Below are 112974 nucleotides of genomic sequence, written 5' to 3'. Positions count from 1 at the left end.
GTCTGGATCGCACGGGGATCAGTGAGCAGCTGGTGGCCAATGGCTCCAACTGGGAGGTCTTTTATCAACTGATTACCTCTCAGGTTGCCATCACCCATGCCATCGTTGGTGTGCTGATGCCACTCTTTATGTGCGCCATGCTGACGCGCTTTTTTGGCAAAAACCAATCCTGGACTGAAGGCTTGGCGATAGCGCCCTTTGCGATTTTTGCGGGTCTGGCTTTTGTGCTGCCCTATGCGGCCGCTGGTGTCTTCCTTGGCCCAGAATTTCCCTCGATGATTGGTGCGTTAGTCGGCTTGGCAATTGTTGTGCCTGCGGCCAAAGCTGGTTTCTTACTGCCTAAGAAGCAGTGGGACTTTGCTGATCCGAAAGACTGGCCTGCTGAGTGGATGGGCAAGATTGAAATTAAACTCGATAGCCTGGCAGGCAAAGCACCGATGCAAGGCTGGCTGGCATGGCTGCCCTACCTGCTGTTGGCAGCCTTACTGGTTATCTCGCGTATGGTGCCTGAAGTCAAAGCCTTCTTTACCAGCTTCTTGAGCTTTGGCTGGAGCAATATTCTGGGTGAGGCCGGTGTCTCCGGCAGTATTCAGCCCTTGTATCTGCCAGGCGGCATTATGGTGATGGTGGTGGCGCTGACCTTCTTCCTGCACCGGATGCAGTTCCAGCAATTGAAGAGTGCGCTCAGCGAGTCTTCAAAAACGCTGCTGGGGGCCGGCTTTGTGTTGATTTTTACCATTCCGATGGTGCGCATCCTGATTAACTCAGGTGTGAATGCGGCGGATCTGCCCTCGATGCCGATTGCGATGGCGCAGCTGGTTGCTGACAGTGTAGGCGGTGTGTATCCCTTCTTTGCACCGATAGTTGGTGGCTTGGGGGCCTTTATAGCTGGCTCGAACACTGTGTCTAACCTGATGCTGGCGCAGTTCCAATTCAGTGTTGGTGAGCTGCTGGGCGTGTCCAGCGCACTGTTGGTGGCGATGCAGGCGGTGGGTGCAGCGGCAGGCAATATGATCGCGATACATAACGTGGTTGCGGCTTCTGCTACTGTGGGCCTGTTAGGCCGTGAAGGCAAAACCCTGCGTATGACCATTATCCCCACGCTCTACTATCTGGCTTTTGCCGGCATACTGGCGATGCTCGCCGTGTATGGTTTGGGTGTGACCGATGGTTTGATGTAGGGCGAGATGTTCTTTTTGACTTGGATAGCTTTCTTGCTTGGATAGCTTTCTTGATTTGATTACAAGGTAATGGCCATGTCTTCTGCTTACTCCGAACTCTATTCCACTCTGGCGGCTTTTGTGCCAGAAGAGCGGCTGATCCGAGATGAACTGCGTCGTCTTGCCTATGGCACCGATGCGAGTTTTTATCGCCTGATTCCTGAGCTGGTGGTGCGGGTGGAGAGTGAGCAGGAGGTGCAGCAGCTTTTGGCGGCCTGTGCTGAGCGAGGCTTGCCGATCACCTTTCGCGCGGCGGGGACGTCGCTCTCAGGGCAGGCGGTGACCGATTCAGTGCTGATGCAGCTGGGCAATGGCTGGAAAGGGCATCAGCTGCTGGATCAGGGTCAGGCGATCCGTCTTCAACCTGGCGTGATTGGTGCGCAGGCCAACCGCTACCTTGCCAGTTTAGGCCGTAAGATCGGGCCTGATCCGGCCTCGATCAATGCCTGCATGATTGGCGGGATCGCGGCGAACAATGCTTCGGGGATGTGCTGTGGTACCGCGCAGAACTCCTATCACACCCTGAAGGATCTGCGTGTGATTCTGGCCGATGGCACGCTGGTGGATACGGCGGATGCGGATTCCGTGGCGGCGTTTCGTAAGAGTCATGCCGCCTTGTTGCAGGGATTGGCTGATCTGGCCAGTCAGGTGCGCGCCAATACCGCCTTGGCGGAAAAAATTCGCCACAAGTATCGTTTGAAAAACACCACTGGCTATAGCCTGAATGCGCTAGTGGATTTCACTGATCCATTAGAGATCTTCAAGCATCTGATGATTGGCTCAGAAGGTACGCTGGGCTTTATGGCCGAAATCACCTACCACACGGTGGTGGACTATCCACATAAGGCTGCGGCCTTGATCTACTTTGCCGATATGAAGGCCGCTTGTCAGGCGACCACCTTGATGAAGCCCACGCCTGTGTCAGCGGTGGAGTTATTGGATCGCGCCGCCTTGCGTGCGGTACAGGGCATGCCGGGGATGCCAGAAGATTTGCAGTCTTTGCCTGATCAAGCTGCTGCCTTGTTGGTGGATGTGCGTGGGCAGAACCCAGCCCATCTTACCGAGCAGATTGCCGCTGTTAGTGCTGCGCTGGAATCGATGGCAACCTTGCAGCCGGTCCATTTCACCCGTGATCTGGCGACTTACGAACTCTATTGGAAAATCCGCAAGGGCACCTTCCCAGCGGTTGGCGCGGAGAGGGTGATCGGCACCACGGTGATTATCGAGGATGTCGCTTTTCCACTGGAGCGCCTTGCTGAAGGTGTTCAAGAGTTGCAGGCACTGTTTCACAAGTATCGCTACCATGAGGCCATCCTCTTTGGTCATGCGCTGGAAGGCAACTTGCATTTTGTTTTTACTCAGGGCTTTGATGATCCAGCCGAAGTGCAGCGCTATGAAGCCTTGATGGATGAGGTCGCTCAGCTGGTGGCGGTCAAGTATGGCGGCTCATTAAAAGCCGAACATGGAACAGGGCGGAATATGGCGCCTTATGTGGAGCTAGAATGGGGCAGTGAAGCCTATGCCGTGATGAAGGCCATCAAGCGTCTCTTTGATCCGCAGAATCTGCTCAACCCTGAGGTGATTTTATCGGATGATCCGCAGATTCATCTGCGCGATTTAAAACCCCTGCCAGAAGCCGATCCCTTGGTGGATAAGTGCATTGAATGTGGTTTTTGTGAAGCGGTCTGCCCCTCGCGCCGTCTGACCTTAACGCCACGTCAGCGGATCGTCATCTGGCGCGAATTGCAGCGGCGGCGTCAGGCTGGAGAAGATCCCGCGGCCATCGCTGAGTTGGAAGCCGCCTATCAGTATCAAGGACTCGATACCTGCGCTGCCGATGGGCTCTGCTCCACTCAGTGTCCGGTCAGCATCAATACCGGAGATCTGGTGCGTGGGATTCGGGCGCAACAACACCAAGCACAAGCTTCACAAGCCAATTGGATCGCCGAGCATTTTGCTGGGGTGACGCGCTTGGCCCGCACTGGCCTGAAAGCCGCGCAGCTGGGGCGGCGCTTAATCGGCGATGCAGGTATGGATACCAGTTTGAAGCTGCTGCGCAAGGTGGGCGTTGAGGCGGTCGGGCATTGGCGACCCAGTTTGCCTTTGGCTGCGCAGCCGCTGGATCAGTTACAGCCAGCGACACCTGCGCCCACTGATCCTGACGCACCGGCGGTGGTCTACTGGCCATCTTGCGCCAGTCGCGTGCTGGGCTCAGATCGTGAGGCCAGCGATGGGCGTAATCTCAGTGAGGTGACGATCAATCTGCTGCATAAGGCGGGTTATCGAGTGATCCTGCCCCAAGGCATCAATGGGCTGTGCTGCGGGATGCCGTTTCAATCCAAGGGCTTGTTTGCGCAAGCGGATCAAAAGCAGGTCGAGCTGTTAGCGGCGCTCAATCAGGCCTCAGAACAGGGGCGCTGGCCGGTGATTACCGATACCAGCCCTTGTAACCTGCGTGTGAATGAACAGGGGCTCACCTCGCTACGCTTAATGGAAGCCAGTGATTTTGTGGCGCAGGAAGTCTTGTCGCGGCTGCAGATCACGCCGAAAAAAGAAAAAGTCGCTCTGCATGTGACCTGCTCGACCACGCGTCAGGGCAAGGCGCAGCAGCTGGTTGATTTAGCGCGGGCTTGTGCGACCGAGGTGGTCTTGCCTGAGTCGGTGACCTGTTGTGGTTTTGCCGGAGATCGAGGCTTTCAACGCCCAGAGTTAAATGCTTCATCCTTGCAGGATCTGGCAGAGGAAGTGGCCGGCTGCAGTGAGGGTTACTCGAATAGCCGCACTTGTGAGATCGGTTTGACTGAGCATGCAGGCATTCGTTATCAGTCGATTCTGTATTTAGTGGATGCGGTCAGTCAGAGACCGACCGCCTGATCGGGCGGTGGGCTGATCCAGCAATCAGTGAGTGTGCTACTGGTGAGTGTGGATCTTGCCGTCTTGCAGGAAGAAGCTCACCTTATCCAGTTCCTTGCGCACTTCATAGCTCTTACCGGCAATAGTGACAAAGGTGCCTGGATAGGCGCGTCGGTTGACCTCGACCTTGGCAGCATAAAAGCGTCGTAGCTGCTCTTCTGTCTGCATTAATTGCTGGTTGAGCTCTTTATAGCGCGCTTGGAGGCTCTCTTTGGCGCGCAACAGCTGATCCTTCATTTTGATCACCTGCTCGCGTCCCTGTTGCTTGGTTTTGCGTGCCAGTTCAACCAGCTTGTACTTTTGTTCATCCAGCTGATGCAGCTGCGCCAGCAACTGGGTGTATTCTTCCTGCAATTCCTGACACTGCCCCACTTCGAGCCGCGTTTCGCTATAGGCGACGGCCCCTGTGGTGTTGACCTTGATCAGATCCACGGCTTTGACCTGCCCGCCCACAATTTGCCCCTTGCCTTGTACTTCAACAAAGGTGCCAGCCGTCAGCGACGAGTGCATCACCTGGTTGCTGATGATGATCTCGTGCCCAGCCTCAAGCAGTGCTTCATGGGCAAAACGAGCTTTAATGCTGCAGCCTGCTTTCAGTGCGGCCTTTTCTGTCAGATACACGGCATCTTTATGGCCGATCGCGCCGCCTAAAACCTCAATATGGCCATCGGTTTTGATAAAAGCCGCATCCACCACGCCCCCGATTTTGATGTCTCCAGTCGCGATGACCTGCATCCCGTCGCGCACATCACCCTTGATCTCGACACTGCCGCGAAAACGGATATGGCCGGTGCTCAGATCCACCTGATTCAGCTTGAGTAGCTGTTCAACCTGTGCGCCCTTGTCATAGATCACCGGCAAGCCAGAGACAGCAGCGACCAGCAGATTCTCATCTTCTGGGTCGGGTCGGACACTGGCATCCTTGATCCTGAGCTGAATATCCTTGCCATCCTTGCCGCGTAATACCTTGCCAGTCACTGTCCAACCATCCTTGCCTTTTTCAGGTGGATGGCGGCGCATCATCGGAGTGCCTTCTTCAATATAAGGAAAGTCACCCAGTTCAAGAAAATCGACCCGGTCATAATCATCCAGCTGAGGACGACGATCGGAGGCATCATGGACGAGCGGCTCTAAAAAGCCATCCTGTCCGTTGACAGAGGTTTCGCCAAAGGCAATCACCGTGCAATAGACATCTTGCGTATTGCGCAATTTTTCTGCCAGCGCCGGATCGGTCAGCTGCGTCAGCGCATCTTCGAGCAGACCACGAGTGACCTTGTTTTTGCGCAGCAGGATATCGATCTGCTCACGGTCAATCGGTTTGCCCATCCCCTGTGCGCCATGCAGCACCATGCCAGCAACAAGGCGATTCGGACTTAAAAAGATATCGACGCGTGCATCCACCGGCAGGCTGAGGCAGATGTCCTTAGGCACCTTGCGTCGGATGGCATCCAGCAGTGTGGCCAGTGCGGCTGGTACCAGCGGAAAATCCTGTTCATTAAAGCCAGAGCGGGCAAAAACCTGCATAAACTGCTGTTTTGTCAGCTCGCGTGTGGCCTCAGTGGGATTAAAGTCGGCCCAGAGCTCGTTGGATTCTGGGTCTATACGAAAGACAATACCGAGCTGATTCGCCGCAGGGAGCTGGCCTGACTCCTCGATCGGTTGGGTCGGTGAAGCTTGGTCTTTCATATCCGTCTTCCTTTATGTTGTGCTCTACAGGATAATGCTTCTTAATCACAGAGGTGAAAACACTAAACCATGGCTCAGATCATAGCTCACTCCAGCCTCAGGGTGTACGCTTTTCGCTGAGTTCATCAGCCACATTTAACCAAGGAGAAAGGAATGAGCGCAAGACTCAGTATCGCCCTCATTGGCGCCGGTAGAACAGGTACGCCGCTACTGAAAGATTTGATGCAATATGATTATATTCAGGTGCTTGGCGTGGCGGATATTGATTCCGAATCACCGGGGATGCGCCTCGCGCGTGATCAGGGGGTGGCCTGCTTTACTGAGCCGATGGAGCTGGTCAAGGCGGTGGGTGAAGTGGATATTCTGGTCGAAGTTTCTGGCGATCCAGAGCTGAAAGCCAAGATCAAAACCCACTATGAGCAAACGGCGAATCGCAAGACTTTGATCATGCACGATTTGATCGCACGTTTGATTATCAGCCTGTGTGACCGTAGCCCCACACTGGTGCCTTCCTTCCATCCTGAAGATCAAGGGATAGGTTGATGCCAATGCCGCACCAGCTGAACTCAGATGGTGCGGACTTCTTTAAGGCGCTGATTCAGCGCTGTCTTCCAGACTGGTGAGCCAGCTGTCTAGCCACTCACTGAGCGTGATTTCGGGCAGACGGACAAGTGGATCTATCTGCCAGTTGGGTGCGGATACACGGCTGGATGCAGGACCGATCACCAAACTCTGTGTCGCCTCACTCTGCTGCTGATCAGCCGTCGCAACAGGCAAGCCCAGCATCGAGGCGAAAGGCATCCAGCGTGCATCCTCGACGATCAGCCAGTGTCGATCCTGTGCCAGAAGTTGCGTATCGATGGCGAGAAGGGTGGCATGAACCTGCTGCAGTAATGCCTGTCGATTGCGTTCAATCTGTTGTGCTTCAGCTGGCCAGAGACGTGGTAAATCTCGTGCGCCTAGGTTGATCATCAGGAGCAGATTGTTTAAATCTAGCCAGAAAAAGCTCGAATCGGACTGCCCTGTCTCGGTTTGTACTATCCGTGCGCCCTGTGGTGCAATTTCCTGCGCGAGATCGATGGGAATCAGGCGCACTGAGCGTTGGCGTAGTGCGGGGTAGGCCGCCAGATCTGGCCAGACAGATTCATAGGTGAGTAGTGCCTCTGCACTTGGCCACTGTTGCGGATCGGCACGATTGAGCCAGGCCGGAAGGCGATTGAGTGGCAGGCGCGAGGGTGGTAGATAGACTGAGCGCAAGCTGGTTTCATCCACCAGTGCTTGTGCGATCATCTGCGCAACGGGTGTCATGGTGACGATCGCCACGCGCTGATCCTTGGCTTGTAGTGTGCCGCAAAGGCAGAGGAGTAGCAGAAAAAGAGTAGGGCGTAGCATCAGGTATAACCTCTCCAGCGACGATAGATCAGGGCAAAGAAAAACAAAATAGAGGCAATCAGCACGATGGCCGCGCCAGAAGGAATAGGGAGCGCGCCTGCCATTGGAAGTAGTATGCCGAGAAAGCAACTGAGCGTTGAGAAAAGCACGGAGAAGCCAAAGAATTCGCGCCCGTTGCGACTGATTAAGCGTGCTGTTGTGGCAGGAATCAGCAGCAGTGCACCAACAAGAATGGCACCGACTATTTTGACCGAGGCAACCGTGACCAATGCAATGATCAGCACAAAGGCATAATCATAGACACTGACTTTCCAGCCGCGAATGTGAGCCAAGTCTGGAGACAGGCTGGCTAACAAGGCACGATTACCTCCCAAGAAAAGTAGTATCAAGCAGGCACCGCTAATGATCGCCATGATGAGCAGATCAAAATCTCTGACGGTCAGAATTGAGCCAAAGAGGACATTCTCCAGAATATGCACATTGACCCGCTGAGCGACATATAAAAGCAGGGCCGCACCTAAAGCGATAGCAAAGGAAAGAAAGACCCCCACCAGAGCATCATAAGGTATCTGAGTCCGACTTTTGATCCAATGCAGCAGCAGGGCAAAGAGCAGGCAGAAGGTGAACAGTGTCGCAAAGGGTTGTGTTGCCGGTTCACCCAGTAAAATGCCCAGCGCTACTCCGGTGAGGGCACCGTGCCCCACTGCCTCTGAAAAAAAAGCGAGACGTTTAACGATCACCAGCGGGCCAAGCGCCCCCAGAAGTGGGCCAATCATGCAGGCTGCAACGAGTGCATTGATTAAAAAGCCATATTGGAAAATATCGGGAAGGTAGCCTGCTTGCTCTAAAGCAAAAATACTGTGGCGTAAAGCTTCCATTAGTGTCCCTCTTTACAGCTGGAGGGAGCCTTGATTAATTTCAGCCCGCGATCGATCAGCCATATTGTATCGGCCTCCTGCTCGACCCAAGCCGTATCATGATGAATGACCAGGAGGGTGGCACCTTGAGCACGCAGGGCTCTGAGGCGATGGGTGATCCTTTGTTGAGCCGGTTCATCCAAGCCGGTCATCGGCTCGTCCAGGCACCAGAATGCGCTGTTTCTTTCCAAGGCCTGTGCAAACAGCAGTCGTTGCCGCTCACCGCCTGACAGCTGCCCAAGACGGAGGTGTCTTTTTTCTTCTAGCCCGACTTCGGCCAGCAGTTCCACCAAGCGTTGCTGATGCTTCTTGTGACGACCGAGAAAAAAAGGGCGGCGGCTGATCAGGCTGAGTAGCCATTCTTCCACAGTAATGGGTAAGGCGGCTTCAAAAACAGTCTGCTGAGGCACATAAGCCACGTGACCTGCCTGTTGTGGCCAGTGGCGTTGAATGCGGCCTCGGTGGGGTACCAGCCCAAGCATCGCCTTCATTAATGAGGATTTACCCGCGCCATTGCCGCCGGTGATCGCATGGAGTTGCCCAGCGCTGAAAACGCCACTCATAGGTGGAAAAATACAGACGCCATTTAAGGTTAAGCTGGCTTGTTCAAGGTGAATAGTGGGTCCCATTAGCGTGCTTCCGCAGCATAGGTCAGCGCTTGTACCAGCGTTTCTAGATTGTGGCGCATTTCGCGCTCAACCAGATCTGCGCTATAAGCACCGTGTGTCATATGAGAAAAGTGATAGATCCGAATACCTGTGGCTTGCTCTATGACATCAACATAGCGATGGTCTAAATCCAGCTCGGTAAACAGCACTTGGATCTGTGCTTGTTGGATTCTGCGTATGGTGTCTTGCAGCTGCGTTGCGCTAGGCTCAACACCGTGGGCAGGTTCGATGACGGTATCGATTCCGATACCAAATTCTTGCAGCAGGTAGCCATAGGCATTGTGTGTACTGGCAATCCGAACCTGAGTTAAATCGAGTGCCATGATCTGAGTGCGATAGTGATTTTTTATTTGGCGCAGATGGCGTGCATACCGGAGCGCATTCTGTTGGAATGCAGCCGCATGGGCGGGGTCGAGGCGTCCGAGTTCTGCGGCAATGGTGTAAATTTGGCGTATAGCCGCATCAATGGCAACAAAGGTGTGTGGATTGACACTCATATTGCCTTGCCCGTAACGCAGCAGTGGCACATCGCGGTTAGCATGGATGACGGTGAGGCGAGGGAGATCCAGGTGTTCGAGGGCATGCAAGGCAAATTCATCATGTCCTATGCCGTTGACGACCAGCGCATCGAGCTGTGTGAGGCGTCTGAGATCGGCGGGCTGTAGCTCATAGTTGTGTGGATTAAACCCTGATTCGATCAAGGGAAGCACTTGGCCATGCTCACCTAGAACCTGGCTGACATAGCTGTAGTAGGGGTGCAAGGTAATGCCGACAGTGAGGTTTTGCGCCCAAAGATGCGTCGTACTGGATAGGATCCAGATCAAAAATCCAAGACGTAATGTCGATTTATTCATGATGACCAACTTGTTGCCAAAGTGGAGAAGCCGGTGGGCAGTGAGTCAGAGAAGAGACAGGGTGTTCGGTCTGGTAAAGTGCTAAATCAGCCGCCTCAAGGTAGAGCAGCATGGAAGGGCTTCCTTGTCGATTCAGCAGCAGGCAGTTCTCGCTGATCTCCATCCAGAAGCTTGTCCCTGTTGGATCTTGAGGCAGCAGGTCGGCGGCGAGCAGCGTGCTGGCATCCAGCGTATGATGCTGCCCTTGTTGCATGCCATAGATAAATCGAATTTCATCAAGGGCAATGCTGAGCTCCATCATCAGCTGACGGTCGAGCGGAGTGTGGCCCATCAGATGTGGGGTCGGCGCTGCACTGGGTACGTGACGCCATCCAACGCCCAAGGCTCCAGCAGTCAGCAAAAGCAGCACTAAAAACAGCACCCAGACATTTTCCTGCCGCCCATCCTTGGGTGGCACGAGTTCAATCTGAGCTTGGGAGACTTCTGGTGTTGTTGACATCACTCTAACTCAGCGGAATCAAATTCAGCTGGATCTTCATGACCAGCATCAAACTGAATATAAAAATCACCTTCTTGCCAGGCAAAGTGCGCGGTTGAGCTACCATCAGCGATTGCACGCGCAATCACTTGATCTTCATAGGTATACATGACGACTTCACTGCCTAGTGCAAAGGTGCCATCGCTGAAGCCGATGCGACAGCTGATGGCAGTCTGATTTTTTTGGCAATCCATCACTGGGTAGTGCGCCTGAGCCAGCATGGGCCAGCTCAGGCATCCAGCGATGATATAGGCGAGGTATTTCATCATTCTGGTCGCTCGTTTATGGAAGAACTTCAAGGGAGACGAGGTAATTCACTGCGACGCTATCTGCCAGCGGGCTTTCAATCGCCATGTTGAGATGCACTGAAAGCAGGTGTGGACCTGTTTGCTGGGGTGTAAAACTCAGCACGCCATCTTCATCACCTGTGATATCGATTTGTCGGCGTGAATCTCGCCAGGCTGTACCATGAGGAACCAGTTCAGCGCGTAAGCCTGTTGCAGGCTGGCCATCAAAAGTGAAGCGAAAACGGGCTTCTTCGCCTTGCACAACATCACTGGGGTGGGTGAGCGCATGTAGCTCAAAACCTTCTCCGGTTGTTTCTAGCACACCCGTGGTGGGCGCACCTTGGGTAATAAAGAAAGCGGCAATATTTTGTACCGCGACCGTGGTGACTTCACGCGCACCTTCGGGGAGCTGAACTTCCAGTTTATTGCCAAAGGCCCGTCGTGCTGTATTACGCTCTCCGATGACATAGCGTGTCATATAGCGTGGCTGGCCGCGCAGTTCGACTTTATGGGTGCCAGCCTGATCAATCAGCAGATCAAAGACTGTGCGGCGTTGCCCCTTATAGTAAGGCCCTAGGCGTTGACGATCGCCATTCGGACGATACACGCTGACCTGATCCACCCCGATAGGCTTATCAAAACTAAACACACCATGGGAGGCGGTTGCATCTACAGTGATCCAAAAGGGGTCTTCAGTGGAAAGGTGAAACTCACTAGGGTGCATCCAGATAGGGTGAGCAAAAGCCGAACCACTGAGTAGCGTGAGGCCAGTGATCAGGCCGGTCAACCAGGAAGTGTGTCGCATATGATGACTCCTTGAGTTTTGTGTCAGTGACACGGATATTTTTTGGAAGTGAAACGTGTGTGACTTCTGTGCTCCGATAGCCCAGTGCCCTCATAGCCCAGAGCTGCGCTGAATCAGAGCCGGGGCGCTCCAGCAGATGGATTAGCGCAAGACGCGAATCACCATACTGCCCAGTTCTTCTGCTGCTGCTGTTGTCAAGGTGGCAGGCCGACCTAGCTCGATATCTTGACGCACCAGACTGCGGCTACCATGTTCTCTGGCGGCCTCGATATACAGGGTGTAGTGCCCATTCGGAACGGGTTGGCCTTGCTGATCTGTGCCATCCCAGAGAACACGATGCAGTCCAGCACGACGGGTTGCGCCTGTAATGGCTTCTAACTCTCCTTGATCATGCCGCCCTGCCTTGCGCCACCAGCGTCGCATATCCTTGAGCCAGTCGGCCTCTTTGCGCCAGACGCTCACAGTCCGCACCAGATCGCCCTGTTGATCTTCCACCCAGACAGCAACATAGGGCCGATACACCATCGCGCCGCTGAATGCGGGTAAATTGACTTCAATATCCACAGCATCTGCCCAGCTGACGCTGCTGAATAGAAGGCTGCTGAGCAGCAGGAATCGCCAGTTAAAACGCATACATATCACTCCTCGTTGTGGCACTAGGCGCAAGGCCTGTCAGACCAGAAACCAGACATAAAGACCGACCATCACCAGTGTGCCCAGACCACTGAGTACTAGGCTGGGACGTCGTCTTTTGGGGTTGAATAAAATGAGCCACAGGCCTGTCAGGGTAAACAGCAGCATCACGAGCGCAGACAGATCAATGAACCAGCTCCAGAGCTGACCACTGTTCCGTCCCATATGGAGATCATTGAGGACAGCCCACCAGCCAAGGCGATGGTGTTCATACCAGATCTGCGCTTCTTCTAAATCGACTTCGACCAGGGTATAGCCGCCGGGCCTTTTGATATCCAGGCTCAGTAGCGGCTCATCGGCGGGCCAGTCCACGCTGACTTCGCCATCAGGTAGTCCTTCTTGCTGTCTGAGCCAGCGCCAGAGATCAGCACTGAGCCTTGTTTTATCCGCCTGCAGGGTCAGCTGGTTGTGCCAGATTTCAGGCAAAGGGAGCTCCATTTCCTGAGGTGGCGCTGGCTGGGGCAGCCAGTGGCGATTGTTAAGCGTGATCCCGGTGATCGTAAAAAACAGCAGAATAAAGAGCATCAGCATGGAGCTGTAGGTGTGGAGCGGGCGAACCCAGCGCTGACTTTTAGAAAGATTAAGACGTGCCACTTGCTATCCTGAAAATGAATCAGTAAATAAAATGCTTCTAGTTATCATTAATTTTTAAGATAAAAATGTAACCAAAGTATCTCCATTTTGTAGACTGATGGTGCAATGTTGATCGCCTCCCACTCGGTGGTGGTACGCAGCGCTCGATCGATCTGATCATGCAAAGAAAAAGCGGGGCCTGATGCATCAGCCCCGCCAGAGGTCATGGCTTAGAAACTCAGATTCACACCTATCCAGAAGTTACGACGAGAGTCCTTGTTGTTGTAATCATCGCGATAGCTTGGGGTGTAGGTGCCATCACCATTGTCGGTGAATTGGGTCTGATAGCTGGTGAAGTCACGATCAAACAGGTTATTGACGCGACCATGCAAGGTGATGTTGTCGGCCAGCTGATAAGTGGCACCCAGATGAAACACTTCATAGTCCTTGAAGTAGATCGCCTGATCTCTTTCTGTATCCCAGCCGCGATAGCGTTTTGAGCGGGACTCTAAAGAGAGATTCAGGTTCAATCGGTCACTGGCTTGCCATTCCAGGCTTGCATTAGCCATATGGCGTGCTGTGTTGTTCAGAGGGCGGCCAGCCTGATTCCCTGTTTTTTGCTCTGAATCTGTATAGGTGTAGTTGGCTCTTAGGCTGAGGTCATAAGGAAGGCGCAGACGTCCTGCCACTTCGACACCTTCAAGGTCGACGCGGTCAATATTGTGACTCTGGCTGAAGCTTGGATAGAGGTCGGCCCAGCCGGTACCGACATCAGCACAACGCTGCCCCGCTGCGGCAATTTCGCAGGGAGGAATCGCATCGCCACCTCCAGAAATCTTGTCCTCAAAGTCAGTTTGGAAGAAGGTGATATTAAAGCTATGCCCCTGGAAGGAGTCATAGTAGAGCGCGATTTCGCGGTTCACACTGGTCTCAGGCTGCAGCTCGGGGTTGCCTGCCCAAGGCCCCGTGCCTTGTCCTCCAAAGCCACGAATGCCAGGAAAAAGATCTGTGGTTTTTGGGGTTTTGTAGCCTGTGCTGATCCCACCTTTGACTGTCCACTCATCGGACAGGCTGTAAACGGCATACAGACGTGGACTGGTTTGACCACCGAATACATCATGATGGTCATAGCGTAATCCACCTGTGAGTGACAGGCTGTCGGTAATGAACCAGCTGTTTTCTGCAAAGATCGACCAGTGATGATGCTCTTGTACCTCACCCGCTTGGTAGTTGCCGCCATACATGCCAAAGACGCCATCTTCTAGCTCGCCTCGCGTGATTTGCCCGCCAACAATCAGCTGGTGATTGGCAATCTGGCTGGTGAGCATGGCATCCAGTCGATACTCTCGACTTTCCATCTTACGGTCTGGACGAGGTAAAAAGGTATCCTCGGCAAGCGCTTTGCGTTCATCTTCACTGAGGCCGGCATAAGCGCCGGTGCCGTCGTACATCTCTTGTAATTGATTGCGTTCATCAATGGTGAACGGCAGAGTACGGCCGTGATTGTGGGTGGAAATATGGGAGAAGGAGACTTGGCTATCTGCCCAGCCCCAGTTGCCATCATGCGCGATGCCCCATTGATCGCGTGTAAAACGCTGATCATCGTTATAGCCTACACGCGGTGCGACTCGTCCATTTTGCCCATTGATTCTTCTGGCGGTCCAAATGGATTCAAAGCTATCGAGGGTGCCCACCTGACTGCTGGCATTGTCATAGCTTTGTTCAGAAGTGTCGTAATCTAAGGTGATACGCTGGCGCTCATCGGGGGTCCAGTAGAGAGAGAAACCACCCGCTAAATTGGTGTTGGCCACGGTACGGCCGCCACTACCAAAGCCAAGGTTGCGTTGATGTTCAGTGCCCGCTGGATCAGTGACAGGACTGTAGTTGGGGTTGGAGGCGAGGCGATCATACAAACTGCCGCGCAGTGCCATGCTCAGTGTGCCAGGGAGCAGTGGGCCAGCGAGATAGAAATCTGTGGTGATATTGTCACCATAGTCACGATCGGTTTGATAGGTGCGCCCAAAAGAAATGGAGCCATTCCAGTTTTCTATATCACGTCGTGTGATGATGTTGATCACCCCACCCATAGCATCCGCCCCATAGAGGGTGGCTGCTGGCCCTCGGATGACCTCGATTCGTTCAATCGCATCTAAAGGGGGGATATGATTAAACTGGTTGCCACCAAAGTCATTTGGATAGATATCGCCGTGGTTATTTTGCCGACGACCATTGATCAGAATTAAGGTGTAATCACCGCCCATGCCACGAATCGAGATACTGCCCTGGCCTGTTTTATCGCGCGTTTCGCCAACATCAACACCCTCCAGATCACGCACGGCATCAAGCAAGGTCATATAAGGACGCCGCTCTAACTCTTCACGCGTGATCACCGAGATACTGGCGGGTGCTGCCGTGATTTTTTGCTCAAAACCAGAGGCGGTGACGACAAGAGTATCAACGCGCTGTGAGGGTTCATTGGCTAAGCTGGGTAGGCTGTAGCCTAGGCCAAGAGTGATGAGCGCAAGGCTTAAAGGACGCAGAACAGAAGGAAAGCGTGCAGCATGAGGCATAACAAACTCCAGTCAGTTTTATCTGTGTTATGGCTGGCTGGCTTTTTTTCCTACAAGAGGGAACTTTTCTGGCTGGCTGACCTACAAAAAATGAATGCTATCACTTCTCATTAAGCTTTGCATCTAAAATGATCGATCTGAAAGTGGCTCAGTAGCGCGATAGACGAGGGTGTCATTCGGGCGTGTCGTTTTGCTGCTTGATTCCACCCCCCAGTGCTTTATAGAGTTGAACACGGGCATTGAGTTGCGCTTGCTGCAGCTGCAGTTGCTGCTCGCGGGTGCGTGCCAGTTGGCTCTGCGCTTCGAGTCGCTGACTGAGGCTGGCACTGCCCAGTCGATGGCGCTGGGCCGTTTGGGCAAAGATGGCTTCTTGTGCGGCCAGTAAAGCCAGCTGCTGCTCAGCCAGTTGCTGCTGCACCTGCACCTGTTCTAGTGCATTATCCACTTCCATCAGGGCGTTGAGTAGGTTGGCACGATAGGTTTCCACCAAAATCTGGCGTTGTACATCACTGAGTGCAATCTGGCGTTGGCGTGCACCGCGATCAAAGAGCGTTTGTGCCAGTGTGCTGGTGAGGTTCAGGCTGCGTATCGGATCATGCAAAAACAGGGTTTCGCTGGCGAGCAGTGCTGAAGCCTGAAGGTTCACGCTTGGAAAGAGTGCCGCTCTGGCTTGAACGACATTGGCCTCTGCATGGCGCAATTGAGCTTCAGCGCGTGCCAGATCAGGACGTTGTGTGAGCAGGGCTGTCGGCCAGCTTGGATCGGGAAGAGGCAGGGCGAGATCAAACAGGTCAGCTTGAGGCGGTTGCCAACCCTGATAAGACTGGCCCAGCAGGAGCGCCAAAGCACGGCGTGTTTGTTGGCTTTGTTGCTGGATCTGGGTGAGCTGGTTTTGCTGTTGCAGGCGGCTGGCACGTTGGCTGGCGAGTTCGGCCTCGGTGGCGACCCCTAAGCGTTGGCGTGCGCTGATCAGTTGCTCCTGCTGGGTAAGGCGTGCGAGCTGGTCTTGTGCCTCTGCCTGCTGGGCTTGGAGTGTTAACCATTGAAACCAGGTTTCAGCCACGCGGCTGGTCAGGCTGAGCTGTGCGGCTTGCAGATCATAGCGCGAGGCATCGAGCTGGGCTTCTCCTGCTGCCTGCTGAGCCGCTACCCGCCCCCAGAGATCGACTTCATAGCTGATATTGAGTCGCAGCTGGCTGCTTTCTTGATGCTGCAGGCCAGAGGTTGCCGAGCTGGTACCGCCTTGGGCTTCAGCTCCTGCGCTGAGCGTGACTGGGAGACGATCAGCCTGCACGCCTTGCAGTTGGATTTCTGCGCGAGCCAGATTCAACCAGGCGCTGCTCAGGTCTGGGTTATGGGCCAAGGCCTGCTGCATCATCTGATTGAGCGCATCAGAGCCAAAGCTACGCCACCAGTCACTGAGTGCTGGTGTGGTGGGTTCGCTGAGCGGGGTTTCCCACTGCTCAAGATCGACGGTTGGGCGATCAATTTGGCTGTGTTGTGCGCAGCCAGTGAGCCAGCTGATGGTGATCAGCAGCCACCAAGACCAGGCCATGCGGCGTTGCTTGAAGACAACACCAAAAGCAGAGAGAGAACAACGCATCAGGAGGCTCCTTATTCTGTTGCCAGAGCCCGAACGGGATCCAGATGGGCGGCTTTGCGTGCAGGCAGATAACCAAAAATCAGTCCAGTCGCAAAGGCGCAACCAAAGGCCAGCATCACGGGTGGGGTTGAAAAATAAACGGGGGTGCCCAAGTAGCCAACGAGCCAAGCGGTTCCTAAGCCGCAAGCGACACCGATTAAACCACCCAGGGCAGAGATGGCCAGGGCTTCGATTAAAAACTGCTGCAAGATATGCTTGGCGCGCGCGCCTGTCGCTAGGCGGATCCCGATTTCACGCGTGCGTTCGGTGACGGAAACCAGCATGATGTTCATCACCCCTACACCGCCGACCAGCAAGGAGATGGCAGCCACTGAGCCAAGCAGCAGCGTAAAGGTATTTTGGGTTTCAGTGACGCTATCAATCAACGAGGCCATATTGCGGATTTGAAAATCCTCAACACCATGGCGTGCCAGCAGCAGTTCGAAAATAGCCTGATGGACCTGCTCGATCTGTTCGATATCCGCGACCGCCACGGTGACATTGCGCAGATGCCGCTGACCAAACAGCCGCACACTGCCGGTGCTAAAAGGCACAAAAATCACATCATCCTGATCCTGCCCCATCGGTGAAGCGCCACGCGGTGACATCACGCCGATCACCTGCAACAGGGTGCCATCAAGCAGCAGATATTCGCCTAGGGGTGAGCGATCAGCAAACAGCGTTTCGGCCACCGTCTGACCCAGTACGGCCACGGTAGCCAGCTGGGCTTCATCCTCCTGTGAAAAAAAGGTGCCTTGTGCAACAGGCCATTGGCGCGCCAGCGGAAAGGCGGCGGAGGTGGCGTTGACTTCACTGGTGTGATCCTGATTGCCATAGCGGAGCGTCATGCTGCGGCTGAGTTCAGGAATGGCGGCGATCAAATGGGGAATCTGGGCGTTGATGGCTTCCACATCCTCAGGGACTAAGGTGGCGGGCCAGCGCCCGCGTTGATTGGGAGCGCCGGGTCGAATCAGCAGTAGATTACTCCCCATCGCACTAATGCGATCCACCACTTCATAGCGTGCGCCATCGCCGATCGCCAGCATAGCGATGACCGACGCGACACCGATCACGATCCCCAATAGGGTGAGCAGCGTACGAAACAGATGGCGGTGTAAGGCAGTCAGCGCGGCCTTGAAGGCTTCCCAGAGATCTAGCCAAGGCTGAGCTGGACGGGGAGGCTGAGCGGCTAGCGGTATATTAGCAGCCTTCTTCTGCGTTGTTGAGCGCTGGGGCGAGCCTGTTGCTTGATCGCGGATCAGCAGGCCATCACGCATTTCGATGATGCGATCTGCATGCGCGGCAATTTGAGGATCATGGGTGATCAGCAGAATGGTGTGGCCTTGGGCAGAGAGATCTTGCAGGAGTTGCAGGACTTCGCGGCCACTTTGGCTATCGAGTGCCCCTGTTGGCTCATCGGCCAGAATAACCTGGCCGCCATTCATCAGTGCGCGTGCAATCGAAACGCGTTGTTGCTGACCGCCTGAAAGCTGGTTAGGGCGATGATCGGCACGATCGGCGAGGCCCAGCTGGGTTAACAGGGCCAAGGCTCGAGCATGGCGCTCCTGGGGTCGGAGTCCAGCATAGATGGCGGGGAGTTCAACATTGTTGACGGCGGGTGTGCCGGGGAGCAGATGATAGCTTTGGAAAATAAAGCCAAAGGCTTCACGGCGCAGGGCGGCACGCGCATCAGCATCCAGTTGTGAGGTGGCTTGACCGCGAAACCAGTATTCGCCCTCGGTTGGCCGATCGAGACAGCCGAGCAGGTTCATCAGGGTCGATTTACCTGAACCTGAGCTGCCAATCAGCGCCACAAATTCACCCGCCTGAATGGTCAGATCGATCCCCTTAAGAACTTGCAAGGTGTGCTCACCATTTTGAAAAGAACGGGTGATGCCTTGCAGGTGGATCAGGGCTGGAGAGGGCGAACTCATCGGGGGAAGCCTCCACTGCGTGCTGGTCCAGAGGCGGTGCGCGTAGCGCTATTGGCGGTGCGCAGCAGAACACGCTCACCTTCTTCAAGTCCTGAAAGCACCTCGGCCTGAATACGGTTGTTGACACCGATGGTGACGGCGCGGGTGGTGCGTTGTCCGTCTGCCAGTAGCACTTCCACCTGATACCGACCTCGGCCAAGCCGCTCCAAGGCTGCACTGGGCAGCAGCAGGCTGTTTTCTGTCTGGGCCACGATGAAAAAAACCTGCGCAGTCATTCTAGGGAGCAGCTGTTGGCGGCGGTTATCAACATCAAAGGGTGCATTGTAAAGCACCACGTTATTCTCGATCAGTGGCGTGGGTTCAATACGCAACAACTCGCCTTGCCAGCGCTGATTGGGATTGCCCAACGTGGTGAAGTAGGCGGCCATGCCGGGTGTCAGGCGGCTGATATCGGCCTCGGAAACGCGTGTTTCAACACGCATGCGGCTGAGATCAGCCAGTTGCAAAATCACGGGAGCTTGTTGATTGGCGTTCAGCGTCTGGCCCTGACGCGCGCTGATCGACACGACGGTGCCGCTGATGGGTGCCAGAATACGCGCATATTCTAGATTGGCCTCGTCTGCTGCCAGTGAGGATTGATTCTGCTCGATCTGCGCCTGAAGTTGCTCAACCTGAGCTTGAGCAGAAACCCATTGGGCTTCGGCCTGCTGGAGGGCTTCTTCAGTAATCGCATGTTCAGCAAACAGCGCCTGCTGGCGCTGCCACTGGTATTCAGCAAGCTGGCGTTGTGCTTGGCGATCTCTCAGTTGGGCCGCTTGGGCACGCAACTGGGCGCGGCTGGCGGCAACATTGGCTTCTTGGACGCGGGCATCGATGGTGGCAAGGAGCTGCCCCGCTTCGACCTGATCGCCGACTTCAACATGCAACTGGATCAGCTGCCCAGAAATTTGCGCACCAACATCCACATAGTTGACTGGGGCCAGGGTGCCCGTGGCAGTGACCAGCTCTTGCAGTGCGCCGCGCTCGACCAGCGCAGTGGGTGGCAGGCTGGTGGGTGCATTCTTGTGCTGGTTGAGTTGCCAGCCAGCATAGCCCAGCGCCAGTAAGAGCGGGAGTCCCCACCAGAAGGCGGGACGTGGCAACCAGGAGAAGAGTTTTGGGATGGACATATCCGCCAGTTCCTTGAAGTCAATTGCTGTTGATCTCAGCCGTGATGGCTATTCAAACAGAAAATTGTCTTCAAAGTATCTCTTTCCCGTCGCAGCCTCAGCGGGCTGGCGTTGGATGCGGACGTTTTTGGCGAGCCAGGCTCCGCTCACAAAAGAGCGGAGCGCTGATGGCTAGTCGCTGCCGAGGCGGGTTTCCAGATCACTTAAAGTCATCATCAGCCCTTGATAGCCCCCAGTTGCAACATACCAAGTGGGGGCATCCAGATAAAAGACCTGACCCTGCTGCCAAGCTTGGGTGGCCTGCACGCCTGCATGGGCGCTCAGGGTGGCTTCGGCCTGAGGCTCACCACCTGTTGCACCATTACGGTCGAGAATCAGCAGCCAGTCAGGCTGAGCTTCAAGCGTTGTCGCTAAACGCAGGGCTTGGGCTTCTTGCAGTGCAATCGCCTCAGGTGTTCCGGCTTCGGGGCGATTCGCTGGTGGCGTGATGCCCAGCGGCGCGACAGTCGAGCTGAGTCCAAGCGCCTCATTGAGCATGCCGTAACGATCACCTGGTGCATGAGGCAGGATATGGCCATTCACGGTAAACAGCAGGGTAGCGGATTGATAAGCCTGGCTCTGTTGCTGGACGCGTTGTAATTGCTGTTCTAAATCCCGAGCCAGTTGCGCCGCTTCAGTCTGACGATCAAAAAGCTGTCCAAGCTGTTCGATCTGCCCAAGCACACCCTCGATAAAGGCATCTGGTGCAATCGACATATCGAGCGTGGTGGCCAGTTGGCTCAGTGCTTCCTGATGGCCAGCTGAGCGACGGCCGAGCAGGATCAGATCAGGTGCGCAGGCTTCAAGTGCTTCCATATTGGGCTCAAAGAGGGTGCCCACTTGCGTCATCTGTTCGAGATCAATCTGCTCTGCCAGATAGGCTGGCATGGCACCAGGGGCGATACATGCGACTTCAACATTTAAAGCCAGCAGCGTATCCAGTACGCCTTGGTCAAAAACGGCGACCTTGGGTGCGGGTGGGCTACTTGGTGGGCTGGCTTGTTGTTCTTCTGTTTGGCAGGCACTGAGCAGGAGTGCGCCAAGTGCAAGCGCTAGGGGTGTCCGTAAAGCAGTGGAAAGCATGGTTTCACCTGTTTTGAATTAAAAAGAGAATGATTGTAATTGATATTCCTAGAAATGGGCAGTCAGGCCAACCTGTAGCCGACGTCCATCCAGTACGACTTCGTAATCGCTATCGGTGACTTCCTTATCAGCCAGGTTATAGAGGCCGGATTGCACGCTGACTTGATCCGTGAGCTGGTAGTTCAGGCCAAGATCAACAAAGCCATAGCCAGGTGTGCCATCAATCATGCCGAAACGCCCCAAATAGTCGGAGGTGCTGCTGCGGTAGCTGCCTTGGAGCCAGAGGTTGAAGCGATCACTGGTTTGCCAGTCCACCAGCGCATTGAGCATATGCTCAGGCTGCTTGTTGAGTGGCTCCCCACGGAATTCACCAGAGCGCTGCTCGGTCTCGGTCCAGGTGTAGTTGGCACTGAGGTGCAGGCTGTCCGTGAACTGATAATCGACGGTCAGCTCAATCCCTTGCATCTGTGCTTCACCCACATTGACGCTGCGTTGGAGGAACCAATAGGTGTTGCCGCCAAATTCGCAGGCATAGTTGGCAGTATCATTGTTATTTGCCGCGTCGGGGCTGCTGCAGAAACGATCACTGATGATCTTGTCATCAAACTGGGTATGAAAAGCCATCAGACTGAAATTGAGCCCCAGGCTCGGATCATGATAGATCACCCCAGCCTCATAGTTGATGCTGGTTTCAGGATCGAGGTTTGGATTACCCAGCATCAGTGCACGCGGTAAGGGGCGACCATCCGCTGTGGTGTTAGGCGAGCCACCGCCTCCCGTGCGTCCACCAAAGCCCTCTGTCGCTTGGGTCAGGCTGGGTTGGCGGTAGCCGGTGGAAACGCCCCCTTTTAACGTCCAGCTGGGGTGGAGGCGATAAACGCTGTAGAGGCGCGGGGAGAGGTGGCCGCCAAAAAATTCATCATCGTTATAGCGCAGGCCAGTGGTCAAAGACAGATCGTCGGTGATCGCCCATTCGGCTTCGGCAAAAATAGCGGCCAGCCAGCGATCAGCACTGTGTACCCCGCCTTCAATACCGGCGTTATAAAGGACGTTTTGCCCGTTGGTGAAATCTTCTTCTTTATACTGCGCACCAAAAGTCAGCGTATGCGCACCCCAGAAGTAGGTGCCCTGCGTATTGGCAATCCGAGTGGTTTCTTCCATGCTCTGTTCCTGAACCCGTTCCGCCACATCCTGCTGTAGATAAGAGCTCAGCAGCAGGTTGCCATAGCGACCATCATGCGTCAGCGTCCAGGTCTGGCGGTCAAAGCGGCCGGTGGAGGTTGCTGCGCTGGTGCTGCGTCCTTCGGTATGTGTTGATTCCTGGGTGGCATAGCGATAACCCAGCGCGATACGATCCTGCTGGCTGGGTGTCAGTGCCAGTTCAAAGCCGCCATTTTTGCGTCGGGCTTGGGGTTGGCTGGCATCAGATTTAAAAGAGCCGCTGGTTTGAAAATCGCTTTCATCGATGCCGGTGTAAGCCCCGTTAAGCTGCAATTGCAGTAGGTTGGGCACTAGCGCACCTGACAGATAAAACTCGGTATGCGAGGCATCATTGCTGACATCATTCAGCGAGAGGGTGTATTCAGTGCGCAGCGTGCCTTGCCAATCGGCTTGGTCACGACGGGTGATGATGTTGATGACCCCACCCATCGCATCAGAGCCATAGAGCGAAGACATCGGGCCGCGAATCACCTCGATCCGATCGATCATGGCCAGAGGCGGTAGCGCCAGAGACTGCTTGCCGCCATCGGTGCCATTGGTGTTGGTTTGGCGTCCAGCGCTGATCGGCCGACCATCGACCAGCACCAGCGTATAGCTGCTGGCCATGCCTCGCAGGCTGATATCTTGATTATTACCACCGCCAGTAATGAACACGCCTGGAATATGGCGCACGGCATCAATGACATTGATATAAGAACGTCTTTCAAGCTCCTCGCGGGTGATGACGGAGATACTGGCTGGGGCATCGGTCACATTTTGTTCAAACCCCGCTGCAGTGACGACCAAGGTTTGAATAGCGGTGGATTCAGCGGGGGTGTTTTCCGTGCTGGTGGCTTGAGCAAGGCCATAGGGAAGGCTGCCCAATAACAAGAGTCCAATCGCAGCGCTCAGGGGTTTAACAGAAAAAGAAGTCATGATGATTCCTAGTAGGGTGTCTGCAATAAAATATCGGTAAAAAACAATCAAAATGATAATGAATATCATCTTGTGTCATAATGGCGTCATTCAAGGCCATTGCCTAGCTCAAAAGATGGAATGCCTTGTTGCGAATGTGGAACAGAAGCACTCTGTGTGAGCGAGTGCTTATTGGGGGACTGCTGAATGAAGAGGTGGGGTAAATGCAAGATCTTGCCGCGTGTCGTGCTTTCGATGCGCTGTGTCGTCACCATAGTTTAACGGCCGCAGCGCTGGCGCTGGGTCAGCCTAAATCCACCTTGAGCCGACGCTTGAGTCAGCTTGAAGAAGAGCTGGGTCAGGCGTTAGTGATTCGTGAAGGGCAGCGCTTGCAGCTGACCGAAGCCGGCCGTGTTTTTGCGCTCTATTGTCGCCAGCTCATCGAACTGGCTGAGCAGAGTGTCGAAGCCTTGCAAGAGTTGCAGGAGGAGATGAGTGGTCATCTCTTACTGGGGATGCACTCCAGTTTGCTGCGTGGTTGGATGACTCAGGTGATGGATGAATTTATCTCAGCCTATCCGCTCATGCGCCTAGAGGTGCGCACCCACTTGCAGCCCAATGCAGCCGAAGAGATTGACCTCTGGTTATGGCTGGGTCGTGTGGATCTGCCTGGCTATCGGCGCGAGCTGCTCGGTCGCTGGCCACTCGGGCTCTATGCTGGGCCGGGTTATTTGGCGCAACGGGGACAGCCTGAGCAGCCGCGTGATCTGCTGCAACATGCCTGGGTTGATCTGCTGGGCTATGCCGAAGAAGGTTTGCTGCTTGAGCATCCAAGTGAGGGCCAGTTCAAGCTGGCACCGATTGATAGCCGTTGGCGTACCGATGCTTATCTGCTGCAGATTGATGCGCTGATGCAGGAGCGCGGCATAGGTTTGCTGCCGATTTGGCAGGCGCAGCGCTTTTTATGTGCGCATCCGCAGGCGCTGATACGCTGTCTACCAGACTGGTCTGCTCAGGCTGTCGAGCTAAATTGCTATTACCCCAAGGGGCGGCCGACCCGCAAGCTGAAGTCTTTTCTCAAGGTGTTGCGTGCCAGTGATTTTCCCTGGCAGGAGCCAATGAACCCCGCTTAATCCGTTGTTCCATTTTTGCAACAACTTGTTTTGTGTTTCGGCTCTTGATCCTGATGATCAGAATGTTAATCTATCGCGCTTATCAATGTTATTGAGATTCATTCTTTTTTTGTGCACTGCGAATCTACTCAATTGAGAAGCTTGTCATCTAGCGCGCTGTTGCCTAGAAGGCTGTTATCGAGGTGACTGATGTCTGTTTCCCGCCTGACCTTGCATGTGGTTGAACGTATCCAGCTTTCTTCGGCGCTCCTGCGTTTAGTGTTGAAAGGGGATTTGGCTGATTATCCAGAGCCGCAGGCCGGTGCCCCACTGAAAATCTGGGTGCCCACGCCAGAGGGTGAAGTCGCACGCACCTACACCGTCCGTGAATTTGATCGCGCTGCGCAGCGTATGACGATCGATTTTGTATTGCACGATCAGCCTGGCCCTGCTTGTGACTGGGCGCGTCAAGCTGGACTCGGTGCCACCCTGATGATCAGTGGTCCCAAGGCCCCGCGTGCCTGGCCTGACAAGATCAGCCACTATTGTTTTGCCGGTGATCTGAGTGCTCTGCCCGCGATAGCGGCCCAAGTGGAGCAGCTGGATCCCCAAGCAGAAGGCTGGGTGGCGCTACAGATTCACGATTTGGAAGAGCGGGTTTATTTTACCCATCCGGCTGGCGTTCAGGTGCAGTGGCTCTTACCCGATGGTCAGCCGCAGCAGCTTCAGCGTTGGGTCCAGCGTCTTGATCTTAAGCCAGATACCCTGCTGTGGGTTGCTGCAGAGCATGATGAAGTAGTGGGGCTGCGTGATTGGGCGCGTCAAGATCTTGGCTGGCCCCGTAGCCATGTGCATGCGGTGCCTTACTGGCGTCGTGATGTAGATGAAGAGATTTATCACGATCAGCGGCATCAAGTGATGGCGGATGATGAGTAAGCCCAGTTTTTTCTGGGCACTAGGAAACCCCTGATTAACTACTGCGCTTGGTGATGCTGCGTTGAAATTGGTCTCAAAATGCTCATTGACTCCGTGTCAACTCCGCTTTTTCGATCAATTTTGCCTTACCTGACCTGCGCTCATGACGTTAAGCAGAGGCTCCCTAGGTTGATGATTGAATCCAAAGAGGCGAATGAAAAAATGCGTATTCACAAAATTCTGGTTCCATGGCTCGCATTGCTGCTGGGCTGGAGTCAGCTGGCATCGGCTGCGCCGGTGGTGATTGAACATCAGCAAGGCCAACTGCGTTTGGATGCCGTCCCCACCCGGGTGGTGACCTTTGATCTGGCCGCGCTGGATATCCTTGACCAGTTAGGTGTAGAAGTCATTGGTCTACCCAAAGACTTTATTCCTGAGCCGCTGGCGCACTATCGTGGCGATCAGTATGCCCATGTTGGTTCCTTATTTGAGCCAGATTTTGAGGCCATTGCTGCACTGCGCCCCGATCTGATCATCATCAGTGGTCGTGCAGCGCCAGCTTATCGTCAGTTAAGCCGCTTGGCACCGACCATCGATCTGACTCAGGATCTCAATCATTTTATGCGTGATATGCGTGCTCATACACGTACCCTCGCGCGAATTTTTGATCGTGAAGAAGCCGCAGAAGCCTACTTGGCTGAGTTGGATGCGAATCTGGCCGCCACACGGGCTTTAGGTGAAGAAGCCGGCAGTGCGCTGGTGATTCTGACCAGCGGTGGACGGGTTTCTGCCTATGGTACTGGCTCTCGCACTGGCTGGATTTATGATGAACTCGGTTTGCGTCCTGCTGCTGGCCATTTAAAGCAAGGCACGCATGGTGATCCGGTTTCGTTTGAATTTATTGTGCAAACTGATCCAGATTACCTCTTTGTACTAGATCGAGATACGGCAATTCAATCTGGTCAAGGCTCAGCCAGAGCACTGCTGGATAATGACCTGATTCGCCAGACACGCGCTTGGCGTGAGGATCGGGTGATCTACCTCAACCCAGTTGACTGGTACATTCTGGTCTATGGCCTGCAAGCGACGCCGCGTATGATCGAGGAAGTGCGTCAGGGGCTCACCCGCTAAGCTATGAGCCGATCTGCCTTCTTTCTTTTACTGGGCTGCTTGGGTTTATTGCTGCTCGCTCTATTCAGCCTGTTTGTTGGGGTCATGGATTTATCCTGGCGTCAGGATGCGCAGCAGGCTTGGCATCTGCTTTTTACCAGTCGCTTACCGCGTACTCTCGCGGTGATGCTGACGGGAATGTCCTTGGCGATTGCCGGTATGGTGATGCAGTTGCTGGCGCGCAACCGTTTTGTGGAGCCCTCCACGACGGGCACGCTGGAATCCGCCTTACTGGGTTTGCTGGTGGTGGCTTTGCTGGCCCCTGAAATGGGCATGATGGCGCGGATGTTGGTGGCCACCGGCTTTGCACTGGTCGGTAGCCTGATTTTTATGCTGCTGTTGCGCCAGTTACCCCTGCGCTCGGTGGTGATGGTGCCACTGGTGGGGATCATGTTCTCCAGTGTGGTGGCGGCCATCACGACCTTTCTTGCCTATCGCTTTAATCTTCTGCAATCCTTGGCCAACTGGTCGAATGGTGATTTCTCTGCCGTGCTGCGTGGGCGCTATGAGCTGCTCTGGCTCACACTGGTGTGCAGTGTGGTGATCTATCTCTATGCAGATCGCTTTACGCTTGCGGGGATGGGTAAGAGTTTTACCGTCAGCTTGGGGATGAATTATCAGGCCGTTTTATTCTTAGGCTTGTTTCTTGTCTCGATGATTGCTGCGCTGACTGTGACGACTGCAGGGATGATTCCGTTTTTGGGGCTGGTGGTGCCGAATGTGGTCAGCCTGTTGATGGGGGATCATCTTCGTCAAAGCCTGCCGTGGGTTGCGCTCACTGGTGCGGCTTTTATGTTGGCTTGTGATCTGCTGAGTCGGTTGCTGCGCTACCCCTATGAAGTGCCGGTGGGAACAGTGGTCGGCGTGATCGGTAGCCTGTTCTTTATCTATCTGCTGCTGAAGAAAACGAGGCCCAGCCATGCTTAAGCGTCTCACGCCCGGCTGGCGGTTGGCTCTGGTTGGCGGGCTGGTGCTGCTGGCGGCCATCTTTTTTATGACCGTCAATATGCGCGCTGGCTGGGCCTTCACCCTGCCTTTTCGTGGTGAGAAACTCTGGGGTCTGCTGCTGGTCGCCTACTGCATCGCGGTGTCGACGGTTGTTTTTCAAACCATGACACAAAACCGCATCCTCAGCCCTGGGATTATGGGCTTTGATTTCCTCTATCTGCTACTGCAATCCCTCTTGCTCTTCTTTTTTGGTCTGCACTTTTTTACTCAGCTCAATGCCGAGATCAAATGGCTAGGGGATGTGTTGGTGATGACCGGCGCTATGTGCGCGCTCTTTTATTGGCTGTTTGTGCGTCAGCGTCGCCACTTGCATGTGCTGGTCTTGGTCGGGATTATTCTTGGCACTCTGTTTCGTAGTCTGAATGCGTTGATTGCACGCATGATGGACCCAGTGGAATACGATATTTTGCAGGATGTGATGTTTGCCAGCTTTAATCAGATCGAGACCAGCCTACTTGGTGTGGCAAGCCTGCTGGCACTTTTGGTCAGTCTTATCGGTTGGCGCTGGATACGTGATCTAGATGTGCTGGCACTGGGTCAGGAGCAGGCGGTGAATCTTGGCTTGTCACCCAGGCGCTTGATGCTGGGCTTTTTGATCGGTATCGCGGTTCTGGTTTCGATTTCGACGGCACTGGTCGGCCCAGTGACCTTTTTTGGTCTTCTGGTGGCCAATTTGGCTTATCAGCTGGCTGGCACCCATCGGCATATCTATGTATTGCCCATGGCGGTTGCCTTGGCGGCGCTGGTGCTGATTGGGGGGCAGGCGATCCTTGAACATGGGCTGCGTTTTGCGACCGGACTCAGCGTGATTATTGAGTTTGTCGGCGGCCTTTTCTTCTTATTCTTGATCCTTAGACAGGGGCGCAAATGATCCAAGTACAAGGTGTCAGTCAAGCCTATGACCAGATCAAGGTGGTTGATGGCGTGGATTTTACATTACCTGATCAAGGTATGACCGCCATCATTGGTCCGAATGGGGCGGGTAAATCGACTTTATTGAGCATGATGAGTCGTTTGCAGCGTCCACAGGCTGGGCAGATCCTGATCGATCAACTGGATGTGCATCAAACGCCATCTCGTCAGCTGGCCAAGATTCTGGCGATTCTCAAGCAGGAAAATCATCTGGCGACGCGCTTGACCGTTGAGGATCTGGTGAGCTTTGGGCGCTACCCTTATAGCCGTGGCCGCTTAACGCCAGAAGACAAGCAGAAGGTCGAGGAGGCACTGGGTTTTTTGGCACTGACGGATCTGCGCTATCGCTATCTGGATGAGCTTTCCGGCGGGCAGCGGCAGCGGGCGTATATTGCGATGGTCTTATGTCAGGATACACGCTATATCCTGCTCGATGAGCCGTTGAACAATCTAGATATGCACCATGCGGTGAGTATGATGCAGCTGTTGCGTCGTGCGGCCGATCAGATGCATAAGCAGGTCATCTTGGTGCTGCATGATATTAATTTTGCCGCTGCCTATGCGGATTGGATTCTAGCGATGAAGGATGGTCAGCTGCGTTATCAAGGCCCACCACAAGAGGTGATTTCAGCCGAGATCATGCGTGATCTTTATCAGCTAGAGATGGAAATTCAGCTGGTGAAGGGGCGGCCAGTCGCGCACTACTACCGCTAGTTTGCTGGCTGATCCTATCAACACTGCCCAAAAAAAGGCCTCCTAGTGGAGGCCTTGATGTTGCTGTGCTTTTACGCTGTTACTAGCGGCGTCTTTGCTTACGCTGCGTCCGTGCTTCTTTGGTCATCTTGAGCTGGCGCGCCTTGGCCTGTTCGCGCCCTGTTTTTTCCTTGGGTGCGTAGGGGTTATCGCCGCTTTTAAATTCAAAGCGCAGCGGCGTGCCGGTGACTTTCAAGATTTTACGGAAGCTGTTCATCAGATAGCGTTTATAGCTTTCTGGCAGCGCTTGTGTTTGATTACCATGCACCACAATAATCGGTGGGTTCATCCCCCCTTGGTGGGCATAGCGCAGCTTGATGCGTCGGCCATTGATCATGGGTGGCTGGTGCTCTGCGACCACATCCTGCAACAGGGTGGTCAAGCGGTTGGTTGACCAGTGGCTATAGGAAGAGCGATAGGCCTTTTCAACAGAGCGGAATAACTCACCGACGCCTGTTCCATGCAGCGCAGAGATATAATGCGTCGCTGCATAATCGATAAAGCCAAGGCGATCATTGACATCTTCTTTGATGCTATGGCGCACTTCCTGATCAAGGTGATCCCATTTGTTGACGGCCAGAACGACCGCGCGGCCAGATTCCAGCACAAAGTTCAGCAGATGCAAGTCTTGTTCGACCAGCCCCGTCCGCGCATCAATCACCATAATGGCCACATGGCACTCTTTGATTGCTTGCAGGGTTTTGACAATCGAGAACTTCTCGGCGGTTTCGGTCACATTCTTGCGACGGCGAATCCCTGCTGTATCGACCAGCATAAAGGGCTTGCCATTGCGCTCAAAAGGAATGCTGATGGCATCGCGTGTGGTGCCTGGCTGGTCATAAACGATGACCCGCTCTTCACCTAGAATGCGATTGACTAGGGTTGATTTACCGACATTGGGGCGACCAATCACGCCAATTTTAATCTGGCGATCTAGCTGCTTTTCGGATTGGGTTTCAAGCTGCTCATCCTGCGCTAGGATCTGTTCTTCGGTCAGTGGTCCCTGCTCGATCGGCTCTTCTTCAAGCGCGGCTTCTTCTGGCTCGCCGCACAAGTCAGTGAGCAGACGCGTGATCATGCTGGTGACGCCACGGTTATGCGCTGCAGCAATCATCCAAGGTTCTTGAGCAAAACCGAGTGCGTAGAACTCGGCGCTAAAGCTCAGTGCATCGAGGCCATCGGTTTTATTCACCACCAGCTGCGCGGGCTTGTTATTGACACGCAGATACTGGGCGATCATTTCATCCGCTGCCGTTAGGCCAGCACGTGCATCAACAATAAAGAGAACCAGATCGGCTTCATCAATCGCGCGCAGAGACTGGCGCGCCATTTCGGCATCGATTCCTTCCTCATCGCCGCTGATTCCGCCAGTATCGATGACGATATAAGGAAAACCACCGACCTTGCCTTCGCCATACTGACGATCCCGTGTGAGGCCGGGAAAATCAGCAACCAGCGCATCACGGGTGCGCGTCAGGCGATTGAAAAGCGTGGATTTGCCGACATTAGGACGGCCAACTAGGGCAATGACAGGAATCATATTAGTCTTTCTTTAACCTAAACAGCCCAAGACGGCCGCGATGAGAGTGAACCAGCAGATAATCTTGATCGATCCGCGGCGTGCTTTGAATGCCGTCTAAGTCAAAAGACTGGCGTCCAATAATCCGTCCGCTTGCCGCATCAATCAGGTGAATAAAACCCTGATAGTCAGCGACCACCAGAGTGGAGCCCAGAGCGACTGGCGCTGTGAGCTGACGTCCAAAGAGGTCTTCTTGCATCCAGAGCGTCCGACCTGTCGCCAGATCCAATGCATAGACGCGGCTGGCTTCATCGACAACAATCAGCTGGCGATCAATCCGCAGTGGTGCATGGTAGCTGGAAAGATCACGGCTCCAGCGTGGTCGGCCGGTAAAGGCATCGAGCGCTTGGGTTTGACCTTGGAAACTGGTGACATACAAAACGTTTTGATGCAGCACGGGTGTGCCATCAAGATCGACAAGGCGTTCGATATCCGTGCGACCTTGAGGCTGAGCAACCTGAGCTTCCCAGCGTAGTTGACCAGTGCGCCGATCCAGAGAAACCAGCTTGCCATTGGCGAGGCCCACATAAACTTGTATCGGCGTGATCAGCGGTGAAGCTGAGCCGCGCAGTGTTAAGCTGGGCATCAGGCTGTCATAGGTCCAGAGAGCACGGCCTGTTTCAGCATGAAAGGCACTGACGCGGCCATCACCGCTCAGCACAGCTAAAAGATCTCCCTGTACAGCAACAGGGCTCAGCGCTTCGCTGGGTAGACGAACCTGCCACAGGTGAGCGCCAGTCTGCGGATCGAGTGCGAACAGATCGGCATTTTGTGTGGTGATGTAAAGACGGCCTTCGGCGAGCACCGGTGAGGCACTGGCTCCTGAGGGCAGTTCATAGGACCAGAGTAAACGGCGGCGTTCACGATCAAAGGTCTGCACCCAGCCTTGGGCATCGACACTGATCAGCAGTTCATCTTGCAGAATCGGTGTCAGGCGGTAGCCGCGCCAACCTTCTCCGGCACCTGAGTGGTCACGCCAGACGCGCTCTAACTGCGCACTGCGTTCAAATTCAGGCAGCGGAGCGGGAGGGTATTGTGGCTCCGGCAAACCAGAACAGCCAGCGAGGAGGCTGGCTGAAAGAAAAAGTCCGGCACAGGCTTTTTGAAAACGGCTCGCCATTAGGCCTCACCTTGATGCGCCAAACTATCCAGTTTGATCTCAACCAGCGGTGCCGATTCACCAATCATCTGACTGGCTTCCAGTGCGCGCTCATAGGCTTCGCGTGCGGCAAAGGTATCTCCCTTGGCCATCAGCAAATCACCACGCAAAGATTGAAATTCAGTGGTGAAGCCAGCGCTGTCCTGCACATCGAGAATCGCCAAGGCTTCATCCAGTTGTTCTTGTGAATGCAGAATACGCGCCAGACGCAAGCGAGCGACCAGCTCAATGGCCTCAATGCGCGTTGCACTGAGTGCAGCTTGCAGATGGCTTTCGGCTTCTTCTAATGCATCACGCTCGACAGCAAGGCGTGCAGCAAATAAGCGAGCATAATCAGCATACACGCTGCTGGCGTATTCTTGGGTGAGGCGATCGATCAGCGCTTGGGCTTGTTGATCACGGCTCTCACCGACACCCTGAGCAACCACTTGGGTCAGCTCGATATAAAGATCAGAGGCCGAAACTGCCTGACTGATCTGGTGATGTTCCCAGCCCTTCCAGCCGCCAACACCCGCAACGGCAATCACCACGCCAGCGACGAGCGGTTTGCCGTTTTTACTCCACCATTCTTTCAGGGTATTGAGCTGTTCATCATCGCTATGCATAAAGGTCTATCCTGGTCAGTAATCTAAAGAAAAAATGTCAGTCCAGCCGCACCAATTGGAAACAAATGGTGGCTATCTTAACTGAGCCCCAGTGCTTTGCAAATGGCGCGCTAAAAATTGACCGAGATCGCCGAGGGCGCAGGTGTGTTGCTCCTGGCCATCACGTAGTGGTTTAACGGTCACACTGCCTTGTTCTATTTCATCTTCTCCGAGCAGCAAGGCGAAGGTGGCCCCTGAGCGATCGGCACGCTTCATTTGTTGCTTGAAGCTGCCACCGCCACAATGCGTGAGTAGGCGCAGTTGCGGCAGTTCGCTGCGCAAACGCTCTGCTAGAAGCAGTGCCTGGGCTTCAGCTGCCTCACCCAAGGCTGTCAGGTAGACATCCACCCGTTGTTCAAGGGCGGCCGGGAAGAGCTCTAGGGTTTCGAGTAGTAAAACGAGGCGCTCAATGCCCATAGCAAAGCCAACGGCGGGTGTCGCCTTACCGCCGAGCTGCTCCACCAGACCGTCATAGCGCCCACCGGCACAGACAGTACCCTGGGCACCCAGCGCGGTGGTGGTCCATTCAAAAACGGTTTTGCTGTAGTAGTCTAGGCCGCGTACCAGCCTGGGATTGAGGCGATAAGCTACGCCTGCGGCATCCAGTTTGCGGCAGAGCTGTTCAAAGTGTGTCCGGCTTGCGGCATCAAGATAGTCATCAAAGGCAGGGGCGTCTTCGAGCAGTGCTTGAGTGCTGGCGACCTTGGAATCCAGAATGCGCAGTGGATTGCTGCTCAGACGGCGCTGGCTATCTTCATCTAAAGCGTCAAAATGGCCTTGAAGATAAGTGGTCAGCGCGGCTTTATATGCGGCACGGGCTTCAGCACTGCCTAAGGTGTTGAGCTCTAGGGTGAGATGCTCAAGTAGACCCAGCTCTTGCCAGAGGCGAGCAGTGATCAGCAGCAGCTCAGCATCAATATCAGGGCCATTTAAGCCAAAGGTTTCGACGCCAATTTGGTGGAATTGACGATAACGCCCTTTTTGTGGGCGCTCGTGGCGAAACATGGGACCGTGATACCAGAGGCGTTGTTGTTGATTAAAAAGCAGCCCATGTTCTTCTGCCGCGCGCACGCAACCGGCGGTTCCTTCAGGGCGCAGGGTCAGGCTATCACCATTGCGATCTTCAAAGGTGTACATTTCTTTTTCGACGATATCCGTCACTTCGCCAATCGAGCGCTTGAACAGGGCCGTCGATTCGACGATTGGCATACGGATTTCCTGATAGCCATAGCGGGCCAACAGACGGGCTACTGTGTGTTCTAAATACTGCCAGCGGTGAGATTGGCTGGGCAGCAGATCGTTCATACCGCGTATCGCTTGAATCTTTTTGGCCACGTTCTGGATTATCCTTTAGCTAAAATCTGTTCTTCGAGTGCTTGCTTGGCCGCTGCTTTTTCACGGATCAGCGCTTCAAGCTGATCCACCAGCTGGGCTGAATTGACCTTGCTGGCAGGCTTGCCATCGATATAAATCAAATGCTGAGGGCTGCCGCCAGTGAGGCCAAGATCGGCTTCTCTGGCCTCTCCTGGGCCGTTCACGATGCAGCCAATCACCGCCACATCCATCGGTGTCAGCAGGTCTTCGACGCGGCTTTCCAGCTCATTGAGCGTGGCCACCACATCAAAGTTCTGTCGTGAACAGCTGGGGCAGGCAATAAAATTAACGCCCTTGTTGCGTAATTTGAGGCTTTTGAGCAGATCAAAGCCCACCTTGACCTCTTCGACTGGGTCTGCGGCAAGCGAAACGCGTAGTGTATCACCGATTCCATCCATCAGCAGCAAACCCAAGCCGACAGCGGATTTGACTGTGCCGGCTCGCAGGCCGCCAGCTTCGGTAATGCCTAAATGCAGAGGTTGCTCTATCTGCTGGGCCAGCTGGCGATAGGCTGCCACGGCCATAAAGACATCTGAGGCCTTCACGCTGACTTTAAATTCCTGAAAGTCTAGGCGATCCAGATGATCAACGTGGCGCAGGGCTGATTCGACTAAGGCTGCCGGTGTTGGCTCGCCATATTTTTTTTGCAGGTCTTTTTCTAAAGAGCCAGCATTGACGCCAATGCGGATTGAAATGCCCTTATCGCGTGCGGCGGCGACGACTTCACGCACACGATCCTCGCGGCCAATATTGCCGGGGTTGATGCGCAGGCAATCGACGCCGAGTTCTGCGACGCGCAACGCAATTTTATAATCAAAATGAATATCGGCCACTAAGGGCGTCTGGATTTGTTTGCGGATCTCGCCAAAGGCGGTTGCGGCTTCCATGCTAGGGACGGAGACACGAACAATGTCTACGCCGGCTTCTTCCATGCGCCGAATTTGTGCCACTGTGGCTGCGACATCGCAGGTCTCGGTATTGGTCATGCTTTGAACGCTGATGGGGGCATCACCGCCCACAAGGACGGAACCCACGCGAATCTGACGAGAGCGGCGGCGTTGAATCGGAGAAGGCTGGTGCATGGTGATCTGAGCTCTTGGCAAAAATGCATCAAACAAGGAAAAAGAGATTATTGAATACTGAGTGAGGTATAGCCATTGGCACGGATACGCTGGTTGAAGTCAACGGCTTGGCCTAGGTAGTGAATCTGGGCCACGCGGCCATTGCCGAACACCACCTGAAAGGGTGGTGTGCCTTCAACCAGAAGCTGCTCATCAGCACGCATTAAGCCTGAACGCAGCAAACGCTGGTTGGCATCGCGGATTTCAGTCCAGCACTCATCAGTAAAGCTGAGCGCCAAGCGATTGGGTTGATTTTGCGTCACGCTGACTGGGTCAAAAGATGACGTCGATCTATCCGAAGCCCCAGCAGCGGCTGGCTCTTCCTCAGCAGGGGAGAGGCTGGCTGGCTGCGGCGCTTCTACCGATGCAGCTGTGGTCTCTCTCTCTTCTGCGGCGGCCTGTGGTTCCTGTGGCTCAGCCTCAGGCTCAGCAGGTTCGGTTTCAGGTTGGCTCGTTGGCAGCAGTATCTGAGGTCCTTGCTGTGTATCAACACGGACCTCCTCATTAACGAGTGGCAGTAGGGCATCATCAGAGCGACTTTGCCACCAGAGGGTGACCAAAAGAATCAAGCCCAGAATGACCAAAAGAGAAAACAGCTTAAACAGAAAGCTGCCTGATTTTTTGCCGGGCTTGATGCTTTGAACTGGCGAGAAGCTATCTGGTTGGTTGAGGTCAGGCGAGTGTTTTTGGAAGGCTTCCAGTAGAGACTGTGCATCGAGATCGACTAGGTTGGCATAGGTGCGCAGATAACCACGAATGAAGGTTGTATTCGGGAGGAGCTGATATTCGCCTTCTTCTAAAGCCGGCACATAGGTCGGTAAAAAATTGAGTTTTTGGGCGACTTCCTTTTGTGACCAGCCTTTAGCTTCTCTGGCTTTTTTCAGCAGCGCACCAGGTGTTGGGCCAAGATCAGGCTGCTCTGTCACCTGTTGCTCTTCTTGTGTCTTAGTCATTCAAAATCCTCTTTGCGCTGGGTAGTTTAATCCCGATCCTCGGCAGCTAGACGGAGTTGTTGCCAAAGTCGCTGTTCTTCTCGTTGATCCCCTGTGTATTGTGCCAGGGTGATACCAAGCCTGATCACTTGTGGATCAAGGTTTGGGTCTTCTTGTAAGCTGCGCCACTGTGCTTGGGCTGCCGAATAGGCCTCAGCCTCCATCAGCAGTTCAAAAAGACGAATTCTGGTTGCGCGTCGGCCTGGATTGAGGCGTAGTGCGCGCTCAAAGTCATGGCGGGCTTGACTCTTGTTATCCATTTCAAGGGCTAAAAAGCCTAGATTTTCAAAGACCAGCCAGCGCTGTTCATAGAGTAGATCCTGGCTGGCAAGTTCCAACTGAATGCGCGCTTCATCATAACGGCTTTGTGCAAATAAAAAAGCAGCATAATTGTTTCTGGCGGCTGTCATTTGTGGATCATGGCGTAAGGCTTGGCGAAAATGGGATTCAGCCGCCTGATCTTCGCCCTGAGCTTGCAGTGTCAAAGCCATGCCATGATGGGCTTCAGCAAAGTGAGGTCTGACTTGCAAGGCGCGATTGAATTCGCGCAGGGCACGTTGATAGTCCCCTTCGCTGAACAGGCCAAAACCCAGATTGGTATAAGCTTGGGCCTGGCGCTGAGGATCGACTTCCTCCCAAGCCGGACGACCAGCGCAGGCACTCAGCAGTACCAGCAGAAGGCCAAGACAGAGAAAGCGCGGAATCATCCCTTGATGCTGCTGCATAGCCATAAACCTGTTCAGTGTGACCCCTTGCCTTGGGTCTGTATTGAGTCTGTATCTCTTGATGTAGCGGCCTTTCTAGAGCCGAGAGCTGGCTAGATCAAGAGACATTTTGGCGCTGTTGAGCTTGATAGCGTGCGCTGCGCTGGGTTTTATCCTGCACCCTGCCGACCAACTGACCACAGGCTGCATCTATATCATCGCCACGCGTGCTACGGATTGGCGCTGAGTAGCCGGCTTCATGTAACCAGTTCTGAAAGCGCATGATCTGGTTGCGCGATGGGCGCTGGTAATCCGATCCCGGAAAGGGATTGAAGGGGATGAGGTTAATTTTACAGGGTAAATTTTGCAAGAGGGCGGCCAGCTGCTGGGCATCCTGCTGCTGATCATTCACACCGGCAATCAGCGTGTATTCGATGGTGACTTCACGCGAATCGCCGCATTTGCTGAGATAGCGTTGACAGGCGGCGAGCAGCTCATCAATGGGATATTTTTTATTGATCGGCACCAGTTGTTGACGCAAGTCATCCCGTGCGGCATGGAGAGAGATGGCCAAGGAGACATCAATATCCTCGCCCAGTTGATCGAGCTGAGGTACGAGTCCAGAAGTCGAGAGCGTCACGCGCCGTTTGGACAGGCCATAGCCATTGTCATCCAGCATAATGCGCATGGCGCTCAACACGGGCTGGTAGTTGAGTAGAGGCTCGCCCATCCCCATCATCACCACGTTGGTGACAGGGCGTTTACTGGAATCCTTACGCGGCCCAAACGAGCGCTGGGCGACCCAGACCTGCCCGATGATTTCAGCCGGAGTCAGATTGCGCTGGAAGCCTTGTTTGCCCGTGGAGCAAAAGGAGCAATCCAAAGAACAGCCCACTTGTGAAGACACGCACAGGGTGCGTCGATTCTCACCAGCGGGAATCAAGACGGTCTCGATGTGGCTGCCTGCACTGACCTCAAGGACCCATTTGCGTGTGCCATCGCTGGAAATATCTTCCAACACCACCTTGGGTGGACGAATTTCTGCGCTTTCTTCGAGCTTGCTGCGCAACTTCTTGCTCAGATCGGTCATTTCTTCAAAGCTGGCCGCACAACGGTGATGCATCCACTTCATCACCTGCGCAGCACGAAACTTCTTCTCGCCGAGTTGGTTGACAAAGAAATCTTCGAGCTGAGCGAGCGTCATTCCCAGCAGATTGATGCGCTCTTCAGAGTGAGCGGAACTGGCGATCAGCGATGAGGTGGCAGACATGGCAGAGACCTAAATAGTGAGAAAGAACAAGGTTAACAAGGGTCGCGAGGTGAAAAAATTGCAGGAGTCTAAGGGTTGCAAAGAACGGCTGAGAAGAGTGTTGATGCAGGCTATGCCAGTCAAGCAGCGTCTCCTTCACGATCAAAATCGGTGAGTCGTGGTTGATCCCGCACTAAAAACAAAGGCAGGGAGTCCCTGCCTTGGTACTGCTTCAGGCCACTGAGGCGATCCTGAAGCAGAGCGTCACACTTAGCTGCGTGCGCAGACTTCTTCAGCAGCGAAGAAGTAAGCGACTTCACGCTCAGCAGAAGCGGCTGAATCGGAACCGTGTACAGCATTGGCATCGATAGATTCAGCAAAGTCAGCACGAATGGTGCCTGGCGCCGCTTCTTTAGGGTTGGTGGCACCCATCAGTTCGCGGTTTTGCACAATGGCGTTCTCGCCTTCTAAAACTTGAACCACGACAGGGCCAGAGGTCATGAAATCGACCAGATCCTTAAAGAAAGGACGCTCTTTGTGCTCAGCATAGAAGCCTTCTGCTTGCTCGCGGCTCAGTTGCTGCATTTTGGCAGCGACAACGCGCAGACCTGCTTTTTCAAAGCGTGCGATGATTTCACCAATCACGTTTTTAGCAACGGCATCTGGCTTGATGATCGAAAGAGTACGTTCTACGGCCATATTCAAACTCCACATTGATTCAGGAAGGAAGGGACAAAAGAGGGCTGTTGACAAACAAGCTTCAACTTTCGGCGCAGATTATACGCTGAAGCTTTCTCCACAACCACATTCGTCTTTCACCTTCGGATTTTTAAAGCGGAAAAAGGAGTTCACGCCTTCCTGAACATAATCGACCTCCGTCCCTTCGATGTAAGGGTAGCTTTCAGGGTCAACAAGGACAGTGACACCATGCTGCTCAAAAATCAGGTCTTCCTCTGCTTGGGTGTCTGCAAAATCGAGCACATAAGAAAAGCCAGAACAGCCGCTGGGTTTGATTTTGATGCGTAACCCGATCGCTTGCTCGCGATCTTTCAGGCAGCGCTGGATGTGTTGGGCCGCAGCTAAAGAAACAGAAATGCTCATCGGGTTCACCTTTTGTTGATACCTATCAGGATGAGAGGGCAGGCAGCCTGCGCGGGTTCCGCATCCATCGACTGCTGCTCGTATCTCGTTTATGCGTCTCAGTTTTTATCTCAGGCTGCTCAAGGCTTTTTGCACCTGCTGCCCAGCTTGCTGTGCTTGCTCAAGGGTGAGGTAGCGCCCAAAACTAAAGCGGATTGAACTGAGGGCCAAGGCACGCGGTACGCCCAATCGCGCCAAAACATAAGAGGGATCGATACTGGCTGAATTGCAGGCCGAGCCGGTTGAGACGGCCAGATCAGGCAGGGCCAGCATCAGTGTTTCTGCCTCGATGCCTGGAAAGCCAAGATTAACGATGCCTGGCCATCCTTGTTCTAAATCTGAGTGCGCCTGGTAGCCTTGAGGGTCTAGCTCGGCGAGAAACGCCTGGCGACAAGCCTGCACATGAGCGCGATCTGCCTGCATCTGCTCTTGTGCTTGGCGTGCGGCGACACCCAAACCAACCAGTTGGTGGGTAGCGAGGGTGCCAGAGCGCATGCCGCGCTCATGGCCGCCACCGTGGATGATCGCCTCAAGATGGACAGGAGGATCGCGGCGCACATAGAGCGCGCCGATGCCTTTGGGGCCGTAAAACTTGTGTGCGCTGATCGAAAGCAGATCCACGCCGAGGCGCTGCACATCGATCTCTAGCTTGCCGACTGCCTGGGCGGCATCGATATGCCACAGCGCAGGATGATCGCGCAACAGCAGGGCATAGTCTTCAATCGGATTGATGCTCCCCAGCTCGTTGTTGATCAGCATCAGCGACACCAGCAGCGTCTCGTCGGTCAGCGCCGCGGCAAGCTGCTCAGCGCTAATGATGCCTTGCGCGTTCGGTTGTAAATAGGTGATGCGATAGCCCTGCTTCTCAAGCCAAGCGCAGGTATCCAGAACTGCCTTATGTTCGATGCTGGAAGTAATGATATGGCGGCCGCGCTCTGGATTCGCCCGCGCAGCACCGATTAAGGCCAGATTGTTGGCCTCCGTTGCCCCCGAAGTCCAGACGATTTCGCGCAAATCAGCACCGATCAGGCGAGCCAGCTGCTGGCGTGCCTGCTCAACGGCCTGTTCTGCCATCCAGCCAGCCATATGAGAGCGAGAGGCAGGATTGGCAAAGCAGCCGTCCAAGGTGAGGTAACGCGCCATTTCCTGCGCGACTTCAGGAGAGGCAGGTGTGGTCGCTGCGTAATCAAGATAAATCAGTGGATTCATAGGCCTGCTCAGCAAAAATCAACAAGAAAAAACGCCAGTTTAAATCATCGAGAGGGCAATTTTATCTTTTTTAGGCTGGGCCGCAGCTTCGGGTGAATCGATTTTCAGCTTGAGCTTTTTGCGTAGCTCTTCTTCTTGAGAAACCAGTTGAGCCAGATTGATGCCACTTAAAAACTGGTGGATTTGATCTGAAAGCTGGCACCAGAGGTGGTGCGTCAGGCACTGATGCCCTTGCTGACAATCACCCTTGCCACGGCAGCGGGTGGCATCCACCGATTCATTGACAGCATCAATCACCTGCGCAACAAAAATATCTTCGCAAGGACGTGCCAGCTGATAGCCACCGCCTGGGCCGCGAACGCTGGTGACTAAAGCGTTGCGTCTCAGGCGTGCAAAAAGCTGCTCCAGATAAGAAAGAGAGATTTCTTGACGGCTTGAAATATCGGCTAAGGAAACAGGGCCTGAGCGTGCATTTAAAGCCAAATCGAGCATGGCGGTGACCGCATAGCGACCTTTGGTAGTTAAACGCATAAAGCACTTCCCTTGATCAAGTATAGACCGAGGTATTATGCAAAGACCCTGTAATTTAGTCAAGTAATGACGTATTCAGTTACCTTCCTGGCTACGCAGGTAATCCTCGTAACTGCCGCTGAAGTCCACAATGCCGGTAGGCGTCAGCTCAATGATACGGGTGGCCAGGGTGGAAACAAACTCACGGTCATGGCTGACAAACAGCAGAGTACCGGCATAGTTTTCCAGCGCCAGGTTTAATGACTCGATGGATTCCATATCCAAGTGGTTGGTGGGTTCATCCATCACCAGAATATTCGGGCGTTGCAGCATCAGTTTGCCGAACAGCATTCGTCCCTGCTCACCACCGGAGATCACCTTGACCGACTTGTCGATGTCTTTCTGGGAAAACAGCAGCCGCCCCAGCGTGCCACGAATCACCTGCTCGTCGTCTTTTTCCTGCCCCCAGTAGGCCATCCAGTCATACAGGGTTTTGTTCTGCTCAAACTCATGGGCATGATCCTGAGCGTAATAACCGATATTGGCATTTTCTGACCACTTCACCTTGCCGCTGCTGGGTTCCAGATCACCCACCAGGCATTTCAGCAGCGTGGATTTACCAATGCCGTTCGGGCCGATGATGGCGATGCGCTCACCCACATTGACTTGCAGGTTAAAACCACGAAACAGCTCTTCATCAAAGGATTGAGACAAGCCTTCCACTTCCAGCGCGGTACGGTGGAGTTTCTTTTCTTGCTCAAAACGAATGAACGGGCTCTGGCGGCTGGAGGGCTTGATCTCGGCCAGCTGAATCTTGTCGATCTGCTTGGCGCGCGAGGTCGCCTGTTTGGATTTGGAGGCATTGGCCGAGAAGCGGCTAACAAAGGCCTTTAGATCGGCAATCTGGGCTTTTTTCTTGGCGTTATCGGCCTGCATCTGTTCACGCGCTTGGGTGGAGGCGGTCATGTATTCATCATAGTTGCCGTGATACAGGCGCAGCTCACCATAATCCAGATCAGCCATATGGGTGCAAACACTGTTCAGAAAGTGGCGGTCGTGCGAAATGATCACCATGGTGCTGTTGCGCTGATTCAGTACACCTTCAAGCCAGCGGATGGTGTTGATGTCCAAGTTGTTGGTTGGCTCGTCCAGCAACAGAATTTCTGGATCAGAAAACAGCGCCTGAGCCAGCAGTACGCGCAGTTTAAAACCCGGAGCAATTTCACTCATCGGGCCATAATGCTGCTCCACCGGAATACCCACACCAATCAAGAGTTCACCGGCGCGGGATTCAGCGGTATAACCATCCAGCTCGGCAAATTCACCTTCCAGCTCACCGGCACGAATGCCGTCTTCTTCGCTCATTTCTGCTTTGGCGTAAATCGCATCCCGCTCGGCCTTGATCGTCCAGAGTTCTTCGTGACCCATGATCACCGTGTCGATGACGCTGAACTGCTCGTAAGCAAACTGATCCTGGCGCAGCTTACCCAGGCGCTCGTTCGGTTCTTTGGAGACGTTACCGGCCGAGGGTTCTAGATCACCGCCGAGGATTTTCATAAAGGTGGATTTGCCAGAGCCATTGGCTCCGATCAAGCCGTAGCGGTTGCCGTTACCGAATTTAACAGAGACGTTTTCAAACAGTGGCTTGGCGCCAAACTGCATGGTGATATTGGCCGTGGTCAGCAAGGGAATGTACTCGATTAGATGAAGAGAAAAATAAGAGGGGGAAACAGGCGGCGCATTATGCCACAGCGCTGCCTGTTACCAAAATGAAGCGCTTAGGATGAGGGATCTGTCGATTTTTTTGACCTTTTGAGGCCGATTTCTTCTAGGCTGCGTGCGCACAGATCATCCGCAAAGTCTTCATCGCGCAGCTCGGGAAGATCTTCTTCACGAAAGTTGTGATCTAAGCGGTGCAGTGCATGACACATCTGCTGCATACGCTCATCCACGGCATGCATATGATCCAGCAGACCGCGGATGGATTTAGCAACCGGATCTGGCATCTCGGCGCTCATGCCATAGGCATCAAAACCAAAGCGCTTTTCGGCGGCTGCGCGTTTGAGGGGGTCAATTTCTTGCTGTAAGGGGGCGTCTTCCTGTCGCAGGATGATGCGCCCGGGAATGCCGACGACGGTCGCGCCGGCAGGGACCGCCTTGGTGACGACCGCATTCGAGCCGATCTTGGCGCCTGCGCCCACGATAAAGGGGCCGAGGATTTTCGCGCCGGCACCCACGATCACACCGTTTTCCAGTGTTGGATGGCGCTTGCCCTTGTTCCAGCTGGTGCCTCCGAGCGTGACACCGTGGTAGAGGGTCACATCATCACCTATTTCAGCTGTTTCGCCGATCACCACGCCCATGCCATGATCAATAAAAAAACGCCGCCCAATGCGCGCGCCGGGATGGATTTCGATGCCGGTGAGCCAGCGTGCCCAGGTGGAAAGCCAGCGGGCGAGCCATTTGAGCCCCAGCTTCCAGAGCCAGTGATTGCAGCGATGCATTAATAGGGCGTGTAGACCCGGATAGCTGGTGAGCACTTCAAACCAGTTGCGGGCGGCGGGATCACGTTGAAAGACGCTGTGAATATCTTCTCGTATTTGTTTCAACATCAGGGCTTCTCGGTGCGGCTGTGGGCCGCTTTCTGGGTGAGGCTTAAAATGCCACGGAGCATATTGATTTCATGCGTATCAGGTCGGGCGCGCAGATACAGGCGGCGCAGACGACTCATCAGTTGACGCGGATGATTGGGGTCGTGGAAGTCAATATCAATCAGCGTGGTCTCTAAATGAGTAAAAAATCTTTCCAGATCCTCTCCGCTGGCAAAGGGCGCATCCCATTCAGTGCCAAAGGCAGGCGCTTCTGCTGGCTCGGGTGTGGCCGCTTGCTGCGCCAAGGCGGCCTGTCGCAGTTCATAGCTCAGTACCTGAACGGCTGCGGCCAGATTGAGTGAGCTAAAGTCTGGGTTGCAGGGAATATGCACATGCAGATGGCAAAGATGCAGCTCTTCGTTGCTCAGTCCTCGGTCTTCACGTCCAAAGACCAGCCCGAGTTTGTGCTCAGGTTGTTGTAGCTCTTGGGCTGCTTGGGCTGCCAAGCCTCGTGGGTCGATCAGCGGCCAGGGAATATGGCGGGATCGGGCGCTGGTACCGGCGATCAGTGTGCAGTCGCTGATGGCTTCTTCGAGGGTGGGGTAGATGGTGATCTGATCAAGCAAATCCGTGGCCCCTGAACTACGAAAGGTGGCCTCAGGGTGAGGAAACTGGGCGCGCGGCGCGACGAGACACAGCTCACTTAATCCCATATTTTTCATGGCGCGTGCTGCACCGCCGATATTGCCTGGATGCGAAGTGCCAACCAGAATGATTTTGATGGAGTTCAGCATGTGTTTGAGTCTCTGTTTTTTTGGTGTGCCTTGATCAACATCTATACAGGTCGCAGAAGCTTAAATAGAGGCGGCCCGAGTGTGTGGGGCGATCCGTGACTCGCTGGGCGCTGGGCCTGAATTGGATGTCTTGCTGAACCCACAGCCCAGGTGTTGATCAAGAAGCGCCTTGGCGTTGATGAAATTGTGGCTTGTTATTGCGTGAAAACCCATTATCATACTCCTCCTTTTCGTTCCTTAACAATCACGGCTGGTTATCTCTATGCATCCCACTCTCCAATTGGCGCTGCGTGCGCTGCGCAGTGTCAGCGAACACTATACTTATGTTTCTGAGCGTCTGGATATTGCACGTACAGATCAGGCTGTTCCTGAACTGCTTGAAACCTGTGGTCGCCGTGTTGAGCAGGCCATTGAGCGGCAGTTAGTGCGTGCTCACCCTGATGCTTCTTTCCGTGGTCGCTTTGCTCAGCTGCAAGGGAGTGGTGAAATGCGTTGGTCAGTGGATTCACTGACTGGCTATGACAACCTCAAGCGGGGTTATCCAGCCTTTGCGTTAACCCTTTCTATTTATATTCGTGATCGTTTAGAGCACGTCTTGTTGTTTAATCCAGCCACCAGCCAAGAGTTTCTCGCCAGCCGTGGCCGTGGTGCCACCTTAAATGGACGACGGATTCGAGTCCTTGCTGGTTGGAAGCCTGAGCAGGCTGCCTTGGCTTATCCCCTGCCTGAGCCTCGCTTACGTCAACAGTTGCTGCCTGTTTATGCTCAGCTTTTGCCTCTGTTGGGAGTAGAAACACTGCTGACCAGTGGTTGTGCGGCGCTGGATATCTGTGCGGTCGCTGCCGGTCAACTTGATGCGGCGATTTTGATGGGTGTCGATGAGAAGGAATTGGCACCGGCCTTGTTGATTTTGAAAGAAGCGGGCGGTCTGGCTGGTGACCTGAGTGGTGCGCCCAGTCTGACCAGTGAAGGGCGTTTACTGGTGGCCAATCCCAAAGCCTTCCGTCAGCTGGTTGGTCAACTGAAGCCGCATTTGTGATAGCGCCTTGTCATCGTCCTTTTTAATAGCTCCTTTTAAGAGCGCTGTGATCGGCTATTTTGAAGGATCAAGCAGCGTGGAGTCTCTGCTGGACTCTGTGATGATTCCAGGCCCTTAACCCTTGAGGTTAGGGGCTTTTTTTGTGCCTGTGTGTTGATGAAGTCGTTCCCATAATATGATGCCGCTGTCGATCAAAGATGGATTACAGATGCGTCTAGTTTTTATTTACAATCCAATATCTGTCTGATAATGTCTCTCATTCATTTATAGATGGGCAGTCGGGAACCTCTGCTCGCTCACGTTGTATTGCAAATTTGGATGGAGAGACATATGCGCACGAAACTCTTTGCCCCACTCGCCTTGGCTGGCGCTTTATTGGCCGCGCCCTTGGTGCAGGCCGCCAGTCTGACCCTCTATTCTGGCCGTGGTGAATCCCTCGTTCAGCCAATCATTGATCGCTTTCAGCAAGAAACCGGTATTGAAGTCAATGTACGCTACGGTGGCACAGCGCAGCTGGCTGTTTTGCTGCAAGAAGAAGGCCGTCGTACGCCTGCTGATGTTTACTGGGGTCAGGATGCAGGCGCAATGGGTGCGGTGAGCCGTGCGAACCTGCTTGCCCAGCTGCCAGCCAATATTTATGAAGATCTGCCCGGTATTTACAAGAGTGTCACGGGTAACTGGGTTGCCACCAGTGGTCGTGCACGTGTTTTTGCCTATTCAACAACACGCACAACCGCCGCTGATCATCCACAAAGCATCTTTGATCTGACGGATGAGCGCTTCCGTGGTCGCGTGGGCTGGGCACCAGGTAATGGTTCTTTCCAATCTTTTGTCACTGCAATGCGCGTTGTGCACGGTGAAGACCGCACTCTGGAGTGGTTGCAAGCCATGCGTGACAATGGCACCAAGGTCTTCCGCAATAACACGGTTCAGCTGCCAGCGATTGCCGATGGCGAAATCGACTATGCTCTGGTCAATAACTACTACCTGCCCCGCATTACAGCCAATGATGCCAACTTCCCCGTTAATCAGGGCTTCTTTGCTGAAGGGGATATCGGTAACCTGATGAACGTGGCTGGTGTTGCCGTTACACGTCATGGTCGTAACCAGGAACAAGCTCAGCAGTTTGTCCGTTTCCTGATTAGCCAAGAAGCGCAGGAATACTTTGCTACAGAAGGGAATGAATTCCCAGTGATTCAAGGCGTGACACAGAATCCACTGGCCATCTCTTATGATCGTGCACTGCAGGTGAGCCCTGATATTGATCTTGACCAACTTGATGATTTAGAAGGTACTCTTGCCCTGCTGCGTCGTGCAGGTTTAATCTGAGGTTAAGTTATGTTCCCCCCCTCCTTGGTGCTATGCCAACGAGGCCTGATGTTTGCTTTGATGTGTTTTCTGGCCAGCAGTGCGCTGGCCAGTTCATCAACCCAAGTGCGCGATCTAGAAACCAGCGCACAACAGCAGGCCATTCAGATTCAACAGCAGCTAGAACAACTGGATACGCAAAGACGACAGGATTTTGAAGCCTGGCGGCAAGCGCGGCGTCAGCTGCTGCTCCTCGAAGCGCATAATGAACGTCAGGCTGCTTGGAATGCGCGCCTGGCCGAAGAAGTGCAAAGTCTGCAAGAACAGCTTGATGGCCTTGATGCCACTCGCGAAGAACTTGAGCCTTTGATGCTGGCGATGCTGGAGCGTTTAGAAGGTTTTATTCGTCATGATCTGCCTTTCCAGCGTGAGGCGCGTCTTCATCGTGTGCGTGAGATACGTGCTTTGATGCAGCGTGTTGATGTCAGTCATGCTGAGAAGCTGCGCCATCTTCTGACCAGCTATCGTCAAGAAGTCGAACAAGGTCGCCTGCTGGCGGTCAGTCGTGAATTTATTCGTCCTGATGCCACCACTGAAGAGCGCGTCACCCTGTTGCGCGTGGGGCGTATCGGGCTGTATTACTTGAGCGAAGATCAACAAAGAGCCGGTGTGTGGTCTGCGACCAGCCAGTCTTGGCTAGCGCTCAATGCGGCACAGCGTGCTCAGGTTCAGGCTGGTTTAGCGATGGCAGAAGAGCGAGGTTTGCCGCAGTTTGTTGATCTGCCCTTATCTGTACCCTTGCGCGAAGCCACTGGACAAGGAGCGACAGAATGAAAAAACAGCCTTGGTTTTCTTCTCTGGGACTCTTGTTGTGCCTGCTTGCAAGCGCTGCACTCCAGTCGGCTGCGGCCAGTCAGCATGTCACCCCAGAAGACTATTGGCGCGGCTTGCTCGAACAAACACGTTCAGCGAGTGTCGAGCGGCGTTTAACCGAAGAAGCCTATCTTCAGTTAGCGCAGCAGGATACCCAAGCGCAGGCTCAAGCTTTGGCTGAAGTCCAGCGCGCCTTGGCTGCTGCTGAGCAGCGTCAGGCTGATTTAGAACAAGCGCAACTGACACTCGAAGCCGAGTTGCAGGAAACGCAAGAAAGATTGCAACGCCGCTCTGCGTCTTTGGGAGAGGTGTTTGCCATCTATCGTGAAGAAAAATCCAACCTCTTTGGTTTGGTTTCAGATGCCTTCTATCGCCACCAGTACCCTGAGTTGATGGCCTTTTTGCAACCTTCATCAACCAGCGAGCGGCTGCCCAGCGTGCAGGATTTTGAAACCCTGTGGCAGAGCTTGCAGCAGGCTTGGATTGCGACAGGTCAGGTTGCGGCCTATCAAGGACAGTGGATCGATCAGCAAGGTCAGCAGCAAACAGACCGTCTGATTCGTCTCGGTGATCTGCAACTGATGCAGGCGGCAGGTATGCTGCGCTTGCGTGATCAGCAGCCGCCAGCCTTGTGGCCACGCCAATCCAATGCCCTACGCCAGAGCGCAGCCAATTTTGGCGCGGGTCAAACGGCCAGTGTTCTGCTTGATCCAGCTCGAGGGATGACCTTGCAACTGCTGAGCCGCCAGCCCACGTTGATTGAGCGAGTGCATCAGGGCGGTGTGGTCGGTTATCTGATTTTGCTGCTTGGTGTGCTGGGCTTGCTGGTGGCGGCTGTGCAGTCAGTGCGTTTGCTGGCGGAATATCGCCGAGTGAAAACGCAGTTAGGACAGCTGGATCAACCTCAAACCAATAACGCCCTGGGGCGTGTGATGGCGGCGCTCCAGTCAAGTTATCAACAAGCGCAGCAACAGCCGCCAGAGGCACTGGAAGCGCGTCTTGATGAAATGCTGGTGCGTGAGTCAGCGGCCTTAGAGCGCGGTTTGGCACTGGTCAAGCTTTTAGCGGCCATGGCCCCGTTGCTGGGTCTTTTGGGGACGGTGACTGGGATGATTGCCACCTTCCAGGCCATTACCTTGTTTGGTACCGGTGATCCGGCGATGATGGCGGCGGGTATTTCGCAAGCGCTGGTGACGACGGTACTTGGCCTGCTGACGGCTGTGCCGCTACTGCTTGCACATCTGTTGCTACAAGGTCGTTCACGTTTAGTTGCACGCCTGTTAGAGGCTGAGAGCTCGGCTTGGCTGGCTGCCACCTTGGCGACACGTTCGACCTGTCCACGGAGTGCGGTCTGATGCAAGAGTGGATCGCCGCCCTTGGTTGGGTTGAGATCAAACCCCTTGAGCAGCTGTTGGCTCAGGGGGGCTTTATTATGCAAGGGCTCTTGCTGGTGGCGGTATTGCAAGCTTGGTTGATTATCCATCGCTGGATGACCTGGCCTCGTCTGACGCGCCATACCGCCCAGGGAGCGCATCAAGCCATCTTGCAGCGTCACGCCGATCACCTTCGGGCCTTGATCGAGCTTGAGCGGGGTCTGCCCTTGTTGAAGGGCCTGCTCATGGTGACACCCTTGCTGGGATTAACGGGGAGCGTGACTGGCATGATGCTGGTGTTTGATGGTTTGAGTCTTGGGGCGGCTTCTGATCCGCGTTTGCTGGCCTCAGGTATTGCACGCGCCATTCTGCCCACCTTCGCCAGTATGGCGGTGATGTTGGTGGGGATGTTTTTTCTGAGCTTCTGGCAAAGGCGAGTCAAGCGTCAGCTGCAAGCCTTATAGCAGACACCAGGATCAGCGGCATGATGCTTGTGAGCAGGCTGATTGCACGCTGTCTTCTTTTCAGTGCCTGTGACTGGCCCAGTGAAATCGGGTGAGTGGAACAGGGCTGGTTCAGTTGGATATTGATAGGGGCAGACCATGCGCCGTAGTCGTCTTCTTTCTCAAGAGCAGGATGATACAGAAGTCAATTTGACGCCCATGCTGGACGTCGTTTTTATTTTGCTGATCTTTTTTATCGTCACCACCAGTTTTGTGCGTGAAAGTGGGATCGAAGTGGATCCACCCCAGGCTTCCACTGCGGAAGTCCAGGCTCAGGCCAGTATTTTGATTGCCATCTCGCCTGAGGGTGAGATCTGGCTGGATCGCGAGCCAGTGACGCTGGCCGCGCTCGGGCCTCGAGTTGTGCGTTTACAGGCTGAGAGTCCTCAGTCCAGCGTTGTGATTCAAGCTGATCGTGCCTCGCGTTCAGGTCGACTGGTCGAAGTGATGGACCGCCTGCGCCAAGCGGGTGTGGATCGTATCGCCTTGGCTGCACAACAACCTGATCGTTAAGGAGGGAGAGCATGGCTTGGTCACGTTGGTCAGGACTTGTGAGTTGGCCGTTGGCGGTCGTGGCGAGCCTGACCTTTTTTGTTGGGTTAGGGACTCTGGTTCACTATGCGGATACCAGTCGACCAGAAGCCTCCGAACGTTTTTCGATGCGCTGGGTGCAGGTTGAGCCTCAGCCAGAGGTCGAGCGCTTAACGCCGCCACCGCCGCCGCCTCCCCCACCGCCGCCTGAGATGCAAATGCAATCGCCGTCTTCGGCTGCCCAGTCACAGGTGAATGCGGCCTCTCCAGTCACTTCGGCACTGGATGCCAGCTTACCGGCGATCGATGCCCAGTTTGATGGTCCTGCTTTTCCCAGCTTGGCGGGGCGGTTAAATTCAGGCCCAGCCGTTGAGACCCCAGTGTATCGTGAGCCACCGCGTTATCCGCGTCAGGCTTTGGCCCGTCGTCTTGAAGGGTGGGTGGATCTCAGTTTTCAGGTGAATGCACAGGGACAGGTATTGCCCGAGACCATTGAGGTGCTTGCCGCTGAACCTGAGGGTGTCTTTGAGCGTTCAGCACGGATGGCCATTGCACGCTGGCGTTTTGCCGCCTACGAAACAGGTGGGCAGCGCCAATTACGCCAGAGATTAGAGTTTCGTATGGAGTCACCATGAGTCGGCTACACAAAAGAACCCCGCTTGCCCTGGCGTTGACGGGCTGGCTGGCTCTCTCGCTTTCCAGTCCAGTCGTTGCTGCTGAGCCTGTTTCCTTGACTCCGCGTCAATATGAGCAGCTCAATCGTTTGACGCAAGCGCTGCAAGAAGAGCAAGGCGAAACCCTGGTCCAGCTGGGCACTCGCCTTCTTGAGCAGCCCTCTGGTCAAGAGGCTCAACAGGCTTTTTTGCGTGCCTATGCGGCGCGTATCCTGGCGCAGTGGTATCAGCAGCAGGGCGAGACAGCTCTGGGACTGAGTGCATTAGAACAAGCTTTAAGTCATGCCTCGTTGCTGGATGCAGAAACACGCCAAGCCACGCGCTGGTTTGCCCTACAGCTCCATCTGGAGCTGGGTCAGTATGCTCAGGCTCTCGGCCATCTTGAAGACTGGTGGCAGGAAGAAGAGCAGCCATCAGCCGAGGCCTATTATCTACGCGCCGCGTTATTGGCTCAGGTTGAGCGTTGGGTTGAGGCCCAGCCAGATATAGTGCATGCCTTGGGTGTACAAGAGCGCCCAAGTTGGCTGACGCTGGCGGTGGTGATTTTTCAACGCACTGAAGACTGGGCCGCAGCAGCCTACTGGCAGCAGAAGCGCGTTGAACTCAGTCCAGAGCAGTCGGAGCTTTGGCTCCAGCTCGTGCAGCTACAAAGGCTTGCCGGAGCCGAGCGTCAGGCGCTGGTCACGCTAGAATTAGCCCAGCGCCAAGGGCATCTCAGTGCGGCACAGCAAGAAGAGTTGGCACGGCGTTTACTGGTTGATCAGCAAGCCTTGCGTGCGGCGCAGGTTTTAGAGCGCATGTTAGAGCAGACTGGCAGTTTAGAGGTGGATGTATTGCGTCTGACTGCGCAGGCCTGGATGCAAACTCGCGCCCATGAGCCCACCGCCATCGCCTTGCAGCGTTTAGCCGCCCACTCCTCTGCACGGCGAGATCAGCAGCTGGCGGGTGATTGGATGTTTCGTCAAGGCCGCTGGCAGGAGGCCATCGCCCTATGGCAGCCGCTGGTTGATCAACTTGAACCGCGTGCGGCCGCACGTTTGCAGCTTTTGATCGCACATGCACTTGTGGAGCAAGAAGACTATGCTGCGGCCCGTCGTCTGTTGCAGGAGCTGATGGCCACATCAGAAGAAGAGCAGGCCCGCCAGTGGCTCAACTACCTTAATGCGCTGGATGCTTGATATCGAGCGCTCAGTGCAGCTGGCAAGCAGAGGCTAGCACAAGGATTGGATGCCAACAAAAAACCGGTCACTGCATGCAGTGGCCGGTTTTTTTTAGCTAGGGTGAAAGCCTTCTTAGCAGAATCAGGGACGGCCTTCTTCTTCCACCTCGCCTTCTTTAATCGGCAGCGCCAGATCTTCACGTGAGATCTTTAAGGTCAACAGCAGTGAGCCGGCGATGTAGATCGAGGAGAAGGTGCCGACCACAACGCCAACAATCAATGCCTGGGCAAAGTGATGGATCATATCGCCCCCTAAAAACAGCAGTGCAAAGAGCACCAGCAGCGTTGTGAAGGAGGTAATGGTGGTCCGCATCAGTGTCTGATTGATCGAGAGATTAATCAGTTCTTGTGGCGTGCCACTGCGCGACATACGAAAGTTCTCACGAATCCGGTCGTACACCACGATGGTATCGTTCAGCGAATAACCGATGACCGCTAACAAGGCCGCCAGCACCGTCAGATCAAAGTCAATTTGAAAGACAGAGAAGAAGCCCAGCAGCAGGATGACGTCATGCGCCAGGGCCAGCACTGAACCGACTGCAAATTTAAACTGAAAGCGAAAGCCGATGTAAATCATCACCCCAATCAGCGCCATCAGCATACCCAGGCCACCCTGATCGCGCAGTTCTTCACCGACCTGCGCACCAACAAACTCAGCACGGCGCAGCTCAACGCCAGCATCTCCAGCGGCCAGCAGGCTGCGCACCTGCTCACCTACTTCGGGCGAGAAGCCTTGATTGAGGCGAATCAGTACATCGGTGGCCGCGCCATAGTTCTGCACAATAAACTGCTCATAGCCAGCTTGTGTGAGCTGCGAGCGCACGCCATCTAGATCCACAGCTTGCGGGTAGCTCAGCTCCACCAGAGTGCCGCCAGTGAAGTCCAGACCAAAACGCAAGCCTTGCGTGGCCAGAGACACCAGAGAAATCACGATCAGCGCTGCTGAAAGAAGGAGCGCCCAGTTTTTAAAGCGCATGAAATCGACATCGATATTCAGCAGCTTTTGTTTCAGCATATGAGGCATCCAAGGCTCCTATTAGATAGATAAACGCTCAACACGACGCTGGCCGTAAACCCAGTTGACCTGCAAGCGTGTGACCATAATGGCGGTAAACATCGAAGTCAGTAAGCCTAACGAGAGCGTCACGGCAAAGCCCTTCACTGGGCCGGTGCCAACCGAGAACAGAATAATCGCGACGAGGAAGGTGGTGATATTGGCATCCAGAATCGTCGAGAAGGCCTTTTCGTAACCTGCATGGATCGCGTTTTGGGGCGAAAGACCACGGTGATACATCTCTTCTTTGATCCGCGCATTAATCAGCACGTTGGCATCCACCGCCATCCCCAGTGTCAGCACGATCCCTGCGATACCGGGCAGTGTCAGGGTGGCGCCCAGTACAGAGAGGAGTGCGACCAGCAGCACCAGGTTTGCGGTGAGTGCGACGCAGGCAAAAACACCAAAGAGGCGGTACCAGATCAGCATAAAGAGCACCACCAGCGCGAGACCAATCTGGATTGACAGCACGCCCTGCTCAATATTGGTTTGTCCAAGGCTGGGACCAATGGTGCGTTCTTCAACAAAATACATCGGGGCAGCCAAGGCACCTGCGCGCAGCAGCATGGCCAGCTCATTGGCTTCTTGAACGCTAAAATTGCCAGTGATGCGGAAGCTGCTACCAAGCTCGCTTTGAATATTGGCTAAGGAGATGATGCCTTGTTCAACAAAATTCTCACGCTGTTCAACCAGCTCGCCATCCTGCTCAACAAACTGGCTGCGTGTTTTGTGCTCGATAAAAATCACCGCCATCGCGCGTCCGACATTCGGGCGTGTGGCTTGGCTCATTAAACGGCCGCCCTGAGAATTTAGGCGGACATTGACCTGTGCGCGGTTGTTCTCATCAAAGCCGATACTGGCGTTGGTGACATGGTTGCCGGTGGTGATGATGTCGCGCTCTAACAAAGCGCTGCGGCCATGTTCATCACGGAAGTTAAAGCGCTCGACATTGATGGGATCTTCGTTTTGACGCGCTTCAAGGCGGAATTGCAGGTTGGCCGTAGCACCGAGTACGCGCTTGGCGGCAGCGGTGTCTTGAATGCCAGGGAGCTCAACAACAATACGATTACGCCCTGAGCGCTGAACTAACGGCTCAGCGACCCCGAGTTCATTGACCCGATTACGCAGCGTGATCAAGTTCTGTTCAATGGCATAGTCTTCGATATCACGCACCATCTGCTCTTTGAGCGTTAAATGGAGGCGCAGTGTGGTCGGGTTGGCTTCAAAATCAAAATCACGTAGCTCGCGCTGGAGAAGTCTTTGTGCTTGTACCAGATCCTCTTCGGAGGCCATCTGAACACGCAAACCTTGGTCGCTGAGCGTGACTTGGCGGAATCTGAGTCTTTCGCTACGCAGTAAACGGCGCACTTCACCCGCTTCGGCTTCGAGTTGCTGGGCAACAGCGGCTTCCATATCGACTTCCATCTGGAAGTGCACGCCTCCGCGTAAATCCAAGCCAAGATTAATACGCTTGGCACCGAGGGAGGAGAGCCAGTCTGGTGTGGTGGGCGCTTGATTGAGCGCCACCACCAGATTATCCCCTGCTGCTTGCTGAATGACGGACTGAGCCGCCGTTTGTGCCTGATTATCTGCAAAACGAATCAGTAATGATTGGTTTTCCAGTTGAGAGCCGAAAAAAGCAATGCCGGCTTGATTCAGGGCTTGCTCAATACGGGCTTGATCCCGATTCGTCACTTCTATCGAAGCGCGTGATCCTGAGACCTGGATCGCTGGATCTTCAGGATAAAGATTAGGCAGGGCATAGACCACGCCCAGGCCGATCACAAAAAGGATCAGCACAACTTTCCACAGAGGGTAACGGTTCAGCATAACAGCCTTTAATTGATCAGCAGTGAATCATTTGTGTTGGTGAACTCAGTGGCTCCTGCGCAGAGCCACTGGCTTTTATTCCGCGTCAACCGCTTTTAAAGTGCCTTTAGGCAGAACGGCAGTCACCGCTGCTTTTTGGACTTTGATCGAGACATCTTTAGAAATTTCGAGCACTAAAAACTCGTCGGTGACCTTGCTGATACGACCCAGCATGCCGCCTGCCAGTGTCACTTCATCACCCATGCTCAGCTCAGCCAGCAGATTTTTGTGCTCTTTTGCACGCTTTTGCTGAGGGCGAATCAGCAGAAAGTAAAAAATGGCGACAAAACCCACCAGCATGATAATGCTTGAAATCGGGCTAGCGGCACCCGCATCCGCATGGGCAGCAGAAATGAAAAACTCCATAGGTTGCTCCTTATAAGCAGTCGTTGAAAAGGGGTTAAAAAGTGCACTTAGGCTTCGGGTAACTCTGGTGTTTCACGCCCGAGAGCAGCATAGAAGTCATCCACGAAGCCCGACAATTTACCTGCTTCTATAGCCTGACGCAAACCAGCCATCAGCCTTTGGTAGTGGCGCAGGTTATGAATAGTGCCCAGCATGGAACCCAGCATCTCGCCACTGCGATCCAAGTGGTGAAGATAACTGCGTGAAAAATTCTGGCAGGTATAGCAATCACAGCCGGGCTCAATGGGGCCAGTATCCATTTTATGCTTGGCATTGCGGATTTTAACCACGCCCTCAGCGGTAAAATAATGGCCATTGCGCGCATTGCGGGTTGGCATTACGCAATCAAACATATCGACGCCACGGCGCACACCTTCCACCAGGTCTTCTGGCTTGCCCACGCCCATCAGGTAGCGGGGTTTGTCCTCAGGCATCCACTGGGGCAGATAGTTCAGTGTCTTGAGCATCTCTTCTTTAGGCTCGCCCACCGAGAGGCCGCCAATCGCCATGCCATCAAAATCGATCTCAAGCAGGCCCTCTAGCGAGCGCTTGCGCAACTCAGGATACATGCCGCCTTGAATAATCCCGAACAGCGCAGAGGGACTGCTGCCATGCGCTACTTTAGAACGCTTGGCCCAGCGCAGCGACAGCTCCATCGATTTTTCGGCTTCGGCAAAGGTGGCTGGGTAGGGGGTGCATTCATCAAAGATCATCACGATATCCGAGCCCAGCTTGCGCTGCACAGCCATCGACTCTTCTGGTCCCATAAAGACCTTGGCACCATCGTGGGGTGAACGAAAATGGACGCCTTCTTCGGTAATCTTGCGCAGCTGCCCCAAAGAGAAGACCTGAAAGCCGCCAGAGTCAGTCAGAATCGGCCGCTCCCACTGCATAAAATCATGCAGATCACCGTGGGCTTCAATAATGTCTGTGCCTGGCTTGAGCATCAGGTGGAAGGTGTTGCCGAGCACGATTTCAGCGCCTATCGCCTCAACGTCCTTAGGCAGCATGCCCTTAACTGTGCCGTAGGTGCCGACTGGCATAAAAGCGGGTGTTTCTATCGTTCCGCGTGGAAAAGTGAGGCGGCCACGGCGTGCACGGCCATCGGTGTTGAGCAGATCAAACTGCATAAAGCATTCGGAGCGCATTCTTGTACCTTGTCGAATCAAAGAATCGAATTAAATAAAAAAGAGACCTAAGCCGAAGCGCGTGTCAGCAGCATCGCATCGCCATAGCTATAGAAGCGGTAACCCTCATCTATGGCTTCTTGATAGGCCTGCATAATGGGCTGGTGGCCGGCAAAACTGGCCACCAGCATCAGCAGCGTGGATTCAGGCAGGTGGAAGTTAGTGATCAATTGATCCACGCAACGCCACTGATAGCCTGGATAGATGAAAATATCGGTTTCACCGCGATAGGCCTGGATCTGGCCGCTGTGGCTCGCCGTTTCTAAGCAGCGCACGCTGGTGGTGCCGACAGCAATAATGCGTCCACCTGCTGCTTGGGTTTGACGCACCTGCTCGGCGACTTCTTCAGTGACTTCAAGCCATTCTTGATGCATCACATGTTCTTCTAGCTTATCGACCTTCACTGGCTGAAAGGTGCCTGCACCCACATGCAGAGTGACAAAGGCCGTTTGTACGCCTTTTTGTGCGAGCTGGGCTAAAAGTTGCTGATCAAAATGCAGGCCCGCTGTGGGGGCGGCGACAGCACCGGGTTTTTGTGCATAGACGGTTTGATAGCGCTCTTGGTCTTCAGGCTGGTCAGCCCGATCCATATAGGGGGGTAGGGGCATATGGCCATAGCGCTCGAGCAAGCTCAGCAAAGGCTCGGCATGATGGAAGGTCAGACAAAAAAGTGCGCCTTCACGGCCAGTGCACTCGACATCCAGCTCTCCTTCAAGCCTGAGCCGACTGCCTGCCTTGGGCGATTTGCTGGCCCGCACATGGGCGAGTGCGCGTTGATCATCCAATACTCGCTCAATCAAGACTTCGACCTGTCCGCCGGTGGATTTCTGGCCAAGCAGGCGTGCAGGAATCACTCGTGTGTTATTGAATACCATCAGGTCGCCAGCCTGAACCTGATCAAGCAGGTCCGGAAACTGTGCATGAGTGATACTGGCATCTGGATGCAGAATCAATAAGCGTGAATCGCGCCTTTGCGCAGGCGGGAAGCGAGCAATCAAATGATCAGGAAGGGTGAAGGAGAAGTCACTGCGCTGCATAAAGGTTGGCATCCATCACGATAAAAAAAGAAGCCTCATTCTAACCGAAAACCCAGCTTGAGAATAATCTTCAGCTTTTGATGATCAGATCATCCACTGAGCGATCAAGGGCGGGTGCAATCGGGAGTTGACTCTTGTTAATAAGTGGCTATAATGCGCGCATCCTACCAGAGCAGCTTGCCTGCTTGCCCAAATTATGCCGGAGTGGCGGAATTGGTAGACGCAGCGGATTCAAAATCCGCCGCCCTTGCGGGTGTGCCGGTTCGAGTCCGGCCTTCGGTACCATATAAATCAAAGACTGACATCAAGTCTTTGTGAGTTTTACCTCAATCCCCTAGTGAGACTCATCAGTAAATATCCACGCTATTGGATCGACCCAGTGTGCGTTAGATCATTAACTCTTCTGCGTGATGCCACCAGTTTGCTTCATTGAATGCCAATAATGCTTGCCGCGCTGAATCTCATAAAGCACCCCTGCATACTCAAATATGACAGATTGGGCGCCGATGACAGGTTGTGGCATGCCATCAATAGGTGATACCGGAATCAAATCTGCCACAGGGGCAGCGCCATAAATGCCACACCATGCACTCTCTTGGTTGTAACCAAACCAGCAAGGGGTTTGACAATGTGGGCAGCGATAATAATTCCATTGCCAAAAATCCACTTGGCTGAGGTGAGATGCCCACTCTGCTTTGCTGAGTAATAGTGCAATGCCTATTTTTTGTTGGCAGCAGGGAGCGGATAATGATTTCGTCATTGACGTGCACTTTAAGTTTATTGATTAATGATAGCCAATCCATCGAATACCTATTGTATAGAATAATAGCAAGGCGGCTAGTCAGGTTTGAGCAGGGATGAAGTTGCGCCTTGGGTCTCTTATATAGCGGTTTCATCCCTTCAAATAAAGTCTATCGCTTTTAACGTCGATTGATTTTTAATCGACTTGAATGCGGGTGATGCGATCTCCGGTATCGAATGTCAGAGTCATGGTCCGCTGCTCGCGTTCTCCGATCAGACTCTGCTCACCACGTGAGACAGTAAAACCTTGTGAGGTGAGAAAAGCTTCACTCATGGCTGTGTGATCTACATCGAACTCGCTGACGACTTCGGTGATGACGGTCGCGGCTCGCGTGATTCCTACAGGTTCAGCGACCTGCGCCGGCGGATTTTGGATTAAAAAGAATAGCGCACCTCCTGGATAGGGGGCTCTGTAGTAGCAGCAGTTAAACAAGCCGGAAGCGATCATCGCTAGAGTGTGCCCATTCGCCTGCTCTAGAGGAAAGCTACGCTCGCTCAGTTCAGGAATGGAGCCTTGTTCTCCAGTCGTTTTGAGCAGTGTACATAGCTCCAGAAGTTCAGCAGGTAGGTTGCTTGCTTCATTAGCCCAGGCCCATAGCCAAGTGGCATTCCCTTCGGATTCAGTGCCAAGCAGTTGAATGCGAAAAGAAAGATCGTCGCCGAAAAAGACTTTGCCTTCTGTTAAGTCGATTCTCCAAGAGCGATCACCCAGTAGGTCGCCAAAGGCGAGCTGCTTGGCAAAGCCATGGCCGACAGATTGGTTCAAAAGATTCTGAAATAAAGGGCTCACTCAGTATAACTCCTTGGTTAGGTTATGAGATCAAGGGTATTGATCATCAAACGTTAGTTTGAATTTAAAAATCTTGGTTGCTCAATTTTTCGAGCAAGGCTTGTGGCCTTGAGTTCGAGTGGTTTTTTCTTTGTTTATGTTTTTTTATGCTGACTGCATATTCTTGTTATATGTGTTTTTTTATTTCATTGCTTGCAAGAGTCTTGATAAATATGCAAGATTATCCGCTGTTCCAGATTGATTTGGAACTATACAGGAAAATTTTTAAGTGGATCTTGAGGATGTTCAATATGAAAAAGTTAATCGCTGCAAGTGCACTGGCTGTTGCTCTTCCCTTCGCGGCTTCTGCTCACGCTGTTTCTGATGCTGGTTGTGGTTTAGGTAGCGTATTGCTGGAAGGTCAAGATGGTTTGGTCATGAATGTTCTGGCCGCAACGCTGAACGGAACTTCAGGCAACCAAACTTTTGGTATGACGACAGGGACATTGAACTGCAGCCAAGAGAACTCCTTGTTCGCTCTGGAAAGCTATATCAATGATAACTTGGATACCCTGGCGGTGGATGCGGCTCGCGGTGAAGGCGAGACGCTGACTACTTTGGCGACCCTTTGGGGTGTCGATGCTGCGGATCAGTCTGCGTTCACAGCTGCACTGCAGAGCCAGTATGGTGAGATTTTCACTTCTGAAAATGTGACCTCTGCTGATATTCTGAGCAACATGAACAGCGTTGTTGCTAGCGATGCAGCCCTAGCGGGTTACACGCTGAGCTAAGTTTTTCAGGCTGATTCTTTAGAATCAGCTGATGAATGACACTATGCCGCTTTCTGGTTCAGGAAGTGGCATTTTTTTTGAGGCGAATCTGTGTCTTGTTTTTCTTTTTTCTCCCAACTTTTTTTCTCTCTTGTCTGGCGTGTTGCCTGTAGCTTAGCCCTGATGTTGGCTCTTTTGGCGCCCAGTTGGGCGGATGAGCTGGATCTTGAGGCCCGTCTTGCCGCGGTGACCAATGAGCAGCTCGTGACGCTGAGTCGTACCAATGCCTGGACCCAGCTTGGGCACTACCATGATCGTTTTTTAGGGCAAAGAAAAAGCCAAGTGCAGGATCCGCGCTTTTTTCTTGCGCTCCAAGGTCAAACCCAGCCTCAGGCCGAGTTAGAAGCCACCTGGCAGGCTTTACAAGCTTCTTTAACCTCGGCGCTAGATGAAGAAGCCGATCTGCGTTGCCGCTTTCCGGCGCGAGCCCATTGGTTGGCCACGGCATTAGACATACCACTGCCAGCGCGCCCTTGTTCGGCTTTTGATGCTTGGTATGAAGAAATCGATCCTGGCCGGCTCACTCTGGTGTTCCCTTCGGCCTATTTAAACAATGCTGCCTCAATGTTTGGGCATACACTCTTGCGGATAGATGCGGCCAATACTCAGCAGCGCCCAGACTTGGTAGCTTTTGCTGTTAACTACGCTGCTCAAGTGGATAGTCAAGATGGAGGCATGGCCTATGCCATTAAAGGCATGTTGGGGCGCTATCCAGGTTATTTTAGCCTTATGCCTTATTATGAAAAGGTGAATGAATACAACCAACTAGAAAGCCGAGATATGTGGGAGCTGCCGCTGGATATCAGCGCGGCCGGTGTCGAGCAGGTGATGCGCCATCTTTGGGAGCTGAACGAGATGCGCTTTACCTATTGGTTTTTTGATCAGAACTGCTCTTATCAACTCTTGGCCGTTTTATCCGTAGCCCAAGAAAATCTGGATTTAACGCGGGGCTTTCAAATCAAAGCGCTGCCAGTAGACACCTTGCGGGCTTTAGATCAGGCTGGACTCCTGATCGAGGAGGCTGGTTTTCGGCCTTCCTTTGCCACGCGTTTGCACAATATGGCGCAACAGATGACGGCGGATGAAGTGGAGCTAGCGCGTGTGCTGGCCTTTGATCAGCCCCATCCGCGTGATTTTCTATTGCCAGAAGGCGTGAATCAGGCGGCGATTTATGAGCTGGCGGCAGAGTGGATTAGTTTTCGTTTTCAGCACCAAGGGCTCGCGCGTGAGCAGGCAGCACCTCAAATGCATCGTCTCTTGGTGGCGCGTGCGCAGGTGAGAGGCCGCTCCGGCTTAACGACACCAGCGACGCCAGAGATCGCGCCTCACCAAGGGCATGGTACGGCGCGTTGGGGGGTGGGCTTAGGTTGGCAGGCCGATCAAGCCTACCTGAGCCTTGTCGCCCGTCCGGCTTATCATACCCGCTATGATGCTGTTGAAGGTTATCTGGCCAACGCGGAAATTAACCTCTTCGAGCTTGAACTGCGTTTTTTTGAAGATGAGCAGCGTTTAGAGCCGTGGCGGCTGAACTTGGTTGAAGTAGGAAACTATCTGCCTAGTTCACCGATTTTCTCGATGGCTGCCTGGCGGGTACAAACAGGTTTGGAGCGGACGGACCCAGAAGCCAGAACGCAGGACTCTTGGCGAGGTTTTGCCATAGGTGGTTATGGCCGAGCTTGGGGAGAGGGGCAGGATTGGATGACCTATGGTTTTGTGACTGGGCGAACAGAAATTGGACCTCAGGCTGGGCATGCACCAGAGGGAGAGGACTGGGCGCTTGGGGCGGGCATCAATCTTGGCTTTGTTTGGGCCCCTGTGCGTCCAGTGCGCTTAGGTTTGGATGCACATTGGCAGCAGTTTGTGGCTGGTCACACGGGAGCCTTTTGGTCAACAGAAGCAACAGTGCAGTGGAACTTTGCCCAGCAGCAGGCGCTGAGATTGCAAGGCGAATGGGATGAACGCGAAGAATCGAGATGGCAGGTGGGTCTAACATGGCTGCACTATTTTTAAAGTCTTTTCTTGTTGTGAGCCGCCTTCTTGTCAGGCGTATTCGTTGGGTGTTGTTGATCGGCTTTACGCTGTTGCTTGCTGGTTGTGGGCATCTTTTTTACTGGCCTGAGCCAGGTTTGCGCGGTACACCAGACCAACTTGATTTGCCTTATCGAGATGTCTTTATCGTGAATCATCAGCAGCAGCGCTTACATGGCTGGTGGCTGGAAGCACGTCTTGAAGAAGGGCAGGCTGAGCGCGGGGTGATCTATTTTTTGCATGGCAACGCGGAAAATATCAGCACTCATTTCGCCGCTTTGAACTGGATCACGCGTCATGGTTGGTCGGTTTTTATTCTGGATTATCGTGGGTTTGGGCTTTCTGAAGGCCAGCCAGGGATTGCTGGTGTGCATCATGATGCCTATGTTGGTTTGCTCTGGGTGTTGGAGGAGGCTCAGAGCCAGCAGCTGCCGGTGGTGCTTTTTGGACAGAGCCTGGGTGCCGCAACCAGTGCCACCCTATTGGGCTTGGCTCCTGAGGCTGATCAACTGGCCGCTGTGGTACTGGATAGCCCCTTTTCAGGTTATCGTCGTATTGCGCGAGAAAAAATGAGCGAGAGCTGGCTCTTATGGGCAGGACAATACCCCTTATCTTGGTTGATTCGTGATGACTATTCCCCTGAGCGCTGGATCGCACAGCGTCCACAGCACTTGCCCTTGTTGATCCTGCATAGTTGTGCGGATGCCGTCGTGCCTTGCTCGCATGGTCAGCGCCTCTTTGATCTCGCCGCAGAGCCAAAAACCTATTGGCAGGATGAACACGCACCGCATACCGGGATGTTGAATCAGTTGTATTGGCGGCGGCAATTGCTGAGTTGGTTGGATGATCTTCCGTTGCCTGAGTTTCAGGAGTAGGTGCTTTAGGAGTAGGTGCTTTAGGAGTAGGCGCTTCAATTCAGAAGCGCCATGACAACAGAAACAGGGCGCTCAACCATGTTTCATCATGAGTGTGATATCACAGCTGCTTACAAAATACCTTTGAATTTCGTTGCCAGTTGTAGAGCGCCCGTCGGCTGGTCGGCAAGTCTTCGACTGCGGCAGGCTCAAAGCCACGTTCAATAAACCAGTGGGCGGTGTGAGTGGTCAGCACAAAGAGCTGCATGATGCCTTGCTGCTTGGCTGTTTTCTCGATTTTCGCCAACAGGCGGTCACCTCGCTGTCCTTGGCGATATTCTGGGTCCACGACAACACAAGCCAGCTCAGCCTGCTGTTCATCTGGATAGGGATAGAGAGCGGCGCAGGCGATAATGCTGCCATCCAGATCAATCACTGTAAAACGATCAATTTCGGCTTCGAGCAGCTCACGCGAGCGACGAACCAGCACGCCTTTTTCTTCTAAGGGGCGCAGTAAGGCGAGCAGGCCGCCCACATCCTCAATTTTGGCTTGGCGCAGGGTTTCATAGCTGTATTGGGTAATCAGCGTGCCCGCCCCTTCACGGGTGAAGAGTTCTTCAAGCAGGCTGCCTGAATGTTGATAGCTCAACAGATGCGCACGTTTGACACCACGACGACAGGCCGTGCAGGCCGCCTGTAAATGACGAGCCAGGCAACCATATTCAGGCACATGCGGCCAGTGCTCGGCTTCAAGTGGTGTGATGTCACGAATCAACTGCCCCTGTGCATCATGTAAGCCTTCCGCCCGACCAAGCAACAGCAGCTTATCAGCCTTGAGCTCGATCGCCGCTGCGGTGGCGACTTCTTCGGCATCAAGATCAAAGGCTTCCCCTGTTGCGGAATAACCTAGCGGTGGCAAGAGCACGATATTGCCCTGATCCAGCAGGCGCTTTAAGGGCTCAACCTGAATCCGGCGCACTTCGCCCGAAAAATGAAAGTCCACGCCTTCACGCACACCCAAGGGACGCGCCATCACCAGATTGCCGCTCACCACCTGAACGCCTTGGTGCTGTAAAGAGGCTTGGCTGAGGCTCATGCTGAGACGACGCTCCAGCTCCACACGCAGCGTGCCCAGCGTCTGGATCAGTGAAGGCAGGCGTGGTGGATCAATCAGCAAGCGGCCTTGATGTTCAAGCCAGGGCAGATCCTGCGCTTCAAGGGCCTGTGCCAGCTGGGGGCGTGCTCCAAAGGTGATGACCAGCTTGATGCCGAGCGAGTAGAGCAGCGCCAGATCAGTCATCAGTTCACGCTGAAAAGGCTGGATCAGGGCATCGCCCTCAAGATGAACAACAAACACGCGACCGCGATGGGCATGGATATAGGGTGCAGCCTGGCGGAACCAGTTAATTTCGGGAGTAACCTGAGACATAAGCCGTATCTTGGTGGAAATAAAAAAACCAAGACCAGAGCTTAACGCAAGGTCTTGGTTAATCCTAGTCGTACTGTGGCTGTTCGTCTAAGAAGGGTTGACCGGGGTGAAATGGCTCCCGACCAAGCGCTTACTTTTTAAACGATGTCCGCATGCTGATTCATTAACATTAATAACATGGTCGCCAATGCGCTCCATGCGATTGAGCAGATCAATGAACACCACCCCAGCGCGTGGCGAGTAGTTCCCATTCTCAAGGCGTGTATAGTGGTTTTTGCGGAACTGGTTACGCAGCTTGTTGACGGCTTTCTCCAGTGCAATGGCTTCTTCGAGCTTCACCTGACTGGGGTCTTTGGCGATATTCTGCTCCATATTGGCCACGGCTTTTTCCAACGCCTCCATCATCACCTTGATTTCTTGGCTCGCATCTTCCGGCCAGTCTGCTTGGGACTCATGCAGGCGCTCAGTGAGCTTGGCAATTTGATGGTAGATATCGCCGATACGCTCAAGATCATTGATCATGCTTTGCATATTGCGGATGCGCTCGGTGAGGTTGCGCTCGAGATGGCTGCGCTCTGAGATGCGCACCAGATAATCCGAAATTTCTATTTCGAGCTGATCAGTGGCTTTTTCCAGCTTGCGCACTTTTTTACGCAGCTTTTCGACATCGACATTTGAATCAAACAGCAGCTGTCGCACCTGCTCATGCATCTGCACGATAATCTGAGCGAACTGCTGGATTTCCTTTTGCGCCTGTTCAACAGAGAGCAGCGGTGATGTCATGACACCGGTGCTGATATGGCGCAGGTGAAACTCATCATCTTCACCACCGCGATCAGGCTGGATATATTCAACAAACTTCACAATGTAAGGAACAAGTGCAAATAAGAACACCACGTTCAGTACGTTAAAGCTGGTGTGAAAGAGTGAGAGCGCCAAGGTGGCATTAGAACGGGCTTCTGGATCACCGCTGAGCACTGAGACGCTGCTTTCTGTCACAGACATCACCACCCAGTCGATTAAATGCAAGGCAGGATAGATCAGCGCGAGCATCCAGATCACACCGAGCATATTAAAGAAAAAGTGAAAACGTGCCGAGCGTTTGGCATGCACATTCCCCACCAAGGCCGCAATATTCGCGGTGACTGTGGTGCCGATGTTTTCGCCCAGAATCATTGCAGCAGCAATCGGGAAGGACACCCAGCCTTCAAAGAGCATCACCAGCGTAATGGCGGTGGCGGCAGAAGAAGATTGAGTCAGCAGCGTCAAAATAGTGCCGACCAGCACAAACAGTAACAGAGAAAGGAAGCCGTAATCAGTAAAAGCATCTAAAAAGGCAAACATTTCTGGATTGTTGTTGATATCTGGTACGGCACCTTTGATAAACTCCAGTCCGATAAACAGAATCCCGAATCCGACCATGGCTTCGGCGATATTGCGCCAGCGGGGATTTTTGGAGAATAAGAAAGCAAAGAAAATCCCGATGACAGCCAAGGCGATAGGGGTGATCTGAAACTTAAAGCCAAAGAGCGCAACCAGCCAAGCCGTGAGGGTGGTGCCGATATTGGCGCCCATGATCACGCCGGTGGATTGCACAAAGCTCATCAAGCCCGCATTGACAAAGCTAACCGCCATGACCGTGGTGGTGGTGGAAGATTGGGTGATGGCCGTGGTAGCAAAACCGGTGATCACGCCGGTCAGGCGATTACGCGTCATCCCGCTGAGGATGCCTTTGAGACGGTTTCCAGCAATCTTCTGTAGGCCTTCACTGAAGATTTTCATCCCGAAAATGAAAATGCCGAGCGAGCCGATCAGCTGGAGAAAGTCGAATAGCGAGTAGGACATAAGTCACCTTGGCGCGTGCTGTGTGAGACATAAAGTGAGGAAGCGGCTTGTCTTGATGACAAAAGCATGAATTTTTTCTGGCGCGATTATAACGAAATTCTGACAAAAAAAAGCAAAAGTGTGCTGTATCGCTGGCACACTGCCAATGAAGTGCAACCCCGATTGTCCCGTGTTAACACCCTCAAGGAGCACGCAGTGGGCCAAGAAATAGAACTCAAATGTCGCTTTCAGGCGGAAGATCTCCCACGTCTGATGGCGCTGCTCGCTGAGCGTGGCGAAGAGCCACCCAGTGTGCGCTTAATGGAAAACATTTATTTTGATACGCCCCAGCGTGATTTACATCGCCAGCGTATGGCGTTGCGCCTGCGTCGCGTTGGTGATCGCTGGCTGCAAACCCTGAAAACCGCAGGGCAGACTGAGGGCGCGTTGACGCAGCGCGGTGAATGGGAGGTGCCCGTGGCTCAGGCACAGCTGGAGCTAAGTGCCTTGCCCGAACTGCCGTTGACTGGCGCGTGGCAGACGCAGCTTCAACCTGTTTTTCATACCGACTTTACTCGCCATGCCTGGCAGCTCAGCTGGCCTCTGGCTGATGGCAGTAAGACGCAGCTGGAATTAGCCGCTGATATCGGCGAAGTGCGCTTGCCGCCTGGCCAGGTGATGCGTCAGCAAGGGATTGCCGAACTGGAGTTGGAGTGGATCAGTGGCCCACAAGAGGGGCTTTTTGCCTGTGCGGATTTTCTGGCGCAGCATCTGGCCCTGCATCCTGCTGTGGCGAGCAAGGCACTGCGCGGTTGGTGGCTAGCAGATGCCTATGTTGCGGACGTGCCTCGTCCAACGGTTTTGCTGGATGTGGCGGCTGTCTTACAACCACGGCAGCTGCTGCATTGGGCGGGCCAGTATGCTCAGGCCTGGATGCTGGGCCGTGAGCTGGCGCAAGTCAGTGCCGATGAAGAAGCGGGTCTTGTGGCGTATCAACAGCTGCTGGGCGTACAGGCCTTGCTGGCTTTGAGTCAGTGGTTGGCTCCAGGAAGCGCACCCTATGCGGTACGACAGGCAGTGCATCAGCTGGTGCAGGCCTTTCAGCCTTGGGTCATGAGCTGCTGGCGAGATCAAGCCTTGCATCGCTTGCCATTAGAAGGTCGCGATGCAGACTGGCGACAGCAGCAGCTGGGGTATCGTCAGCGCCGTGCTGTGCAGCGTGAATTAGAGGCAAGCTTACCACTGGGGCAGTCGAGTCTGCGCTTGGTGGCCTTTTTGAGTCAGACTGTGGATGGGGGATCTGATGCGGCTGTTCAGCGCCCCTTGGCGGCAGCGGCCTTATTGAATGCGGCACGAGCGCACCTGCGCTTGCCCCGTCAGCCTATGCATGCAGCGGGCTGGATCGCCCGTTATCCAGCGCTGGTGCGCCTGGGTTTACTATTGCAGCACCTCTGCCTGAGTGCTGAGCCGGATCGTCAGGGTGTACAGAAGATGCTTGAAGATATAGGTGAGTTGGCCGGCTTGGAGCAGCTGTCGGCAGAAACCTTTGCGACCGCCTTGGGAGAGCAGGTTCGGCAACGACGTCGTCAGGAATTATTACTGCGTCTTGGGCGCCAAGCGCAAGCACTCGGTAGGGTGGTCGGAAGAGAGAAGGTGGTTAGACCTTAGTCGAATCAAGGGGCGCAGTGATATTGACAGCCTTGAGTGGGCGTGCGAGTCTGCGCCAAGCGGCAGCTGCACTCAAGGCCAAGACTTTAGAGTTGAGGTTGAAAGCTGAGTTCCGCCGCGAACAATAAAAATGAGTCTTGGCTCAATCCGAATAAAAAAACAAAAGGTACATTCTTATGAAATTGCGTCACAAGCTCGCAGGTACTGTTGCTCTTCCTCTCGCTCTGGCTGTAGCAGCTTCTACGGCAACCGCCGCCACTATTTTTGAAAATGACCAACACCGAGTGAATTTTGGTGGTTTTGTTGCCGCACAAGCCAACTGGACGATTTTTGATGATGCAGTGGGTCAAGACAGCGATATTGATTATGGTATGAGCCTAGGGACATCACGGATGAACCTGTCTTATACGCGCCAAACAGACGCTGGCCCGATTACTATTTTGTTTGAAAATGATTTTAATGGCCCAAGTGGTAGCAACTACCGTCTGCGTCATGCGGCGATTATGTGGGATGGTTGGGTCGCTGGTTTTAGCTGGTCGGGTGCAGCTAACCTGACGGGTCTGGGCGAAACAATAGATGCTGGCGGCACAGCCAATACCTCGGCTATGGCACAGCGTACAATGGTTTTAGGTCGCAATATTCCTGTCGCTGAAGGTATGACTGTGGGTGTGTTCTTGGAGGATCGCACCAATAGCTTCTCAACAGGCGTTGGTCAAACGGATCGTGATGCTAACACAGCTCTTCCTGATGCCGTCGTGAATTTCCGTGCTAATTTGGGCGCTACACAGCTATTTGGTGCGGCGACCCTGCTGCAATTTGATGATGCTGAAGCCACAGGTGATGCAAAAACAGAAAGCCAGGTTGAGCTGACCTTTGGTGCGCGCAGCCAGATTACTGATGAACTGCGTGTGCATTTAGCGCTGACTAACACCAACGATAATGATGACACCTATGTTTCTGTTGGTGCGCAATATCGTATCAATCAGCAGCTGCGTACCAACCTGCTGGTTGAGCAAGCGCTGCGTGATGCGGATGATTCAGACTACACCGCTCTCTGGGCGAATGCCTTCTACACTATGCCTTCCGGTTGGGAATGGGGCGGTGAGCTGCGTTATATGACAGCTGATGATAATGCGGGCAAGTTAAACGGTTTAGGTGATAGCGATATGCGTATCAGCCTGCAGGCAAAATACGCTTTCTAAGCCAAGCCTGAACTCTTCTTTCGCATTGAGTGAAGTGAATCAACCCCCAGCAGTGATGCTGGGGGTTTTTTATTGGGTGGCCTGAGTGGAAAATGGTAAACTGGCTCTTTTGATTTTCACTTAAAAGCGCAAGGCTCCCACCGATGAAAGACTTGATCATAGCTCAGCTCCAGCAGCTGGTTGAAGCCCTCCAAGCTGAAGGCGTCTTCCCTGCTGATTTTTCTCCCTCTCTCCAGCTGGATAACACCAAGGATAAAGCCCACGGTGATCTGGCCACCAATCTGGCCTTGGCCGGTGCAAAAGCAGCGGGTCGAAAGCCACGAGATTTGGCCGTGTTGCTGGTTGAGCGCTTGCAAGCCCAGCCTGCGCTTGGCAAGGCTGTGGCGAAAATGGAGATCGCTGGCCCAGGTTTTATCAACTTCTTTTTAGCTCAAGATGCCCTCAGTGCCATCGTGCCGCGCATTTTGAACGAGGGTGCTCAGTTTGGCTTGGGCCAACAGGGGCAAGGACAAAAGGTGCAGGTTGAGTTTGTTTCCGCCAACCCAACTGGTCCCTTGCATATTGGCCACGGCCGAGGTGCCGCGATCGGCGATTGCCTCTGTCGATTGCTGGAAGCCACTGGCTGGGAAGTGACGCGCGAATTCTATTACAACGATGCCGGAGCGCAAATCAACAATCTGGCGCTGTCTGTTCAGGCGCGGGTGAAGGGCTTGGGTCCAGAAGATTCCAGCTGGCCTGCTGATGGGTATCGTGGCGCTTATATTCAGGATGTGGCGCAAGCCTATCTGGCCAAAGAAACCATCACGGCAGATGATCAGCAGGTCACTGGTGCGGCTGATCCTGAGGATCTTGACGCCATTCGTCGCTTTGCAGTGGCCTTTTTGCGTCGTGAGCAGGATTTGGATCTACAAGCCTTTGGTGTCAAATTTGATCGTTACTTCCTCGAGTCTTCTCTTTACGCCGAGGGTCGGGTAGAAGAAACGGTGCAGCGTTTGATTCAGCAGGGCTACACCTACGAAGAAGGTGGCGCACTCTGGTTACGCACCACGGATTTTGGCGATGACAAAGACCGTGTGATGCGTAAAACCGATGGCGGCTACACTTATTTCGTTCCTGATGTCGCCTACCACTTGAATAAATGGCAGCGTGGCTTCACTAAAGTGATTAACGAGCAAGGTGCAGATCACCACTCCACGATTACGCGTGTGCGGGCAGGCTTGCAGGCTTTGGGTGAAAACATCCCCCAAGGCTGGCCGGATTATGTGCTGCATCAGATGGTCACGGTGATGCGCTCTGGTGAAGAAGTCAAAATCTCCAAGCGGGCTGGCAGCTATGTGACGCTGCGGGATCTGATTGACGAAGTGGGCTGTGATGCCACACGTTATTTCTTGGCCGCACGTGCCCCTAGCTCTCAGCTCACTTTTGATATCGATCTGGCGCGCTCTCAATCAAATGAGAACCCGGTCTACTACATCCAGTATGCGCATGCGCGCTTATGCAGTGTCGCCCGTCAGGCTGAAGACAAGGGCTATCGCTGGTCTCTGGCGCAAGCCGAACCTGTGCTAGATCGTTTGGCCAGCGAGCAAGAACAGCAGTTATTGAAGTGGCTGGCTCGCTTCCCGGAAATACTGGCGCGCGCAGCTGAGGAACTTGAGCCGCATCAAATGGCCCAATACCTGCGTGATTTAGCGGCCGCGACCCACTCTTGGTACAATGCGCAGCAGTTTTTGGTTGAAGATGCGGCTGTGCGGACAGCCCGTTTGGCCTTGGCTGCAGCCACGCGTCAGGTCTTGGCACAGGGTCTAGGTTTATTAGGTGTGAGCGCCCCTGAGCAGATGTAAGAGGTCCTGACGCTTGGATCAACAGGATGAGGTGGATCTCACAACGGATGTTTTTGGAGAGGAAAAATGGCACAAGATTTTGCGAGTCGGCAAAGAAAACGTCCTGCTGAATCCGTGCGCAGCGCGACACCCACAGCGCCCCCCGTTGCGGCTGTCGCCCCAGCGCCGTCAGATTTTTGGAGCCTGCTTCCTGGCTGGGGGTGGTTGATCGGTGGTGGACTCCTAGGTTTGCTGATCGGTGTGCTGATTGCCAGCCCAGAATCGACCTCGCCGCCACCCACTGTGACTGAGCGTCAGGAAGCTGTTTTTGACACTGAGGGCGTCACCCGAGTGCGTGATGCGCAGCCTGAACCTGAGGCCGCCACCACCGAGCCACCGGCAAGGCAAACGGCTCGGTTTGATTTTTATACGCTCTTGCCCGAGGTCGAGGTGATCGCGCCGACAGTGGAGGCTTATCAATCCACGCCCCGTGATGCAAGCAGCGCCCCACGTTTTATGTTGCAGGTGGGCTCGTTTCGTCAGCTGCAGGATGCCCAGCGCTTAGAAGCGCGTTTGGTCGCACTGGGTTTTGAGCAGATCCAGATTCAGGCCGTAGAAACGGCGACAGGTGGCGTTTGGCATCGTGTCCAAATCGGCCCTTGGCAAGACCGCCGCCTTATGGCACGGGCGCAGGATCAATTGGCGCGTGCTGGTATCGAATTCATGTTGCTGCGCTTGCGTGATGAGCCAACAGAGGCCGCACCCAGCGCAGTTAACTCGACTCAGTAGTAACGGAGAAAAAAATGACCACGATCGTCTGTGTGAGACGGGATAATCAAGTTGTTCTCGGGGGAGATGGTCAGGTCTCTCTGGGTAACACGGTGATGAAGGGGAACGCACGTAAAGTCCGTCGTCTTTATCACGATAAAATTCTCGCCGGTTTTGCTGGAGGCACAGCCGATGCCTTCACCCTCTTTGAGCGCTTTGAAGCCCAGCTTGAAAAGCATCACGGTCAGCTGGTGCGGGCTGCTGTTGAGATGGCCAAGGATTGGCGGACGGATCGTGCCTTGCGTCGGCTTGAAGCCATGCTGGTGGTGGCCGATGAAACCGCCACCCTCTGTATCAGTGGCACTGGCGATGTCGTCGAACCCGAACATGGTGTGCTGGCGATAGGCTCAGGAGGCAACTATGCACTGGCCTCGGCGCGTGCGCTGCTGGAGAATACAGACCTGAGTGCGCGCGACATCGTTGAAAAAAGCCTGCAACTGGCCGGTGATATCTGCGTCTTCACCAATCATCAGATCACTATTGAAGGTTTGGAATCAGCATGAGCAATATGACCCCAAGAGAAATTGTCAGTGAGCTGGATCGCTTTATTGTTGGTCAAGCTGAAGCCAAGCGTTCTGTCGCGATTGCCTTGCGTAATCGCTGGCGTCGGATGCAGCTTGAACCTGAGTTGCGCGCCGAAGTGACACCCAAGAATATTCTGATGATCGGCCCAACGGGTGTGGGTAAAACTGAAATTGCACGTCGTCTGGCCAAGCTGGCTCGTGCGCCCTTTATCAAGGTTGAGGCGACCAAGTTTACCGAGGTCGGCTATGTTGGGCGTGATGTTGAAACGATCGTGCGCGATCTGACTGAATCTGCAGTCAAAATGCTGCGTGAAGAGGCGATCAGCAAGAATCGTGCGCGTGCCGAAGATGCAGCTGAAGATCGTGTTCTGGATGCCTTGCTACCCCCAGCGCGTGATGCACAGGGGCAGCTGCAAGAAACTGAAGAATCCAGCACGCGGCAGATCTTCCGTAAAAAACTGCGTGAAGGTCAGCTGGATGACAAGGAAATCGAGATCGATGTCGCTGGCCCTCAGATCGGTGTCGAAATCATGTCGCCACCAGGCATGGAAGAGATGACTCAGCAGCTTCAGAGCCTCTTCTCTAACCTGGGGCAAGAAAAGCGTAAGCGCCGTACACTGAAAATCCGCGATGCCTATAAGCTGATTCGCGATGAAGAAGCCGCACGCTTAATCAATGAAGAAGAGCTGAAGCGTGAAGCTGTCGATCTGGTTGAGCAAAACGGCATTGTCTTTTTGGACGAATTGGATAAGGTCTGCAAGCGTGGTGAGCAGAGCGGGGGCAGTGATGTCTCACGCGAAGGCGTGCAGCGTGACCTGCTGCCACTGATCGAAGGCTGCACCGTGACCACTAAATATGGCATGGTCAAGACAGACCATATCCTGTTTATTGCCTCAGGTGCTTTCCATCTGGCCAAGCCATCCGATCTGATTCCTGAGCTTCAAGGTCGCCTGCCCATTCGGGTTGAATTGAAGGCACTGACGCCTGAGGACTTCCGTCGTATCCTGACTGAACCTGATGCTTCGTTGACTCGTCAGGCTTCTGCACTGATGGCCACCGAAGGTGTGGAGCTCAGCTTTACCGATGACGGTATCGAGCGGATTGCGCAGCTGGCCTATGAGGTGAATGAAAACACCGACAATATCGGTGCTCGCCGCCTGCATACCGTGATGGAGCGTCTGCTCGAAGAAGCCAGCTACCATACAGATCGACTGGATGGCCGTCTGGTGGTGGATGCCGCCTATGTCAACCAGCAACTGGCGGATCTGGTTAAAAACCAAGATCTGTCACGCTATATTCTCTAACCTGAACTGGCTGAGTGCCTTGCGCATTCAGCCTCTTTTTTTGTGATGGCGCGTGACCGCCCCTGATTGGAGTTGCCTCGATGTCTGCCCCCCAGCCGCAGAAGATTAACTATCGCCAAAGCCGCGCTGAACTTGAGCTGACCTATGCTGATGGCACGCAGGTTGTCCTGCCAGCGGAATTGCTGCGGGTACTCTCCCCCTCTGCTGAAGTGCAGGGTCATGGTCAGCCTGTCTTGCAGGTTGAAAAAAAGGATGTCCGTATCTGGAAAATAGAGCCAGTTGGGCGCTATGCACTCAAGCTCTTTTTTGATGACGGTCATGATTCAGGCTTATTCAGTTGGGATTACCTCTGGCATCTGGCGCAGAATCAGACTCGCCTTTGGCAGAACTACCTCGATCAACTTCAGGCCGCAGGGGCACAGCGTGAGCCACGGCTCATTCCCTTGGCTGTCGATGCAGGAAGAAAATCATGAGCGATAAAAGCACGCCACCTCAGTCAGATCAGGACACCATTGATTTTGGTTATCAACAAGTGCCGCGCAATGAAAAGAAAAAGCGCGTTGCCGGTGTTTTTGATTCAGTCGCCAGCAAATACGATTTTATGAACGACATGATGTCGATGGGCATCCATCGTCTCTGGAAAAAGTTCACTATCGAGTTGTCTGGAGCCCGTCCAGGGCAGCGGATTCTGGATATAGCCGGTGGCACGGGTGATCTGACCATGCAGTTTTCGCGTCTGGTTGGGCGTCAGGGAGAGGTCATTCTGGCCGATATCAATGCGTCCATGCTCAAGGTTGGGCGAGATCGTCTGTTGGATCGGGGCTACACGGGCAATATACGCTTTGTGCAAGCCAATGCAGAAATGCTGCCCTTCCCTGATCACTACTTTGATGTGATCACCATTGCCTTTGGTCTGCGCAATGTCACCGATAAAGACAAGGCGCTGCGTGATATGACGCGTATTTTAAAGCCAGGTGGGCGCTTATTGGTGCTGGAATTCTCCAAGCCGACCAACCCAGTGATGAGTAAGGTTTATGATGCCTACTCCTTCACCGCCTTGCCGATGATGGGCAAGCTGTTTGCCGGAGACAGTGAGTCCTATCGCTATCTGGCTGAATCGATTCGCATGCACCCTGATCAGGAAACGCTGAAAGGCATGATGGAAGCGGCGGGTCTGGATGAAGTCGAGTATCACAATATGACTTCGGGTGTCGTGGCCTTGCATCGCGGTATTAAGCACTAATCGCCTTGGACGCTTGCTGAGCTGGGCCAGGGCGCGCAACAAGCCTTGGTCTCATCCATATTGATTTTCTAGAAAGGCAGACTTATGGCGCTTCCCCTATCGGCTCTGGTGACCTTTGAGAGCCTGCTCAACCCGCTATTGAATCAGCTGAAGCAAGAATCTTTGCTGGCAGAGCAAACCTGGCAGCAGTTAAATGGCCGTGTTCTGCGTTGTGAAGTACAACCCTTGGGCTGGTCTTTGGTGCTGGTGTTCTCCGATGAAGGACTGAGTCTGCTGCGCGAGACTGAGGCCGACATCGACGCTTGGATCAGCGCTTCTCCCTTCGCCTATCTCGCTTTATTGCAAGGTCGAAGTGCGCAGGTGGAAATGGGTGGAGAGACAGCCTTATTTGAGCTGTTGCAGGATTTATGGCAGCAGCTAGGCCAGGAAGCCCAGCAGCAAGTGCTGGTCCAGTTGCATCGTTGGCCCTTGGCAGGACCGGTGATCGCCCAAGGAGGAGCATGGCTGAAAAGCCTGATCGGCTTGGGTCAGCGTGCCACCCAGGCCGCGCAGCGGGATCTCAATCTCTATGTCGCCGATGAAGCTGGATTGCTGATGAATAGTGATCAGCTGCATGTCGCCGAAGAAGGTCTTTTTGCGTTGCGCCAGGAGCTGGAACGCTTAGAGGCCAAGGTGCAGCGTCTTGAGGGTCAACTCGCGGCGCAGCCGCTCTCGATGAAAGACCAAGGAGCAAACTAGGTGGGTCGTTTTTATCGTGCTTTTAAAATTGTCTGGGTGGTCATGCGTTATCGCCTAGATAGCTTAATCCCTGTTGAACGTCTCCCAGCTTGGTTGAGCCTGTTACTGAAGATCAACCCCGTGCGCCTTTTGCCCTTAGGGACACATACGCGCGGAGCACGTCTGCGTTTGGCGCTGGAAGAACTCGGCCCGATTTTTGTGAAGTTTGGGCAGATGCTCTCCACTCGGCGCGATCTGTTGCCACCGGATGTGGCCGATGAGTTGAAAAAACTACAAGATCAGGTGCCACCGATTCCGGCTCAACTGGCTCAGGCCACGATCGAGAAGGCATTGCGTCTGCCCGTTGAGCAGGCCTTTGCGCGCTTTGAATCCCAGGCGCTGGCGTCTGCCTCAGTGGCTCAGGTACACGCAGCTCAGTTGCTCACAGGCGAAGAGGTGGTCGTCAAGGTCATCCGTCCCGGCATCGAGAAGGTCATTAAAAAGGACATCCAGCTGCTGTATATGTTGGCGCATCTGGTGTTGAAGCTGGTGCCCGATGCCCATCGCCTCCACCCTGTTGAAGTGGTTGCAGACTATGAAGTCAGCCTGATGGATGAGCTGGACCTGCAGAAGGAAGCCGCCAGCACCTCGCAGCTCAAACGCAACTTCCTTGATTCCCCCTTGCTCTATGTGCCCAGTATCCACTGGTCCTTCACCCGCAGAAACATGATGGTTCAGGAACGCATCTATGGTGTGCCGGTGGCAGAGGTAGAGACCTTGCGTGCGCAGGGTGTCAATATGAAGAAATTGGCAGAGCGCGGCGTCGAGATCTTTTTCACTCAGGTGTTTCGAGATAATTTTTTTCATGCGGATATGCATCCAGGCAATATCTTTGTCGATACCCGCTTTCCGGATAATCCGCGCTATATCGCCATTGACTGCGGCATTGTCGGTTCGTTAACGGTAGAAGATCAGAACTATTTGGCCCGCAACCTGCTCGCCTTTTTTAAGCAGGATTACTATGAGGTGGCGCGCCTGCACATCGAATCTGGCTGGGTCGGTGAAGAAACTCGCGCTAATGAGTTTGCCGCGGCGATTCGCGCTGTTTGTGAGCCGATTTTTGAAAAACCGCTCAAGGATATTTCCTTTGGCCAGGTGTTGCTCGGGCTGTTCCAAACTGCGCGGCGCTTTAATATGGAAGTCCAGCCTCAGTTGGTGTTGCTCCAGAAAACTCTGCTGAATATCGAAGGTCTCGGCCGCCAGCTCTATCCTGATCTTGATTTATGGACGACCGCCAAGCCGTATCTTGAAAACTGGATGCAGCAGCGTGTTGGGCCAAGAGGGATCTGGCGCAAAGCCAAAGAAAAGCTCCCTGATTGGTTGGAGCAGATTCCAGAACTGCCTCAGCTGGCGCATGAAACGCTACGTCAATGGCAAGGCTGGCAAGAGGCTCAGCAACAGCAGCAAGCCAGCCTACAGGCTTTACAGCAGGAAATACGCCAAGCCAGTCGCCGCCCGGGACAGGTGCTGGTTGGTGGTGTTTTGCTGCTACTGGCTGCCGCTTTAGGGCTGGATTTGCCTTGGGAGCGCTTACAGGATTGGGCGGGTTGGCCGTGGCTTTTCGGTGGTCTAGGGCTCTTTTTACTGCTGCGGCGTTAAACCAGTGGCCTATGGTATGGTGCGGGTCTTTAGGCTATCCTTGCCTACCTGCTGATCAAGACCCAAGGGCAGAGGTGTTGAAACCCATGGCCCCAGTTTTTGAGTGATAAACAAATGATCCATTTTTTAGAGCAGCTCGAGCAGCAACTTGAAGAACGTCGCCATGCTGATCCAGCTTCTTCTTACGTTGCCCAGCTCCATAGTCGTGGACTGAACAAGATTCTAGAGAAGGTCGGTGAAGAAGCCACCGAAACCTTGCTCGCCGCTAAGGATGCCGCCCTGAGCGGAGATCATCGCGAAGTGATTAGTGAGACGGCTGACCTGTGGTTTCATACCTTGGTCATGCTTTCTCATTTAGGATTGAGCCACCAGCAGGTGCTGGACGAACTGGCAAGAAGAATGGGTGTCTCTGGTTTAGATGAAAAAGCCAGCCGTCCCTCAACATCACGCGTTACCGGCGCCTGATTTGAAGATTGGTGAAGTCAAAACAGCTGGATAAACCAGCGTAGATAGATCTGTAGAGTGGAGCAAAATCATGGGTTTAGGTGGCATTAGCATTTGGCAGTTACTGATCGTACTCGGCATTATTATCTTGATTTTTGGGACCAAAAAACTCCGTGGTTTGGGCTCGGATTTAGGCAGTGCCGTCAAGGGCTTTAAGTCAGCACTCAAAGATGGCGAGCAGCAGGCAGATCAACCTGCTCAGCAGCAAGAAAAACGCCAGCCAGAAAGTCTGGATGTCGAAGCCAAGCGTGTTGATGAGACGACAAGCAGCACAACACGTTCTGAGCAAGAGCAAAAATAAGGCAGCATCAACCTATGTTTGATATTGGCTTTTTAGAATTGCTGCTGGTGGCGGTGGTGGGCCTATTGGTTTTAGGCCCCCAACGCTTGCCTCAGGCTGCCCGCACGCTGGGCCTGTACATTGGACGCATTAAGCGCTCTGTGGCGGGCATCCAACAAGAGGTGAATCAGCAGTTGCAGCTTGAAGAAATGCGCCAGCGTTTGGCTGAGCATGAGCAGCGCGTCAAGGCCGGCTTGGTACAGGCTGAGCAGGAGATGGTGCAAGAGACTGCCGCATCAGAGGCTCTGCCCTCAACGCCAGATTCGATCCATCATCAGCCGCCAGAAGCACCTGCCACAACCGAGCCTGCCTCTGATGTCGCCAGCACGCCCACCCAGTCAAATGTGACCAAGGATACACCTCAATGAGTGCGGATCCCTCCAAGCCTTCATCGACAGAAGCCCACGCGCCTCTTGTTGAGCACTTGATGGAGTTGCGTGATCGGCTACTGCGGATTGTGATTGCCGTGATCTTGGCCTTCTTGTGTCTGGTGTATTTCGCGAATGATATCTATCTGTTTGTCTCTGAGCCGTTAAGAGGTATTTTGCCTGAAGGTGGTCATATGATTGCCACTGAGGTGACTTCGCCCTTTTTCGCGCCCTTTAAGCTGACGCTATATGTCGCTTTTATATTGAGCATCCCCTATATCCTGTATCAAATCTGGGCTTTTATTGCCCCAGGCTTGTATGAGCAGGAAAAGAAGCTCGCTATTCCTTTATTGGTTTCCAGCATCCTGCTTTTTTATGCCGGTATCGCTTTTGCTTATTATGTGGTGTTCCCCATTCTTTTCCCGTTTTTTATTGCGGCTGCGCCTGAAACGGTTGGGGTCATGACGGATATCAACGCCTATCTGAGTTTTGTACTGAAGATCTTTTTTGCCTTTGGTGTGGCTTTTGAAGTGCCGATTGCCACAGTGTTATTGATTAAAGCTGGGGCAACGGATGTAAAAAGCCTGGCCTCAAAGCGCCTCTATGTGATCTTAGGCTGCTTTGTCGTTGCCATGTTGCTGACACCGCCAGATCCCTTCTCACAAACCCTGCTGGCTATTCCACTGTGGCTGCTTTTTGAGCTGGGTTTATTGATTGCCCGTCTTTTGCCTGCCACGAATCAAGAGGCGGCCTAAGACGCTTCTGGTGGACATCACGAGCAGGTTCGCACCAAGCCTCGCTTTGATTTAAAGCTACTCCACGAGTTCAGCTGAAACCGATCATAGAACCCAGCGCAATGCTGGGTTCTTTGTTATGTGTCAACGCCTTATTTTTGTTAGGATGCTATAAATAATAAGTGGGATTTTTTACCCTGCACATGGAGTCCGAGATGGTAGAAAGTAGTCATGTCTTATTTGAGGATGATGAGCACCAGGTCATTTGGTTCGGTTGGGAAGATCCAGATGCAGAAGAAAGTTTGGTGCAATCCAATCAGGTTTTAGTCATCAATCAGGATCAGGGTTACTTGTTTGATCCAGGTGGTGCTTTTATTTTTTCAGAAGTCGCAGCAGAAGTGAGCAAGTATCTACCGCTGGATCAGATACGCTATCTGCTCGCCACCCATCAAGATCCAGATGTGCTCTCCTCGGTGACTCTTTGGTTGAAGGCGACCCGTGCCCGTTTGCTCGTCTCACGCCTGTGGATACGCTTTGTGTCCCATTTTGGCTTTAGTGATCCAACACGACTGATCGCGATAGAAGACAAGGGCAAGATGATCAAGCTGCCCGCTGGCGGTGAAATCGTGCTGCTGCCTGCTCATTTTTTGCATAGTGAAGGCAACTTTAGTTTCTACGATACCCGCTCGAAGATTTTGTTTTCTGGTGATATAGGTGCGGCTGTTTTTCCTAAGGGTGAGCGTTATTTAATGGTCAAGGATTGGGAGGAGCACCTAGCCTACACCGAGGGGTTTCATCGCCGCTATATGGGCAACAATGCTGCATTGCGTAAATGGGTAGCGATGGTGCGTCAATATCCGGTTGAAATGATCGTTCCTCAACATGGTGCCGTGATCGGGAAAGAGCATATTCCTGCCTTTTTGACATGGTTAGAAAACCTGCAATGTGGCACAGATTTGCTGGATGAGTTTTATGGTTTTTAGTCTCAGGTGCCCATCGATCTATCGGACCTAGAGGGAAGACCGAAGGACGAGCGAGCATCAAACCAGGGAGAAGCAAAGGATGAGTGAGCGTCTTGAAGCCAGCCGCCTTCTTTATGAAGATGATGAACATCAGTTTGTCTGGTTCGGTTGGGAGGAAGAAGAACAGGCCAGTTCTTTTGTGCAAACCAACCAGTGTCTGATTATTAATCGCGACCAAGGCGTGCTGTTTGATCCCGGTGGCAGCTATGTCTTTCATCAGGTGCTTGAGCAGGTCAGTCGCTACCTGCATCCGCGGCAGATTACGACCTTGATTGCCACCCACCAAGACCCTGATGTCTGCTCTTCGGCACCCTATTGGATGAAAATCAGTGATGCCAAGCTTTTGATCTCACGTCTGTGGCTGCATTTTGTGTCTCACTTTGGCTTGGATGAGCCGGAGCATGTTGAACCGATTCCGGATCAAGGCCTGCGTCTACCCCTGCCTTCAGGTGATCATTTGCATCTGTTGCCCGCGCACTTTCTGCATAGCGAAGGTAACTTTAGTGTTTTTGATGAGCGCTCAGGAATTCTATTCAGCGGCGATATTGGTGCCTCGATTTTCCCAGCGGGTCAGCGTGCTTTATTCGTTGAGGATTTTGAAGAGCACACCCGCTATATGCTGTCTTTTCATCAGCGCTATATGCACTCCAATGCGGTCTGTCGTCATTGGGTGCAACAGGTGCGCGCGCTTCCGGTCAAGATGATTGTGCCACAGCATGGGGCCATGTTTGCCGAGGAGCAGGTCAGCGCATTTTTAGATTGGTTTGAGGCCTTGCAGTGCGGCGGAGACTTTCTCCAGTCGATCTATGCAGGTCAACCCGTTTAGGGGCAGAAGGATTGCAAGGATAACCCTATGTTGCTGCGAGACTTTGAATTATCACGCATCACACCCGAGCACTTAAAGGTGAACCGGCCGGTGCCTTGGCCGATTTATGATGAATTCGGCAAGCTGCTGATGGCCAGAGGTGCGCTGCTGCGCTCAGAGCGCCAGAAAGAAATCTTGGCAAGAGTGGGTTTGTTTGCCAAGGATGCTGAAGAGACCCCAGCCTCTCCTGTGCCCCAGCCCTTACGCTTTCGTCGTCGAGTCAATCCCTTTGCTGAGTTTGATGAGCTGTGCTTGAAGCTGGAAGAAGCTTTTGAGCTGATCGATCAGGATACACCACCGCCCGTCGGGCTGGTGCAGAAGCGGATTTACGACATTATCGTCACGCTACAGGGCCTGCGTGATTATGATGCTGATGCGCTGCTTGGCGCGGTGCACTTATCGGATCAGTTTGCCTATCCCATTCATCATCCGATGCAAATTGCCGTGTTGGCTGAGCTGATTTTAGAGCGCTTGCAAGCCCCGCAGGAGGTGCGCCTTGCGGTGATGGCCGCTTGTCTCACCTGCAATGTAGCGATGAACCCCTATCAGCAGCGTTTGCATCAGCAGAAATCACCGTTAAACGCGCAACAGCGCAAGGTGATTAATCGCCACCCTGAACAGGGCGTACAAAAGCTGCAGCAGGCGGGGGTGACAGATGATCTTTGGTTGGAGATCATTGCCCAGCACCATGAAAAGCTCGATGGCAGTGGTTATCCACGCGCCTTGAAGGGGGATCAAATACGTCGTGAGGCGCGTGTGGTGGCGCTGGCCGATGTCTATAGTGCGATGGTGACACCAAGACCCTATCGCAGCCCGATCAAGCATAAAGATTCCTTGCGTGAGATTTTTATTCGCCGTGGTAGCCAGTTTGATGAAAAACTCACCCTGTTGTTCCTTAATGAACTTGGGGTTTATCCGCCTGGCGTGTATGTGCGCTTAAATAATGGTGAGTTGGCGGTGGTGATAGGTCGGACTTCTGATCCAAAAGCGCCTTTGGTCGCCAGTGTGCGCAAAGCGGATGGCGATTTATTCTTATCGCCAAGGCGGCGCAATACAGCCTCGCGCCAGTTTGCGATTAAAAGCGTGTGCCCAGTCAATGAGCGGATGCGGGTGAATCCAGCGACGCTGTGGGGAATTGATGCACTGCGTATTACGCAGGTGATGCCGGATTTATCGAGCATCGCGGATCTTATCTAGAAACATCTGGAGTTCATCTAGAGAGACTTGGGTTGAATTATTGAATCTAGGCCCCTTGGATCTGAGACTGAGACCGCAGCCACGGTCTCAGTGCAATCCTGGTGATGTGCTTTATTTGATCAACTCCAGCACCTTATCGACCAGCTTGAAAATACCGACCTTAGCCTCACTGAGGCGGGTGGCCATCATATAAGCGGGTGTGGTGACAAGCAGATGCTGTTGGTCGACCACGATTTCATCCGCATCGGCACTTTTATGCAGTGCGCCCATCTCTGTTAATGCACCGCTGACGCCAGCATCGCGCCCGATGGTGCAGACCACGCCGGGGCCGATCAATTCAGCACTGAGTGCCGGTGCAATACACATCAGGCCGATCGGCTTTTTGGCGCTGACAAAGGCCTGAGTGAAGGCTTTTACCTGCGGCTCTACACTGGCTTTGGCACCCTGGGTCGCAAAATCAGAGAAGTTCTTGGCCACGCCAAAGCCGCCGGGCAGAATCAAGGCATCAAAGTCTTCTTCCTGGGCTTGATCTAGTGCCAAGATATCGCCTCGTGCGAGGCGGGCCGCTTCTTGTAAAACCGAGCGCTTGGCATCAGCCTCGACTTCTCCGCTCAGGTGATTGACCACCTCCTGCTGTGGGATATCAGGTGCAATGCATTGATATTTCACACCCTGTTCATCTAAACGCAGTAAGGTGAGGACGGTTTCATAGATTTCGGCACCGTCATAGACACCGCAACCAGATAAGAGGACAGCCACTTTTTTGCTCATGATCAACTCCTTAGATAAAGGCAAGAGGTGCTTTTGTTGGACTCGCTGTGATCGACTCTAGTGGGCTTTAGACAGCAAGGCAAGTGCACCTTGTGCCTGCGACAAATTGTAAGCTGAGGAGCACGCTATCTCTTGGGCACTCCTGATATACTGATTCGACTATGAATGACGAAAGGAGTTAGCCATGTATTTGGCCCACCGTACTTTTCCTGCGACTCGTCTGCGCCGTATGCGTGCAGATGCTTTCTCCCGTCAGTTGATGCAAGAGCATCGCTTGGCGCCGCAGGATTTGATTCTGCCGGTTTTTGTTCAAGAAGGTGATAATCAGCGTGAAGCTATTCCTTCCATGCCAGGTGTCGAGCGCTTGAGCTTGGATCTTCTTCTTCAAGAAGCGCGTGAAATTGCTGATTTAGGCATACCGGCGATGGCGCTTTTTCCGGTTGTGGGGGTAGAAGGCAAAAGTGAGTTGGCCGAAGAGGCTTATAACCCGAACGGCCTAGTCCAGCGCAGTGTGCGGGTTTTGAAAGAGGCAGTGCCTGAGCTCGGTATTATCACCGATGTCGCTCTTGACCCTTATACCACCCATGGTCAGGATGGCATTATCGATGAGCAGGGTTATGTGTTGAATGATCGCACGGTCGAAACCTTGGTCAAGCAGGCGCTTTCCCATGCTGAGGCGGGTGCAGATATGCTGGCACCCTCGGATATGATGGATGGCCGCATTGGGCAGATACGTCAGGTGTTGGAGCAGGAGCAGCTAGTCAATACACGGATTTTCTCCTATGCCGCTAAGTATGCTTCTCACTATTATGGGCCTTTCCGTGATGCGGTGGGTTCTGCGGCCAATTTGGGTAAGGCCGATAAAAAGACCTATCAGATGGACCCAGCCAATTCAGATGAGGCCCTGCACGAGGTCGCGATGGATCTGGTCGAAGGTGCGGATATGGTGATGATTAAACCCGGTTTGCCGTATCTGGATATCGTTCATCGAATCAAAAAAGAGCTGGGCGTGCCCACCTTTGTCTATCAAGTCAGCGGCGAATACGCGATGCAGATGAATGCGATAGAAAAGGGGTGGCTGAGTGAAGAGAGTATGATGGAAGCCTTGTTATGCATGAAACGGGCAGGTGCGGATGGCATTTTGACCTACTATGCCAAGCGTGCTGCCCAGATATTGCGTGGCGTTTAACCGCCTACGCAGACCTTCTCAGTCAGGCCGTGAGTGAGCCAGCTGGTCTGACTGAAGCGTTCCGCGCAATTGGGTGATGACTCAGTTGATCAGGCACTGCTGGCTCGTGTGGCTCAAAAGGAAGGCAGGATGACAGAGACAATAAAAAAGACCGCTTCATCGTCAACAACAAACCGGCAGCGTGCAGCACGAGGTGGCTCTGCACGCAAGCGCGCGGCGCACACCAGTACTTCACCCAATGATGCGCTACAGCAGAATGCCTCACAAGGCAGCGGCGTACCGAACAGCGCTGCATCGGCCAGTTCTGCTCAAGACACTTCCTCATCAGCGAGCCCGTCACCGAAAAGCCCTTTACCGAAAAGCTCTGTACCGAAAAGCCCAGCACGAGCGCGACCAACCCGTGCCAAAGCGGCTGCGGCGGCCAAGGCTGCGGCTCATGCTGAACCCAGTGGGATCGAGGGCGAGGCAGCACCCATTGCAGAAGCCAATACCACAACCCAAGATGCGTCTTTAGTTGATGAGCAGGCGAGCAATACGCCGCCGCGTGCCACCTTGCGTATCAATCAAACCAAGGGTGGGGTGCGGCGACGCAAACCCGATGCCAGCATTAATTTGGATGCGCCTGAGTGGTACTTTAATCGTGAGTTATCGCATTTAGAGTTCAATATCCGTGTGCTGGAGCAATCACTGGATACCAGTCACCCTCTGCTTAATCGCTTGCTCTTTTTATTGATCTTTTCCAGTAATCTGGATGAGTTCTTTGAGATACGGGTTGCAGGATTAAGGCGTCAAGTGGCGTTTGAGCGTGAGAAATCAGGGATTGATGGGCGTCGCCCGACTGAGGTGCTGAAAGAAATCTCACGCCTGTGTCATGAGCAGGTCGAGCGCCAATATAGCATTTTAAATGACCAGCTGATTCCGGCGATGGAAGAGCAGAATATCCGCTTTATCCGCCGTGATCAGTGGACTCCCGCGCAGAGCGCTTGGGTGGAGGATTTCTTCATGCAGGAAATTCTGCCGGTGATCAGTCCTATCGGTCTGGATCCTTCGCACCCCTTTCCGCGCCTGGTCAATAAAAGCCTGAACTTTATCGTCTCGCTGGAAGGCAAGGATGCGTTTGGCCGCGAAGGCGGCATGGCGATTCTGCCGGCGCCGCGCTCTTTGGCACGTTTGGTCAGGCTGCCGGATGAGCTGGTTGAATCGGGCGATCATTTTGTCTTCTTGTCTTCTGTTATCCACGCGCATGCTGAGCGTCTTTTTCCGGGGATGAAGGTCAAGGGCTGCTATCAGTTCCGTATTACGCGCAACGCCGATTTGAGCGTTGATTCAGAAGAAGTCTCGGATCTGGCCAGTGCTTTACGGGGTGAACTCTTATCGCGTCGCTATGGTGATGCGGTGCGTCTAGAGGTGGCGGATAACTGCCCTGATGACCTGATCGCCTTTTTGCTCAAGCAGTTTAACCTTAGCGAAGACGAGCTGTATCGCGTCAATGGTCCAGTGAATCTCAATCGTTTGATGGCGGTGATGGGATTGGTGGATCGTCCAGACTTGCAATATGCGCCTTTTACGCCCGGTTTACCCAAGCTGCTGCGTAAAGAAGCTGGCTCGATTTTTAATGCCATCCGCCAAGGCGATATTCTGCTGCACCACCCGTTTGAGAGCTTTTCTCCTGTCGAAGATCTGTTGCGTGAAGCCGCGACTGATCCAGATGTTGTGGCGATTAAGCAGACACTTTATCGCACTGGGCCAGACTCGAATATCGTCAGTGCCTTGGTGGATGCTGCGCGTAATGGTAAGGAAGTCACGGTGGTGATTGAACTGCGCGCGCGCTTTGATGAAGCCGATAATTTGACGCTGGCCAGCCGTTTACAGGAGGCGGGAGCCATCGTGATCTATGGCGTGGTGGCCTATAAGACGCATGCCAAGATGATGCACCTGCTGCGGCGTGAAAACGGCCAGCTACGTCATTATGCCCATCTTGGTACGGGCAACTATCACGCCAAGACCGCGCGCCTCTATACTGACTATGCGCTGCTGACTGCCAATCAAGCTCTCTGTGAAGATGTGCACCGTGTGTTCTTGCAGCTTTGTGGTATGGGGCAGGTGCTGAACATGAATACCCTGCTGCATGCGCCCTTTACCTTGCATAAGCGTTTGATCGAGATGATTGAGCGAGAAGCTGAGCATGCCCAAGCGGGTAAAAAAGCCCGTATTCTGATTAAAACCAACTCAGTCACCGAGCCGCGTCTGATTAAAGCCTTGTATCGTGCCAGTCAGGCTGGCGTGGTGGTGGATATGATCGTGCGCGGTATCTGCTGTTTGCGCCCTGGCGTGCCTGAGGTCTCAGAAAACATCCGTGTACGCTCGATTATTGGCCGCTTTTTGGAGCATACGCGCGTTTTCTGTTTCCACAATGATGGGCAGGATGAAGTCTATTGCGCCAGTGCTGATTTTATGGAGCGCAATATGTTCCATCGTGTGGAAACCTGCTTTCCGCTGTTGGAGGGCAAGTTGGCACATCGCGTGCGCAAGGATCTGGAAACCTACCTGCTGGATAACTGCCAAAGCTGGGAGCTACAAAGCGATGGCCACTATCTTCTGAACTCACCGGCAGAAGGCGAGGCGGAGGTCAGTGCTCAAGAAACGCTACTCGATGCCTATGCCGAAAAAGCCAGCTAGGGAACCTTTGATCAGCGCAGCATGACCAAGCACAGTAGTTAATCAGGGGCTTCCTAGTCCTATCACCTTGTTGGCTCCATACCAGATCAGGCAAGGAGCCAGCAAGAGAAGGTGGCTTGGCTGTGCTACACTGAGATTTTAATTATCAGCTGGAGTGAATATGAGCAGCTCATCGACACCTCAACAAGCCGGCTTGTGCTGGTTTCAGGCGGATCAATGGGAGCAGCTCAAGGCGGTTGCAGAAGATGCAGATCGGCTTGAGGCCACTTGGGCAGAGTGGGAGGCAAAAAGCCTCGAAATGATTGACGTTTTTGCTACAAGGGGTATTCTGATCGAGAAGGTTTGGGTGGATGTGCAGGCTTTAATCGATTGGTGTGCAGCACGAGATAAACCTGTTAATGCGTCAACACGCGCTGAATACGTCACCGCTTTAATGATGGAACAGAAAAAGCAGTTACCAAATCCCTCGATGCGTGCACACTAGGAAGCCTCTGATTAACTACTGCGCTTGGTCATACTGCGTTGAAATTGGGTCTCAAAATGCTCATTTACTCCGTGTAAACTCCGCTTTTTCGATCAATTTCGCCTTGCTTGACCTGTGCTCGTGACGTTGATCAGAGGTTCCCTAGCTGGTCTTTTATTGATTCCACCCAGACTTGGATGAGCAGGACTTCTCCTGCTTGCGAGAAGGGTCAGGGTTCTTCGAAGGAGGAATCATGCAAAGATTAAAAGAAAAAGGGATTTCTCAGCAGGCACTAGAAAATATGATTGCGCATGAAGCGCGACGCCTGATAGCAGAGAATTATCATGTCACTGGACGTAATCTGGAAAAGCGGATTGGTGCTGGCACCCCCGAGTTTCTGGAGCAGGTGTGGCAAAAGGTTTATCGCCGCAATCCAGCGGTGAAAAAAATCACCATTCCTGATCGTGTGGCGTTGCGCTTAGAAAAACACCTCGAGCGCTGTGCCAAGGATGTGCACTATCGCACCTGCTTGGTCGAGACCTTGATGGAGAAGGTGCAGCTGAAGCGTTAACACGGCCACGTGCCTTGCACGCTGGTCATCAAAGAGCCCTAGATGGGCTCTTTTTTTTAGGTTGAGATGCTGAATGCGCTCTGGTCAGGATTGTTGCTTGGCGTGGGCGTTGATCTGATCAAGCCATTGAGGATCGAAGGTGGTGATTTCTGTTTCTAGGCCCAGCGCCTGCATCTTTTCAATCAGCTGCTGCTTCTCGACCTTAAGCTCTAAAGCACCCACATCATTCCCTTCTAAATAGTGCATCTGCTCTAAAGCGCGATGATAAAAACAGAGCGCAGAGAGTGCGGCAATCTGCTCGGCTTCAACTAACGGCTTGATCTTGTGCATGACATTGGTGATGCGCATCAGCTGGCGTTTGAGCCGCCATGAGTAGACCGCCTCACGCATAAAAGGCTGGCGCGCGAGATACAGCTTCACTAACAGGAGCGTGAGCCCGAGGCCGCTCAACACCCCGAGCAGGTTCAGACGAAAATTACTGCCGGGTTGTCCCCACCAAGCGACAAAAAGCGTTGCACACCCCATTGCGAGACTGGCAAAGATCAGAATTAAGATCAAACTGCTGGTGCGGGTTTTATGGCGGTAGGTTTCAGGATCGAGCTTTTCTAATCTGAATGGGGCAGGCTGCTTCATGATCGGTTAGGTTCCGCTGAGTGGAGGGGCAAAGACTCAATACCCTGCACTGGGTAGAGGGGATAGACGATATAAAATTCTTCGCGGCTGAACAGGCTCAGTAGTTTTTTGCTGTAGGCGATCTTGCGATTGCGTTTGAGATCAAAGCCCTTATAGCCTAAAAACTGCAAGCAATCAGGGCAAATACTCAGTGGCTGATCCTGACCTGCCAAGGGGAGTTTGCCAGTACGCCGGGTGGACACCCAAACCTGTTGATTCCTTCCCCACTGGCTTAGCTGAGGACATTGAGCAAGATGGTAATGGGGGTCTTCAGCACGATAGACGGCCAAGCGCGTATTCTTGTAGGCCCAGGTGCCATCGGCCAGCGCACGCAGCTGATCCAGTCTTAATCGCCGCCCTTGCTGATCGAGTTGTGAGCGCTCCTGCCCAGTCAGATGCTTGTGAGGATCAAAAAGCTCAAAGTGCCCTGTCCGCCGCGCGCCCATGGTTTTTCTGAGCTGCTGAAAGGGCGCAAAGTGCGTGAAATCAGGAAGCTGCATCGGAAGCCTCTGGTGATGCTGAAACAGATCGTGCTGGGCGGGTTTCCTCAAGCAGGCTGCGGATACGGCTGTCTGCATCTGTGCGCACGCGAAACTCAACTCGGCGCGAGAGTTCGCTGTCTTCTAGGCCTTCTGCGTTGATAATCGGATGCGACGAAGACAACCCATTGGCGGTGACATTACGCTTAAACCAGTCCGCCTGATGGTTGACGGCCTCCAGCGCCATCAAAAACTCAAGCGTAGAGCGCGTCCTTTCTTGAGAGAGGCGCATATTGTTGATATAGGCTTCGCTGGGTGTGCGGGCGTTGGTCCAATCACTGGAGGTATGGCCCTCAATACGCACTTCCTCGATATCTTCCTTGTATTGAGGCTGGGTGATCACGCGCAGATAGCGCGGGAAGAAATCAGCCAAAATCTCTTCAAAAGCCGGTCTGAGGCTTGCCGAACCAAGCGTGAACAGCAGGCCGCTATCTTGAAAACGGATGACTAGATCCGGCGTGAGTTCTGCTCCCCAGCGTGGCAAGTCCTGCTCAAACTCAGTGAGCAGATCATCATACAGGGCTTGGCGCAGATCAATATACACCTCCGCAACCTGACGCATACGCTCGCTTTCTTTTTGTACAATCACCATAAAGACCACGGCGACCAGCAAGAAGACCATCATCAATCCAGCCATTAAATCACTGACTGAAATCCAATGCGCGCCTTCTTCCCCAGCGAGGGTTTCTTCTTCCTGTTGCTCCAGCATGCCTTAAGCCTCCGTTGCTGTGGACTGAGAAGGCGGTGTGGGGCGTTGTTTTTGAGGCTGGATCTGTTCTGCCAGCTGCACAACTTCGCGCAGTTTATCGGTCAAGGGGAGGTAATCACTGACAAACTTCTCTGACAGTGCGGCCATCTGGCTGCCAAAGGTTTGCAGTGAATGGGTCAGCTCATGTTCCAGCGCGGCATCCATGCGTACCAGTTGTTGTTCGCTCCGATCCAGCTGGCGTTCGACCCACTTGTGTTGGCGTTCAAGCTGATGATCCAGGCGCTCACTCAGAATATGGTCGAGATGTTCGACACTCTGTGCCACACGCTGTCCTGATTGATCCAGCAGGCGTTGCATCTGCTGATGCTGTTGCCCAAGCTGCTGCGCCAGCCCATCGGTGAGCAGGTGAATACGCTCTTCCAGCTTGGGCAGGCCATCGCCCGCTTTATTGACTAAGCGCGCCAAGGAGTCGAGATACTGGCCGAGTGCACTGGATTGCTCTTGCAGGCCCTGCATCACGCTACCGAGGGTATCGGCCACCTGATTAAAGGCCTGGGTGTGCTCGACCATGGTTTGATAGGCCTCGGTGGCATGGGTCAGCAGCTGGCCATTGGCGCGCTGTTCTGTCAGCAGCTGCTCCAGTTCTTGCTTATAGGTTTCCTGCCACTGCAGCATCTGTCCAACGGCTTGGTTCAGCTGCTGGAAGTTCTCGCCATATTGGGTGCCGATCTGCTGATTGAAATCCTGCAACAGATGATCTAAAGCCTGAACTAGGGCTTGGCTATTGGCTTCGGCGAGGCTTTGCTGATAAGCCCCTATACCGCTGACCAGCTCTTTTAAGCTGGCGCTGAGACGCTGATCACTCTTGGCGAGCTGTTCATCGATGCGCGTGAGGCCGGAGTCCTTCAGCAGCAGGCGAATATCGCCCAGCAGCGTGGCGAGGTCATCAATGGTCGCGCCTGTGACCTGCACGCTACCATCCAGACCGCGCACATGGTTCAGCACATGGCGCATTTTGATGGTCATCGCGCCGAGCAAACCCGCAATCGAAGACCAGAAAGCGGTTTTCAGGCCCTCGATGAGTTGCGGCACACTGCTTTCGACATCCTGGGCATCAAACTCCATCAATCCCAGCGCGATACCAAAGAAGGTGCCGAAAATACCGACGCTGGTCAAGATAGACGGAGCCGCATTGACCGTTCGGAGTGAGTAGACAGGACCATGAAAATAGAGCGTCATCACCAGAATCAGGGCGATGAAAAACAGGGTCAGTGGCGAGAAAAAAGTCAACAGCGCCATCAGTGAGTTCCTTGCAGTGGATCAGAAGAGAGGCATAGAGCCAGCAGGCCTTCGGTCGAAGGATCAAACGCCATTTGAGTCTGGCCAAGCAGGGCTTGTTCAGTCGAGAGGGCAATTTTTTTGCCCAGCTCAACGCCCCATTGATCAAAGGGGTTGATGCCCCAGATGCTGGCCTGCACAAACACCTTATGCTCATAGAGAGCCAGCAATTGCCCGAGGCTGGAGGGAGTGAGTTCATCCAGTAATAAAGTGGAAGAAGGTTGATTGCCACGATAAAACAGATGCGCATCGCGCTGGGTGTGTTGATCGGGTACGGCCGCATCACCGAGCATCAATAGACGCGATTGGGCGAGGCAGTTGGCCAGTGCTAAACGATGCTGCCCTTGGAAATAATGGCGTGCTTGTGGATCACGTATCTGCTCATAACGGCGGATGGGGGCAATAAAATCACACTGTACGGCTTCAGTGCCTTGATGCAGCAACTGATAAAAGGCGTGCTGGGCATTGGGGCCGAGCTCACCCCATAAAATGGGACAGGTAGCATAGTCGACCAGCTCGCCTTCTTGGGTTGTGCTCTTGCCATTGGATTCCATTTCAAGCTGGCTCAGATAGGCTGGCAGGTATTTTAAGCGACCATCATAGGGCAGAATGGCTTGGGCACTCATCCCCAAGAAGTTGATATTCCAGATTCCGGCCAGTGCCAGCAGCACAGGAAGATTGCTTTCTAGCGGCGCTTGAGCCAGATGTTGATCCATTTGATGCGCCCCTGCCAGCAGCGCACGAAATCCAGCCATACCGATTTGCAGTGCGATAGGCAGGCCGATGCAAGACCAGAGAGAGTAGCGCCCCCCGACCCAGTCCCAGAAGGTGAGCTGATGCTGGGGATCTATGCCCCAAGCGCTCATCTTTTCGGCCTTGGCGGAAACACCAATAAAGTGCTGCTTCAGCACCAGAGCCTCTTGTCCAAGATGCTGCACCAGCCAGTGCTTGGCCGTTGCAGCATTAGTGAGTGTATCGATGGTGCTAAAAGACTTGGATGAGATAATAAACAGCGTGGTTTCTGGGTTCAGGAGTTGAAGCCGCTCAGCCAGCTGCGAACCATCCATTGTGGAAGCAAAATGCAGATGCAGCGGTGCGATGTCTTCAGGCCGCCATTCGGCCAAGGCATGGGTGACCATCAGTGGGCCAAGATCAGAGCCGCCCACTCCCAGATTGACCACATCGGTAATTGGGTGTCCGGTGACGCCGCGCCACTGTCCTTGATGCAGCCGCTCAACCAGCTGGGCCATCTTCTCTAAACTGGCTTGGATCGCCAGATTAACATTCTCACCCTCGACCCAAAGCTCGGCATCTGCGGGCAAGCGCAGTGCGGTATGCAGTGCCGGTCTTTGCTCGCTGGTATTGATGGGCGCACCGCTGAGTAGGGCTTGAATCGCCTGCTCCAGTTTTTGCGCTCGGGCCAGCTTGAATAGCGCAGGCAGGGTCTCTTGCGTGAGTCTTTGTTTGGAGAGATCTAAAAATAGTGCGCCACTGCGCCAGCTGAATAGGTCAAAACGCTGGCGATCCAAGCAGAGATCCTTCAAATGTAATGCACCCTGCTGTTGAGCAAGGTCTTCTAAAGCCTTCCATTCAGGCGTCCAACTTGGGCGAGACATGCAATCACCATTTTCTACACAAATAAAGACGCGATCATAGCAGGTGCAGCAGTGGAAATTAACCAACCAGGATCAAGCGGATGTGATTGATGGCGTGGATGACTGTCTCCAGCGCGAGCGCACTGGTAAGATGCACCTGAGTCCAAGAAGTGGCGTGCTTCCTCTTGGGATGATCATTAGCTTCGGCATCAGCCAAGTGAAGGAAAATGTCGTGAATAAAGAAAAACTTTTTGTGTGGATGCAGTACCTTCTTCCTCAGCATCTGATCTCGCGTGTGACCGGTCGTCTTGCAGAAACGCGTATTGGCTGGATTAAAAACTCTCTGATCAGTCTGTTTATCAGGCGTTTTCAAGTGGATATGAGCGAGGCAGAACAGCCAGATCCACAAGCCTATGCCCACTTTAATGCCTTTTTTACTCGGGCACTCAAGCTAGGCGTGCGGCCACTGGCAGCAGACCCAGCTCAGCTGCTCAGTCCCGCCGATGGTGTGATCAGTGAAATGGGGCCGATTACGGAAGGCCGTATCCTGCAAGCCAAAGGGCAGACTTATAGCCTACAAAGATTGCTCGGTGGTGATTTAAGTCGTGCCCAGCCTTATGTTGGCGGCAGCTTTGCGACTATTTATCTGTCGCCCAAGGACTATCATCGCGTGCATATGCCAGTACAAGGCAAGCTATTGGAAACCTTGTACGTTCCTGGGCAGTTGTTCTCAGTGAATCAAACCACGGCCGATCAAGTGCCGAATCTTTTTGCGCGTAACGAGCGCCTGGTGTGCTTTTTTGAGACCCCGGCTGGCCCTATGGCGATGATTTTGGTCGGCGCGATGATCGTGGCTGGTATTGAAACTGTCTGGGATGGCCAGGTTGCGCCACCAGCGCGGCGTGTGACAGTGAAAAACTTTGCTGATCCAGCGCCGATCCTGCTCGAGCGCGGTGCTGAGATGGGCCGCTTTAAGCTGGGTTCGACGGTGATTCTGCTGTTTGGTCCACAAGCTGTTGCCTGGCGTGATGATTTGGCCGCTGGCAGTGCGGTGCGTATGGGTGAAGGCGTGGCACAGATTGCCGCACTGAGTCCAGCCAGCCCAGCGACTGAAGCTGCCGCGCCACACACAGAGCCGGAATCAGGCGATCACGCCTCGGCTGAGCAGCAGGAACAGCAGCAAGAAGACATGCAGGATGAGCAAGAGACAGCATCCGTTGAGTCTTCCACCGCGTCTTCCGCGATCAAAAACTGAGAATGTAGCCTAGAAACACGCCGCTGGTATGACGTCGGTCAACCAGCGGACTCTGTCTGACCTCGCTGGCGAGGTAGCGCACCCGCGCGATGGCGATCAGCTGCTGGCGCTCACTGATTTGCCACAGGCTCATCAGACTGACTTGTGGCTCTAACCCCCCAGCGGCTTGATATGCAGCCCGCCCGTCTCTGGCCTCTTCTGAGCGTACACCAAAATAGTAATCGACCAGATCATCATTCTGCCAACTCAGCTGAACCCCAGGAGTCAGTGTCCAGCGTGGATGAAGGCGCAACAGGTGACCATAGTAACCACTGATCTCATAGCCTTGGTGGTGATCCAAAAGATCATGCACAGCTTTAATAGAAAAAAGATGCTGTTGATGGCGTCCAGATAAAGCCAGCCCGCCATCTAAAGACCAGCGTCGTGTTGCCATGCCGGTGAGAAAAGCCGAGTCACTCGCATGATACCCAGCCAAGCGCCCACTGGCGATCACATTGAGGCTGAAGGCTTGTTGGCGATCGCCTTGTTGCCAGAGGGCGAATCCAAGTTCAGTGCCGCGTAGATAAAGGCGTTGGCCTTGGTAGTTGACATAAGCAGGGATGGTGTTCGGATTGCTGCTGACGCCCTGATAGGGACTTTGGCTGGCGCTGAACCCTATGCCAGCACTGAACTGGGCTTGCGCCGGTAGGCAGAAAAAAACCATCAGGCAGAGCCAGAGTCGCCAGTATCGAGACATAGATTACCCTTGATTCAGTGAGTGCAAATTTAGACTGGTGAGTCTAATGTTTTCGCGCTCTGAGTGCAATCCAATCCAGCAGAAAACAAGCAGGAAGTCGTATCGCGCTGAATGACATTTCGTGTTTAGATAAGTGTCATGATGATGACAAATAAGGAAAAACCTGTGCGCTGGTTGATGCGTTGGTTCTCGCGCCTTGCTTTGATAGCCCTCTTCTGCGTTTTATTGCTGCTCGTGTTGAATAGCTGGTTTGTGCTGCGCCAGCAAAGCAAAATCGAGCAGCAGGTCGAGCTGTGCGCGAATGATTTTTCCGTCGCGATCGTCTTTGGTACCAGTCAGTTTTTGCGCTCGGGTGCACCTAACCCGCATTTTTTTGGTCGCGTTGAGCAGGCCGCAGCCTTGTATCATGCCCAGCGCGTAGAGCATCTGCTTCTTTCTGGCGATAACCGCACCTTTTATTACAACGAGCCCCTGCGTATGCAGCGTGCCCTGCAGGATCTGGAGGTGCCCACCACCAGCACAACACTGGATTATGCTGGGCTCAGTACCTTTGATACCTTAAAGCGTGCCCGTGATGTGTTTCAGCTGCAGCGTGCATTGCTGGTCACGCAGGATTACCATCTGCCGCGTGCGCTCTATATTGCTGAATCTCTTGGGCTGGAGGTGGCGGGATGCGCTGCGCCTGGTCCAGACTGGCAGGATATGAAGCGCCTCTGGTTGCGCGAGGTGGCGGCCAGGATGCGTACTCTGGGTGATCTGCATCTCTGGCAGCGCGTGCCCAGGATCTTGGGTGATCCTGAGCCACTTGATTTCTGATCAGGCTTCGCGTGCGATCAGCGCTTGCTTGTGCTGTTTCATCTGCGCAAACTCGGCTTCATAGAAGAAAGCCGTCTCACCTAAAGCCGGTTCAAGATGATTGAGCCAGGTCGCGCTTTCATCGTACTTGGCAAAGAAGGGACGCTGTATCCAATCGGCCTTTCTGCCTTGAATAAAACGCAGCGCCAACACCTTCTCACCGTGAATCTCGGTCACGCCTTGGATTTCTACCTTACCTGGATCGGCAGACATGGAGGGACCGCGTGCGGTACGACATAGACCGGGCACCTGCTGCATGGCATCGCGATAGATCTCCCAGGCTTGCACCAGCGGCACCTCAAAATAGTGCTGGGCTCCTGTATCGCGCTCCACAAACATATAGTAGGGAATCATGCCAAGCTGCACTTGGCGCTTCCACATCTTGGCCCACTGCTGGGCATCATCATTGATATGCTTCAGAAGCGGTGCTTGGGTGCGAATTTCGGCCCCTGTTGCACGAAGGCGACGTATCGCTTCACGGCAAATCGGTGTTTCCATTTCTTGCCAGTGGTTGAAGTGCGCCATAAAGGCAACGTGCTTGCCAGCGGCAATCAGATCACGAAACAGCTGTAAGATCTCATGTGCATCGTCATCTGTAACAAAGCGATAGGGCCAGAAGGTCAGGCTCTTTGAACCGATACGGATATTCTGCACATGCTCTAACTCAGGACTGAGCAGTCCTTCAAGATATTGGCGCAGGTGCTTGGCCTTCATCACCATTGGATCACCGCCAGTCAGCAACAGGTCGGTCACTTCTTGGTGTTCTGCTAGATACTGGTGCAGGCGGGTGGCTTCGTTGGTGGCAAATTTTAGATCTTTATCACCAACAAACTGCGCCCAGCGGAAACAAAAGGTGCAATAGCTATGGCAGACCTGCCCTTGGCTAGGGAAAAACAGCACCGTTTCTTGATACTTATGCTGCATCCCTGGCAGTGGCTCGCCATGAAGCAGCGGCAGGTTTAAATCCATCTGTCCTGCTGGATGGGGGTTCAGTTCTTGGCGCACAGCTTCGACAGCCGCCTTGAGCTCTGCGGCTGGAGCTTGATCTCGCATCAACTGCGCAATCTGCTCATAGTGTTCAGGTTTGAGCATGCCTTTTTGTGGAAAGGTGAGCTGGAAGATGGGATCAGCAGGAATATTATTCCAGTCAATCAGCTCTTCAATAACATAGTTATTGACGCGAAAAGGCAGCACCTGACTAACAACCTGCATCTCAAAACGCAGTTCTTCAGGCAGGGCTTGCAAGGGCTGTATTTTATCCAGCTGGCGCTGAGTATAGACTTGAAAGGGGCGGGCCTCTAAGGCGGGTGTATTGAGCATGACACGCTGGTTCATGGTCCGTCTCCTCTAGATGATGATCAAGCGAGCGAATACTTCCGTAGGGCAAGGCATCATCAGGCCGCTACGGAGCAACAGAAGGGATAAGGCTTAGGTGGGGTTCTTTTACAGAAGTAAGCAAAACTTTGCAAGTTGACGGGCAGAAAACGCGCTTAATACGCCATAGAAAGCCCTCTATGCAAAAATATTTGCATAGAGGTATGAAGATGCAAAGACAATCCGTGCTTAATCGGCTTGGGCGATGGCGTCGGATAAGGCCGGGGTGGAGGTATGAACGTGAAGATCACGCTGGGGGTAGGGGATGGTGATGCCCGCTTCATCAAAGGCGATTTTGATCTTTTCCATCATGGCCCAGCGTACAGCCCAGAAGTCTTCTGTTTTCACCCACATACGCATGGTGAAATCAACCGAGCTTTCAGCAAAATCAAACACCGCCACCAGAGGCGCAGGATCATCCAGCGTGCGTTCTTCCTGTGCGATTAAATCAAGCAGCAGCTGTTTGACTTGGCGTACATCATCCTCATAGCTGACACCAATCAGAATATCGAGTCGCCGCCGTGGCTCAGCAGAAAAATTGACCAGATTTGAGCCAGTCAGGCTGCTGTTAGGAATCATCACCCGTTTGTTATCCGGTGTCTTTAAATAGGTATGCAGCAGGGTCAGTTTTTCGACACTCCCAGCGGTACCTGCGCCTTCGATGTAATCCCCCTTATTAAAGGGATGCAGTGCCACCAGTAACAAGCCGGAGGCCAGATTCTGCAGTGAGTCCTTCAACGCCAGACCCACCGCAAGACCTAAGGCCCCCAGTGCCGCCAGTAGGGAAGTGGTGTTGACACCTAGCTGCCCGAGGACAGTGATGAACAGAAAAGCCAGCAGCACGGCATGCAGCATTTGGGCAACAAACTGAGCCGCAGCTGGGTCCAGCTTTTTCTGCAGCAGCTTGAGTGCGCCTTTTTTGAAGGACTTGATTGCCCAGTAACCGATGACCAGCAGCAAGAGCGCAGGCCAGAGATGATCAGCCAAGCCAAGCAGATAGGCGGTGACTTGATCAGTGTGATTGAACAGAAAATCCATAGGGTCTCTCCTTGTGGTCAGGCTGTTAAGCTAGCAGATGCAACCGTCGAATAAAACATCAGACTGGAACTCTGGTTGTCTTTGGAGCTTGCCGCGCGCTGCTCTTTTGCTGCACACTCCTCGGTGATCCCTTTCCCTGTCCAACTTGCCGGACTTTTTGCATGCCTCACTTCGCCCCTGTGACCAGAAAAAAACTCTCTTTGGCTCTTGCTGCGCTTCTGCTGTTATTGCTGGTGTTTTGGTTATGGACAGGTGAATCCCGTTCCAGCCTGACGCAGGCTCCAACTTCTTCCGCTGCCTCGGATATTGCGACGCCTTTCAGAGTGGAAACCCGTTGGTTGGAGGCCGAGCCCTTTCAGCCAGTTTTGACCTTGCAAGGTCAGCTGATGCCCTATCAACAGGTCGAGGTGCGTGCCGAAACCAGTGGTCGGGTGCAAGCCTTGCTGAGCCGTGAAGGCCAGCCGGTACAGCAGGGTACGGCGCTATTGCAATTGGCGGAGGACGCCCGTCCAGCTCACTTGCTGCAGCTGCACGCAGAGCAGGAGACGCGTCGTGCTGAACTCAGGGCTGCTGAGCGCCTCAGAGGCGCGAATTTATTATCAGAAACGGATTATCTGCGTTTAATCAGTCATTTAAGACAAGCAGAAGCGGATCTTGCTGCTGCTGAGCTAGATCTGGCACACACGCGCCCGACCGCCCCTTTTCAAGGCTTGTTGGAACAGCGCCATGTTGAACTGGGAGAGTTTGTGCAGCTGGGTCAGCCACTGTTCACGCTGATTCAAATTCACCCACTGAAGGCTGTGGCCCATGTTCCCCAGCAGCGGATCACGGGCATCTCACTAGGGCAGGAGGTCACCTTGGCACTGCTGGATGGTCGTCGGTTTCAGGGGCAAGTGAGCTTGCTGGGGAGTCTGGCTGACGCATCGACCCGCACTTTTCGCCTAGAAGCCACCTTTGACAATCCACAGCAGCAGCGTCTGGCGGGCGCCAGTGCCAGCTTGCATATTCATCAGGCAGCCACCCGCGCACACTTTATTTCACTGGCACTTTTGAGCCTAGATGAGCGAGGTCAGCCTGGTGTCAAGCATGTGGACGAATACCATCGCGTGGTGTTCAGTCCGGTACAGCTGCTTAGTAGTGATACCCAGGGTGCCTGGGTTGCCGGTTTGCCGCCGCGTGTACAGCTGATCACCCTAGGGGGTGGTTTTGTTGCTGCTGGCGAGACGGTGACCCCAGTACTGCAGACGTCAGCGGAGGCGCGCTGAAATGCATGCCCTGATTCGTGCTGCTATTCAGCGCAGCCGCGCAACATTACTGGCATTGGTGTTTCTGGTGTTGGGTGGCTGGGGAGCCTATCTAACAATCCCCAAGGAAGCCTTCCCGGATATCACTATTCCCTTCGTCTATATTTCTATGGGGCTAGAAGGGATCAGCCCTGAGGATGCAGAACGCCTGCTGGTTCGGCCGATGGAGCAAGAACTGCGTGCTTTGGAAGGCATCAAGAGAATGACCAGTATCGCAGCGGAAGGCCATGCCTCGGTGCTGCTAGAGTTTGATGCAGGTTTTGATCCTGATCGGGCCTTGCAGAATGTGCGTGAGAAGGTGGATACCGCGCGCAGCAAACTGCCTTCAGAAGCAGATGAGCCGCAGGTGCATGAAATTAATACGGCGCTCATCCCGATCCTTTCGATAGGTTTGTCTGGGCCGCTGGATGAGGTGACGCTGGTGGGCGTTGGGCGGCGTATCAAGGAAGAGCTGGAGGCACTCCCTAGCGTTCTTTCAGTCGATATCGGCGGTGATCGGGAAGATCTGCTGGAGATTTTGGTCGATCCTCAAGCGATGGAGAGTTACGGTCTCGATTATGCTCAATTGTTCAGCCTGGTTTCGCTCAATAACCGGCTGGTCGCTGCCGGCAGTTTGGATACTGGGGCTGGGCGGATGGCCATGAAAGTGCCGGGGGTGATCGAAACCCTCGAAGATCTGATCCAGATGCCCGTCAAGGTGGAAGGCAGTCAAGTGGTCACCTTCGGTGATCTGGCCAGCATTCATCGCACCTTCAAAGATCCAACTGGTTTTGCCCGTATCAATGGCCAGCCAGCGCTGGTATTAGAAGTGACCAAGCGTACGGGTGCCAATATCATCGAAACAGTGACCCACATTAAAGCGCTGTTGGAGGCCGCCTTGCCTCACCTGCCGGAGGGGCTGGAAATTGATTACATTATGGATCAGTCGATTGAGGTCGAAGACACCCTGAAAGACCTGCTCAATAATGTTGCGACTGCCGTCGCCTTGGTGATGCTCGTCGTGATTGCCGCCATGGGTCTGCGTTCGGCATTGCTGGTGGGTATCACGATTCCCGGTGCGTTTCTGGTAGGGATTTTACTGATCTGGTCGCTGGGTTATACGCTCAACATGATGGTGCTGTTTTCGCTGATTCTGGTGGCCGGCATGCTGGTGGATGGTGCCTTGGTGGTCACCGAGCTGGCAGATCGCTATCTGGAAGAAGGGTTACAGCCGTCTGAGGCTTGGCGACAGGCCGCCAGTCGTATGGCCTGGCCGATTACCGCCTCCACCGCGACAACCTTGTCTGTCTTTGCGCCGCTGCTCTTCTGGCCAGGTATGGTTGGTGAATTCATGAAGTTTCTGCCCATCACGGTGATGCTGTGCTTGCTGGCTTCACTGGCTATGGCGCTGATCTTTCTGCCATCTTTGGGGAGTGTCGCCGGTGGCACTCAGCGCGCTGCCTTGGATCACACTGTTGCTCAGCCCCAAGGTGAAAGCGTCGATTTTCATGCCGGGCACAAGACGTCCAGCCGCTTTGGTCAGGCCTATCGTCGGCTATTAAGCAATCTATTGCAGCGCCCTGTCTGGACTCTGGCGGGCATGCTGTCACTGATTGTGTTGATCTATCTGGCTTATGCCCAGTTCAATCACGGGGTTGATTTCTTCCCGGATGTTGAGCCTGAGTTTGCTCAGGTACACATTCGTACTCGTGGCGATTTATCTGTGTATGAACGTGATGCTCTGGTCAGACAGGTTGAGCAGCGCCTACTGGGGATGCCGGAAATAAAGGCCCTGTATGCGCGCTCCTTCGCCGGACAGCCAGGCGGGGGATTATGGAGCAGTATGCCGGAAGACACCATTGGCGTGTTGCAGTTTCAATTTATCGATTGGCATCAGCGTCGCCCTGCTCGGCAAATCATGCAGGAGATGCGCGAGCGCACCGCAGATATGCCCGGTCTTTATCTGGAGTTTCGTGAGCAGGATCAGGGACCAGGTGGTGATAGCAAGCCAGTGGTATTAGAAATCAGTTCAAGCCATACCCTGATGGCAGATCAGGCATTGGAGCAGCTGGTTGAGCGAATGCAGCAGTTAGGAGGATTCACTGACTTTCAAGATGATCGCAGCTTGCCAGGTATCGAATGGCGCTTTCTGGTTGATCGTGAGGCCGCAGCGCGTTACGGTGCCGACGTTGCCGCAGTAGGGCATGCCGTACAGCTGGTCACCACTGGGTTAATGCTCGCCAGTTACCGTCCAGAAGATGCCACGGATGAGGTTGATATTCGGGTGAGATTGCCGATGCAGGCCAGAACCCTGGACCAGCTTGAGCGTATGACCTTGCAGACCCCTGTTGGGCAAATTCCTTTAAGTCACTTTGTACGGCTAGAAGCGGCACCCAAAACGGGTACATTGCGTCGCTTAAATGGCCAGCGCACTCTGACCCTGCAGGCTGATCTGGAAGCCGGTTATCAGCTGGATGAACGCTTGGCTGCGTTGCGCCCGTATTTTTCTGATTTGCCAGAGGGGGTGACAGTCAGGACCGGCGGTGAAGATGCTGATATGCAAGAAGCGGCACAATTTTTGGTGGCGGCCTTTTTTGTCGCGATTTTTTTGATGCTGCTGATTCTGGTGCTGCAATTCAACAGCCTGTATCAGACACTGCTGGTGATGTCTGCCATTCTTTTTTCTACTGCCGGCGTACTGTTGGGTCTGATGCTGGCTGGGCAGGCCTTTGGCATTGTGATGGTAGGGATGGGGATTATTGCTCTAGCTGGCATCGTAGTGAACAACAACATCGTGTTGATCGACACTTACAACCGCATCCGTCAGCAGGGATTAAAAGCGCGGGAGGCTGCGCTGGAAACCGGTTGTTTGCGTCTGCGGCCAGTGCTGCTCACGGCAATGACCACCATTCTTGGCCTGATGCCCATGGTGGTGGGTGTCAATGTGAATTTGATGGAACCTAGCCTGGGTTGGGGTGCACCCTCTACCCAGTGGTGGCGACAGCTCTCCAGCGCCATTGCTGGCGGCTTGGCTTTTGCGACGCTGCTGACGCTGATTTTGACACCTTGCATGCTGGTACTGGGAGATCGCCTGTCGCTGACTTATCGGCGTCTTCATCGTGAACAACAGGCACAAGAAAAGGCGCAGGCTCTTTAACATCAAGCCATCAACTGGCCCAAAAAAACCCAGCCGAAGCTGGGTTTTTGCAGGCGTGCTGAATCAGCTGCCGGGGGCGCGAACCCAAGACTGACACCAGCCCTTGGCTTCAACCGAGTTCTGTGGGAACAGGGCGCAACCATTGTTGGCTGGACGCCAGAAGAGGCAGTTATCGCAATACTGGCCAGCTTCAAACTTGGGGTGATCAGCAGCATCAGCAGCGACTTTACGATAATGCAGTGCTTGAGCCTGAGGTGCGCTTTCCTGCAGCGGAGGCAGGGTTGACGCAAAGGCTTGTGAACTCAGTGCACCCATACCGAAAGGCAGAGCGGCCAGGCCAAACAGGCCCTTTTTCAAAAAGGCACGACGGCTAGTGTTAGACATAGGACAACCTCATCATCATTTTTAGTAGTTTTGGCATTGCTTTTTTTGCGCTGGATCTATTCTTCAGTGCCCAGCTCTTTTTGACATTAATCTAAATCAACAGAGGCGACAAGTTTGCCGTCTGCTTGCCATTTCAGATCAAAAATACGTCATACTCAGAGCTATGAAAAACAGTCCACAGCAATGTGACTGTCAATATAACCTTTTGTTCGCAAGAAAAATATCGTTAATTAGGCAAATCTTAAGAAGGCAGGCTTATGCAGCAACGTCGTTCCCTGAGTCGTATTCTGTTCTTTGTTCTTTGTGGTTTCTATCTGGCGTGGATGCTTAAACCAACGATTGACTGGCCAAATCGCGAGAGCTTTTTGGTCGAGATTATCAACCGTACGGCAGAAGATATCGTGAGCATAGAGTTGGACTTTGGCTATGCCGAGGGGCAAACCCAGCAGCGATTATTGCGCCTTCCAGCAGAGCAAACGCGCTTTGTTTTTCTGAACCATCAGCCAGGCGCCGGGTTTAATGTACGTGTGGTGTATGCTGATGGCCTTGAGCAGGAGTTTTGTGCCAATCGTGGTGATGAAGCACGACATCAACAGCTGGTGCTGCAGCGTTAAGTCTCGTGCTTGGCTGACATTTTTGGACTGGATGGTGGAGGAGGGGGGATGCTAACCCATTTGTATTGGTTGTGTGTGGTGTGTGTGGTTTTTGGAAGCTTTTATCTGGTTGCCGTACGTCTTGGGCAGGTCAAGGCGGCTTTGGTGGTGGCGCTGGTGCTCGGGGTGATCAGCCACTCTTTTTATTACTTTTATCTAGAGCAGTTGCTGGTCAAACGCTATGGTGGTTCGATGAGTCTGACCCAACCAGCAGGAACCTACCATATGGGTATGACATGGAAGGAAGATCACTTGTGGATTCAGTCCTATGATCCACGGACGAATGAGTGCTTATTTCGCGAGTATTCGCGCGGTAGTGTACTCCAAGGCGAAGTGCGGGTGCGCCAATGCAATCCTGTGCACCTGTTATCGGCTCAGCCTAGCCCCGTTATACCTGTTGAACAAGGGGCAGGCGAGTCGACTCTCGATTCAGCTCAGCCTTGATCGCTGAATCTAGGGCTGGGTGTTGATGTGTCAATTAACGCTGTTGATCAGGCACTTCGATACAGCCTAGGCAGCGCATAAAAGTGGCACTGGCGGGGCGGCGTACTAAGGTTTCAGCGGCTTCGTCGATGCTGCCACTCAGTGCAGTGACAGGCAGAGCGAGCGTAAACAGGGCTGTGCCTGCCAGTGTACTGACGAGTAAGACAGGGCGTGCAATCAGCAGATCAGTGGTCATGGCAAAGATGGCTTGATCACCCTCGGCCTTGAGGTAGTAATCGCGTGCTTGTGCTGAACTCAATGGACTGATCAGTAAAAGTAGCGCCAAGGCCCAGCTGAGGGTTGTGGCCGTGCGCTTGATCCTAGGTAAGCATGAGGTGGCGATATGAGACATGGGGTGAGTCCTCTTGGTCAATAACAGTGTTCCATCTTGTCAAACAGCTGGCGCGGTTCTAGTCAAGATCCATCTAAAAGCGATAAACCAATCCTGCACTGGTCACCTTGTAGGCGTCAGAGCCTAAATCAGCATAGCGAAGATATTCGAGATTGAAGCCCAATTCGCGTGTGATCATCAAATCCATTCCTAAGCCTAGGGCAAGATCAGTGTAGTTTTCGTGTTCTGTTCCCACCACGGGGCGCTTTAAGCTGCGGCGACCATGCAGAACGCCAGTGACCAGATAAGGACTGACGATCTGCCAGTGGGCATCGATACGGGCAAGAGCACCAAGCTGATAGTCCTGTTTAAAGCGCCAGCCGTTTTCCTCTGGACGTTCGAGATCGGTGGCAACACGCAGTTCAGTCGCAAACCAATTGCTGACACGTCCACCCAGCCGCAGTTGTAGCGCATTGTTGGTCAGCTCTCCATTTGGAAAGCCAAGATCATCCATAAAGGGTTGATGATCAGTATGGACATAGTTGATCCCAAGATAACCAGAAGGGATATCTGGCTGAGCTAAAACAGGGAGGCAGGTGCAGCTAAGGCCAAGTGCAAACAGAATTTTTCTGGACATGTGCATAGGGATACCAAAGAATAAAGTTACGAAGGCTAGTCAATCTAGCTCTGATTGTAAACTATCGTAAATCTTAGAGGTAAGGATGCAGATCAAGTTTCTGGGTGCTGCGCAAGAAGTGACAGGTTCATGCCACCTTCTTCAGGTTGGCCGTCAGCAGATTTTGCTGGATTGTGGTTTGATGCAAGGGGGTGGCAAGGCCCGTGAAACCGAGGCCAATGCCGAAGCCTTTCCCTTTGATCCGGCACAGCTGGATGCCGTGATCCTCAGTCATTCCCACCTTGATCATTCGGGCCGTATTCCCTTGCTGATCAAGCAGGGATTCAAGGGCAAGATCTATACGCATCGTGCTTGTCAGGCCATGTGTCGCATTATGTTTTTAGATGCGGCCCATATTCACGAGCGGGATGCCGTCACTCAGAACCGTAAGCGTGAGCGCAAAGGGCTGCCCTTGGTGGAGCCGCTCTATGTCACAGAAGATGCCGAAAAGGCGCTACAGCATTTTCGTGGTCTGGATTATGGCGAGCCCTTGAAGGTGGCTGAGGGTGTTGTGGTGACACTCTTTGATGCTGGGCATATTCTGGGTTCGGCGATTGTGCAGCTGGATTTGCAGGAGGGCGGTGAGCAGCGGCGTGTGGTCTTCACTGGCGATTTAGGTCATGCCGGTGCGCCGATTTTGCGCAATCCCACCTATTTGAACCATGCAGATGTGGTGTTGATGGAAAGCACCTACGGTGGCCGTTGTCACCGCAGCTGGGAGGCAAGCTTTGCCGAAATGGCCGAAGTGCTGGATCAGGCGCGCCAGACAGGCGGGAATGTGTTAATTCCGGCTTTTGCGGTTGGACGCACCCAAGAACTGCTTTATCTTTTTGCGCAAAATTACCAAGCTTGGGGTATGGCGCACTGGGATATTTATCTCGATAGTCCGATGGCGATCGAAGCCACCGAGGTCTATGCCGAATTCAGCCAGCTCTATGATGATGAGGCCAAGGCCCTCTGGTCGGCGCACCAGTACCGTGATCTGCTGCCAAATTTGAAGATCACGCGCTCCACCGAAGAGTCGGTTGCCTTGAATCAAGTGAAGTCAGGTGCGATCATTATCGCCGGTAGTGGCATGTGTGAAGGTGGACGGATACGCCACCACTTGAAAAACCATGTGTGGAGACCGGGCGGGCATCTGGTGTTTGTCGGTTTTCAGGCGCGCAACACCCTTGGGCGGAAACTGGTTGAGGGGCTGGATCGAATCAAACTCTGGGGAGAAGAAATTCAGGTTGCCGCGCGGGTGCATACGATTAATGGTTTCTCTGCCCATGCCGATCAGCAAGGTTTGATCGACTGGTATCAGCATTTTGAGAAGCGGCCTACCCTGCTGCTGGTGCATGGTGAGGAAGAAAGTCAGCAGGCCTTGATTGAGGCTCTGGCACCAATCACTCAGGCGTGCGCACCTAAGCAAGGGCAGATTCTCGACTTATTGCAGCCAGAAAGTCCGCTGATGGATGGTGGTGAAGGGCGTTAGCGAAAGCCCGGTCAGGCTCAACAGCTTGCCAGAAATGTCTGAAGTGAGGACGACCTCACCTCTCAATTGAAACCGGGGACGACCCCATGACTCTTGTGAGGTGAGTATGAGCTGGTTCATTCTGTTTGTTGCTGGTTTGTTGGAAATCGGCTGGGCGATAGGATTGAAATATAGTGATGGGTTGACGCGTTTTTGGCCCAGTGTAGCAACGCTACTGGCGCTGATTGTTAGCTTTGTGCTGCTAGGGGTCGCGCTGAAACACCTGCCGGTCGGCACCGCCTATGCGATCTGGGTTGGCATAGGGGCGTTAGGCACGGCGTTGCTTGGTGTTTTTCTTTTTTCTGAGGCTGTCAGTCCGCTAAAGTTGATCAGCTTAGGATTGATCTGTATCGGTATTGTGGGCCTCAAGCTGGCTCATTCTTAGCGTAAATAAGGGCTTGTGTTGATATCAATCTGCGCTTTGGTCTGTATCAGGGCGCAGATTGGCTTGGTATAGCCATGTTGGTGCGGTCGTGATAGACACTTAGCGAGGAAACCAGCGCAAACCAGCGTATCGCAAGATAAAAGCAGGCTGATAAGAAACTAACTGATTAAGAAACTAACTGATGTTGGGCATCAGAATAAAAATAATAAAAGAAGGGAGAAGAAGAGAGGGGTTAAAGCAAGAGATGTAAGTGGTGCCCAGAAGAAGACTCGAACTTCCACGACCTTTCGGCCACTGATACCTGAAACCAGCGCGTCTACCAATTCCGCCATCTGGGCACTTACAAAAGAAACATCGATACAACAAAGAGAAGGTTGAGATGGTGCCCAGAAGAAGACTCGAACTTCCACGACCTTTCGGCCACTGATACCTGAAACCAGCGCGTCTACCAATTCCGCCATCTGGGCATCCCAACGGAGGCGTATTCTACAGGTTTTTGTTTTGCTTGCAAGCTTTTTTATGGCTGCAGGCTCAGAACCCCTGTTCAGCTCTTTTTAGGCGGGTACACAGCGTTCATTTCAGGCAAGAAGTAAACAGCCTATTGGCTCAGATTAAGTGCTAAACTGAGTCAAATGCATGACTAAAAGAAAGAGAAAGGAAGACTTATATGGCAAGCACTTGGTCGCTCGATCATGATCCACTGGCGCAAAGAGAAGCGCAGCAGTATGCCTCCCCCGTACCCAGCCGTGAATATATTTTAGCCTGCCTTGCGGAGGCAGGTCGTCCGATGACCCATGAGCAGTTGTGTCGTGCTTATGGTATGACCCATGAAGACTCAATAGAGGCCTTGCGTCGTCGCTTGATCGCAATGGAAAGAGATGGTCAGCTCTTAGCGAATCGGCGTCGTGCTTATGCTTTGATTGATAAGCTGGATTTGATCAAAGGCCGCGTTCAGGCGCATAAAGATGGTTTTGGTTTTCTGATTCCCGAGCAAGGTGGTGGAGATTATTTTCTCCATAACAAACAACTCGCCAAGGTTTGGCATGGCGATATCGTACTGGCGCGTGAGGTTGGAAAAGATCAGCGCGGTCGTAAAGAGGCGGTCATCGTCGAGATTATCCAGCGAGGTGTTGAGCGCCTTGTAGGACGCCTGACTTACCAGCCGGGTGGCTTTGCGGTTGTGCAACCTGAAAACCCCAGTATTCAACATCCTGTCTTGATTCCGCCTGAGCATCTTGGTGGCGCGCGTGAGGGTGAGATGGTGCAGGTGGAGATCCTTGAGCACCCAGCGCCGAAGCGCATGGTCACGGGCCGGATCAGCGAAGTCTTGGGCGATTTTATGGCGGCTGGAATGGAGATCGAAGTCGCTCTGCGCAGCTATAACCTGCCCTTTGAATGGCCGCAAGCGGTACAGGAGCAAGCGCAGCAGCTCGGTGCAGAGGTCAAAGAAGAAGATAAGCTTTTGCGTGTCGATGTGCGCGATCTGCCTTTCGTCACGATCGATGGTGAAGATGCAAAAGACTTTGATGATGCCGTCTATTGCCGCCCAGCCTCGCGGGGTGGGTGGAAGCTGTGGGTTGCGATCGCTGATGTCTCCCACTATGTGCCGGTGGATTCACCTTTGGATCATGAGGCGCGCCAGCGTGCGACTTCGGTTTACTTCCCGGGTCGAGTGATCCCTATGTTACCTGAGGCGCTTTCGAATGGCCTGTGCTCGCTGAACCCGCAGGTTGATCGCCTGTGTATGGTGTGTGAGATGAATATCAGTGCCAAGGGGCAGCTGACGCGTTACCGCTTCTATGAAGGCGTGATGAACTCCAAGGCGCGTCTGACTTATACCCAGGTTGGTGCCTTGTTGCAGGAGCCTGATAGTGAGGCCGCACAAGCCTTGGCGCAATCTCAGCCTCAGCTGGTCAAGCCCTTGCAGGATCTGGAGCAGCTTTATCGTCTGCTGCGTCAGGCGCGTGATGAGCGGGGTGCGATAGATTTTGAAACCCGCGAAACTCGGATTATCTTTAGTGCTGATCAGAAGATCGAGCGCATTGTGCCTGTGGTACGCAATGATGCTCATAAGATCATTGAAGAATGCATGTTGTGCGCCAACGTGGCGACAGCGCGTTTTTTAGAGAAGCATCAGTTGGCTGGTTTGTATCGTGTGCATGAAGGGCCGAAAACCGAGCGTTTAGAAACCTTACGCGCCTTTTTGGGTGAGCTGGGCATCACGCTTGGCGGTGGGGATAAGCCCACGCCTGAGGACTACCAAGCACTTTTTGCGCAGATTCGAGATCGGGCTGATGCGGCCGTGATTCAAACCATGATGCTGAGATCCATGCAGCAGGCGGTCTACTCACCTGAGAATCTTGGTCACTTTGGTCTGTCTTATCCGGCCTATGCCCATTTTACTTCACCCATTCGGCGTTACCCTGATTTGCTGGTCCATCGTGCATTGCGTGGCTTGATTCGCAGTGACCGTGCCAGCCATCAAGTGCTGCGTGTTGAAGGTCAGCCAGTGGAGCGGCTTGAAAAGTGGCTCCCCTATACACCGCAACAGATGGTGGAGCTTGGTGAGCACTGCTCTATGGCTGAACGTCGCGCAGATGAAGCTGTGCGCGATGTGATGGATTGGCTCAAATGTGAGTTCTTGGCTGAGCATGTTGGTGAGGTTTTTAATGGTCATATCACCTCGGTCGTCGGCTTTGGTCTGTTTATTGAGCTGGATGAGTTTTATGTCGAAGGTCTGGTGCATATTAGTGCGCTGCCGAGTGACTACTATCATTTTGAGCCAGAAAAACAGCGCTTAAAGGGTGAGCGGACGGGGCGCGTTTGGCGTTTAGGTGATGCTGTTGAGGTGCTGGTCTCGCGAGTCAATCTTGATGATCGCAAGATCGATTTTGACCTGACAGAAGCTTTAAATGACGGTAATAAGCGACGTACAAAAAAAGCACCGGCGACCAAAACAGCGCGTCCAGCTGCTCGTCAGCCTGCCACCTCTCGGGGTCGAGCCAGCCCCCCTGCCTCACGCAAAAAACCGGCTGCCCGAGCGATCAAGCCCGTGGTTGTTGAGGCCCAAGCTGAGGCTGCTGAAGCCACTGCTGCGCCTTTACGTCAACCCAGAAAGCGTGTTGCAGCACCAGTGAAGGTCGCTGAACCTCAAGTGACTGAGCAACAAGGGCTGACTCAAGACGAGCAGGCGCCACAGCCAGTCAAGAAAAAGGAGAAGGTGGCGGATGCTTTGCCTGATGCCAAGGTGAAAAAGCCGAAAAAAGACAAGGTCAAAAAAGCCAAAGGCAAGAAAAAAGAGAAGTCAAAAGAGAAGGTGAAAACTAAGACCAAAGAGAAGTCAGCCAAAAAGGCAGTGAAAAAGAAGAAATAGGCTAGCGTTGTGTGAAAGTGGTATTCAAAACGGCTTGCCTGCAAGCCGTTTTCTTTATTTTATTGCGTCCCTTGTTTGACCAAGAAGAGAGTTGAGTGTGAGTGCATCCCGACCTGTATCCAAGCGCCATCCAGTGGCAAAACGCACCAAGAAGCCGTCAGTCGAGGCTGGTGCTGATCAAGTTAAGCTCGTTGGTTTTCATGCTGTGACCAGTGTATTGAAACATCGCCCACAGGCGGTGATCAGTTTGCAAGTGCAGGAGGAGCGGGCTGATCAGCGTATGCAGGCGTTACTCAATCTAGCGCAGCAGCAGGGTGTACTGGTGCAGAAAATGGGGCGTGCTGATTTGGATGCGCAGGCGGATGAGCAGCATCAGGGTGTTGTGGCTTGGGCCAAGCCGCGTCAACCAGGCAGTGAGGCCGATCTGGAGGCGCTGCTGGAAGGGATGAGTGCGGCGGGCTTGTTTCTGGTGCTGGATGGCGTCACCGATCCACATAATCTTGGGGCCTGCTTGAGAACGGCAGAAGCCGCTGGCGTGCAAGCGATTATCACGCCTAAGGATCGTGCCGCAAGCCTGAATGCGGCGGCACGCAAGGTCGCCTCCGGAGCAGCTGAAATCTTACCGCTGATTCAGGTGACCAATCTGGCGCGTGCCTTGAGAACCTTGCAAGATTATGGCGTTTGGGTAGTGGGGACAGCCGGTGAAGCTGACGGCTTGATTTATCAGGCAGATTTAACTCGCTCGACGGCTTTGGTGATGGGCGCTGAGGGTAAGGGAATGCGACGTTTAACCCGCGAGCAGTGCGATCAGCTGGTGCGCTTACCTATGGCGGGTGATGTCTCTAGCCTGAACGTTTCTGTTGCGGCAGGCGTCGCGCTTTATGAAGCTGTGCGCCAGCGTTTGGAGCGCTGAGGTTGCTTCTGGAGCCTGTGCAGAGTAGAATCTTTCGCCTTGCCTGAAAGTAGTCGGAAAGCGGTGTCAGGTTTAAAGTGTCCTCTGCGCTTTAATTCCGTTTCCTCCTTGCTTTTTGCTGTTCTTATTTCAAGCAGACAAAAAGCTGTTAAACCGTAAGGAGCATTCAATGCGTCATTATGAAATTGTTTTCATGGTTCACCCTGATCAGAGCGAGCAAGTTCCTGCGATGATCGAGCGTTACACCACTCTGGTCACTGAAGCCCAAGGCCAAGTGCACCGTATGGAAGACTGGGGTCGTCGTCACCTGGCTTACCCTATCGACAAGATCACTAAAGCTCACTATGTTCTGATGAACCTAGAGTGCCCTGAGTCTGTGGTCACTGAACTGGAAGAAATCTTCCGTTACAACGATGCCGTGATTCGCAACCTGATCGTTCGTATGAACGAAGCAGTGACTGAGCCTTCTCCAATGAAGGCGACCGAATCGCGTGAAGATCGTCGCCGTGAGGATGCTCAAGGCAGCGATGAGAACGTTGAACAAGAAGACGCTGAATAAATTCATCTACCAGGAGAAGTCCCATGGCTCGTTTCTTTCGTCGCCGTAAATTCTGCCGTTTCACCGCTGAAGGCATCAAGCAAATCGATTATAAAGATTTGGACCTGCTGAAAGGCTACATCACTGAAACTGGCAAAATCGTTCCTAGCCGTATCACTGGAACAAAAGCTAAGTATCAGCGTCAGCTGTCTACAGCAATCAAGCGTGCACGTTTCCTGGCTCTGCTGCCTTTCAGCGATAGCCACGATAACTAAGCACTCTACCTGCACCATCTAGTCGGGAGTCGCGATGCGCTTTTTAGCTGAGTTTGTGATGCAAAGTCGCACTAAAGCTATGGCGGTGGCTGCGGTCACAGCATTGATTCCCTTCTTGCACCTGATCAGTGCCGCCGTGGTGGCGCTGGTCTGGTTGCGTATGGAAAAGCGCGATGCCTGGCCTGTTGCGGCAGCCGCTTTCCTACCAGGCCTGATTTATTTTTTCTCAGGTGATCCCAGCGTTCTCACTGTTGTGGCGATGGCCATCATTTTTGCTGAGTTGCTTAAGCAGCAGCAGAATTGGGTCTATCCCCTTTATGCTGGGTTGGGATGTGGCGTGGTGATGGCCTTAAGCTTTTCGTGGATTCCACAAGAGCTAGAGCAGGAGCTTTTTGATCTTTTGCTCGCCAGCAACCCCCATTTTGAATCCCTGGGTTTTGAAGCGGATCAGCACAGCCAGTTATTGCAGGTTTTTAGCCAGCTTTTAAATGGCATGATTACCACGCTTCAGGTTTTAACCGCCCTGCTCAGTTTAATGCTGGGCCGTTGGTGGCAAGCACAGCTCTATCATCCACAGGGCTTTGCACTGGAGTTCCAGTCATTGCGCCTACCGGCTTGGTATGGCTTGCTGCTGGTGGTGTTCTTGCTGGTATTGTGGAGTGGTTGGCAGGGCTTACTGCCTCTGTTGCCATTGATTCCCTTGCCGCTGATCATTGCTGCATTTGCGCTGATTCATGGTGTAGTCAGGATTCAAGGTTATAACAGCTTTTGGTTGGGCCTGTTATATCTGCTGATGTTGTTTGCTCAACCTTATATCATCCTACTTTTAGTAGGTATCGCTATGGCGGACAGTCTGCTCGATTTCCGCAGCCGACTGGCACCTCCACCACCGCCATCTGATGGCAGTGGAGAAGCCTAACGTCTTTGAGGATAAAAACATGCAAGTTATTCTGTTAGAAAAAATCGGTAAGCTCGGTGCACTGGGTGATGAAGTCAACGTCAAGAGCGGCTATGGCCGTAACTACCTGATCCCACAAGGTAAAGCTGTTCCTGCGACTGAAGCAAACCGTGAAATGTTCCAGCAGCGTCGCGCTGAGCTGGAAGCAGCTTCTGCAGAGCGTCTGGCTCAGGCACAAGCACGTCTGGCACAACTGGAAGCCCTGGAGCGTGTCACTATTGCTTCTAAAGCCGGTGACGAAGGCAAGCTGTTTGGTTCGATCGGTGCACGTGATCTGGCTGAAGCTGCTACTGCTGCAGGCGTTGCGCTGGAGAAGAGCGAAGTGCGTCTGCCAGAAGGCCCTCTGCGTAACATTGGTGAATTCGATATCGTGGTTCACCTGCACGCTGAAGTTGAAGCTGTGTTAAAAGTGGCGGTTGTGGCTGAGTAATCTCACCCATTCAGCGTCACTGGCAGTTTGATACTGCAAAGCGTAAAAAGGCACGGGGCTTCCTGTGCCTTTTTTCATGCTCAGCGCCCACTGAATGCGATATGGCGAGAGCCTGTGCAGTGGCGTTCTAGCAACTCAGTGCTTGACACCCGCCTTGGGTGACTCAATAAATAGAGTGCCTGAAGCTTGTAGATGGAGG

At 53.6% G+C, this 112974-nt stretch carries 107 protein-coding genes and 3 tRNA genes (1 of these 110 running past the window's edge); 56 read left to right on the top strand and 54 right to left on the bottom strand.

Annotated features, from left to right (window positions below):
* Positions 1–1181 carry the 3' portion of an L-lactate permease gene (locus V6U78_RS06525; protein WP_405338636.1) on the top strand. It extends 514 nt beyond the left edge of the window, so only the last 1181 of its 1695 coding nucleotides appear in the window; its start codon lies beyond the left edge, outside the window; the stop codon is at positions 1179–1181.
* Between the two features lie 75 nt (positions 1182–1256).
* A complete protein-coding gene (locus tag V6U78_RS06520; RefSeq protein ID WP_405338634.1) occupies positions 1257–4094 on the top strand; it encodes an FAD-binding and (Fe-S)-binding domain-containing protein in 2838 nt (945 codons plus the stop codon).
* A gap of 36 nt (positions 4095–4130) precedes the next feature.
* On the opposite strand, the gene V6U78_RS06515 is transcribed toward V6U78_RS06520, so the two are convergent.
* The gene (locus tag V6U78_RS06515; protein ID WP_405338632.1) at positions 4131–5819 is read right to left on the bottom strand and encodes a FapA family protein; all 1689 of its coding nucleotides are present in this window, start codon (positions 5817–5819) and stop codon (positions 4131–4133) included.
* Positions 5820–5972: 153 nt separating this feature from the next.
* On the opposite strand from V6U78_RS06515, the gene V6U78_RS06510 reads away from it, so the two are divergent.
* Complete coding sequence (locus V6U78_RS06510; protein ID WP_405338630.1) at positions 5973–6362, top strand: hypothetical protein; 390 nt, start codon at positions 5973–5975, stop codon at positions 6360–6362.
* 42 nt (positions 6363–6404) lie between these two features.
* On the opposite strand, the gene V6U78_RS06505 is transcribed toward V6U78_RS06510, so the two are convergent.
* The 15 genes from V6U78_RS06505 to V6U78_RS06435 form a co-directional block, all read right to left on the bottom strand.
* A complete protein-coding gene (locus V6U78_RS06505; protein WP_405338628.1) occupies positions 6405–7211 on the bottom strand; it encodes a hypothetical protein in 807 nt (268 codons plus the stop codon).
* Positions 7211–8089, bottom strand: a complete 879-nt coding sequence (locus V6U78_RS06500; protein WP_405338626.1) for a metal ABC transporter permease — start codon at positions 8087–8089, stop codon at positions 7211–7213. Before V6U78_RS06500 ends, V6U78_RS06505 begins: the two co-directional genes overlap by 1 nt.
* Positions 8089–8757: a metal ABC transporter ATP-binding protein gene (locus V6U78_RS06495; RefSeq protein ID WP_405338624.1), complete on the bottom strand. Its 669-nt coding sequence runs from the start codon at positions 8755–8757 to the stop codon at positions 8089–8091. Before V6U78_RS06495 ends, V6U78_RS06500 begins: the two co-directional genes overlap by 1 nt.
* Positions 8757–9650: a metal ABC transporter solute-binding protein, Zn/Mn family gene (locus V6U78_RS06490; protein WP_405338622.1), complete on the bottom strand. Its 894-nt coding sequence runs from the start codon at positions 9648–9650 to the stop codon at positions 8757–8759. Before V6U78_RS06490 ends, V6U78_RS06495 begins: the two co-directional genes overlap by 1 nt.
* Positions 9643–10149, bottom strand: coding sequence for a hypothetical protein (locus V6U78_RS06485; protein WP_405338620.1), 507 nt, complete (start codon positions 10147–10149; stop codon positions 9643–9645). The genes V6U78_RS06490 and V6U78_RS06485 overlap by 8 nt, the downstream gene beginning before the upstream one ends.
* The gene (locus V6U78_RS06480) at positions 10149–10457 is read right to left on the bottom strand and encodes a hypothetical protein (protein ID WP_405338618.1); all 309 of its coding nucleotides are present in this window, start codon (positions 10455–10457) and stop codon (positions 10149–10151) included. The genes V6U78_RS06485 and V6U78_RS06480 overlap by 1 nt, the downstream gene beginning before the upstream one ends.
* A gap of 13 nt (positions 10458–10470) precedes the next feature.
* Positions 10471–11280 carry a DUF4198 domain-containing protein gene (locus tag V6U78_RS06475; RefSeq protein ID WP_405338616.1) on the bottom strand — a complete coding sequence of 270 codons (810 nt, stop codon included), beginning with the start codon at positions 11278–11280 and terminating at the stop codon, positions 10471–10473.
* Between the two features lie 141 nt (positions 11281–11421).
* The gene (locus tag V6U78_RS06470) at positions 11422–11913 is read right to left on the bottom strand and encodes a DUF2271 domain-containing protein (protein ID WP_405338614.1); all 492 of its coding nucleotides are present in this window, start codon (positions 11911–11913) and stop codon (positions 11422–11424) included.
* Between the two features lie 39 nt (positions 11914–11952).
* On the bottom strand, positions 11953–12567 hold the full coding sequence (locus tag V6U78_RS06465; RefSeq protein ID WP_405338612.1) for a PepSY-associated TM helix domain-containing protein: 615 nt from the start codon (positions 12565–12567) through the stop codon (positions 11953–11955).
* A gap of 209 nt (positions 12568–12776) precedes the next feature.
* A complete protein-coding gene (locus V6U78_RS06460) occupies positions 12777–15116 on the bottom strand; it encodes a TonB-dependent receptor domain-containing protein (protein ID WP_405338610.1) in 2340 nt (779 codons plus the stop codon).
* A 172-nt stretch (positions 15117–15288) separates the two neighbouring features.
* The gene (locus V6U78_RS06455) at positions 15289–16719 is read right to left on the bottom strand and encodes an efflux transporter outer membrane subunit (protein ID WP_405338608.1); all 1431 of its coding nucleotides are present in this window, start codon (positions 16717–16719) and stop codon (positions 15289–15291) included.
* A gap of 11 nt (positions 16720–16730) precedes the next feature.
* Positions 16731–18692 carry a MacB family efflux pump subunit gene (locus V6U78_RS06450; protein ID WP_405338606.1) on the bottom strand — a complete coding sequence of 654 codons (1962 nt, stop codon included), beginning with the start codon at positions 18690–18692 and terminating at the stop codon, positions 16731–16733.
* Positions 18689–19861: an efflux RND transporter periplasmic adaptor subunit gene (locus V6U78_RS06445; RefSeq protein WP_405338604.1), complete on the bottom strand. Its 1173-nt coding sequence runs from the start codon at positions 19859–19861 to the stop codon at positions 18689–18691. The genes V6U78_RS06450 and V6U78_RS06445 overlap by 4 nt, the downstream gene beginning before the upstream one ends.
* Positions 19862–20032: 171 nt before the next feature.
* Positions 20033–20983, bottom strand: coding sequence for an ABC transporter substrate-binding protein (locus tag V6U78_RS06440; RefSeq protein ID WP_405338602.1), 951 nt, complete (start codon positions 20981–20983; stop codon positions 20033–20035).
* Positions 20984–21031: 48 nt separating this feature from the next.
* Positions 21032–23119: a TonB-dependent receptor domain-containing protein gene (locus V6U78_RS06435; protein WP_405338600.1), complete on the bottom strand. Its 2088-nt coding sequence runs from the start codon at positions 23117–23119 to the stop codon at positions 21032–21034.
* A gap of 203 nt (positions 23120–23322) precedes the next feature.
* Here V6U78_RS06435 and V6U78_RS06430 point away from each other — a divergent pair, with 203 nt between their 5' ends.
* From V6U78_RS06430 to V6U78_RS06405, 6 genes are all read left to right on the top strand, one after another.
* Positions 23323–24231, top strand: a complete 909-nt coding sequence (locus tag V6U78_RS06430) for a LysR family transcriptional regulator (RefSeq protein ID WP_405338598.1) — start codon at positions 23323–23325, stop codon at positions 24229–24231.
* Positions 24232–24420: 189 nt separating this feature from the next.
* Positions 24421–25146: a siderophore-interacting protein gene (locus V6U78_RS06425; RefSeq protein WP_405338596.1), complete on the top strand. Its 726-nt coding sequence runs from the start codon at positions 24421–24423 to the stop codon at positions 25144–25146.
* A 171-nt stretch (positions 25147–25317) separates the two neighbouring features.
* Positions 25318–26256, top strand: a complete 939-nt coding sequence (locus tag V6U78_RS06420; RefSeq protein WP_405338594.1) for a siderophore ABC transporter substrate-binding protein — start codon at positions 25318–25320, stop codon at positions 26254–26256.
* A 3-nt stretch (positions 26257–26259) separates the two neighbouring features.
* Positions 26260–27222 (top strand): ABC transporter permease, encoded by a 963-nt coding sequence (locus tag V6U78_RS06415; RefSeq protein ID WP_405338592.1) that lies wholly within the window; start codon positions 26260–26262, stop codon positions 27220–27222.
* Positions 27215–28174, top strand: a complete 960-nt coding sequence (locus V6U78_RS06410; protein ID WP_405338590.1) for an iron chelate uptake ABC transporter family permease subunit — start codon at positions 27215–27217, stop codon at positions 28172–28174. The genes V6U78_RS06415 and V6U78_RS06410 overlap by 8 nt, the downstream gene beginning before the upstream one ends.
* A complete protein-coding gene (locus tag V6U78_RS06405; RefSeq protein WP_405338588.1) occupies positions 28171–28929 on the top strand; it encodes an iron ABC transporter ATP-binding protein in 759 nt (252 codons plus the stop codon). Before V6U78_RS06410 ends, V6U78_RS06405 begins: the two co-directional genes overlap by 4 nt.
* A gap of 82 nt (positions 28930–29011) precedes the next feature.
* Here the strand turns inward: V6U78_RS06405 and der are convergent, their stop codons facing one another.
* The 15 genes from der to V6U78_RS06330 form a co-directional block, all read right to left on the bottom strand.
* Positions 29012–30508: a ribosome biogenesis GTPase Der gene (der, locus tag V6U78_RS06400; protein ID WP_405338586.1), complete on the bottom strand. Its 1497-nt coding sequence runs from the start codon at positions 30506–30508 to the stop codon at positions 29012–29014.
* A gap of 1 nt (position 30509) precedes the next feature.
* Positions 30510–31667, bottom strand: coding sequence for an outer membrane protein assembly factor BamB (gene bamB, locus V6U78_RS06395; protein WP_405338584.1), 1158 nt, complete (start codon positions 31665–31667; stop codon positions 30510–30512).
* Positions 31667–32311, bottom strand: a complete 645-nt coding sequence (locus tag V6U78_RS06390) for a YfgM family protein (RefSeq protein WP_405338582.1) — start codon at positions 32309–32311, stop codon at positions 31667–31669. The genes bamB and V6U78_RS06390 overlap by 1 nt, the downstream gene beginning before the upstream one ends.
* Before the next feature lie 72 nt (positions 32312–32383).
* A complete protein-coding gene (gene hisS / locus V6U78_RS06385) occupies positions 32384–33685 on the bottom strand; it encodes a histidine--tRNA ligase (RefSeq protein ID WP_405338580.1) in 1302 nt (433 codons plus the stop codon).
* A gap of 8 nt (positions 33686–33693) precedes the next feature.
* The gene (ispG, locus tag V6U78_RS06380) at positions 33694–34806 is read right to left on the bottom strand and encodes a flavodoxin-dependent (E)-4-hydroxy-3-methylbut-2-enyl-diphosphate synthase (protein ID WP_405338578.1); all 1113 of its coding nucleotides are present in this window, start codon (positions 34804–34806) and stop codon (positions 33694–33696) included.
* A 47-nt stretch (positions 34807–34853) separates the two neighbouring features.
* Entirely contained in the window at positions 34854–35798 is a 945-nt protein-coding gene (locus tag V6U78_RS06375) for a RodZ domain-containing protein (protein WP_405338576.1), read from the bottom strand.
* A 26-nt stretch (positions 35799–35824) separates the two neighbouring features.
* Entirely contained in the window at positions 35825–36562 is a 738-nt protein-coding gene (gene pilW / locus V6U78_RS06370) for a type IV pilus biogenesis/stability protein PilW (protein ID WP_405338574.1), read from the bottom strand.
* A gap of 97 nt (positions 36563–36659) precedes the next feature.
* Positions 36660–37811: a 23S rRNA (adenine(2503)-C(2))-methyltransferase RlmN gene (gene rlmN, locus V6U78_RS06365; RefSeq protein WP_405338572.1), complete on the bottom strand. Its 1152-nt coding sequence runs from the start codon at positions 37809–37811 to the stop codon at positions 36660–36662.
* A 249-nt stretch (positions 37812–38060) separates the two neighbouring features.
* Positions 38061–38489, bottom strand: a complete 429-nt coding sequence (gene ndk, locus V6U78_RS06360; RefSeq protein WP_405338570.1) for a nucleoside-diphosphate kinase — start codon at positions 38487–38489, stop codon at positions 38061–38063.
* Positions 38490–38567: 78 nt separating this feature from the next.
* Positions 38568–38891: a HesB/IscA family protein gene (locus V6U78_RS06355; RefSeq protein WP_405338568.1), complete on the bottom strand. Its 324-nt coding sequence runs from the start codon at positions 38889–38891 to the stop codon at positions 38568–38570.
* Between the two features lie 105 nt (positions 38892–38996).
* Positions 38997–40139, bottom strand: a complete 1143-nt coding sequence (locus tag V6U78_RS06350; RefSeq protein WP_405338566.1) for an aminotransferase class V-fold PLP-dependent enzyme — start codon at positions 40137–40139, stop codon at positions 38997–38999.
* A gap of 39 nt (positions 40140–40178) precedes the next feature.
* The gene (gene iscR, locus V6U78_RS06345) at positions 40179–40670 is read right to left on the bottom strand and encodes a Fe-S cluster assembly transcriptional regulator IscR (protein ID WP_405338564.1); all 492 of its coding nucleotides are present in this window, start codon (positions 40668–40670) and stop codon (positions 40179–40181) included.
* Positions 40671–40745: 75 nt separating this feature from the next.
* Entirely contained in the window at positions 40746–42335 is a 1590-nt protein-coding gene (locus tag V6U78_RS06340; RefSeq protein WP_405338563.1) for an ABC-F family ATPase, read from the bottom strand.
* Positions 42336–42427: 92 nt separating this feature from the next.
* Positions 42428–43261 carry a serine O-acetyltransferase gene (gene cysE, locus V6U78_RS06335; RefSeq protein WP_405338562.1) on the bottom strand — a complete coding sequence of 278 codons (834 nt, stop codon included), beginning with the start codon at positions 43259–43261 and terminating at the stop codon, positions 42428–42430.
* The gene (locus V6U78_RS06330; RefSeq protein WP_405338560.1) at positions 43261–44034 is read right to left on the bottom strand and encodes an RNA methyltransferase; all 774 of its coding nucleotides are present in this window, start codon (positions 44032–44034) and stop codon (positions 43261–43263) included. The genes cysE and V6U78_RS06330 overlap by 1 nt, the downstream gene beginning before the upstream one ends.
* A 262-nt stretch (positions 44035–44296) precedes the next feature.
* Between V6U78_RS06330 and V6U78_RS06325 the strand changes: the two genes are divergently transcribed.
* From V6U78_RS06325 to V6U78_RS06290, 8 genes are all read left to right on the top strand, one after another.
* The gene (locus V6U78_RS06325; protein ID WP_405338558.1) at positions 44297–45073 is read left to right on the top strand and encodes an inositol monophosphatase family protein; all 777 of its coding nucleotides are present in this window, start codon (positions 44297–44299) and stop codon (positions 45071–45073) included.
* Positions 45074–45403: 330 nt separating this feature from the next.
* Entirely contained in the window at positions 45404–46402 is a 999-nt protein-coding gene (locus tag V6U78_RS06320) for an iron ABC transporter substrate-binding protein (protein WP_405338556.1), read from the top strand.
* 48 nt (positions 46403–46450) lie between these two features.
* A complete protein-coding gene (locus V6U78_RS06315) occupies positions 46451–47215 on the top strand; it encodes a DUF3450 domain-containing protein (RefSeq protein WP_405338554.1) in 765 nt (254 codons plus the stop codon).
* Entirely contained in the window at positions 47212–48609 is a 1398-nt protein-coding gene (locus V6U78_RS06310; RefSeq protein ID WP_405338552.1) for a MotA/TolQ/ExbB proton channel family protein, read from the top strand. Before V6U78_RS06315 ends, V6U78_RS06310 begins: the two co-directional genes overlap by 4 nt.
* Positions 48609–49091, top strand: coding sequence for a MotA/TolQ/ExbB proton channel family protein (locus V6U78_RS06305; RefSeq protein WP_405338550.1), 483 nt, complete (start codon positions 48609–48611; stop codon positions 49089–49091). Before V6U78_RS06310 ends, V6U78_RS06305 begins: the two co-directional genes overlap by 1 nt.
* 138 nt (positions 49092–49229) lie before the next feature.
* Positions 49230–49643, top strand: a complete 414-nt coding sequence (locus V6U78_RS06300; RefSeq protein ID WP_405338548.1) for an ExbD/TolR family protein — start codon at positions 49230–49232, stop codon at positions 49641–49643.
* 11 nt (positions 49644–49654) lie between these two features.
* Complete coding sequence (locus V6U78_RS06295) at positions 49655–50296, top strand: energy transducer TonB (protein WP_405338546.1); 642 nt, start codon at positions 49655–49657, stop codon at positions 50294–50296.
* On the top strand, positions 50293–51513 hold the full coding sequence (locus V6U78_RS06290; protein ID WP_405338544.1) for a tetratricopeptide repeat protein: 1221 nt from the start codon (positions 50293–50295) through the stop codon (positions 51511–51513). The genes V6U78_RS06295 and V6U78_RS06290 overlap by 4 nt, the downstream gene beginning before the upstream one ends.
* A 123-nt stretch (positions 51514–51636) precedes the next feature.
* Here V6U78_RS06290 and secF read toward each other — a convergent pair whose 3' ends face one another.
* The 5 genes from secF to queA form a co-directional block, all read right to left on the bottom strand.
* The gene (gene secF, locus V6U78_RS06285) at positions 51637–52569 is read right to left on the bottom strand and encodes a protein translocase subunit SecF (RefSeq protein ID WP_405338778.1); all 933 of its coding nucleotides are present in this window, start codon (positions 52567–52569) and stop codon (positions 51637–51639) included.
* 21 nt (positions 52570–52590) lie between these two features.
* Complete coding sequence (secD, locus tag V6U78_RS06280) at positions 52591–54438, bottom strand: protein translocase subunit SecD (protein WP_405338542.1); 1848 nt, start codon at positions 54436–54438, stop codon at positions 52591–52593.
* Between the two features lie 75 nt (positions 54439–54513).
* The gene (gene yajC / locus V6U78_RS06275; RefSeq protein ID WP_405338540.1) at positions 54514–54843 is read right to left on the bottom strand and encodes a preprotein translocase subunit YajC; all 330 of its coding nucleotides are present in this window, start codon (positions 54841–54843) and stop codon (positions 54514–54516) included.
* A gap of 47 nt (positions 54844–54890) precedes the next feature.
* A complete protein-coding gene (gene tgt, locus V6U78_RS06270) occupies positions 54891–56012 on the bottom strand; it encodes a tRNA guanosine(34) transglycosylase Tgt (RefSeq protein ID WP_452312088.1) in 1122 nt (373 codons plus the stop codon).
* Positions 56013–56077: 65 nt separating this feature from the next.
* Positions 56078–57106, bottom strand: a complete 1029-nt coding sequence (gene queA / locus V6U78_RS06265) for a tRNA preQ1(34) S-adenosylmethionine ribosyltransferase-isomerase QueA (protein WP_405338536.1) — start codon at positions 57104–57106, stop codon at positions 56078–56080.
* Positions 57107–57304: 198 nt separating this feature from the next.
* Between queA and V6U78_RS06260 the strand changes: the two genes are divergently transcribed.
* A tRNA-Leu gene (locus tag V6U78_RS06260) sits at positions 57305–57391 on the top strand.
* Positions 57392–57500: 109 nt separating this feature from the next.
* On the opposite strand, the gene V6U78_RS06255 is transcribed toward V6U78_RS06260, so the two are convergent.
* Positions 57501–57866: a hypothetical protein gene (locus V6U78_RS06255; RefSeq protein WP_405338534.1), complete on the bottom strand. Its 366-nt coding sequence runs from the start codon at positions 57864–57866 to the stop codon at positions 57501–57503.
* Positions 57867–58043: 177 nt separating this feature from the next.
* Complete coding sequence (locus V6U78_RS06250) at positions 58044–58697, bottom strand: DUF6882 domain-containing protein (protein WP_405338532.1); 654 nt, start codon at positions 58695–58697, stop codon at positions 58044–58046.
* A 212-nt stretch (positions 58698–58909) separates the two neighbouring features.
* Between V6U78_RS06250 and V6U78_RS06245 the strand changes: the two genes are divergently transcribed.
* The 3 genes from V6U78_RS06245 (at position 58910) to V6U78_RS06235 (ending at position 62409) form a co-directional block, all read left to right on the top strand.
* A complete protein-coding gene (locus V6U78_RS06245; RefSeq protein ID WP_405338530.1) occupies positions 58910–59467 on the top strand; it encodes a DUF3015 domain-containing protein in 558 nt (185 codons plus the stop codon).
* Positions 59468–59629: 162 nt separating this feature from the next.
* Entirely contained in the window at positions 59630–61516 is a 1887-nt protein-coding gene (locus V6U78_RS06240) for an Lnb N-terminal periplasmic domain-containing protein (protein ID WP_405338528.1), read from the top strand.
* The gene (locus V6U78_RS06235; RefSeq protein WP_405338526.1) at positions 61498–62409 is read left to right on the top strand and encodes an alpha/beta hydrolase; all 912 of its coding nucleotides are present in this window, start codon (positions 61498–61500) and stop codon (positions 62407–62409) included. The genes V6U78_RS06240 and V6U78_RS06235 overlap by 19 nt, the downstream gene beginning before the upstream one ends.
* 100 nt (positions 62410–62509) lie before the next feature.
* On the opposite strand, the gene argA is transcribed toward V6U78_RS06235, so the two are convergent.
* Together argA and V6U78_RS06225 are read right to left on the bottom strand one after the other, a co-directional pair.
* Positions 62510–63817 (bottom strand): amino-acid N-acetyltransferase, encoded by a 1308-nt coding sequence (gene argA / locus V6U78_RS06230; protein WP_405338524.1) that lies wholly within the window; start codon positions 63815–63817, stop codon positions 62510–62512.
* Positions 63818–63904: 87 nt separating this feature from the next.
* Positions 63905–65662, bottom strand: a complete 1758-nt coding sequence (locus V6U78_RS06225; protein WP_405338522.1) for a Na/Pi cotransporter family protein — start codon at positions 65660–65662, stop codon at positions 63905–63907.
* Positions 65663–65857: 195 nt separating this feature from the next.
* Here V6U78_RS06225 and V6U78_RS06220 point away from each other — a divergent pair, with 195 nt between their 5' ends.
* The 17 genes from V6U78_RS06220 to V6U78_RS06140 all read left to right on the top strand — a co-directional run bounded on the left by V6U78_RS06220 (position 65858) and on the right by V6U78_RS06140 (position 81636).
* A complete protein-coding gene (locus V6U78_RS06220; RefSeq protein WP_405338520.1) occupies positions 65858–67309 on the top strand; it encodes a CYTH domain-containing protein in 1452 nt (483 codons plus the stop codon).
* Between the two features lie 176 nt (positions 67310–67485).
* A complete protein-coding gene (locus tag V6U78_RS06215; RefSeq protein ID WP_405338518.1) occupies positions 67486–68511 on the top strand; it encodes a hypothetical protein in 1026 nt (341 codons plus the stop codon).
* A gap of 143 nt (positions 68512–68654) precedes the next feature.
* Positions 68655–70352: an arginine--tRNA ligase gene (gene argS / locus V6U78_RS06210; RefSeq protein ID WP_405338516.1), complete on the top strand. Its 1698-nt coding sequence runs from the start codon at positions 68655–68657 to the stop codon at positions 70350–70352.
* 66 nt (positions 70353–70418) lie between these two features.
* A complete protein-coding gene (locus V6U78_RS06205; protein WP_405338514.1) occupies positions 70419–71120 on the top strand; it encodes an SPOR domain-containing protein in 702 nt (233 codons plus the stop codon).
* 14 nt (positions 71121–71134) lie between these two features.
* Complete coding sequence (gene hslV, locus V6U78_RS06200) at positions 71135–71662, top strand: ATP-dependent protease subunit HslV (protein ID WP_405338512.1); 528 nt, start codon at positions 71135–71137, stop codon at positions 71660–71662.
* A complete protein-coding gene (hslU, locus tag V6U78_RS06195; RefSeq protein ID WP_405338510.1) occupies positions 71659–72987 on the top strand; it encodes an ATP-dependent protease ATPase subunit HslU in 1329 nt (442 codons plus the stop codon). The genes hslV and hslU overlap by 4 nt, the downstream gene beginning before the upstream one ends.
* 80 nt (positions 72988–73067) lie before the next feature.
* Positions 73068–73460 (top strand): gamma-butyrobetaine hydroxylase-like domain-containing protein, encoded by a 393-nt coding sequence (locus V6U78_RS06190; protein ID WP_405338508.1) that lies wholly within the window; start codon positions 73068–73070, stop codon positions 73458–73460.
* Positions 73457–74230, top strand: a complete 774-nt coding sequence (ubiE, locus tag V6U78_RS06185; RefSeq protein WP_405338506.1) for a bifunctional demethylmenaquinone methyltransferase/2-methoxy-6-polyprenyl-1,4-benzoquinol methylase UbiE — start codon at positions 73457–73459, stop codon at positions 74228–74230. The genes V6U78_RS06190 and ubiE overlap by 4 nt, the downstream gene beginning before the upstream one ends.
* Positions 74231–74314: 84 nt before the next feature.
* Positions 74315–74968 carry an SCP2 sterol-binding domain-containing protein gene (locus V6U78_RS06180; RefSeq protein WP_405338504.1) on the top strand — a complete coding sequence of 218 codons (654 nt, stop codon included), beginning with the start codon at positions 74315–74317 and terminating at the stop codon, positions 74966–74968.
* Positions 74969–76606, top strand: a complete 1638-nt coding sequence (gene ubiB / locus V6U78_RS06175) for a ubiquinone biosynthesis regulatory protein kinase UbiB (RefSeq protein ID WP_405338502.1) — start codon at positions 74969–74971, stop codon at positions 76604–76606.
* A gap of 114 nt (positions 76607–76720) precedes the next feature.
* Complete coding sequence (locus V6U78_RS06170; RefSeq protein ID WP_405338500.1) at positions 76721–77071, top strand: phosphoribosyl-ATP diphosphatase; 351 nt, start codon at positions 76721–76723, stop codon at positions 77069–77071.
* 70 nt (positions 77072–77141) lie between these two features.
* Positions 77142–77411 carry a Sec-independent protein translocase subunit TatA gene (tatA, locus tag V6U78_RS06165; RefSeq protein WP_405338498.1) on the top strand — a complete coding sequence of 90 codons (270 nt, stop codon included), beginning with the start codon at positions 77142–77144 and terminating at the stop codon, positions 77409–77411.
* Between the two features lie 14 nt (positions 77412–77425).
* Positions 77426–77818: a Sec-independent protein translocase protein TatB gene (gene tatB / locus V6U78_RS06160; protein ID WP_405338496.1), complete on the top strand. Its 393-nt coding sequence runs from the start codon at positions 77426–77428 to the stop codon at positions 77816–77818.
* Complete coding sequence (gene tatC / locus V6U78_RS06155) at positions 77815–78573, top strand: twin-arginine translocase subunit TatC (protein WP_405338494.1); 759 nt, start codon at positions 77815–77817, stop codon at positions 78571–78573. Before tatB ends, tatC begins: the two co-directional genes overlap by 4 nt.
* 194 nt (positions 78574–78767) lie before the next feature.
* Positions 78768–79535: an oxygen-binding di-iron domain-containing protein gene (locus tag V6U78_RS06150; protein ID WP_405338492.1), complete on the top strand. Its 768-nt coding sequence runs from the start codon at positions 78768–78770 to the stop codon at positions 79533–79535.
* Positions 79536–79614: 79 nt separating this feature from the next.
* Positions 79615–80400 carry an oxygen-binding di-iron domain-containing protein gene (locus V6U78_RS06145; RefSeq protein WP_405338490.1) on the top strand — a complete coding sequence of 262 codons (786 nt, stop codon included), beginning with the start codon at positions 79615–79617 and terminating at the stop codon, positions 80398–80400.
* Between the two features lie 27 nt (positions 80401–80427).
* Positions 80428–81636: an HD-GYP domain-containing protein gene (locus tag V6U78_RS06140; protein ID WP_405338488.1), complete on the top strand. Its 1209-nt coding sequence runs from the start codon at positions 80428–80430 to the stop codon at positions 81634–81636.
* Between the two features lie 111 nt (positions 81637–81747).
* On the opposite strand, the gene elbB is transcribed toward V6U78_RS06140, so the two are convergent.
* Positions 81748–82407 carry an isoprenoid biosynthesis glyoxalase ElbB gene (gene elbB, locus V6U78_RS06135; protein WP_405338486.1) on the bottom strand — a complete coding sequence of 220 codons (660 nt, stop codon included), beginning with the start codon at positions 82405–82407 and terminating at the stop codon, positions 81748–81750.
* A gap of 184 nt (positions 82408–82591) precedes the next feature.
* Here elbB and hemB point away from each other — a divergent pair, with 184 nt between their 5' ends.
* From hemB to V6U78_RS06115, 4 genes are all read left to right on the top strand, one after another.
* A complete protein-coding gene (gene hemB / locus V6U78_RS06130) occupies positions 82592–83596 on the top strand; it encodes a porphobilinogen synthase (RefSeq protein ID WP_405338484.1) in 1005 nt (334 codons plus the stop codon).
* 129 nt (positions 83597–83725) lie between these two features.
* The gene (gene ppk1 / locus V6U78_RS06125; protein ID WP_405338482.1) at positions 83726–86275 is read left to right on the top strand and encodes a polyphosphate kinase 1; all 2550 of its coding nucleotides are present in this window, start codon (positions 83726–83728) and stop codon (positions 86273–86275) included.
* A gap of 160 nt (positions 86276–86435) precedes the next feature.
* Positions 86436–86759, top strand: coding sequence for a hypothetical protein (locus tag V6U78_RS06120; RefSeq protein ID WP_405338480.1), 324 nt, complete (start codon positions 86436–86438; stop codon positions 86757–86759).
* A gap of 232 nt (positions 86760–86991) precedes the next feature.
* The gene (locus V6U78_RS06115; RefSeq protein ID WP_405338478.1) at positions 86992–87309 is read left to right on the top strand and encodes a hypothetical protein; all 318 of its coding nucleotides are present in this window, start codon (positions 86992–86994) and stop codon (positions 87307–87309) included.
* Positions 87310–87393: 84 nt separating this feature from the next.
* Here V6U78_RS06115 and V6U78_RS06110 read toward each other — a convergent pair whose 3' ends face one another.
* The 5 genes from V6U78_RS06110 to pgi are packed head-to-tail and all read right to left on the bottom strand — an operon-like array spanning position 87394 to position 92183.
* On the bottom strand, positions 87394–87942 hold the full coding sequence (locus V6U78_RS06110) for a DUF3087 family protein (protein ID WP_405338476.1): 549 nt from the start codon (positions 87940–87942) through the stop codon (positions 87394–87396).
* On the bottom strand, positions 87939–88481 hold the full coding sequence (locus V6U78_RS06105; RefSeq protein ID WP_405338474.1) for a hypothetical protein: 543 nt from the start codon (positions 88479–88481) through the stop codon (positions 87939–87941). Before V6U78_RS06105 ends, V6U78_RS06110 begins: the two co-directional genes overlap by 4 nt.
* On the bottom strand, positions 88468–89229 hold the full coding sequence (locus tag V6U78_RS06100; protein WP_405338472.1) for an OmpA/MotB family protein: 762 nt from the start codon (positions 89227–89229) through the stop codon (positions 88468–88470). The genes V6U78_RS06105 and V6U78_RS06100 overlap by 14 nt, the downstream gene beginning before the upstream one ends.
* 3 nt (positions 89230–89232) lie before the next feature.
* Positions 89233–90528 (bottom strand): hypothetical protein, encoded by a 1296-nt coding sequence (locus V6U78_RS06095; protein WP_405338470.1) that lies wholly within the window; start codon positions 90526–90528, stop codon positions 89233–89235.
* Positions 90528–92183: a glucose-6-phosphate isomerase gene (pgi, locus tag V6U78_RS06090; protein WP_405338468.1), complete on the bottom strand. Its 1656-nt coding sequence runs from the start codon at positions 92181–92183 to the stop codon at positions 90528–90530. Before pgi ends, V6U78_RS06095 begins: the two co-directional genes overlap by 1 nt.
* Positions 92184–92226: 43 nt before the next feature.
* On the opposite strand from pgi, the gene asd reads away from it, so the two are divergent.
* Complete coding sequence (gene asd, locus V6U78_RS06085; protein ID WP_405338466.1) at positions 92227–93417, top strand: archaetidylserine decarboxylase; 1191 nt, start codon at positions 92227–92229, stop codon at positions 93415–93417.
* On the opposite strand, the gene V6U78_RS06080 is transcribed toward asd, so the two are convergent.
* Positions 93407–94153, bottom strand: coding sequence for a MipA/OmpV family protein (locus V6U78_RS06080; RefSeq protein WP_405338464.1), 747 nt, complete (start codon positions 94151–94153; stop codon positions 93407–93409). The genes asd and V6U78_RS06080 overlap by 11 nt on opposite strands.
* A 141-nt stretch (positions 94154–94294) precedes the next feature.
* Between V6U78_RS06080 and V6U78_RS06075 the strand changes: the two genes are divergently transcribed.
* Positions 94295–94969: a SanA/YdcF family protein gene (locus tag V6U78_RS06075; protein WP_405338462.1), complete on the top strand. Its 675-nt coding sequence runs from the start codon at positions 94295–94297 to the stop codon at positions 94967–94969.
* Here V6U78_RS06075 and V6U78_RS06070 read toward each other — a convergent pair whose 3' ends face one another.
* Together V6U78_RS06070 and V6U78_RS06065 are read right to left on the bottom strand one after the other, a co-directional pair.
* Complete coding sequence (locus V6U78_RS06070; protein ID WP_405338460.1) at positions 94970–96343, bottom strand: KamA family radical SAM protein; 1374 nt, start codon at positions 96341–96343, stop codon at positions 94970–94972.
* A gap of 228 nt (positions 96344–96571) precedes the next feature.
* Positions 96572–97420, bottom strand: a complete 849-nt coding sequence (locus V6U78_RS06065) for a mechanosensitive ion channel family protein (RefSeq protein WP_405338458.1) — start codon at positions 97418–97420, stop codon at positions 96572–96574.
* A 161-nt stretch (positions 97421–97581) separates the two neighbouring features.
* Here V6U78_RS06065 and V6U78_RS06060 point away from each other — a divergent pair, with 161 nt between their 5' ends.
* Positions 97582–98685, top strand: coding sequence for an efflux RND transporter periplasmic adaptor subunit (locus V6U78_RS06060; RefSeq protein WP_405338456.1), 1104 nt, complete (start codon positions 97582–97584; stop codon positions 98683–98685).
* Between the two features lies 1 nt (position 98686).
* On the top strand, positions 98687–101860 hold the full coding sequence (locus V6U78_RS06055; RefSeq protein WP_405338454.1) for an efflux RND transporter permease subunit: 3174 nt from the start codon (positions 98687–98689) through the stop codon (positions 101858–101860).
* Positions 101861–101923: 63 nt separating this feature from the next.
* On the opposite strand, the gene V6U78_RS06050 is transcribed toward V6U78_RS06055, so the two are convergent.
* Positions 101924–102244 (bottom strand): high-potential iron-sulfur protein, encoded by a 321-nt coding sequence (locus tag V6U78_RS06050; protein ID WP_405338452.1) that lies wholly within the window; start codon positions 102242–102244, stop codon positions 101924–101926.
* A gap of 257 nt (positions 102245–102501) precedes the next feature.
* On the opposite strand from V6U78_RS06050, the gene V6U78_RS06045 reads away from it, so the two are divergent.
* The gene (locus V6U78_RS06045; RefSeq protein WP_405338450.1) at positions 102502–102858 is read left to right on the top strand and encodes a hypothetical protein; all 357 of its coding nucleotides are present in this window, start codon (positions 102502–102504) and stop codon (positions 102856–102858) included.
* A gap of 48 nt (positions 102859–102906) precedes the next feature.
* Positions 102907–103341: a hypothetical protein gene (locus V6U78_RS06040; RefSeq protein WP_405338448.1), complete on the top strand. Its 435-nt coding sequence runs from the start codon at positions 102907–102909 to the stop codon at positions 103339–103341.
* A 34-nt stretch (positions 103342–103375) separates the two neighbouring features.
* Here the strand turns inward: V6U78_RS06040 and V6U78_RS06035 are convergent, their stop codons facing one another.
* Positions 103376–103732 (bottom strand): hypothetical protein, encoded by a 357-nt coding sequence (locus V6U78_RS06035; protein WP_405338446.1) that lies wholly within the window; start codon positions 103730–103732, stop codon positions 103376–103378.
* A 73-nt stretch (positions 103733–103805) separates the two neighbouring features.
* Positions 103806–104348, bottom strand: coding sequence for an outer membrane beta-barrel protein (locus V6U78_RS06030; RefSeq protein ID WP_405338444.1), 543 nt, complete (start codon positions 104346–104348; stop codon positions 103806–103808).
* Positions 104349–104433: 85 nt separating this feature from the next.
* Here V6U78_RS06030 and V6U78_RS06025 point away from each other — a divergent pair, with 85 nt between their 5' ends.
* Entirely contained in the window at positions 104434–105864 is a 1431-nt protein-coding gene (locus tag V6U78_RS06025) for an MBL fold metallo-hydrolase RNA specificity domain-containing protein (RefSeq protein WP_405338442.1), read from the top strand.
* Positions 105865–105970: 106 nt separating this feature from the next.
* A complete protein-coding gene (gene sugE / locus V6U78_RS06020) occupies positions 105971–106288 on the top strand; it encodes a quaternary ammonium compound efflux SMR transporter SugE (RefSeq protein WP_405338440.1) in 318 nt (105 codons plus the stop codon).
* Positions 106289–106539: 251 nt separating this feature from the next.
* Here sugE and V6U78_RS06015 read toward each other — a convergent pair.
* Positions 106540–106626, bottom strand: a tRNA-Leu gene (locus V6U78_RS06015).
* 42 nt (positions 106627–106668) lie between these two features.
* Positions 106669–106755, bottom strand: a tRNA-Leu gene (locus V6U78_RS06010).
* A 200-nt stretch (positions 106756–106955) separates the two neighbouring features.
* Here V6U78_RS06010 and rnr point away from each other — a divergent pair.
* The 6 genes from rnr (at position 106956) to rplI (ending at position 112775) form a co-directional block, all read left to right on the top strand.
* Positions 106956–109661, top strand: coding sequence for a ribonuclease R (gene rnr / locus V6U78_RS06005; protein WP_405338438.1), 2706 nt, complete (start codon positions 106956–106958; stop codon positions 109659–109661).
* A gap of 97 nt (positions 109662–109758) precedes the next feature.
* Positions 109759–110574, top strand: a complete 816-nt coding sequence (gene rlmB / locus V6U78_RS06000; RefSeq protein WP_405338436.1) for a 23S rRNA (guanosine(2251)-2'-O)-methyltransferase RlmB — start codon at positions 109759–109761, stop codon at positions 110572–110574.
* Between the two features lie 169 nt (positions 110575–110743).
* Positions 110744–111133 carry a 30S ribosomal protein S6 gene (gene rpsF, locus V6U78_RS05995; RefSeq protein WP_405338434.1) on the top strand — a complete coding sequence of 130 codons (390 nt, stop codon included), beginning with the start codon at positions 110744–110746 and terminating at the stop codon, positions 111131–111133.
* Positions 111134–111156: 23 nt separating this feature from the next.
* Positions 111157–111387, top strand: a complete 231-nt coding sequence (rpsR, locus tag V6U78_RS05990; RefSeq protein WP_405338432.1) for a 30S ribosomal protein S18 — start codon at positions 111157–111159, stop codon at positions 111385–111387.
* 34 nt (positions 111388–111421) lie between these two features.
* Entirely contained in the window at positions 111422–112306 is an 885-nt protein-coding gene (locus V6U78_RS05985) for a hypothetical protein (protein WP_405338430.1), read from the top strand.
* Between the two features lie 19 nt (positions 112307–112325).
* Positions 112326–112775, top strand: a complete 450-nt coding sequence (gene rplI / locus V6U78_RS05980) for a 50S ribosomal protein L9 (RefSeq protein WP_405338428.1) — start codon at positions 112326–112328, stop codon at positions 112773–112775.
* The last annotated feature ends 199 nt before the right edge of the window (positions 112776–112974 follow it).

The sequence above is a fragment of the Marinospirillum alkalitolerans genome (assembly GCF_045055655.1).
GTDB classification, from domain to species: Bacteria; Pseudomonadota; Gammaproteobacteria; order Pseudomonadales; family Halomonadaceae; genus Marinospirillum; species Marinospirillum alkalitolerans.
This window is presented reverse-complemented; position numbering and strand designations above follow the sequence as displayed.

Excerpts from the sequence above, each read along its gene's own strand:
- V6U78_RS06505 (WP_405338628.1), bottom strand. The coding sequence starts at position 7,211 with ATGCTACGCCCTACTCTTTTTCTGCTACTCCTCTGCCTTTGCGGCACA.
- V6U78_RS06290 (WP_405338544.1), top strand. The coding sequence starts at position 50,293 with ATGAGTCGGCTACACAAAAGAACCCCGCTTGCCCTGGCGTTGACGGGC.
- ppk1 (WP_405338482.1), top strand. The coding sequence starts at position 83,726 with ATGACAGAGACAATAAAAAAGACCGCTTCATCGTCAACAACAAACCGG.
- secD (WP_405338542.1), bottom strand. The coding sequence starts at position 54,438 with ATGCTGAACCGTTACCCTCTGTGGAAAGTTGTGCTGATCCTTTTTGTG.
- argS (WP_405338516.1), top strand. The coding sequence starts at position 68,655 with ATGAAAGACTTGATCATAGCTCAGCTCCAGCAGCTGGTTGAAGCCCTC.
- V6U78_RS06240 (WP_405338528.1), top strand. The coding sequence starts at position 59,630 with ATGTTGGCTCTTTTGGCGCCCAGTTGGGCGGATGAGCTGGATCTTGAG.
- V6U78_RS06300 (WP_405338548.1), top strand. The coding sequence starts at position 49,230 with ATGCGCCGTAGTCGTCTTCTTTCTCAAGAGCAGGATGATACAGAAGTC.
- sugE (WP_405338440.1), top strand. The coding sequence starts at position 105,971 with ATGAGCTGGTTCATTCTGTTTGTTGCTGGTTTGTTGGAAATCGGCTGG.
- V6U78_RS06080 (WP_405338464.1), bottom strand. The coding sequence starts at position 94,153 with ATGTCTCGATACTGGCGACTCTGGCTCTGCCTGATGGTTTTTTTCTGC.
- V6U78_RS06100 (WP_405338472.1), bottom strand. The coding sequence starts at position 89,229 with ATGCTGGAGCAACAGGAAGAAGAAACCCTCGCTGGGGAAGAAGGCGCG.
- V6U78_RS06205 (WP_405338514.1), top strand. The coding sequence starts at position 70,419 with ATGGCACAAGATTTTGCGAGTCGGCAAAGAAAACGTCCTGCTGAATCC.
- hemB (WP_405338484.1), top strand. The coding sequence starts at position 82,592 with ATGTATTTGGCCCACCGTACTTTTCCTGCGACTCGTCTGCGCCGTATG.
- V6U78_RS06405 (WP_405338588.1), top strand. The coding sequence starts at position 28,171 with ATGATCCAAGTACAAGGTGTCAGTCAAGCCTATGACCAGATCAAGGTG.
- V6U78_RS06425 (WP_405338596.1), top strand. The coding sequence starts at position 24,421 with ATGTCTGTTTCCCGCCTGACCTTGCATGTGGTTGAACGTATCCAGCTT.
- elbB (WP_405338486.1), bottom strand. The coding sequence starts at position 82,407 with ATGAGCAAAAAAGTGGCTGTCCTCTTATCTGGTTGCGGTGTCTATGAC.
- tatA (WP_405338498.1), top strand. The coding sequence starts at position 77,142 with ATGGGTTTAGGTGGCATTAGCATTTGGCAGTTACTGATCGTACTCGGC.
- V6U78_RS06485 (WP_405338620.1), bottom strand. The coding sequence starts at position 10,149 with ATGTCAACAACACCAGAAGTCTCCCAAGCTCAGATTGAACTCGTGCCA.
- V6U78_RS06075 (WP_405338462.1), top strand. The coding sequence starts at position 94,295 with ATGATGACAAATAAGGAAAAACCTGTGCGCTGGTTGATGCGTTGGTTC.
- secF (WP_405338778.1), bottom strand. The coding sequence starts at position 52,569 with ATGCTGAAACAAAAGCTGCTGAATATCGATGTCGATTTCATGCGCTTT.
- V6U78_RS06180 (WP_405338504.1), top strand. The coding sequence starts at position 74,315 with ATGGCGCTTCCCCTATCGGCTCTGGTGACCTTTGAGAGCCTGCTCAAC.
- V6U78_RS06415 (WP_405338592.1), top strand. The coding sequence starts at position 26,260 with ATGAGCCGATCTGCCTTCTTTCTTTTACTGGGCTGCTTGGGTTTATTG.
- iscR (WP_405338564.1), bottom strand. The coding sequence starts at position 40,670 with ATGCGTTTAACTACCAAAGGTCGCTATGCGGTCACCGCCATGCTCGAT.
- V6U78_RS06190 (WP_405338508.1), top strand. The coding sequence starts at position 73,068 with ATGTCTGCCCCCCAGCCGCAGAAGATTAACTATCGCCAAAGCCGCGCT.
- V6U78_RS06375 (WP_405338576.1), bottom strand. The coding sequence starts at position 35,798 with ATGACTAAGACACAAGAAGAGCAACAGGTGACAGAGCAGCCTGATCTT.
- V6U78_RS06495 (WP_405338624.1), bottom strand. The coding sequence starts at position 8,757 with ATGGGACCCACTATTCACCTTGAACAAGCCAGCTTAACCTTAAATGGC.
- V6U78_RS06510 (WP_405338630.1), top strand. The coding sequence starts at position 5,973 with ATGAGCGCAAGACTCAGTATCGCCCTCATTGGCGCCGGTAGAACAGGT.
- yajC (WP_405338540.1), bottom strand. The coding sequence starts at position 54,843 with ATGGAGTTTTTCATTTCTGCTGCCCATGCGGATGCGGGTGCCGCTAGC.
- V6U78_RS06515 (WP_405338632.1), bottom strand. The coding sequence starts at position 5,819 with ATGAAAGACCAAGCTTCACCGACCCAACCGATCGAGGAGTCAGGCCAG.
- tatC (WP_405338494.1), top strand. The coding sequence starts at position 77,815 with ATGAGTGCGGATCCCTCCAAGCCTTCATCGACAGAAGCCCACGCGCCT.
- V6U78_RS06430 (WP_405338598.1), top strand. The coding sequence starts at position 23,323 with ATGCAAGATCTTGCCGCGTGTCGTGCTTTCGATGCGCTGTGTCGTCAC.
- V6U78_RS06445 (WP_405338604.1), bottom strand. The coding sequence starts at position 19,861 with ATGTCCATCCCAAAACTCTTCTCCTGGTTGCCACGTCCCGCCTTCTGG.
- V6U78_RS06235 (WP_405338526.1), top strand. The coding sequence starts at position 61,498 with ATGGCTGCACTATTTTTAAAGTCTTTTCTTGTTGTGAGCCGCCTTCTT.
- rpsF (WP_405338434.1), top strand. The coding sequence starts at position 110,744 with ATGCGTCATTATGAAATTGTTTTCATGGTTCACCCTGATCAGAGCGAG.
- ispG (WP_405338578.1), bottom strand. The coding sequence starts at position 34,806 with ATGCACCAGCCTTCTCCGATTCAACGCCGCCGCTCTCGTCAGATTCGC.
- V6U78_RS06305 (WP_405338550.1), top strand. The coding sequence starts at position 48,609 with ATGCAAGAGTGGATCGCCGCCCTTGGTTGGGTTGAGATCAAACCCCTT.
- queA (WP_405338536.1), bottom strand. The coding sequence starts at position 57,106 with ATGCAGCGCAGTGACTTCTCCTTCACCCTTCCTGATCATTTGATTGCT.
- V6U78_RS06460 (WP_405338610.1), bottom strand. The coding sequence starts at position 15,116 with ATGCCTCATGCTGCACGCTTTCCTTCTGTTCTGCGTCCTTTAAGCCTT.
- V6U78_RS06355 (WP_405338568.1), bottom strand. The coding sequence starts at position 38,891 with ATGAGCATTTCTGTTTCTTTAGCTGCGGCCCAACACATCCAGCGCTGC.
- V6U78_RS06245 (WP_405338530.1), top strand. The coding sequence starts at position 58,910 with ATGCAAGATTATCCGCTGTTCCAGATTGATTTGGAACTATACAGGAAA.
- pgi (WP_405338468.1), bottom strand. The coding sequence starts at position 92,183 with ATGTCTCGCCCAAGTTGGACGCCTGAATGGAAGGCTTTAGAAGACCTT.
- V6U78_RS06140 (WP_405338488.1), top strand. The coding sequence starts at position 80,428 with ATGTTGCTGCGAGACTTTGAATTATCACGCATCACACCCGAGCACTTA.
- der (WP_405338586.1), bottom strand. The coding sequence starts at position 30,508 with ATGATTCCTGTCATTGCCCTAGTTGGCCGTCCTAATGTCGGCAAATCC.
- V6U78_RS06215 (WP_405338518.1), top strand. The coding sequence starts at position 67,486 with ATGAAATTGCGTCACAAGCTCGCAGGTACTGTTGCTCTTCCTCTCGCT.
- V6U78_RS06470 (WP_405338614.1), bottom strand. The coding sequence starts at position 11,913 with ATGCGTTTTAACTGGCGATTCCTGCTGCTCAGCAGCCTTCTATTCAGC.
- V6U78_RS06320 (WP_405338556.1), top strand. The coding sequence starts at position 45,404 with ATGCGCACGAAACTCTTTGCCCCACTCGCCTTGGCTGGCGCTTTATTG.
- hslU (WP_405338510.1), top strand. The coding sequence starts at position 71,659 with ATGAGCAATATGACCCCAAGAGAAATTGTCAGTGAGCTGGATCGCTTT.
- V6U78_RS06060 (WP_405338456.1), top strand. The coding sequence starts at position 97,582 with ATGCCTCACTTCGCCCCTGTGACCAGAAAAAAACTCTCTTTGGCTCTT.
- V6U78_RS06035 (WP_405338446.1), bottom strand. The coding sequence starts at position 103,732 with ATGTCTCATATCGCCACCTCATGCTTACCTAGGATCAAGCGCACGGCC.
- V6U78_RS06045 (WP_405338450.1), top strand. The coding sequence starts at position 102,502 with ATGCAGCAACGTCGTTCCCTGAGTCGTATTCTGTTCTTTGTTCTTTGT.
- V6U78_RS06350 (WP_405338566.1), bottom strand. The coding sequence starts at position 40,139 with ATGAATCCACTGATTTATCTTGATTACGCAGCGACCACACCTGCCTCT.
- V6U78_RS06115 (WP_405338478.1), top strand. The coding sequence starts at position 86,992 with ATGCAAAGATTAAAAGAAAAAGGGATTTCTCAGCAGGCACTAGAAAAT.
- V6U78_RS06070 (WP_405338460.1), bottom strand. The coding sequence starts at position 96,343 with ATGAACCAGCGTGTCATGCTCAATACACCCGCCTTAGAGGCCCGCCCC.
- ubiE (WP_405338506.1), top strand. The coding sequence starts at position 73,457 with ATGAGCGATAAAAGCACGCCACCTCAGTCAGATCAGGACACCATTGAT.
- V6U78_RS06520 (WP_405338634.1), top strand. The coding sequence starts at position 1,257 with ATGTCTTCTGCTTACTCCGAACTCTATTCCACTCTGGCGGCTTTTGTG.
- V6U78_RS06295 (WP_405338546.1), top strand. The coding sequence starts at position 49,655 with ATGGCTTGGTCACGTTGGTCAGGACTTGTGAGTTGGCCGTTGGCGGTC.
- V6U78_RS06500 (WP_405338626.1), bottom strand. The coding sequence starts at position 8,089 with ATGGAAGCTTTACGCCACAGTATTTTTGCTTTAGAGCAAGCAGGCTAC.
- V6U78_RS06055 (WP_405338454.1), top strand. The coding sequence starts at position 98,687 with ATGCATGCCCTGATTCGTGCTGCTATTCAGCGCAGCCGCGCAACATTA.
- rlmN (WP_405338572.1), bottom strand. The coding sequence starts at position 37,811 with ATGTCTGCCACCTCATCGCTGATCGCCAGTTCCGCTCACTCTGAAGAG.
- V6U78_RS06455 (WP_405338608.1), bottom strand. The coding sequence starts at position 16,719 with ATGCGTTGTTCTCTCTCTGCTTTTGGTGTTGTCTTCAAGCAACGCCGC.
- V6U78_RS06040 (WP_405338448.1), top strand. The coding sequence starts at position 102,907 with ATGCTAACCCATTTGTATTGGTTGTGTGTGGTGTGTGTGGTTTTTGGA.
- V6U78_RS06450 (WP_405338606.1), bottom strand. The coding sequence starts at position 18,692 with ATGAGTTCGCCCTCTCCAGCCCTGATCCACCTGCAAGGCATCACCCGT.
- V6U78_RS06330 (WP_405338560.1), bottom strand. The coding sequence starts at position 44,034 with ATGCTGAACTCCATCAAAATCATTCTGGTTGGCACTTCGCATCCAGGC.
- V6U78_RS06030 (WP_405338444.1), bottom strand. The coding sequence starts at position 104,348 with ATGTCCAGAAAAATTCTGTTTGCACTTGGCCTTAGCTGCACCTGCCTC.
- V6U78_RS06325 (WP_405338558.1), top strand. The coding sequence starts at position 44,297 with ATGCATCCCACTCTCCAATTGGCGCTGCGTGCGCTGCGCAGTGTCAGC.
- V6U78_RS06440 (WP_405338602.1), bottom strand. The coding sequence starts at position 20,983 with ATGCTTTCCACTGCTTTACGGACACCCCTAGCGCTTGCACTTGGCGCA.
- V6U78_RS05985 (WP_405338430.1), top strand. The coding sequence starts at position 111,422 with ATGCGCTTTTTAGCTGAGTTTGTGATGCAAAGTCGCACTAAAGCTATG.
- V6U78_RS06120 (WP_405338480.1), top strand. The coding sequence starts at position 86,436 with ATGAGCAGCTCATCGACACCTCAACAAGCCGGCTTGTGCTGGTTTCAG.
- V6U78_RS06025 (WP_405338442.1), top strand. The coding sequence starts at position 104,434 with ATGCAGATCAAGTTTCTGGGTGCTGCGCAAGAAGTGACAGGTTCATGC.
- V6U78_RS06255 (WP_405338534.1), bottom strand. The coding sequence starts at position 57,866 with ATGACGAAATCATTATCCGCTCCCTGCTGCCAACAAAAAATAGGCATT.
- V6U78_RS06420 (WP_405338594.1), top strand. The coding sequence starts at position 25,318 with ATGATTGAATCCAAAGAGGCGAATGAAAAAATGCGTATTCACAAAATT.
- tgt (WP_452312088.1), bottom strand. The coding sequence starts at position 56,012 with ATGCAGTTTGATCTGCTCAACACCGATGGCCGTGCACGCCGTGGCCGC.
- rplI (WP_405338428.1), top strand. The coding sequence starts at position 112,326 with ATGCAAGTTATTCTGTTAGAAAAAATCGGTAAGCTCGGTGCACTGGGT.
- V6U78_RS06490 (WP_405338622.1), bottom strand. The coding sequence starts at position 9,650 with ATGAATAAATCGACATTACGTCTTGGATTTTTGATCTGGATCCTATCC.
- V6U78_RS06435 (WP_405338600.1), bottom strand. The coding sequence starts at position 23,119 with ATGACTTCTTTTTCTGTTAAACCCCTGAGCGCTGCGATTGGACTCTTG.
- V6U78_RS06095 (WP_405338470.1), bottom strand. The coding sequence starts at position 90,528 with ATGGCGCTGTTGACTTTTTTCTCGCCACTGACCCTGTTTTTCATCGCC.
- V6U78_RS06225 (WP_405338522.1), bottom strand. The coding sequence starts at position 65,662 with ATGTCCTACTCGCTATTCGACTTTCTCCAGCTGATCGGCTCGCTCGGC.
- ndk (WP_405338570.1), bottom strand. The coding sequence starts at position 38,489 with ATGGCCGTAGAACGTACTCTTTCGATCATCAAGCCAGATGCCGTTGCT.
- rpsR (WP_405338432.1), top strand. The coding sequence starts at position 111,157 with ATGGCTCGTTTCTTTCGTCGCCGTAAATTCTGCCGTTTCACCGCTGAA.
- V6U78_RS06110 (WP_405338476.1), bottom strand. The coding sequence starts at position 87,942 with ATGAAGCAGCCTGCCCCATTCAGATTAGAAAAGCTCGATCCTGAAACC.
- bamB (WP_405338584.1), bottom strand. The coding sequence starts at position 31,667 with ATGGCGAGCCGTTTTCAAAAAGCCTGTGCCGGACTTTTTCTTTCAGCC.
- V6U78_RS06170 (WP_405338500.1), top strand. The coding sequence starts at position 76,721 with ATGATCCATTTTTTAGAGCAGCTCGAGCAGCAACTTGAAGAACGTCGC.
- V6U78_RS06315 (WP_405338554.1), top strand. The coding sequence starts at position 46,451 with ATGTTTGCTTTGATGTGTTTTCTGGCCAGCAGTGCGCTGGCCAGTTCA.
- V6U78_RS06065 (WP_405338458.1), bottom strand. The coding sequence starts at position 97,420 with ATGGATTTTCTGTTCAATCACACTGATCAAGTCACCGCCTATCTGCTT.
- argA (WP_405338524.1), bottom strand. The coding sequence starts at position 63,817 with ATGTCTCAGGTTACTCCCGAAATTAACTGGTTCCGCCAGGCTGCACCC.
- pilW (WP_405338574.1), bottom strand. The coding sequence starts at position 36,562 with ATGCAGCAGCATCAAGGGATGATTCCGCGCTTTCTCTGTCTTGGCCTT.
- V6U78_RS06410 (WP_405338590.1), top strand. The coding sequence starts at position 27,215 with ATGCTTAAGCGTCTCACGCCCGGCTGGCGGTTGGCTCTGGTTGGCGGG.
- hslV (WP_405338512.1), top strand. The coding sequence starts at position 71,135 with ATGACCACGATCGTCTGTGTGAGACGGGATAATCAAGTTGTTCTCGGG.
- V6U78_RS06480 (WP_405338618.1), bottom strand. The coding sequence starts at position 10,457 with ATGATGAAATACCTCGCCTATATCATCGCTGGATGCCTGAGCTGGCCC.
- V6U78_RS06145 (WP_405338490.1), top strand. The coding sequence starts at position 79,615 with ATGAGTGAGCGTCTTGAAGCCAGCCGCCTTCTTTATGAAGATGATGAA.
- V6U78_RS06150 (WP_405338492.1), top strand. The coding sequence starts at position 78,768 with ATGGTAGAAAGTAGTCATGTCTTATTTGAGGATGATGAGCACCAGGTC.
- tatB (WP_405338496.1), top strand. The coding sequence starts at position 77,426 with ATGTTTGATATTGGCTTTTTAGAATTGCTGCTGGTGGCGGTGGTGGGC.
- V6U78_RS06475 (WP_405338616.1), bottom strand. The coding sequence starts at position 11,280 with ATGCGACACACTTCCTGGTTGACCGGCCTGATCACTGGCCTCACGCTA.
- cysE (WP_405338562.1), bottom strand. The coding sequence starts at position 43,261 with ATGTTGAAACAAATACGAGAAGATATTCACAGCGTCTTTCAACGTGAT.
- V6U78_RS06050 (WP_405338452.1), bottom strand. The coding sequence starts at position 102,244 with ATGTCTAACACTAGCCGTCGTGCCTTTTTGAAAAAGGGCCTGTTTGGC.
- V6U78_RS06390 (WP_405338582.1), bottom strand. The coding sequence starts at position 32,311 with ATGCATAGCGATGATGAACAGCTCAATACCCTGAAAGAATGGTGGAGT.
- rnr (WP_405338438.1), top strand. The coding sequence starts at position 106,956 with ATGGCAAGCACTTGGTCGCTCGATCATGATCCACTGGCGCAAAGAGAA.
- V6U78_RS06105 (WP_405338474.1), bottom strand. The coding sequence starts at position 88,481 with ATGCAGCTTCCTGATTTCACGCACTTTGCGCCCTTTCAGCAGCTCAGA.
- V6U78_RS06310 (WP_405338552.1), top strand. The coding sequence starts at position 47,212 with ATGAAAAAACAGCCTTGGTTTTCTTCTCTGGGACTCTTGTTGTGCCTG.